This is a genomic window from Mesorhizobium sp. BR1-1-4 (assembly GCF_020165375.1).
In the GTDB taxonomy this organism is placed as follows: domain Bacteria; phylum Pseudomonadota; class Alphaproteobacteria; order Rhizobiales; family Rhizobiaceae; genus Mesorhizobium; species Mesorhizobium australicum.
On record NZ_JAIUIB010000001.1, the window covers coordinates 57415 to 168444 of the forward strand.

Here is a 111030-nt window from a genome sequence, read left to right on the forward strand (position 1 = left end):
GCTGATGGGCAGGAAAAAGGCGCTCGCCATATTGCCGGCCGGCACCATGAACCTGTTCGCGCGCGGCCTTGGTATTCCGCAGTCGCTCGATGCGGCGCTGAAATCCTTTGCCGACGGCGAAATCATCGCGGTCGACATGGCAACGGCCAATGGCCAGCCTTTCGTTCATCAGTTCTCGATCGGCATGCATGCCAAGATGGTGCAACTGCGCCAGGGCATGGAATTCGGCTCACGCCTGGGCAAGATCGGCGCTTCAGCCAAGGCAGCCTGGGCAACGATCAAGAACCCGCCGGCAATGAAGGTCACGCTCGGCATCGGTGAAGCGGAGATGACTGCCCGCATATCCGGCCTCGGCGTGACCAACAATCTCTTCGGCGAAGGTCACCTGCCCTATGCCGACAATCCGGCCGGTGGCGTGCTCGGCATTTACGTCACGGTAGCGCAGCAGCGCGCCGAACTGGTCAAGTTTTTGTTCAACGTGGCGCGCGGCAAGTGGCGTGACAACGAACATGTCGAAATCCACCAGGCCGACAGGGTGACCCTCAAAATCCATTCCGGCGGCAGGAAATTCCGCGCCGTCATGGACGGCGAACTGGTCAGGCTCGATCGTGAGACGACGATCGAAATCAAACCTGGAGCGCTCAATGTGCTGGTGCCGGCCAGCGTCGCCCAGGTGAAGGCCGCCTGATGCTGTGTGAAGTCATCAAGGGACTGACTTCAGCCGGAGGGCGCCGGACTGGTGCTCGGCGGCGTGGGGACATGTTGCTCGTCGCTGTTCGGCGCCTTGATCAACACGCCGTAGATCTCGGCGACGCCCCAGGCGACGAGCACCAGGAGCAGTCCGGCGATCAGGATTCGGAACCCATGCCAGCCCCACCGCCCCTGACGCGCTTTGTTTTCGGGAATGTTCCTGGCCATGGCGGGTCCTCGTCTGGTTTCGCGTCGGCTGACGCGATCGGCAAATCACGCTCGGGTAACGGTCCCTCGCAAGGATGGTTCCGGCTGCAGGGCTGTCCCGGGCCGGCGACGGTGAGGACATCAAGGCAAGCCACGGGAACTTGGTTTGAATAGCAGGGTGGAAACAGCAGCCGGTCTGCCGGCCGAGGTTGCGCGCGCCGTGCAGGACGAGCACCGGCTGGCCGTGTTGCACTGGCTTGAGATGCTTGATACGGCGCCCGACCCGGATTTCGACCGCATCGGCGGCTTTGCCGCCGCCGTGATGCGCGCGCCGATCGCGCTGGTCACACTTGTCGACCTCGATCGGCAATGGTTCAAATCCTGTTCTGGCATGGAAGAAACACAGATTACGACAGCCATCTCCTTCTGTGCGCACGCCATCGCCGCTGGCGATGAGCCGATGGTGGTGACGGATGCAGCAGCCGACCAGCGTTTCCATGCCAATCCGCTGGTGACCGGCAAGCATCATGTGCGCTTCTATGCCGGCGTCCCGATCATTGTCGCGGGAGCGCGGATCGGAACCCTGTGCGTCATGCACCGCAAGCCGGGTGCCCACCCGTCCCGCTCCAGGCTCGACCAGTTGAAAACGCTCGCCGGCCTCGCCGGCAGCCTGTTCACCCTGAAGCACGCGACCCGCACCGGCGCTGTCGCCGAAGCCGCGCTCGCGCGCGAGGAAAAGCGGCGCGCCGTCGCCCTCGATGCTGCTTCGCTGGCAAGTTGGGCCTGGGACGTCCGCACCGACGTCATCGACTGCGACGTCCGATTGCCGGAATTGTTCAACCTGCCGCGCTCGACAAGGTTGCGGGCCCGCGATGTTCTGACAGCCATCGATCCACGCGACGTCCACCAGACCGAAACCAGCTTTCGTGATGCCTTGACCGGCAGTGACGACTATTTTGGCGAATACCGGGTGAATGGCTTCCATCCACCGCGATGGGTGGCCACGCGCGGCCGTGTCATCGAGCGCGATGACGAAGGCAAGCCGACGCTGATTTTCGGCGTCAACTACGACATTTCGGAACGCAAGCTCGGTGACGAACGGCAACGGCTCCTGCTGCGTGAACTCAACCACCGGGTCAAGAACACGCTGGCGACGGTCCAGGCGCTGGCGACGCAGACCGTGCGCCATGCCCGCCAGCCGAGCGAATTCCTCAAAGCCTTCAGCGCCCGGCTTCAAGCCCTGGGTATCGCCCATGGCCTGCTGTCCGACCGCGAGTGGCGCGGTATCGGCATCCGCGAACTCGTCCAGATCGAGATCAGGCCTTTCGACAACGCCGCCCAGCCGCGGCTGGCAATCTCGGGCGCCGATCTGCTGCTGTCGCCCGATCAGGCCGTCGGCCTCGGGCTGATCTTGCACGAACTGGCCAGCAACGCGCTGCAGTATGGGTCACTGTCGGTTGCATCAGGCAAGGTTGATCTCGACTGGAAAGCCCAAGGCAAGAATGGTGACAGGCGCCTGGTGTTCACCTGGCGCGAAAGCGGCGGTCCTGAAGTCGCGCCGCCCGAGCGGCAAGGCTTCGGCTCGATCCTCATCCGGCGCAGCCTGGCCAAGGTCATTTCGAGCGAAGTAACCCATGAATTCCGGCGCGATGGGGTCTTCGCCGAAATATCGATGCCGCTGGAAGATCTGTCGAGATGACGTGAGCATGGCCGCCGGCGCGACTACCCCTCGCCGGCATCCGGGTGGTGGTCGGTGTCGGACTTCACATTCTCGCGGTAGATGGCATAGGCCGCGAGTGCCACGGCCGGACCAAGAATAACCCCGAGCCCACCTTTTCCCTTGAGCCCACCTTTGAGCCCACCTTTGAGCAATGCCGGAAGCACAGCGAGCGCGGCCGTAATGCCGATCGCTTTCATGTCGGTCTTGCGCCGCCTAGCCTCGCGGCGCATCCGCGTGCCCGACATCAGCCGATGGGTCAAAAGAACAAGGCCTGCGATGACCAGAAAGCCGACACCGAAACCAATCGCCGCCGCCAGCGATCCATAGCGGGCCGATGCCCAGATATAGGCCGCGCCGACTAGGAAGCCGATACCGCAAAACACCGCCAGCGCGGCAAGCATATAGACGATGGCCGCCGTCCGTGCTCGACGTATGGCGGCCACGGTTTCGCCCGAGGCGAAACCCGAGAGCAACGATGCCAGCAGTCCCATCTCGGCGGAACTAGCGACGCGTGAGCAGCGCGAACAGGAAGCCGACGCCCGCGGCGATAGCCAGCGACGTCACCGGCTTTTCGCGTACGCTTGCCACCATCTGCGCCTCGATATCCCTGGCATTACCGCGCAAGCTGTCGAAGGCGGCCTCCCCTTGGGCGCGCAACTGTTCGACGCCTTCGGCCGCCGCGCGCCGCGCCGTGCCGTAGCCGTGTTCACCGGTCTTGGCCAATTGCTTGGTGAGCTTGTCGATATCGGCCTTCAACTGCCTGATGTCGGCTTCCAGATCCGGATTCGTCCGCGCTTCGTTGGCTGTCTTCCCTGCGACGGTGGCCATTGCTTAACTCCTTGTGATTGCTCGATTTCAAACGCGCCTTGCGTCTCAAGGTTCCGATGTCGGGACAAACTACCCGAAAACCCGGTCACGCGCACCCGATCCGCCCCGGCAAGGTGTCGGTCAGATCAGCGGCCGGCGGCCCTCGGACAGCCCCTCCCAGCCGGCGAGCTGTTTCAGACCTTCAATGTCGACGACACCGCAACCGCCGTCGCGCCAGACGATCAGCTGACGGTCCATCAGCTTGCGGATTGTCTTGTTGGTGTGAACCAACGACAAGCCAAGCGTATCGGCGATGTGCTGCTGCGTGATCGGTATCTGGATGGACTGCGTGCCGTTCAGGCCCACGACCTTGGCGCGGCTGGCGATGAAGGCGACAAGATAGGCGGCGCGTTCGATTGCGCTGCGGCGGCCGACACTGAGCAGGTTCTCGTCCAGCATCCGCTCTTCACGCGAAGCGATCCAGGTGATGTCGTAGGCGAGGCCCGGATGGTTGCGGTAGATCTCGAGCAGATTGTCGCGTTCGAACACGCAAAGCAGCATTGGCGACAGCGCCTCGACGGAATGCTGCATTTCCCCCATGACGCTGCCTTGCAGACCGATGAGATCGCCGGGCATGAGGTAATTGAGGATCTGCCGGCGGCCGTCCTGCAGCAGCTTGTAGCGGAACGCCCAGCCGGACAGCACAGTGTAGAGATGCGCGCTGTGGCTTCCTTCCACGAGAACCGTGGCACCCTTGTCGACCGCGAGTTCTCCCTTCTTGAACTTGCTGATGAAGGCCAGCTCCGGCTTCTGGAACTCCCGGAACACCGGCAGGGACCGCAACGGGCATTGCTCGCAGGGGTATTGACGGCTTGAGGAAGAGCGCCCGGTCTGGCTCGGCATTTCGACCCCCTTGCGAATGCCTGCCGTGAGCAGGTCTGTTTTTGCGTGTTGCCGAGATCGGCCTGTCGGCGGATGTCTTTTTTAAATGACAACACACCAAATTGCGATCATGACTCCCGGCGTTTCAAGGAGCAATTGCCTGTGCCCCAATTACTTGATGGATTGCGCATTCTTGTCCTGGAGGATGAGTTCCTCATCGCCATGGATGTCGAGCAACTCTGCCGTGACCACGGTGCAGGCGAGGTGGTGGTTGCCCGCGATTTGGCCGAGGTCGATGGCCGGAAGGTCGCGAAGGATTTCGACGCGGCCATTGTCGACCTGATGCTGGGTGGCGCCTCGACGCTCGAATTTGCCGCGGGCCTTCGTGAGACCGGCGTCCCGTTCGTGTTTGCGTCTGGTTATTCGGATGCGGATGAGATCAAGGCGTCTTTCCCGGGGGTGAGGCTGGTCACCAAGCCCTATTCGGGCGAAGACCTCGTCGAGGCCGTGGCGCTGGCCTATGGTCGCGGCTCCCCTGGCTGAGACTGACGCGACAACGTCCGAATCGCCGTTATGCGGCCCCGCATTTCAATGCGCGGCCGTTCCCGTGACCTGAGCCGAAATCGCGTCGGGGCCATACTCGTCCTCACCTGAGATTTTCAGGATTTCCTGCAGGCGCGTGCGGGCCCTGCTGACGCGGCTTTTGATCGTACCGACCGCGCAACCGCAGATTTCGGCGGCCTCCTCGTAGGAGAAGCCCGATGCACCGATCAGGATGATGGCTTCGCGCTGGTCCTCCGGCAATTGCTCGAGTGCCCCGCGAAAATCCTTGAGGTCGAGCTGGCCGTGCTGGGCCGGGTGCACTGCAAGCCGGGCCGTCATGATGCCGTCGCTGTCCTGCACCTCGCGACCGCGCTTGCGCATTTGCGAATAGAATTCATTGCGCAGTATCGTGAAAAGCCATGCCTTGAGGTTGGTGCCGGGCTGGAAGCTTTCATGCTTGTCCCAGGCCTTGACCAACGTTTCCTGAACGAGGTCATCGGCCTTGTCGGCATTCTGCGTCAGCGACACGGCAAAGGCCCGCAAGCTCGGGATCGCCCCAAGCAGATCGGTCTTGAAGCCTTGGGAGACCGCTGCCATGTCCCTAGTCCTTCTTCTGTGCGGGTTCGGCCTGTTCCAGTTGGCTGAGCAACTGGGCGAAGCGATCCGGCACATTGTCGGAGACCAGCTCGTCGTAATATTGTTTGAGTTTGCGTCCGATTTCGGAATTCGGCCCTAACGGATCGCCGTCGCCATTCCGGCGCCTGCCCGTGACGCCAGCCAGAATATCTTTGGTCATGTCCTTCATTTCGCCCTTTATTTCCCAGAACTCAAGCCGCTCACAACACAACACAAGGCAAGCGGCACCCTCGTCTGGTTGCCCATCCCGGCACTAAAACGCCATTGCCGGTGATTCGTTCCATATCGGCGGAACTTTTTCAGAAAAGCGGCGTTGTTTCCCACGGGGCTTGCAATCGGCATAGCCTGGAATCCGTTCAACGCGTCATCTGAGGGAGACGTCTATTATGAGCTTGTCCGCCACCATCGCTCCGCATCTGCCGTTCCTGCGGCGCTTTTCGCGTGCCGTCTCGGGATCGCAGGAGAGCGGCGACGCGCTGGTCGCCGCGATGCTTGAGGCGATCATTGCCGATGTCGACATCTTCCCCGAGGCGTCGAGTGACCGGATCGCACTATACAAGGTTTTCGCCAAGCTCTTCACATCGGTTGCCATCCGCGTTCCGCAAGAGCAGACACAGGCGGGCTGGGAACAGCGCGCGGCCGCCAATCTCAATGCGATCGCGCCGCTTCCCCGCCAGGCCTTCCTGCTGGTTGCCGTCGAAGGTTTCAGCGAGGACGAGGCGGCCGAGATCCTCGATGTCGGCGACCAGCAGTTCTCCGAGCTGCTTGCCCAGGCAAGCAACGAGATTTCCCGTCAGGTGGCGACCGACGTGCTGATCATCGAGGATGAGCCGCTCATTGCCATGGATATAGAGGAGATGGTCGAGAGCCTCGGCCATCGGGTGGTGGGCACGGCGCGCACCCATGCCGAAGCGGTGACGATGTTCGGCAAGACCCGACCGAAGATGGTGCTGGCCGACATCCAGCTCGCCGACGGCAGCTCGGGCATCGAGGCGGTGAACGAAATCCTCTCGTCGACATCGGTGCCGGTAATCTTCATCACCGCTTTTCCCGAGCGTCTGCTGACCGGAGAGCGTCCGGAGCCTGCCTTCCTCGTGACCAAGCCGTTCAATCCCGACATGGTGAAGGCGCTGATCAGCCAGGCGCTCTTCTTCGATCGGCAGGCCAAGGCCGCTGCATAAATCGCGGCCTCCGCGAGCCGGACAAGGACATAAAGGCCACTGGGTGCGATGCATTCGGTGGCCTTCTTGACAAGCCGGATCGGCCGCCAGCGAATTTCCAGCCCGCGCTGCCTGGAACGGTTTGCAAGCATCGGCTTTTTCGGCGAATGGTGGAACAAACCGCATTTACCCACGTTTTCACCGTATCATTGGAAGGAGATGAACCATGCTTTACTGGGCGCTCGTATTTCTCGTCGTGGCGATTATTGCCGGCGCGCTTGGTTTCGGCGGCATCGCCGGCACATCCGCCGGTATCGCGCAGATATTGTTCTTCATCTTCCTCGCATTCCTGGTCATTTCGCTTTTGGCCGGCCTTTTCAGACGGGCGTGAGCCTGGCGACTGAATAGAGGAACACTGGAAGCCGCACCCCTCAAACGGTTTCCAGCCACCGCCGGGCGGTGTCCTTTACTGGACGCCGTCCGGCGGACCGCTTTAGGAAGGGTGGTTATCCCGATTCATTTGGAACCGATGTGGCAGGTGAGCGGTTCAGTCTGAGTTGGGGTGGACAGGTTGACCGATGCGCTCTAGGACTTCAGATAGAGAGGAAGGCGCACGGGGCGATGAAGTGATCGCCTTGCATCCCGCGGAGAGCGGCATGCAGCTTGGCCGGGCTCTTCTCCACGCGCTCCACAATGCCGGCATTTCCGTCCTCTATCAGGATCGCGAGATGAAGACCGTATGGGCCCGCAACATGCGCGCCCCGTGGGCCTCCGACGATGTCGATGGCAACGGCATTTTGCCGACGGCGCAGACCGACCGCATCGGCGCCGCCAAGCGCGATGTGATCGCGACCGGCAATCCCCAGCGCCTTGAAATCAGTGTCCCGGTCGAGAATGGCGTTCGCTGGTTTCAGATTTGGGTCGATGCCGACCGAGGCGACGATGGCGATGTACAGGGCGTCGTCACCACCATGGTCGAGACGACCGAGCAAAAGCGGCGTGAACAGACGTTGACGACGCTGCTGCGGGAAGTCAGCCATCGCTCGAAGAACCTCCTGGCGATCATCCAGAGCATCGCGACCCAGACCGGTCGCTATTCCGACGGCATCGGCGATTTCCTGACGCGCTTCCGCGGCCGGCTGCAGTCGCTGGCCTCCTCCCAGGATCTGGTGACATCCTCCAATTGGCGAGGGGCAGCCCTTCATGAACTGGTGGCGGGCCAGGTCGGCCGCTATGGCGCGAACCCGTCGCACAGCCTCCGTTTTCGTGGCGCCAATCCTTACCTCAATCCCAACGCCGCACTGCATATCGGGCTGGCGATGCATGAACTTGCCGTCAACTCGTTGAGCTACGGCGCCCTGTCCCGGCCGGATGGCTTCGTCGAGGTTACCGCCCAACTCGACGCTGCTGCCACGGGGGAGGTTGCGCTGTCGCTGACATGGGCCGAAACGATAGAAGCCAATCGCGGTGGTGGCGGTCAACGGCGATTCGGCAGCGTCGCGTTGGAGCGGGTGGTGCCGGCATCCCTGAACGGAACCGCGAACCTGGATATCGGCGAGGGCCACCTCGAATATCGCCTTGTCGTGCCGCACAGCAATTTCGAGACGCAGTGAGAGCCTGGCAAACAACAATCCTTAACCGGCTGTTCACCATAAGCGCGGATGCTGTTTTTCCCAGATACCGTCGGAACCTGCCCCGCCTTCGGAGATTGTTGGCAGGCTCGAAGCACGGTACGGGAGGAATGTCTTGACGATTGCCGACATGAACAGATTGGAACAAGCCGCCCGTATTTCGATGGGCGAATTTCTGGAATCCGAACCCTCCATGGAGGCACTCCCTGAAGCAGGTAGGGGGTTGATGAAGGGGATCGTTCTTGCCGCGGCCGCGATCATGGTGCTGGCCATTTTCTGGCAGTTGACCTGACTAAATCTGCTCTCCTCTCCGTCGCGCCAATTGAAGTCGCCGGGCAGGCCAACGCCGCAGCGTGAGGAGCCGCGGTTTTCTCCGAACTATTCGCGTAACGCCGTTGGAATGACAGGAACTTTTTGACGATGCCGGCCGTTAATGCGGCCAGAGGAACATCTGTCATGGAACATATAGCCGCGTTGCTGCTGGTGATCGGTTGCTCGAACACAATGGCCGAATGTCGGGAATTGCAGGTCCCTGTCAGTGTTTTTGCGACTGCTGACGAATGCACCGCTGAGCGCCCCTTCGCGATGGGCGACGTGCAGGGGCAGGCGCAGCATGTCGTCGCCAAATGCCTCGCGGTCGATCCCGCCTTGGAGGACGACTACGATCAGATTGTCTGGAAGGTGCGGCCAGATGGTAGTCTTGACGCTTCGTTGGCCGTATCCAACGTCGTCATGGCATTGAACACGAACCGCCCAGAAAAAGACGACCTTAGCCAACAGTAAATTGCAGCAGCAAAGGCCGTCGTTTCGTGCTAAATGGCGGTTGGAGCTTACCAAAGTGTGGACACAAGTGAGGAGTGACTCTATGCGGAAAATACTTATTGCCATGGTTGCGGTGGTTGCCGTCAGCGGCTGTACCTCGACCGAGCAGGACGTCGTCGGCGGCGGCTTGATCGGCGCGGGCGTGGGTGGGTTGGTCGGCGGCGGCAAGGGTGCCCTGATCGGCGCGGCCGTCGGTGCCGGTTCCGGCCTGCTGGTTCGCAACCTGCGCAACGGCTACTGCCAGTATCGCGACCATCGCGGCCGGATCTACACGGCCCGCTGCAACTGATTCAGCGATAACAAGTCAAAATCCGGAGGCCCAGGGGCCTCCGGATTTTCGTGGCTGGGGGTCGGCCGCTAGGGCCGCTGACGGGTGGGTTTCAGCCGGCCAGTGGAATTTTGATTTCCACCTTGAGGCCATCGGCCTGAAAATCGCGTCTGATCGTGCCGCGCAGCTCGCGCGTGACATTGAGATCGATCAGCTTGGTGCCGAATCCCGTCCGCGATGGCGCCTCTACCCTCTTCTTCCCCGCCTCCCGCCAGTTCAGCGCCAGCGTCCGCTCGCGCCCCCGCCCTTCCAGCGACCAGTTCACCTTGAGAGCGCCAACGAAATTGCCGGCTTCGCCGTATTTCAGCGCGTTGGTGGCGAGTTCATGAAAGGTCAGCCCAAGCGCCTGCGTCGTTGTTTCATCGAGCAGCACCTCCGGGCCTGACAGGAGCCCGTCCGGCAATTCCTTGCCGAACACCTGGCCAAGCTCGATGCGCAGCAGATCGGCAAGGTCGGCTTTCTGCCAGCGCGAGCGCGTCAACATATCCTGCGAGGCGGCCATCGCCTGCAGCCTGGCCGAGAAGGAAGCGGAAAACTCATTGACGTCGGTTGCCCGCGAAGCCGTCTGCCGCGCGATCGCCAGCACCCTGGTGATGGAGTTCTTGATGCGATGCTTCATCTCCTGCAGCATCAGGTCCTTTTCGAGCAGGCTTTTTTCCGTCGTCTCGTGCAAGGCCGACACCGCGTCATAGGCTCGCTCCTGATAGCGCGCCACCAGCGCGATGGCGCCTGCCAGGAGCAGGCCGAACAGCCCCAGCATCACGGGGATGGCGCGCGAAGAGGGTTGCGAGAAGGCGCTGGTTGGCCTGAACAATACCGTCCAAGGGCGTCCCGCCACGGTCATCTTGCGGGTGACCAGCAGCCGGTCTCCCAGGGATGAGGCCGGTGGCGTCTCCGAGCGGAACAACAGGTTGTCGCCGTTCACCGCTCCATCATAGATCTCGGTGTTGACCGGCAGCAGCGGCGCACGGCTGAGCGCGATCTGGAACAGGTCCCGGGCCCGAAAGGCCGCATAGAGAAAGCCGGCGGTCGAGGACCGCGATGCGTTGATGACCTCCGGTGCGGTTTCCACATTGAGCCGCACATAGACCAGGAAGCCCGTGAAAGTCTGCGCCACGCCCGTGCCCTGGCCGAGTTGCACCAGCCCGCTCGCATGCTGCTGGTCATCGGCCATGGCTTTTTCGATCGCCGCACGCCGCACCGGCTCGCTGAACATGTCATAGCCGATGATGGTCTGGTTGGACGGATCGAGCGGCTCGAAAAGCGCGATCGGCGTGCGCCAGGCCTGCGTCGTATCCGGATAGACCGGATGACTGGCGCCGAAATCGTGGAGGGTGTCGCGTTCCACCGCTGCCTCGTCGCCCGTCCTGACCAGCCGCAGGAAGCCGATGCCTCGCAGGCCGGCGAAATTGTTGTCGACATCCAGCGCCTTGAAGAATGCCTTGAACTCGTTCTGGGAAATATCGCCGTTGCGTGCGTCGAACAGGGCCTGTGTCGAGCGCAGCAGCGACAGGTGCAGGTCGATGCGGCTCTCGATCCGGTTGAGGGCGTCATCGGCCGCCCCTTCGAACTTGATGCGGGCGGCTTCCTGCGTCGCGAAATAAGCGAACCCCGCCATGGTCATGCTGATCAGTGCAACGGCAATGAACGCGACGATTGGAAAAAGCTTCTTCAACGGATGATGCGGTCCATGAGCAAAACAGGACCTTTTATGGGCAAGTCGCCGGGCCAACACAATGGTCAGGCCACACCATCGTGATCACTGGCATATCACGTGACCGGCAACGGGGCGTGCCCGAAGCGGCCTGACCGGCCTCAGGCGGCGATCTTCAGCGCGCCCGGCCCCGGTATGGCACCTGGAGGACATTTGCCCAGGATGATCATCCCAAGCACCTCGTCCTGCGTGACGTCAGTCGTGCGGGCGGTACCGACCACCTGGCCATTCTTCATCACGCAGACACGGTCGGCCAGCTCGAACACGTCGTGGATGTCGTGGCTGATCAGGAAGATGCCGATGCCATCGGATTTGAGCTGCCTGACCAACTCGCCGACCTGGGCGGTTTCCTGGGGCCCAAGTGCCGCCGTCGGCTCGTCCATGATCAGGATGCGGGCATTGAACAGGATCGCGCGGGCGATCGCCACCGATTGCCGCTGACCGCCTGACAGCTTGATCACCGGCTCCTTGAAGCGCTGGAAGCGGGGATTGAGCCGCCCCATCACCTTGCGCGCCTCGGCCTCCATGGCGACGTCGTCGAGCGTGCCCCAGGCGGTCATCAGTTCGCGGCCGAGGAACAGGTTGGCGGCGGCATCGACATTGTCGGCCAGCGCCAGCGTCTGGTAGATCGTCTCGATACCGTATTTCTTGGCGTCGCGCGGGTTGGAAATCGCTGCCTCCTCGCCATTGACGAAGATCTGGCCCGCATCGCGTTTGTAGGCGCCGGACAGGATCTTGATCAGCGTCGACTTGCCGGCGCCGTTGTGGCCGAGCAGTGCCACGACCTCGCCGGGGAAAAGATCGATCGAGGCGTCGTCGACGGCGCGGATGCCGCCGAAGGCGATCGAGATGTTGCGCATGTCGACCAGCGGCGTGCCAGTGGGCGCAGTTGTGAGGGCCCTTACGGGAGCGGTTTTGTCAGCCATGGTCGTATCCCTAAACCCGCTTGCGATAGACGGTGTCGAGCCAGACGGCGATGACCAGCACGGCGCCGACGACGATGCTCTGCAACGGCGAATCGACACCGAGCAGCACCATGCCCGACTGCAGCGACTGCATCAGCAATGCACCGAGCATGGCGCCGATGATGGTTCCCGAGCCGCCGGCAAGCGAGGTGCCGCCGATGACGGCCGCGGCAATGACCAGCAGCTCATCCAATGTTCCCAGCACATTGGTGGACGAGTTCTGCCGGGCCGACGAAATGGCGGCGGCGATCGTGGCCAGCACGCCCATGATCATGAACACCTTCATGGTGATCCAGCGCGTGTTGATGCCGGCGAGATTGGCCGCTTCCGGATTGCCGCCGATAGCAAAGACATAACGGCCGAAACGGGTGCGGTTGGTGATGAAGGTCATGACCAGACCGACGGCGACCGCCATCAGCACCGGTATGGCGATGCCGTGGGCGATGAACAGCCCGCCCTCCGGCACGGTGATGTTGTTGGCGGCCGCGTACCGGTTCACGATCCCGATCGGCCATGGATAGGAGTTGGCTAGCCAGACCGCGCCCATGATGACGGCGCAGGTGACGACGCCGAGCAGCGTCTCGGCCCAGATCGGCCGCAGGGGGAAGCGGAAGCGCTTGCGCTGGACCCGCCCGTTGAACAGCGCGAACACGACGGCCAGGCAGGCGACGATGCCGACGACCCAGCTCCAGGTGGCGCCGATCGATCCGGCCGGTCCGCCGCCCATAAGCTGGAACGTGGCGTCGAGCGGTGCCACCGTCTGGCCTGACGTGACCCACCAGGCGGCGCCGCGCCAGACCAGCAGGCCACCCAGCGTGACGATGAAGGCCGGCACTTCGAGATAGGCGATGACGAAGCCCTGGAAGGCGCCGATCAAAAGCCCGAGCGCCAGACCGATCACCAGTGCCAGGACCCAGATCCATGGGTTGCCGAGTTCAAGTCCTACGAACCGAACCAGGAAATGTACCTGCGCAAAGCCCATGACCATGCCGATCAAGCCCTCGGCGGAACCGACGGACAGGTCGATGTTGCGCATGACGATGACCAGCACCATGCCGCAGGCCATGATGGCGACCGCGGACGTCTGCACCGACAGGTTCCACAGATTGCGTGGCGTGAGGAACGTGCGGCTGTCGAAATCGAGCGGATTGACACCAAGACGCAGGCTCGAAATCACATGCAGCGCGACCCAGATCAGCAGCAGCGCGCCGATCATGCCGAGCATGCGGGTATCGATCTCGGTCGCCTTCAGGAAACGCGCGACCGCGCCGAGTTCCGACGCACGCGCCGTATCGGCCTGCGAGGTTGAGGTCGTGTCGGTCATGATGTCCTCCCAGCGGCTTGCCGTCTGACGCGGAGCCGGACCAGAGCCCAGAAGTTAGCCGCCAGCGGCGGAAACACAAATCTTGTCGGGAAAACGCCGCGGCTTGGAAGCAATTCCAGGAAAAGTGCGTAAGGGTTTTTGTCCGGAATTGCGAAGACAAGGAAATTGGAACGGCCAGTGTTCAGAACACTGACCGTTCCACGCCGCGGCGTTTCCGATTTTTCAGGCGATCAAGCTCAGTTGCAGGCCGCGACGCTGCCCGCGGCAACGCCCGTGCAGACTTCGTCCTTCTTGATCCAGCCGGCGTCGATGACGAGGTTGAGATTGTCCTTGGTGATGGCCACCGGGGTCAAGAACAGCGACTTTACGGTGTTGCCGCCAGGCGTCGTGAAGTCCTTCACGCCGGCGATGTCGGTCATCTTCTTGCCGTCGGCGAGTTGCGAGGCGATCTCGGCGGCGTTCTTGCCGAGTTCGCGCGCGTCCTTCCACACGGATACGGTCTGGGTGCCGAGCGCGATGCGGTTGAGCGCGGCGTGGTCGCCGTCCTGGCCGGAGACCGGCACGGTGCCGGCGAGCCCCTGCGCCGTCAGCGCCGCGACGACGCCGCCGGCGGTGCCGTCATTGGCGGCGACCACGGCGTCGACCTTATTGTCGTTGGCGGTGAGGAACTGTTCCATGTTCTTCTGGGCGTTGGCGGGCAGCCAGCCGTCTGTATAGGCTTCGCCGACATTCTTGATCTTGCCGCTGTCTATGGCCGCTTTCAGCACTTCCATCGAGCCCGAGAACAGGAAGTCGGCATTCGGATCGGCGCCCGAGCCCTTGATGAAGACGTAATTGCCCTCAGGCTTCACCTTGAACACTTCGCGGGCCTGCATGCGGCCGACTTCCTTGTTGTCGAAGGTCAGGTAGAAGACGTCCTTGTTCTCGATCAGCCGGTCATAGCCGACGACCGGAATGCCCTCGTCGAGCGCCTTCTGTACCGCCGGGCCGATGGCCGACGCGTCCTGCGCCAGGATGATCAGCGAATTGGCACCCTGCGAAATCAGGCTCTCGACATCGGTCAGCTGCTTGCCGGGATTGGACTGCGCATCGGCGGAAATGTACTTGTCGCCCGCGGCCTCGATCGCCTTCTTCATGGCCGCCTCGTCGGTCTTCCAGCGCTCCTCCTGGAAGTTGGACCACGACACGCCGATGACCTTGCCCTTCGCCTGCGCGACCGACGCCAGCGTCAGCGACATGGCGACACCCGCCAGAATGGCGACTGTGAATCTCTTCATGATATCCTCCCTGCGCCCGCGTGTGGCGCGACCAAACTGGCCCTAAGGCCGGCACAAAGGCCCTATTTTTTCGAGCCTCGAAAAAACACTGGTCCATCGCCTGAGCACTGTCAACATTGATTCTGACGCATTTTGAGGTGCCAGAAGCCTTTTTTCGAGCCCCGCAATAAATAAATGACAGCCCCAGCCGCTTCTGCCAGTATTCGACCCGTTGCCGGAGGTGTTCGAGGGGGCGTCAAGAACCACGGCGACGGGGAGGGAATGATGTCGGTCGGAATCCGCCACGACGATCTGCGCCGGCGCAACCGCGCAATGGTGATTGGAGCCGTGCGCCGGGGTGGCCAGCCCTCGCGCACCGAGATCGCCGCTACTACCGCCCTCAGCCACTCGACCATATCGGCGATATCAGCCGACCTGATCGGCGAAGGTATCCTGAGCGAAGGCAAGCCGAACGAGGCCGGCTCACTGAAACGCGGCCGGCCGCAGGTGGGCCTTTGTCTCAACCCCGAGGCCGCGGCGGTCATGACCGTGGTGCTGTCGCTGAATTTCCTCTCCGTCGCCGTCATCGACTACGCCGGCCAGGTGATATCGGAGGAGCAGCGCCGGCTGGACACGCTGACCATGTCGCGCGAGGCGCTGATCGGCGAATGCGTGGCCATCGTCCGGCGCCGCCTCGAGGATCCCGACCTCGATGTCGCCAGCATTGCCCGCATCGCGCTGGCGATCCAGGGCATCACAGACACCGAGGCGCGCGCCATGCTGTGGTCGCCGATCACGCCGCAGACGGACATTGCCTTCGCCGATATACTCGAAGCCGAATTCGGCATCCCCGCCACCATGGAGAACGACTGCAACATGATGGCTGTGGCGCTGCGCTGGCGCGACCCCGAGCGCTACCGCGACGACTTCATCGCCATCCTGCTCTCGCACGGCATCGGCATGGGCCTGGTGCTGAAGGGCGAGCTGTTCACCGGCACCCATTCCTCCGGCGGCGAGTTCGGCCACATGATCCATCGCCCGGGCGGCGCGCTCTGCCGCTGCGGGCGGCGCGGCTGCGTCGAGGCCTATGCCGGCAACTATGCCATCTGGCGTAATGCAGGACAGATGGGTGAGGACGCCAAACCGGTCGACGTCAGCGACGCCGACATGCGCGCATTGGCGGCCACGGCGCGCGAAAGAGACGGACCGGAGCGCGAGGCCTATCGCAAGGCCGGCGAGGCGCTGGGCTATGGCCTTGGCAGCTTGTTCGCGCTGATCGATCCGGCGCCCGTTGCGATGGTCGGCGTCAGCGCCGCCGCCTTCGATCTGATCGAGCCGGCCTTGCGCGAGGCCATCGCCCAGACCGCCGGCGGCCAGCATTCGACGTCGATTTCCTTCGATACAGAGCCGAACGAATTGCCGCTGATCCGCGAGGGCTGCGCCATGCGCGCGCTCACCTTCGTCGACCAGGAGATCTTCGCGCCGGGTGTGCAGGTGAGATCCGGCAAGAACGTGGCCTGATCTCAGTCCTCGCGAATCGCGTAGCCTGCGCCACGGATGGTGCGTATCACATCGGGCATGCGGCCATTGTTGACCGCCTTGCGAAGGCGCCCGACATGCACATCCACGGTGCGCTCGTCGATGTAGATCGTCTCGCCCCAGACATTGTCGAGCAACTGGCTGCGCGAGAACACGCGGCCAGGATGGCGCATCATGAATTCGAGCAGCCTGAACTCGGTCGGTCCGAGCCGGATCTCGCTCTTCTTGCGATAGACCCGGTGCGATTCGCGGTCGAGCACGATGTCGCCGACCTTGAGCACGCTGGACAGCACTTCCGGTTTGGCGCGGCGCAGCAGCGCCTTGACCCGGGCCATGAATTCCGGCGTCGAGAACGGCTTGACCAGATAGTCGTCGGCGCCGGTCGAGAGGCCGCGCACGCGATCGCTCTCCTCGCCGCGCGCCGTCAGCATGATGATCGGCAATCGCTCCGTCTCGGGCCGCATGCGCAGGCGCCGACAGAGTTCGATGCCGGAAACCGCCGGCACCATCCAGTCGAGCACCAGCAGGTCGGGCACGTTTTCCTGGAGGCGTATCTCGGCTTCGTCGCCGCGTGTCACCACCTCGACCTGGTAACCCTCGGACTCCAGGTTGTAGCGGAGGAGCACGCCTAGCGGCTCCTCGTCCTCCACCACCATGATGCGTGGCGCGATCATCGATCGATCATCCCTGCCGTCAAGCCGCCGGCACCGACATCGCCGTCTCGTCCTGCTTCGGACGGTTGGCGGGCAGTTGCGTGCCGGTCAGCACATAATACGCATTCTCGGCGATGTTGGTCACATGGTCGCCGATGCGTTCGAGATTCTTGGCGCAGAACAAAAGATGCGTGCAAGCCGTGATGTTGCGGGGATCCTCCATCATGTAAGTCAGGAGTTCGCGGAAGACCGAAGTGTATTTGACGTCGATGCGTTCGTCGTCATTCCTGAGCTTGGCGAGGGCGGCGGCATCGCCGGCCGCATATTCCTCGACGACGCCCTGCACCTGGATCAGCACCAGCTGCGCCATGGAGTCGATGGAATGCGACAAGTCGCGCGGCGTGGCGGTGAGGCCGACCGAGCCGACGCGCTTGGCGATGTTCTTGGCAAGGTCGCCGATGCGTTCGAGATCGCCCGCCATGCGGATCGAGCCGACGACATGACGCAGATCGTCGGCCATCGGCTGGCGCTTGGCGATCAGGGTGATGGCGCGATCATCGAGTTCGCGCTGGCGCGCGTCCATGATGGCGTCGTCGGAGACGACGCGCTGTGCCAGCGCGTTGTCGGAATTCAGCAGCGCCTTGGTGGCGCCGCCGACCATCGTGCCGGCGAGATCGCCCATGTCGCTGATCAGCTTGCTGATCTGTCCGAGATCCTCGTCGAAGGCTGCGACTGTGTGTTCGGCCATGATCCTGGTCCTCGTATGCGTGAGATCAGCCGAAGCGGCCGGTGATGTAGTCCTGCGTGCGCTTCTCGCGAGGCGACGTGAAGATCTTCTCGGTCTTGTCGAATTCGACCAGCTCGCCCAGATACATGAAAGCCGTCTGCTTCGAGACGCGCGCGGCCTGCTGCATGTTGTGGGTGACGATGACGATCGTGTAGTCGGCCTGCAACTCGTCGATCAATTCCTCGATCTTGGCGGTCGACAATGGGTCGAGCGCCGAGGCCGGCTCGTCGAGCAGGATGACCTCCGGCTTGACCGCCACGGTGCGGGCGATGCAAAGCCGCTGCTGCTGGCCGCCCGACAGGCTGAGGCCGCTGGCGTTGAGCTTGTCCTTGACTTCGTTCCACAGCGCGGCGCGTTTCAACGCCTGCTCGACACGGCCGTCCATCTCGGCCTTGCCGATCTTCTCGTAGAGGCGGACGCCGAAGGCGATGTTCTCATAGATCGACATCGGGAACGGCGTCGGCTTCTGGAACACCATGCCGATCTTGGTGCGCAACAGGTTGAGGTCCTGCGAGCGGTCGAGAACGTTCTGGCCGTCGAGCAGCACCTGACCCTCGGCGGTCTGCTTGGGGTAGAGCTCGTAGATGCGGTTGAAGACGCGCAGCAGCGTCGACTTTCCGCAACCCGACGGTCCGATGAAGGCCGTCACGCTGCGCTCGGGCAGCGACAAGGTGATGTCTTTCAGCGCCTTCGACTGGCCGTAGTAGAAATTGAGGTTCTTGACCTCGATCTTCGCCTTGGCGGCTGCCTCTGTCGCAATCGTCATGTCTGGAGACAACATCTGGCTCATTTGTCCTCTCTGCGTCCGGTCAGGCTGCGCGCAAAGATGCTGAGCGCGAGAACCGTCAATGTGATTATGAGTGCGCCGGTCCACGCCAGTTGCTGCCACTCCTCGTAAGGGCTGAGAGCGAACTGGAAGATGGTCACCGGCAGGCTGGCCATCGGCGCATTGAGATTGCTCGACCAGAACTGGTTGTTGAGCGCTGTGAAGAGTAGCGGCGCCGTCTCGCCGGAAATGCGGGCAATGGCCAACAATATGCCGGTGACGATGCCGGACATCGCCGCGCGGTAGGCCACCGAACGGATCACCACCCAGCGCGGCGCGCCAATCGCCGTGCCGGCCTCGCGCAAAGCGTTCGGCACAAGGTTGAGCATGTCCTCGGTGGTACGCACCACGACGGGAATGACCAGGATGGCCAGTGCCACGGCACCGGCGATGGCCGAGAAATGCCCCATCGGCCGTACCATCAATTCGTAGACGAACAGGCCGATGATGATTGAGGGCGCCGACAGCAGGATGTCGTTGATAAAGCGCACCACGGTGGTGAGCTTCGAAAAGCGGCCATATTCGGCCATGTAGGTGCCGGCCAGCACGCCGATCGGCGTGCCGACGACGATGCCGATAATAGTCATCACGATGCTGCCGTAGATGGCGTTGAGCAGGCCACCGGCATCACCGGGCGGCGGGGTCATTTCCGTGAACACTGAGAGCGAAACGCCCGACAGGCCCTTATAGAGCAGCGCGCCGAGGATCAGCGCCAGCCAGGCAAGGCCGATGCCGGCGGCGACGACGCAGAGCGTCATCATCACGCCGTTCTTGCGCTTGCGGCTCTGGTGAAGCGATGCGGCTGTCGACATCGGTCAGACTCCGGTACGGGCATCGATGCGCATCAGCATGTAGCGGGCGATGGCAAGGATGAGGAAGGTGATGACGAACAGGATCAGGCCGAGCGCCACCAACGAGGAAGTGTAGAGATCGCCGACGGCTTCGGTGAATTCGTTGGCGATGGTTGCCGAGATCGTCGTTGCCGGCGCGAACAGCGAGGCGCTGATCCGGTGGGCGTTGCCGATGACGAAGGTGACCGCCATGGTTTCACCGAGTGCACGGCCGAGCGCAAGCATGACGCCGCCCATGATGCCGATGCGGGTGTAGGGGACGACGACCCGGCGTGTTACCTCCCAGGTCGTGCAGCCAATGCCGTAGGCGGACTCCTTCAGCACCGGCGGCACCGTATCGAACACATCCTTGGTGATCGAGGTGATGAAAGGCAGGATCATGATGGCCAGGATCATCGCCGAGGTCAGCAGGCCGATGCCATAAGGAGGCCCGGCAAACAGGCTGTTAAGGCCGGGAATGCCGTGGAACACGTTGATGATGAAAGGTTGCACTGTCGTCTGCAGGAACGGTGCCAGCACGAACAGGCCCCAGATGCCGTAGATGATCGAAGGAATGCCGGCCAGCAGTTCCACCGCCATGCCGATCGGGCGCCGAAGCGGACGCGGGCAAAGCTCGGTAAGAAAAATGGCGATGCCGATGCCGAGCGGCACAGCGATCAGGATGGCGATGGCCGAAGTGATGATGGTGCCATAGATCGGCGCCAGGGCGCCGAATTTCTCGGTGACGGGATTCCAGCTCTCGGTGGTCAGAAAGGAGAAGCCGAAGGTCGACAGTGCCTGCCAGGAACCGGCGAACAGCGAGATGGCGACGCCGCCGAGCAGCACCAGCACGAGAATGGCGGCGGCGCGGGTCAGCCCATGGAAGATCGAATCGGTCAACGCGAACCGTCTGACGGTGGCGTCGCGTGAACCTCGAATGGCTGGCAAGGCTTCGTGGGCAGCGCTCATGTCAAGCTCGGCTCTTTGTGTTGATTGAAAAGGAGCGCCGCGGGGCGGCGCTCCTCCAGAAAGATATTACTCGCCGGCGTAGACGGGCTTGCCGTCGGCCTTGATGTCGGCCTTCCACGAAGCCTTGATCAGGTCGACGACGCTATCGGGGATCGACACATAGTCGAGCGCCTTGGCGGTTTCCTTGCCGTCCTTGTAGGCCCAGGCAAAGAACTTGAGCGCTTCGCCGGTGGCTGCGGCATCGTCCGGGGTCTTGTGGATCAGCACCCAGGTCGAGGCAGCGATCGGCCAGGTGGCGTCGCCCGGCTCGTTGGTGATGATGACGTTGAAGTTCTTGGCGCCCTTGAAGTCGGCGTTCGAAGCAGCCGCGCCGAAGGATTCGAGCGACGGCTCGACGACCTTGCCGGCGGCGTTCAGCATCTTGGAGTAGGAGAGATTGTTCTGCTTGGCATAGGCATATTCGACATAGCCGATGCCGCCGTCGGTCTGCTTGACGGTGTTGGCAACGCCTTCGCTGCCCTTGGCGCCGACGCCGGTCGGCCATTCGACGGCCGTATCCGAGCCGACCTTGTCCTTCCAGTCGGGCGAGAGCTTCACGAGGTAGTCAGTGAAGTTGAAGGTCGTGCCCGAGCCGTCCGAACGATGAACGACGGCGATAGCGGTCGACGGCAGCTTAAGGTTCGGGTTCAGGGCCTTGATCGCGGCATCGTCCCAGGTGGTGATCGCGCCGAGATAGATCTGGGCCAGCGTCTTGCCGTCGAGGACGAGTTCGCCCGGCTTGATGCCCGTGAGGTTGACGATCGGCACGATGCCGCCCATCACCATCGGGAACTGCACGAGGCCGTTCTTTTCCAGATCGGCGTCGGACATCGGCTTGTCGGTGGCGCCGAAGGTCACGGTCTTGGCGATGACCTGCTTGATACCGCCGCCCGAACCGATCGACTGATAGTTGAGGCCGATGCCGGTGTCCTTCTTGTAGGTGTCGGCCCATTTGGCGAACACCGGATAGATGAAGGTCGAGCCGGCGCCGGAAAGGTCAGCTGCCATTGCTGCGGAAAGGGTGAGGGTGGACGCCGCAGCCATTGCAATCGCAACGGCCGCCGAGCGGATGAAATGTCTCATGTGGCCTGCTCCTGTTCGGAAGATGGTCTCTCGGCGCCACTTCTTGCCGGCGCCCGCTGAGGCCAATAGCCTTCGATTATAACAGTCGCATGACAGTTTCATGTCAGCCCGGTAACGCGTTGCCGGCAACGCGAAAGACGCCGGTCTCGGGCGCTCGCGGCGCGGTCCGAGTTTGCCGCCGGAATCAGGGGCTTGAGCCGTCCGACGGCTGGAATCACCACGGACTCGACCAGGCTTTTCCCAAATGAAGAAAATCCGGACGGGAGCGCGTTGCTCGCAGCCAGAGCGTGTCATGGCCGGGCCATCGCCAAAAACAGGTCCGTTGGGGTAGAGTGACACTGTTTCTTGCAGGCGGTCGCTGCTCCCGCCCGTAACTGAGAAGAGCGGAATTCGATTTCGCTATTGTTCCGGCTGGACGCCGCCTTTGATATGGCGCGATCGCACCATAGTCATTGCACGCAGCGGTAGCAGCGAATCTCCCGCTGATCCCGCAATCCAGGCGACGCGGGCTCTATCCCGCGTTGCGGTGGACCTGACGGCCGGCGCCGACCCAGCGCTCTACCTTCTCGAGCAGGGCCCTGGGACTGATCGGCTTGGGCAGATAGTCGTCCATGCCCGCCTCCAGGCAGCGCTCGCGGTCGCCCTTGAGCGCGTGCGCGGTGACGCCGACGATCGGCACATGCGTGCCGGTCTCCTGCTCCAGCAGGCGGATCGCGGCCGTCGCTTCGAGACCGCTCATCTCCGGCATCGAGACGTCCATCAGGATCATGCACGGATTGAGCGTGCCGAAGGCGTCGAGCGCCTTGCGGCCATTGCCGACGATCTCGAAACCATAGCCGGTCTCGCCGAGGATTTGCGTGAACACCATCTGGTTCACCTCATTGTCCTCGGCTACCAGGATATCCAGCCTGTGCCCGCCGGCCGTCGCGGGCAGCCTGGGGCGAACCTGTGGCGGCTGCAATTGTGCGCGCTGCTCGGATGGTGCCAGGGGCGGCGGCCGGGACGCCTCGGGCGCCTCGCCCGCGAGCGGTTGAACGGCGTGGCCGCTGGTGGCGTGGCGATGGCGCTGGATGGTCGCGACTAGCGTTTCCAGGAGCACCGAGGAGCGCGCCGGCTTGATCAGCTGGGCGTCGATGCCAAGATCGCGGTAGCTGGTGTTGGCAAGCGACTGGTCGACCGATGTCAGCATGATGATCGGCGTGTCCGCGAGGCCCTCGGTGTTGCGCACGATACGCGCCATTTCGGCGCCGCTCATTTCAGGCATCTGGTAGTCGAGCACGACGCAGTCGACCGCCACGCCATAAGCTGCCGCGGCGATCAGCACCTTGAGACCTTCGGCGCCGCTTTCGGCCGCGCAGGAATCGAACGTCCACGAGGTCATCTGCTCGGTCAGGATGGCGCGGTTGACGGCGTTGTCATCGACGATCAGCACGCGTGCGCCCGTCACGTCCACCGGCGTGATGCGCTGCCCGCTCTGCTGCCCGGCCCCTGGCAACGTTACGGTGAACCAGAAGGTCGACCCCTTGCCTTCGGCGCTCTCGACGCCAATGTCGCCGCCCATCAGGTCGACCAGCCGCGAGGTGATGGCAAGGCCAAGCCCGGTGCCCTCGTGGCGCCTTGTCGAGGACGTATCGACCTGGCTGAATTTCTCGAACACCAGTTTCAGTTTTTCCTCGGGGATGCCTATGCCGGTATCGGTGACCGAGATCGTCAGCCTGGTTCCCGTTGGAACCCGTTCGCCGGTCACGTCGACCAGCACGTGGCCTTCATCGGTGAACTTCACCGCATTGCCGAGCAGGTTGGTGACGATTTGCCGGATGCGGCCGACATCGCCGATGAACAGGCTTTCGAGCCGCGGCTCGATGCGCACGATGAGCTCGAGATCCTTTTCCTTGGCCCGTGTCGACACCAGCGTCGCCACGTCCTCGATCGCCTCGGCGAGATTGAAGGGCGCCGGGTCGAGCACCAGCTGGCCGGCATCGATCTTGGAGAAATCCAGGATGTCGTTGATGATGGTCAAGAGCGCGTTGCCCGATTTGACGATGATGTCGGTGAATGTCTTCTGCTTCGGATCGAGATTGGATTTGGCCAGGAGTTCAGCCATGCCCAGTACGCCGTTCATCGGCGTGCGGATCTCGTGGCTCATATTGGCGAGGAATTCCGACTTGGCGCGGTCGGCGAGCACGGCGCGCCGGCGCGCCTCGCTGAGCTCCGCCTCGCGCTGCTTGAGTTCCGTGATATCGGTGGTCGAACCGATCAGGTAGAGCGAACCGTCGGAGGCGATCATTGCGCCCTTGCGGGCGAACTGATGCCTGACGCTGCCGTCTGGAAGGCGCACCGTCTCCTCGATCTCCTGGGTTTCGCCTGTACGCAGCACGGCGAGATCGCTGGCCACGAAGGCCTCGCCATCCGGCCCGAAGATCTCGACGTCGGTCTTGCCGATCGCCTCCTGCTTGCTGAAGCCGGTGAGATCGCACCAGCCCTTGTTGACATAGAATTGCCTGAGATCGGAGCGCTTGGCGTAGATCGACACCGGCACGTTGTCGATCAGGCTGCGGAACACCTCGTTCTCGCGCATGCTCTCTTCCAGAGCTTGCTCGCGCGCCTTGACATCGGTGATGTCGGTGCTGGATCCGACCAGATGCACCGATCCGTCCGTGGCCACCAGGCGGCTCTTGCGCGTCATCAACTGCCGCACCGTTCCGTCACGATGAGTGACGGGCTCCTCGACCTCGCGCACATTGCCGTTCGTCACGACATCGGTGTCGTCCTGGCTGAAGCCCTCCGCTTCCTCGCCGTTGAACAGCTGACGGTCGGTCCGGCCGATGACGTCGTCCTTGGCGAGACCGGTCAGCGCGCACCAGGCCTTGTTGACGAATTCGATGCTCAGGTCCTGCGCCTTGATGAAGGCGGCTACCGGCAACTCGTCCATGACATGGCGGAAGAGATCGATCTGGCGCATCGAGTCATGAAGCGCCGCCTCGCGGCTCTTGAGGTCGGTGATGTCGACGCGCACCCCGATGAACGTGCCGTCGCCTGTGCGCATGTCGTAGACCTGGTACCAGCGGCCATCGGCATTGAGGCGCTCATAGGAGGAATTCGGCAGACGGTAACGCGCCAGGATGCCGTCAAGCCAGCGTTCGGAATCGCCTACGTACAGGCTGTCGATCCCAGGATCGCCGCTCGAACGGAAATAACCCACCGAATGGCCGAACTCCAGCGCTTCGCGGAAGGTGCGGCCGGGCTGCCAGAAAGGCTTCAGCGCCGGCAACGTATCCTGCAGCCTGTGGTTGGCGAAGACGAACTTGTCGTCGCGGTCGTAGATGATGACCCCCGCCGGCAGCGATTCCAACACGCTGGCGAGATGCTTGCGCGCATCTTCGGCTTCGGTCTCGCGCCGTTTCATGTCGGAGATGTCGAACAGAAAGCCGGCGACATAGTCGCGGCCGCTTGCCATGCGGACGCGGTTCTTCCTGACGATACGCGAACGGGTGCCGCCGCCGGCCTCGAAGCTTTCTTCCACTTCGTATTGCTGTCCGCCGGCCAGCACCTCGCGTTCGCTGCTTTCGAACAGCGCGACCTCGTCCGGCCCGAGGAAATCGCTTCCCGGCCTGCCAAGCATGGCTTGCGGCGCCTGCTTGAACAGCGCCGCGAAGGCCTCGTTGACAAAGACGAAGCGCAGATTGTCGTCCTTGACGAAGATCGGATCCTTGACCCCGTTGATTACTGCTTCCGCCAGCCGCGCCTTTTCCAGCGCTTCGGCAAGTTCGGCCTCGCGATCCTTCATGTCGGTGACATCGACATAGGAAATGAACCGCTTGCCGCCGGCCAGCGGCGCCATCGACGAGATCAGCGTCCTGCCGTCATTGCGCGGGAACTGCCTCGCTCCAGCTGTGCCGGCTCTGATTTCAGCCTCGCGTTCGGCGACATGCCGGTGCCATGTCGCGTCGTCCGAACCATACGGGTCGATGTCGCGGCTGGCTTCCATCAGATCGAGGAAGCTGCAGCCGGTCTCGGCGCGCCGGGCGTCGATCTGCCAGAAATCGTAAAAGGCGCGGTTGATGACCTCGGCACGCATGTCGGCATCGAGGACAAGAACACCGATCGGCATCTGATCGACCATGGTGCGGAGATTGGCGAAAGTCTCGGCTATCTTGGCGTTGGCATTCTCGATTTCGGCGTCCCGCCGCTTGACCTCGGTGACCTCATAGTAGGTCAGCAGGCGTTTGCCTCCCGACAGAGCCGTGACGGAGAACATCATGGTGCGCCCGTCGGTGTGGGCAAACTCCCGAGGTGCGACGGTGCCGGCCTTGATCTCTTCGATGCGCGTGGCGAGGTAGCGCTGCCATTGCTCTTCGTCGATGTCGCCATAGATGCCGTTGCGGCGATTGAGTTCCATCAGCAGGCTGAACGGCGCGCCTACCGTCACGGCCCCGTCCGGAATCCTGGAGAGATCGCGGTAGGCCTTGTTGACGATGAGCGTATCGAGCCTGGCGTCCAGAAGCACGACGCCCATATGCATGGCATCCATCGTCCGCTCGAGATCGGCGAGATGCTGGACGGCATCGCCGCCAGCCGCCGGCTGCATGGCCTCGAAGGCGCTGGCCAGCGCGGTGACGTTGCGGCCCAGGCCGCGATAGCCGACGAATTTTCCTTCGCTGTCGAAACGCGGGAAGCCTGACGTCAGCACCCAGCTGCAGTCGGGGCGGCCCCCCTTCAGTTCGTAGACGAAGTCGCGGAACGGCCGGTGCGCCTGCAAATCCTCCAGATGCGCCGCCGCACCGCGGTTGCCCTTCAGGACCTGATTGAGAAAATCGAAGCGGAACCGGCCAAGCACCATTGCCGGATCGATACCGGTTGCCGCCTGGTAATCTTGGGAAAGCCAGGAAAAGCGCAATTCCGCGTCGGTTTCCCAAATCCAGTCCGAGCCCGCTTCGACGAGTTGGCGCAGCGCGTCGGCGCAATCCATGTCGACGCCGGATGGCCCATCGCCGCCAGGCGCGGCTGCCTTGCCGGGCTTGCGCTTGCCGCGCACGCCGATTGCTTCGTCCGATTCCGCCATGCTGTCCCCACCCCGAAAATCAAGGCCGAACCCTCCCTCCGCGGTCCGTCGGCGGAATGTGCCGCAGAAGCATTAACGATCCGCTAACCTTAACGGCGCAACCGGCCTGTTCCTGCTGCGTTATTCCGTCCGGTTGTGGTGCGGAGCAAGGCCGCGCTATAAGCATGCACAGGGGTGTTGCTAATGTACGGACGGATAGGGCCTTTCTTGCTGGGCGTGGCGCTGCTTTTCGGCGGCGGCTGCTCTCGCAGCTATGACGGCACGGTGGTTATTCCGCGGCCGCTCGACGCCAGGCGAATCTGGGACCGGCCGCCGCCCAATGTCGACTACCAGCCGCAGGTCGACAACAGCGCCTTTCCGGGTCCACCCCAGCCTCCTGGGCAGTTTTACGAGCGCAGGGTCGTTAAGCCAGCGCCTCACAGACGGTCTCAGACCAGGGCGTCACCGCCCTCTCCTCCGTCATCGGGCCCCGAAAAACAATTGGCATGCAGGAACGTAAGCGCTCCCGGCCAAAGAGTTCGCATGGTTTGCGACTAATGCATAAAAACAAAGACCTAAAGCGCGGCGCCTGAATCCGCTTCGACGCGACGTGCTTTGGAACGGTTCGGCTCTATAGCGTTGCCGCGCCCTTCCTCGGTTCGTTGGCGCCGAGCTTGTCGAGAGCAAGCCGAACCTGGCGCAGATCGTCCTGCCAGCCGTCATCGTCGCCCATCGGGCTCTCCGACGCCGCCCGTTGCAGCCCGCGCGCCTCGGACTCGATCTTGCGCAATTCGGCGATCTTCTGGTCGGTAGTCAGGGAGCCGTCTTCGACGATCTCCAGTACCCGCATTTCCCTGAACGTGGCCATGGCGCTTCTCCCTGCCTGATATCGACCACAACGCCGGGAAGCGGGCCCTGTTCCGAAGACTGCCGTTTCCGCGAGAATGCTCGTGGGGTCATTCAGCCGGGAAAAAGGCGGGGCCGACCACACGCACCGTCCGCTGGCCGGCCTCGATCGACTGGAGCTGGGCGGCCGTCGGCGGGCCGATGCGTCGAGCCTGCGATCAATCAGGCGTTACCGGTGTCCGGCACTGAAACCTTTGCCCGTACTGCTGCGTTGAGGCGCAAAGGAGAACGCGCGATGTCGATGCATTTCACCGTATCGGAGCTGACAAGAAACCTTTTTCACTCCCTCGGGCTGGATCACGGGCGTGCCCCACGGCCGCTCAACCCAGAGCAAAACCTGTTGCTGGAGTGCTATCTGGCCGGGCAGATTCCGGAATCGGCCTGGAGCGACTACGTCTTCGAGACCCCGGATCTGGCACGGCATGCCGAAGCACGGCGCCTGAGCCATTGATCTGCGGCGATCGGGGGAAACGACACCCGACCCGGTTCTCCGGTTCGACGAACACCCGTGCCGATGCCCGCTCCATGGCAGGCGTTCTTTGGGCGCTACCGCTATTGCTTGGGCGAAACGAATTGCTGCGTGAACACGTTGCCGGCAATCCCTTGCGACAGCTCCGGCGATAAACTCAGCGGCGTGCAATTCTTCACCGCCGCTATTGCCGCATCGATGAACGCCTTACGTGCCTTGTCGTCGCCAGCCACCTTGGCGGCGGTTGGTCGCGGCGGCCCTATCAGAGTACCGTCGCGCTTGAAACTGAAACTCAGGGTTACAGTCGAATCTCCGGCACCGGCAGGCGGTGTCCAGCAGGACTGGATCGCGGTCCCGACATCGTCCATAGTGTTGAGCGTTGCGGCAGATGCGCATACGACACCTGCCGACATCACACCCGCAATCGCCAGTTTTGCAGCACGTTTCATCGCAAGCCCTCATCGTCACGACGGTCCGGCAACCCGCCGGACTGCTGTGATCGATGGTAGAGCCGACATGGGCAATGACAATATCCCTTGCCAAAAAGTTGTTCGAAGAAAGCCGACTGCGAAGCCGCCCTGGCGCCTGGCCGATGCGAGCCATGTAGCCCGAAAAAGCAAAAAGGCCGGCACGGAGCCGACCTTTCCTTTCCGCCTCGACAACTGCGCCAGTACATCCGTGGTCGCAGGCTGAAAGCGAATTGTCCCCAGTAGACAGGCTATTGGTAAACCAAACCTTAACCTGCCTGCCGTCCCCACCCGCAAGGCTAGGAATAGATGGCCGCGAACTCCATGATTGTCGCGATATGACGGCCTACGCGACGGCCCTGAACTCGGTTTCTGGTATCGTTCCAAGCCCGGCACACTGCGCGCATATCATGGTCTTTCCCGGGCAACCGCTTTGATGTGTCCCGTGCGGGCAGCAATACCCTTTTGAGGTACGCCATCTCGAGCAGTCGAAAACCTTTCCACCGCCATGGCAGTGCGTGCATGTCGTCCCAACAGAGGCCATTCCAAACTCTACCCGACCCGAAACCCGCGTTGCCGCGAAAGCTATTCCCGCACCGCAAGTATCAGGGATCGCAGTGCTTTCAAGCGTCGCGGCTTGACTTAAATTGGGTGGATTCGGGGTATGGGAAGCCCGGGCTCTCGCAGGCTTTGCGTGCTCTTTCGATGTATGCGGAGCCCATGCGGGACGGGTCCGAAACTGCAGGATTGTCTGGAGGTCAACGACAGGACCGTTGCCTGGTACGCCCAAGGGGAATCGAACCCCTGTTCCCGCCGTGAGAGGGCGGTGTCCTGACCGCTAGACGATGGGCGCGCTCAAGAAGGGGCGATATAGGCTGACGGCCGGGAAAAAGCAACTGGGGTTCGGCGGCTTTGCCGCATCGAATGAAAAGCCGCCCCCGCGTTACCGTTTCGGCTGGATCAGGTCCCACAGATTGCCATGCAGATCGGCGAAAACCGCCACCGTGCCATAGGCTTCGTGACGCGGCGCCTCGCGGAATTCGACGCCCTTGTCCAGCATCGCTGCATGGTCGCCGGCAAAATCGTCGGTTTCGAGGAAGAGAAAAACCCGGCCGCCGGTCTGGTTGCCGATGCTTTTCCTCTGCGTCTCGTCGGACGCCTCGGCCAGCAGCAGCCTGGCGCCCTGCCCGTCTGACGGCGCGACCGTGACCCACCGCTTGCCGCCGCCGAGATCGATATCCTCCGTCAGCGTAAAACCCAGCCGCTCGACATACCAGGCGATCGCCTCGTCATAGCTGGCGACGACCAGCGCCACTGTCGCGACACGACGATGTTCGGCGAAGCCGGTCATGTCCGTGGCAAATGTGTTTGCCGCATTGGCGCCTGCCTATTTGTTGCGGATCGCAAAACGGCCAATCAGGCGGCGCTCGGCGATATCGTAGACGAAGATCGCACGGCTGCCGTCGGCAAGCTCGGCGTCGATCGAAAGGCGGCTGCCCGACAGTGACTGACCGACCACCTTGGCGCCAACCGGCAGCACGATGTCCCCGCTGAGCGGTTCGCCGGCGGGCACCTGGACGTCGCCGGCCAGCGGCGGGCTCACCGGCGTTGCTTTGCGTGATTTGTAGACAATCGCCGCGATCACCACCATAAGAGCCAGAAAGAGCAGGCCGAGATTGATGGCCATGAAGCGGATGAGCTTGCCGCGCAGCTTGTCGACTTCGGGGGCGAGCGGCTTTTCCTGCTCTTCATCGGCATCGGGCCGGGCCATGGCAAACATTCCGGAATGGTTTTTCGATGAGCGCTCATAGCGAAGAGGCCCCCGAATTGATAGAGGACCTGTTGATAGAGGCCGCGCCCACCTTGCTGGTCGCCGGCGCGGATGCGGCCGGCCAACGGCTCGATCAGTGGCTGGCGGCAGCCCTTGGCCCGGACATGTCACGCAGTCGCGTGCAGATGCTGATCAGGCAAGGCGCCGTCGTCATCGACGGCAAGCCGGTCGCCGAAACCAAGCGCAAGATGCGCGCGGGCGAAAATGTGTCCGTAGCCATGCCGGAACCGGAGCCGGCGCAGCCGCAGGGCGAGAACATTGCGCTCGACGTGCTCTACGAAGACGACGAGTTGATCGTCATCAACAAGCCGGCGGGGCTCGTCGTGCACCCCGGCGCCGGCAACTGGACCGGCACGCTGGTCAATGCGCTGATTCATCATTGCGGCGACAGCCTGTCAGGCATTGGCGGGGTGCGCCGCCCGGGCATCGTCCATCGCCTCGACAAGGAGACCAGCGGCGTCATGGTGGTCGCCAAGACCGACCGTGCCCACAAGGCTCTGTCGGAGGCGTTCGCCGACCACGGCCTGACCGGCGATCTCGAGCGCGCCTACCTGGCGCTGGTCTGGGGCATACCGCAGAGGCCGACCGGAACGATCGATGCACCGCTTGGCCGCGCCTCCGACCGGGTTCGCCGCGCCGTGGTGCCGGAAGGCCGCGACGACGCACGCCACGCGGTCACCCGTTTTGCCGTGCAGGAGCGTTTCGGCGAGGGCCAGCGGGAATTCGCTGCCGCTAGCCTCGTCGAATGCCGGCTGGAAACCGGTCGCACCCACCAGATCCGCGTCCACATGGCCCATATCGGCCATCCCGTGATTGGCGACCCGGACTACGGGCTAGCCTTCCGCACCAAGGCCAATCGGCTGCCCGAACCGCTGAAACGCCAGGTCGAGGCATTTTCCCGGCAAGCTTTGCATGCATGGCTCCTTGCATTTCGGCACCCGACTACCCATCTAACGATGAGGTTCGAGGCGCCGTTACCGGGCGACATGGAGGAACTCGTCGGCGGCTTTCGCAAGCTGTGAACCTGCCATCAAAAAACCTGAGTGGCATTGTTCACTTCAGCGTGACACACTGTTTCGTGTTGAACAAATGCCTGTCTTTTCTGGTTTTGTTCCTGTATAAGATCTGTTGTCGCGAGCGAGCCTTTTGGTGTTCGCGTCACATGCCTGCCGCGTTTCGGGGGCATCACTCCAATAGAGAGGGGGCGCTATCATGGCCCAGTCATTACCCAGTATCGTTTCCGGTGAAGGCGGCCTCAGCCGCTATCTGGAAGAAATCCGCCGCTTTCCCATGCTTCAGCCGCAGGAAGAGTACATGCTCGCCAAGCGTTACGCCGAGCATGAAGACACCACGGCCGCGCACAAGCTCGTCACCAGCCATTTGAGGCTCGTCGCCAAGATCGCCATGGGCTATCGCGGCTATGGCCTGCCGATCGGCGAAGTGATCTCGGAAGGCAATGTCGGCCTCATGCAGGCCGTCAAGAAATTCGAACCCGAGCGCGGTTTCCGCCTCGCCACCTACGCCATGTGGTGGATCAAGGCCTCGATCCAGGAATACATCCTGCGCTCGTGGAGCCTGGTCAAGATGGGCACGACCGCCAACCAGAAGCGTCTGTTCTTCAATCTCCGCAAGGTGAAGGGCAAGATCCAGGCGCTGGACGATGGCGACCTCAAGCCCGACCAGATCGCCGAGATCGCCACGCGGCTGAACGTTTCCGAGGCCGAAGTGGTGTCGATGAACCGCCGTCTGTCCGGCGACGCGTCACTCAACGCGCCGATCCGGGCGACGGAAGGCGAGTCCGGCGAATGGCAGGACTGGCTAGTCGACGACCACGAAAGCCAGGAAGAGATGCTGATCGAGCAGGACGAGCTGGAAAACCGGCGCGGCATGCTGTCGGGCGCTCTGGCCGTGCTCAACGATCGCGAGCGGCGCATCTTCGAGGCGCGCCGCCTCGCCGAGGAGCCGCTGACGCTCGAGGAACTGTCGGCCGAGTTCGACATCAGCCGCGAGCGCGTGCGGCAGATCGAGGTGCGCGCCTTCGAGAAGGTGCAGGATGCGGTCAAGGCCGCCGCCAAGCGCCAGATGCAGGCGCTACGCACCATCGAGGCACAGCCGGCGGCTTAAAGCCGGCTTCGCGCAGGAAGTAGCAGGGCGGCGTCAGGAAACTGGCGCCGCCTTTTTTTGTACGCCGCAGCCGGGACGACCGTTGCCTCAAAGCGAATCCAGCGGAAATTTGAGGTAGCGCCGGCCATTGGCTTCCGGCTCCGGCAGCCGCCCCCCATTGATGTTGACCTGCAGCGCATGCAGGATCAGCCGCGGCATCGGCAATGTGCGATCGCGCGCCTCGCGTAGCGCGACGAACTCGGCCTCTGTACGCGCGGCGACAAGATGGATGTTGGTCGCCTTCTGCGCCGCGACCGTGCTTTCCCACATCGGTTCGCGCCCGCCGGCCTGGTAATCATGGCCGACGAACAGCCGGGTTTCCTCCGGCAAGGCCAGGATGCCTTGGATCGAGCGCCACAACCGCGCGGCGCTTCCACCGGGAAAATCCGTCCTTGCCGTGCCGCTGTCGGGCATGAACAGGGTGTCGTGGATGAAGGCGCCGTCGCCGATCACATAGGTGATCGATGCCAATGTATGTCCAGGCGAGAACAGCACCTTGACCGGAAGGGTTCCGATCCGGAAGGTCTCGCCCTCGGCGAACAGCCTGTCCCACTGTGAGCCGTCAGCCCGAAAGTCCGGCCAGTTATAGATCACCTTCCACAGTGCCTGGACGTCGACGACCCTGTCGCCGATGGCCATCGGCGCTCCGGTCCTCTGTTTCAGGTAATGCGCCGCCGAGAAATGGTCGGCGTGGGGATGGGTATCGAGGATCCACTCGAGCTCCAGCCCGTTTTCCCCAATGAAATCGAGCAAGCCATCCGCGCTCTTCGTACTCGTCGCGCCGGATTTCTCATCGAAGTCGAGGATCGGATCGATAATGGCGCATCGCTTCGTCGCCGGGTCTGCGACGACATACTGGATGGCCCCGGTCGGCTTGTCATAAAAACCGCTGACCAGCGGCTTCGCCAAAGTTATCTGCACGTCCGGCTTCCCCAGACCTAGCCGGCAGGAACGATTTTCTCCGCCGGAACCCACCGTGAGCATGGTTGTCCGCCCCGACGAACCAGTCAAGCATGACTTGGGTCGCAGGAGCGGAAAACGCCGGAAACCATTCCGGCGTTCTGGCTCAGGCGGAGGGCTGCTTGGTCTTCCGGAGATAGGGCAGGATGGTCTCGTAGGCGCCGAAGCGCTTGATCGCATCCTCGTTGGAAACGGCGGCGGTGATGATGACGTCCTCACCTTGTTTCCAGTTCGCCGGCGTCGCCACCTGATGCTTGGCGGTGAGCTGCATGGAATCGACCGCCCGCAGGATCTCGTCGAAGTTGCGCCCCGTGGTCATCGGGTAGGTAAGCACCAGCTTGATCTTCTTGTCCGGCCCGATGACGTAGACCGAGCGCACGGTGGCGTTGTCGGCGGGTGTGCGGCCTTCCGAAGTTTCGCCGGCACCGCCTGGCAGCATGTCATAAAGCTTGGCGACCTTGAGGTCCTTGTCGCCGATCAGCGGGTAATGCACCGAATGGCCGGTCGCCGTCTTGATGTCGTCCTGCCATTTGCCATGGCTTTCGACCGGGTCGACCGAAATGCCGATGATCTTGACGTTGCGCTTCTTGAACTCGCCCTCGAGCCCGGCCATCGTGCCAAGCTCGGTCGTGCAGACCGGCGTGAAATTCTTCGGATGGCTGAATAGGATCGCCCAGCCGTCGCCGATCCAGTCATGGAATTTGATGGCTCCCTGCGTGGTCTCGGCGGTGAAGTCCGGCGCGATATCGTTGATACGAAGACTCATGACCTATCCCTACCCCTTGTGAATGTGGCCGGATCTTCGCCGCCCGGCGCCCGGCACCTGATCGTAGCACCGCAGCGCGACTGATTAAACGCTGGAGATGACGGCCATTCACTCGATAGGCGAAAATTTTTCCCTACACACGGGATCAAGGCCAAAAATACGACGTGATATCGGGCATGAGACGAAGGGCAGGGATCAGCAAACGCCTCAGGCCTTGTTGATTGCCAGCGTCGCCGTCAAATCTTCCATCCGCTGCGCCAGGGCGCCGAGCGCGCTGGTCAGCACGCTGTCGCTCTTGTCGGCCTTGATCAACGCCTCGTCGCGCGTCTTGCGCAAGGTCAGCACTTCGCTTTCCATGCCCTTGACGCGCTTCTGCAGCTCGGAAAGCTCGTCCATCACCATGATGCCGGCCATGACGGTCAGCCGCTGGTCGCCGATCTCGCCGAAGGAATCCTTCAAGTGCGAGACATAGCGGTCGAAACGCTCGGCGAGATCGATCAGATGCTCTTCCTGACCCTCGTCGCAGGCCATGCGGTACTGCTTGCCGTCGATTGAAACCGTGACCTGTGCCATCGGGCCAGCTCCTATCTGTCCAACACGGCGCGGATGGTTTCCATCGCGGTCACCAGCCGTCGCGACACTTCCTTGTTGGCGTCTTCCAGCCGTTCGGCGCGCGCTTCGGAATTGTCGAGTTCCTGCGCCAACCGCGAGCGGTCGGCATTCATCCGCTGTACTTCGGCCTCGGCTTCCGAATAGTCGCGTTCATGCTCGAGCTTGGCCGCGACGGCGTTTTCCAGCCCTTCGATGGCCTTGCTCAGCCTGGCGATCACTTCCTTGAGCGTGGTTTCCCCGGTCATGGCTTCGTCCTGTGCCCTGCCCATCACCGAATCGTTCGCGTTCAGAACGCGTTATCCCGGAAACATTAGGCACCGGGTGAAGGCAACGTCAATAAAGCTCTCGCGACTGTCCCCCGCTAACGCTAAAGTGGGTCCACCGCCGACATCACAAGACCGGCAAATCTGCACCCGATTTGTTGACTAAAAGCCCGCGCCTGCTATGTGTCGCGCACCCTTTTCAAGGGCTCTCCCAAGCCCCCAAACCCCCACCCTGGAGGTACCATGACGTCGCGTGAACAACATGACCGGATGGCCAATGCGATCCGTTTTCTCTCCATGGATGCCGTCGAGAAGGCGAATTCCGGCCATCCCGGCCTGCCCATGGGCTGCGCCGACATTGCCACGGTGCTGTTCACCCGCTTCCTGAAATACGATCCCAAGGCCCCGCATTGGGCCGACCGTGACCGCTTCATCCTGTCGGCGGGCCATGGTTCGATGCTGCTCTATTCGTTGCTGCACCTGACCGGCTACGAAGACATGACCATCGACCAGATCAAGCACTTCCGCCAGTTGGGCTCGAAAACCGCCGGCCACCCCGAATATGGCCACGCCACCGGCATCGAGACCACGACCGGCCCGCTGGGCCAGGGCCTCGCCAATTCGGTCGGCTTCGCGCTCGGCGAGCGCATCATGAACGCCGCGTTCGGCAACGACCTTGTCGACCACTACACCTATGTGCTGGCCGGCGACGGCTGCCTGATGGAAGGTGTTTCCCAGGAAGCCATCGCCCTTGCCGGTCACCTCAAGCTCAACAAGCTGATTGTCTTCTGGGACAACAACAACATCTCGATCGACGGTCCGGTGTCGCTCGCCGACAACACCGACCAGGTCGCGCGCTTCCAGGCCTCCGGCTGGAACGCCAGCCACATCGACGGCACCGATCCGGAAGCGATCGCCTATGCCATCGAGGCCGCCCGCCATTCCGACAAGCCGACGATGATCGCCTGCAAGACGACCATCGGCTTCGGTGCTCCGACCAAGGCCGGCACCAACAAGGCGCACGGCTCGCCGCTCGGCCCAGACGAGATCGCTGGCGCGCGCAAGTTCTTCAACTGGGACTCGCCGCCCTTCGAGATCCCGGCTGACATTCTCGATGCCTGGCGCACCGCCGGCAAGGCCGGCGTCAAGGCGCGCACGGATTGGGAAGGCCGTCTGGCCAAGGCCGATCCGAAGCTGAAGGCCGAGTTCGAGCGCCGCACCAGTGGCAAGCTGCCGGCGAATTTCGACGCCGTCATCGCCGACTACAAGAAGAAGCTTTCAGCCGACAAGCCGAAGGTCGCGACCCGCAAATCGTCGGAAATGGCGCTGGAAGTCATCAATGGCGCGGTGCCGGAAACCATCGGCGGCTCGGCCGACCTGACCGGCTCCAATAACACCAAGACCAGCCAGACCAAGAACATCACGCCGGACGATTACGGCCAGCGCTATGTCCATTACGGCATCCGCGAACACGGCATGGCTGCCGCGATCAACGGCCTGACGCTGCATGGCGGCCTTATCGCCTATGGCGGCACCTTCCTGTGCTTCTCCGACTACGCCCGCCCCTCGATGCGGCTTGCCTCGCTGATGGGCATCCGCTCGATCTTCGTCATGACCCATGATTCCATCGGTCTGGGCGAAGACGGGCCGACCCACCAGCCGGTCGAGCACATGGCGGCCCTGCGCGCCATTCCCAACCACAATGTGTTCCGTCCGGCCGACGCGGTGGAAACCGCCGAATGCTGGCAGATCGCGCTCGAATCCGAAAAGACGCCGTCGACCCTGGCGCTGACCCGCCAGAACCTGCCGACGGTGCGCACCGAGTTCACAGAAAAGAACCTGAGCAGCCAAGGGGCCTATGAGCTCGCCGCCGCCAGCGGCGAGGCCGCCGTGACGATCTTCGCCACCGGTTCCGAGGTCGAGATCGCGCTTGGCGCACGCGACCTTCTGGAAAAACATGGCCATCCGACCCGTGTCGTCTCGGTGCCTTGCTTCGAACTGTTCGACAAGCAGACCGACGCCTATCGCAAGAAGACGATCGGCGACGCACCGATCAAGATGGCGATCGAGGCCGGCATCCGCCAGGGCTGGGATCATCTCATTGGCTCGGACGGCATCTTCATCGGCATGACCGGCTTCGGTGCGAGCGGTACGATCGAACAGCTTTATCCGCATTTCGGCATCACCGCCGAGGCGGCCGCCAAGGCGGCGGAAGCCCGCCTGCACGGCGGATGAGGCCCCGGCATGTCGCCCAAAAGTGTGTCGCGGTCTTGAGATAACGACATGCACGAAACAAAATACCCGGCGAGATCGCGTGAAAAGCGGTTTTGCCAGGCTGGCCCAACCTAATCGATTTAAATCCAGCCCGCTGCGGCTGGATTCTTTGCCCGTCCGCCGCTATGAAGCTGCGGATCAATCGTCTGCCCTCCAGCTCCCCGGGAGAGAAAAATGACTGTCAGAGTTGCCATCAACGGATTTGGCCGCATCGGCCGCAACATCCTGCGCGCCATCCATGAGTCCGGCCGCAAGGATATCGATGTCGTCGCCGTCAACGATCTCGGTCCGGTCGAGACCAACGCCCACCTGCTGCGCTTTGACAGCGTGCACGGCCGCTTTCCGCATGAAGTGTCGGTCGACGGCGACCAGATCAGCGTCGGCAAGGAGAAGTTCAAGGTCACCGCGATCAAGGATCCGACGCAGCTGCCGTGGAAGGAACTCGGCATCGACATTGCGCTCGAATGCACCGGCATCTTCACCGCCCGCGACAAGGCCGCCGCGCACCTGACCGCCGGCGCCAAGCGCGTGCTGGTCTCGGCGCCCGCCGACGGCGCTGACTTGACCGTCGTCTACGGCATCAACCACGACAAGCTGACCAAGGACCACATCGTCATCTCGAATGCGTCCTGCACCACCAACTGCCTGGCGCCGCTGGCGGCCGTCCTGCATGAGACGGTCGGCATCGAAAAGGGAATGATGACGACGATCCATTCCTACACGGGCGACCAGCCGACGCTGGACACCATGCACAAGGATCTCTACCGCGCCCGCGCCGCCGCCCTGTCGCAGATCCCGACCTCGACCGGTGCCGCCAAGGCGATCGGCCTCGTCCTGCCCGACCTCAAGGGCAAGCTCGACGGCATCTCGATCCGCGTGCCGACGCCGAACGTCTCGGTCGTCGACTTCAAGTTCATCGCCAAGCGCTCGACGACGGTGCAGGAAATCAACGAGGCGGTCATCGCCGCCTCCAACGGCAAGCTGAAGGGCATCCTCGGCGTCACCCATCACCCGAACGTGTCGATCGACTTCAACCACGATCCGCGCTCCTCGATCATGGCGCTCGACCAGACCAAGGTGATGGACGGCAACTTCGTTTCGGTGCTGTCCTGGTACGACAATGAATGGGGCTTTTCCAACCGCATGGGCGACACCGCGGTCGCTTTCGGCAAGACCATCGCCTGATCGAAGATCGATCTTCCCGACACTCGAAACGCCCGGCCTCGTCCGGGCGTTTTCATTTGCCGGAGCAGCAACGCGAAAATCGGCGGCGCCGGGCAAAAAACCACCCTCCCGCCTTGCACTGGTCACGCCTTCGCCCCACTCTGCCGTGAAGCCAGGAGGCAGAGGAATTCGAGGGGCAAATCACGGATGGAGCATGCGATCTATCTCGTTACGCTGGTCGGCACGGCGCTTGTTGTCGCCGCGGCGTTTTCGAGCCTGATCGCCTTTCGCTTCGGCGCTCCGCTCCTGCTCCTGTTTCTGTGCATCGGGCTCGCCACCGGAACCGACGGGCTCGGCATTCAGTTTGACAATGCCCGCATCGCTTATTTTGCCGGCTCACTGGCGCTCGCCGTCATCCTGTTCGATTCCGGTTTCGGCACGCCGCTCAACGCCCTGCGGCAGGCGGCAGGACCAGCCCTGTCGCTGGCGACCTTCGGCGTCCTTCTCACCACCGGCCTGTTCGGCGCCGCCGCCTACTACCTGCTCGACCTCAGCTGGCTGGAATCCTTCCTGCTTGGCGCAGCCGTCGCCTCGACCGACGCGGCGGCGGTGTTCTTCCTGCTGCGCGCCGGCGAGATCAATCTGCGCGAGCGCGTGCGCTCCACGCTTGAGGTGGAATCGGGCACCAATGATCCGATCGCCATCTTCCTGACCATCACGCTGGTCGAGATCATCGCCGCCCACGCCAACCCCGAAGCCAATGTCCTGGTCACCAATCTCATCCTCGGCTTCCTCATCAACATGGGGCTTGGCGCGATCGTCGGCGTGCTCGGCGGCCTCGCCATCGTGCGCCTTGTCGACCGGCTCAACCTCGACCATGGCCTGCTGCCGATCTTCGTGCTGACCCTGTCCTTGATGGTCTTTGCCGCCGCCGGTGCCATCGGCGGCTCCGGCTTCCTGGCGGTCTATATCGCCGGGCTCATCGCCGGCAATTCCGACATCCGCGCTGTCACCATCCTCAAGCGCTTCCAGGACGGCATGTCGTGGCTGGCGCAGATCATCATGTTCCTCATCCTCGGCCTGTTCGCGACGCCCTCGCAGTTCCCGGCGATCATGGTGCCTGCGATAGCGCTTGGCCTGTTCCTGATGTTCGTCGCCCGTCCTGTCGCGGTCTGGCTCTGCCTGGTCCCGTTCCGCCTGCCGCGTCCCGAAGTCGCCTTCGTCTCCTGGGTCGGCCTGCGCGGCGCCGTGTCCATCCTGCTCGCCATCACACCGCTGCTCGGCGGGCTGGAAAACGGCCGCACCATCTTCAACGCCGCCTTCATCATCGTTCTGGTGTCCCTGGTCATCCAGGGCTGGACCGTCGGCCCGCTGGCGCGGCGCCTCGGCCTGATCGTGCCGGCCCGGCTCGGACCGCTGGACAAGGTCGAACTGGAACTGCCCGGCTCCGCGCATCACGAACTCCTTGCCTATCGTGTGGCGCCGGGCAGTCCGGTGGCGCGCGGCGAACGCATCCCGCGATGGGCGCGGCCCTCGCTGGTGCTGCGTGACGGCCGCTCGATGCGTTTCCAGGACATGGGCCGGCTCGCCGCCGGCGATCAAGTCTACATCTTCGTGCCCGATCGCTATCCCCGCCTGCTCGACAAGCTGTTCGCCAGCCGCGCCGTCGTCGATCCCGAGGATGCCGATTTCTTCGGCGCCTTCGCCGTCGATCCAGCGCGTTCCGCCGCCGAACTGGAAGCCGCCTATGCGCCCGGTCTCAGCGAGGCCGAGCAGAAACAGACCGTCGGTGCGCTGGTCACGGCGCGGCTCGGCGGCCATGCCGAATATGCCGACCGCGTGCTGCTTGGTCCGATCGAGCTGATTGTGCGCGACGTCGACGACAAGGGCAAAATCACCGGGCTCGGCCTGTCCTTCGAGCCGACCGCGCCGGTGGCGCGCGTGCCTGTCTTCCTGAGCGCCGGCGAGATCGGCGACCGTCTCGCCGCCTTTATCCGCAGCTGGCGCAAGCCGGCTGAGGCGCGGGGGGCAACACAGGCGGATGACGCCCCTGAGCCCCCGGTCGAGAAAGCGTCGGCCGAAAGCTGAGGCGGGCGACCGTTTGCCCGCTGACATAGGCCGGGCGGTCTTCACGGACTATGTCCCCGTCCGCCTCAAAATTTCGCACCCGGCCCCAGCCAAGCCTTGCATCGTCATTGATGCGAGGTATGGTCCCGGCGATTTCAGACGAAAGGGAACCGGCATGGCTGTCTTCAAGACACTGGACGATATCGGCAACATCAGCGGCAAGCGCGTGCTGGTGCGCGTCGACCTCAACGTTCCCGTCGCTGAGGGCAAGGTCACCGACACCACCCGCATCGAACGCATCGGGCCGACCATCGCCGAATTGTCCGGCAAGGGCGCCAAGGTCATCCTGCTCGCCCATTTCGGTCGGCCCAAGGATGGTCCCTCGCCCGAATTCTCGCTGGAGCCGATCGCCAGCGCGACGGCTGAGGTGCTCGGCCGTCCCGTTGGATTCGCCTCCGACTGCATCGGCGACACGGCAGGCAGCGCTGTCGCCGCAATGGACAAGGGCGACGTGCTGCTCCTGGAAAACACCCGCTTCTACAAGGCCGAAGAGAAGAACGATCCCGCTTTTACCGAACGGCTCGCCGCCAATGGCGACATCTTCGTCAACGATGCCTTTTCCGCCGCCCACCGCGCCCATTCGTCGACTGAAGGGCTGGCGCACCTCTTGCCCTCCTTCGCCGGCCGCACCATGCAGGCCGAACTCGAGGCGCTGGAGAAGGGCCTGGGCAACCCGGTCCGTCCGGTCGTTGCCATCGTCGGCGGCGCCAAGGTCTCGACGAAGATCGACCTGTTGATGAACCTGGTGAAGAAGGTCGATGCTCTCGTCATCGGCGGCGGCATGGCCAACACCTTCCTCGCCGCGCGCGGCACCGACGTCGGCAAGTCGCTGTGCGAGCACGACCTGGCTCCGACCGCCAAGCAGATCATGATCGAAGCGGCGGAGGCCGGCTGCGCCATCATCCTGCCGGTCGACGGCGTCGTGGCCAAGGAATTCAGGGCGGGTGCGGCCTGCGAGACCATCGCCATCTCCGACGTGCCGGCCGATGGCATGATCCTCGATGTCGGCGCCAAGACCGTGACGACGATCGGCGAGTGGATCGACCGCGCCGCGACGCTGGTCTGGAACGGACCGCTCGGCGCCTTCGAGATCGAGCCGTTCGATCACGCCACGGTGGCGGCGGCCAAGCATGCGGCGGCGCGCACAAAGGCGGGCAAGCTGGTTTCGGTTGCCGGCGGCGGCGATACCGTGGCTGCATTGAACCACGCCGGTGTCGCCGACGACTTCACCTATGTCTCGACCGCCGGCGGCGCCTTCCTGGAATGGATGGAAGGCAAGCCATTGCCCGGCGTGGACGTGCTGAAGCGCTGAGGGCACACGGCTCACCGGCAATTCGATCAACTCGAAGGGAGCTGGCGGCAGCGCCGGCCACTTTCGCTCGATTCGAGCTTTCCGGCGTCATTCCTTTGGCGGTAGTGTCCTGCTGGCCGATACCAACCGGTTAGGAGAAGCATGATGAGCGAACGTCTCGAAGACATTGCCGCCGCGATTGTGGCCAACGGCAAGGGCCTGCTGGCCGCCGATGAAAGCTCCGGCACGATCAAGAAGCGCTTCGACGTCATCGGCGTCGAATCTACCCCCGACAGCCGCCGCGACTACCGCGAGATGATGTTCCGCGCCAAGGACGCGATGGCCAAATACATTTCCGGCGTCATCCTCTATGACGAGACCATTCGCCAGAAGGCCGCCGACGGCACGCCGCTGGTCGACATCATCAAGGCGGCGGGCGCCATTCCAGGCATCAAGGTCGATGCCGGCGCCAAGCCGCTGGCCGGCTTTCCCGGCGACACCATCACCGAAGGCCTCGACGGCCTGCGCGAGCGGCTTGCCGACTATTACAAGCTCGGCGCCCGTTTTGCCAAATGGCGCGCGGTGATCGACATCGACACCGGCAAGGGCGTGCCTTCGGTCAATTCGATCAACTCGAACACCCATGCGCTTGCCCGCTATGCCGCACTTTGCCAGGAGGCCGGCATCGTGCCGATCGTCGAGCCCGAAGTGCTGATGGACGGCGCTCACGACATCGACACTTGTTTTGAGGTCTCCAAGGCGACGCTGATAAAACTCTATGACGAGCTCCACGCTGCCGGTGTTGTCCTCGAAGGCACGATCCTGAAGCCCAACATGGTGCTTTCTGGCAAGAAGTCGGGCACGGTGGACAGTCCTGAGCAAGTCGCGGAGAAAACGATAAAGCTGTTCCGCGAGACGGTGCCGGCCGCGGTGCCGGGCATTGCCTTCCTCTCCGGCGGTCAGGAGGACGAGGAGGCGACCGCCAACCTCAATGCCATCAACGCCATCGGCCCGCATCCGTGGAAGCTGACCTTCTCCTATGGCCGCGCGCTGCAGGCCGCCCCGCAGAAGGCATGGAGCGGCAAGGCCTCGAACGTCGCCGCCGGCCAGGCCGCCTTCACCCACCGCGCCCACATGAACCACCTGGCGGCACTTGGGAAATGGAAGGCGAGCCTGGAACAGGCTGCCTGAAGCCCCTGCTATCCTTCCCTTCGAACCCGGGCCGACATGCCCGGGTTTTGTTTTGGCGCACCGGCCTTGGGTCAAGGCATTCGAATTCTTATTTTCTCTGGGCATCCCTGACAGCGGCGATGTCGGGGCGAGCCCATCCCGTACGTCCTTGGGGTGCAGACAGGGAGAAGTTCATGCATCGCAACAAGGTCGTTTCGCGCGAAGAATGGTTCGAGGCTCATAAGGCACATCTGGCCCGCGAGAAGGAACTGACGCGGCTTCGCGAGCGCGTCGCGGCCGAGCGGCGCGAACTCCCCTGGTTGAAAATTCGCAAGGACTACGTCTTCGAGACCGAACGGGGGCCGAAGAAACTTGCCGATCTGTTTGGCGCCAACAGCCAGCTGATCGTCTACCATTTCATGTTCGGGCCGGGCTGCGTCAATCATTGCGAAGGCTGCTCCTTTCTTGCCGATCATATCGACGGTGCCAACCAGCACCTCATGCACCACGACGTATCGCTGGTCGTGATCTCGCGCGCGCCGCTGGACGAGCTTGTAGCCTACAGGCAGCGCATGGGCTGGAAGTTCGACTGGGTGTCGTCCTATGCGTCTGATTTCAACTTCGACATGCAGGTTTCCTTCACCGACAGGCAGATCGCGGCTGGCGACACCACATACAATTTCGAGACCCGAGCCCGGACATCGAAGGAGCTTCCGGGCGCCAGCGTTTTCTACAGGGACGAGAACGGCGACATTTTCCTGACCTTCGTTTCGCGTGCCCGCGGCGGCGAACAACTGATCGGCGCCTACCACTATCTGGACCTGACGCCGAAGGGCCGGGGTGAGACCGGCCTCTACCGCAACCTGATGGATTGGGTGCGGCTGCATGACGAATATGCAGGCGAGCCGCAAGCGGAGCGCGATTGCCACGATGGCTGACCAGCAAAAGTGCGGAGCCCCTTCGGAATTGCGTAAAACAAAGGGGTAGAGCGTTCGAGGCGATCCTGTTTTCGCCGGAAATGCTCGTTCACCTCTCTCGCGACATGCGTTAGATGCTGGTCGCAAACCAGTTCAATGGACCAGCGATGCGACGCTTTCCGACCTTCCTCACCTGGCTCGCCTTCCCGATCTATGTCTGGCAGGGATTGGGTGTCCGCCGCCGCACCTCGCGCATGCTGCCGGCGCAGGGACCGGTCATGCACGAGATCTCGGGCCAGGCTCCGGCGATCTCGCTGTTGGTGCTGGGCGATTCCTCCGCCGCCTCGGTCGGCATCGGCAATTCCGAAAACGGGCTTGCCGCGCAGCTTGCCGTCATGATTGCGCAGCGCACCGGCGGCGCTGTGCGCTGGCGTGCCGCCGGCTTCAATTCGGCGACATCTGGTCAGATCCGCGACCATGTCCTGCCCAATCTGTCGGCTGATCCGTGGACGCATATCGTGCTCGCCATCGGCACCAACGACACCAAGAATTTTCATTCCGTGCCGCGCTTCAAGAAGGAGTTCGGCGGCCTCCTCTACGCGCTGCGCGCCAAATGGCCGGAGGCGCGCGTGGTATGGTCGCCGGTGCTGGAGTTCACGCGTGCACCGGCCATGCCATCGCTGCTCGGCAAGATCCTCGAGATCCGCGCCACCGCGATGAACCGGATGGGCGAGCGCCTCTGCCTGGAGCGCGGCGCGGTGCCGGCGCCGCGCCTGCCGATCACCAACCCCGAGGCCGGTTTTGCTTCCGACGGGTTTCATGCCTCGGAGGCCGGCTACCGGGCCTGGGCGGAACATCTCGTCGGCCCAGTGCTTGCCGGCTGAAGAGCGACCGCAGCTGTCGCCAGGCCTTATGTCAGGTGCCCGAGCACGGCCGCCAGTGAGATCGCCGCCATGGCGAGCAATGCCAATTTCCAGAAATCGCCGCGGCGCCTGAGCCCCGGCCAGCCGAGCGGCTTGATGAGCTGGATGACCATGAACCCGACGATGACAAGGGCGAGGAGTTTCGTCATGCTGCCTTTGACCAGCAACGCTTGCGCCTGTCAAAGCGGTTCGTTCGGTCTCCGGGGAAGAAAAGGCGCCGCGAACCCGAAGCGGAACGCGACGCACGCCTTGACCGCGCAGCAATCTACTTCAGCGGCTTGAGGCCAGCCTCGATCGATGCGCGTTTTGCCTCCAGGAACGGGGGCAGGGCAAGGCTTTCGCCCAGCGTCTCCAGCGGCTCGTCGGCTGTGAACCCTGGCCCGTCGGTGGCAATCTCGAACAGGATGCCGTTCGGCTCACGGAAATAGAGCGAGCGGAAGTAGTAGCGCTCGACCTCGCCGCTTGACGGCAGCCGGAATTCGGCCAGGCGCGCCGTCCACTGATGCAGCGTCTCCTCGTCCGGCGCCCTGAAGGCGACATGGTGAACCGCACCGGCGCCTTGCCTCGCGGGTGCCAGCCCGGGCTGCACGGCCACATGAAGCTCCGCCGCCGGCCCGCCCGCGCCCATTTCGAAGACGTGGACCTGGCCCTCGCCGTCAGGCGAGGCATAGTCGCGGACCTTGCGCATGTTCATCACCCCGGCCAGCACCGCCTCGGTGTTGGTGATGTCGGGAACACTGATAACGATCGGCCCCAGTCCGCGGATCTGATGCTCGGCCGGCACCGGGCTTTGCGCCCAGGGATGGCTGCCGCCCTTGCCGCCATCGCTGACGAGCCGCAGGCGCTGGCCTTCGGGGTCCTCGAAATCCAGTGACTTGTAGCCGCCGATATCGGCAATCTCTCCTGTCACAATGCCCTCGCTGGCAAGGTGCTGCTTCCACCAGCCAAGGCTCTCCTGGCTGCCGACCCTGAGGCTGGTCCGCGCGATGCTGTGTGTGCCGCGCCGTTCGCGGCCGATCGGCCAGTCGAAGAAGGTGAGGTCGGTACCCGGCGTTGCCTCGCCGTCGGCATAAAAGAGGTGGTAGGCCGAGGTATCGTCCTGGTTCACTGTCTTCTTGACCAGCCGCAGCCCCAGCACCTTCGTGTAGAAGTGAAGATTGCCGGGCGCATTGGCGGTGATGGCGGTCAGGTGGTGAATTCCTGTCAGTTGCAAGCTCATGGTGGTCTCCCTGTTTTTGGGGAAGAATTTTCTCCTTTCATATCAGAACTCCGGTCACTTCGCTGAAGGCCGCCTGTCCCGACAGTCCGTCGCCAAGCTATGAACAATACTGCCTCGATTAGCCCTGCCTTAGTGAACAATCCGCTCGCGTGACCCGTCACGACAAGAACGGAACAGTCGCCACACGACCCGCCATCCTCCTGACAGACTGCTGTCAGGAGGGGTGTGCGATAGTGTCTCCGGTTAGAGAGAGGAGATTGGTCATGAACGGTTTTACCATTCTGCGCGGCATGCAGCATTATGTCGGCAAGATCCGCACGATGCGCAACGAGATCCGGACCCAGCGGTTCATGAACGCGCTGCCCGCAGACATTCGCAAGGATATCGGCTGGCCGGACATGTATGCCGAGCGTCGCCATCACGGCAATTGAGACGAAATTTTCAACGCAGCGGTTGGATGCTCACGCGTCAGCACCCAGATATCAAGTCCGGCGCGCGAGGGATGGAGCGAGCTCATGCCCGATCAGAAGACAATCGGCTTTCTGTTCATCGAAGGTTTTGCCGACTGGGAATATGGGCTGCTGGCGGCCTCGGCGGTCGAATGGTTCGGCGCTCGCGCCGTGTCGCTGACGCCCGACGGCAAGCCGGTGACCGGAATCAGCGGTTTTAAGCTGATGCCAGACCGCTCGGCCAGCATCAATGAGAATACCGATCTCGATGCCGTGGCGGTCATCGGTTCCGACCACTGGGCGGACAAGGCGCCGCCGGATGCTGCCGAACTGCTGATGGCTGTCGCATCGCGCGGCGGTATCGTTGGTGGCATCTGTGCGGGAACGCTGGCGCTGGCCCGAGCCGGCATGTTCGAGAACGCGAGGCATACCAGCAATGGCCGTGACTGGATTAGCCGTCACGAGTCCGGCTATGCCGGCGATGGCAATTATCAGGATGTGCCACATGCCGTGGCCGACGGCAAAATCGTGTCCGCGCCAGGTTCGGCGCCCGGCACTTTCGCCCTTGCCTTCCTGCAGACGCTCTACCCGGAAAAAGGCAGCGAACTCGCGCAGATGCGGACGCTGTTCGCCAAGGAGTATGCTGAAGCCTCCTGACAGCATGCTGTCAGGAGGTGCGTGCGATGGTGGGACAATGCGCATGGCCGGCCAAGGACGATCGATGAAACACTGGAACGACAGGCTGAACGCGCCTGGCATCAACGGCGTGAAGCCAACGCCGCGCACGGTAGGGGACGTTATCGAAGGCCAGCCCATGCTGGTGCCGACCGCGCGCCAGGTCGACGATTTCATCCGCTCCATCCCCGAAGGCGTCGATATGGACGTTCGCGCGCTGCGCACGGCCCTTGCCATCGAGCATGGCGCCGAAGTGACATGCCCGGTCACCATGGGCTATCATCCGCGTACGGTCGCCGAGGCTGCCAAGGAGGATCTCGAGCGCGGCATGACGCTCAGCGACGTCGCTCCCTTCTGGCGCGTTCTCGATGCGAAGACGCCGACAACGAGGAAACTGTCCTTCGGCGCGGAATTCGTCGCCGCGCAGCGCAAGCGCGAAGGGCTGAAGCCGTAATGCATGTCATGTGGAAGTGGATCCGGTCAGGGAGCCACGGCATGCATGGGAAAAACACTGGGGAAGCAAACGATGCGCCGCGCCGACAGGCTCTTTCAGATCGTGCAGCATCTGCGTGGTGGCCGCCTTGTCACCGCCCAGAAGCTCGGCACATGGCTCGAGGTTTCCGAGCGAACCATTTACCGCGACATAGCCGACCTGCAGTCGACTGGGGTGCCGATCGACGGCGAGGCTGGCGTTGGCTACATGATGAGGGAGGGTTTCGACCTTCCGCCGCTGATGTTCACGCGTGACGAGATCGTGGCGCTGGTGGCCGGCGCCCGCATGGTGCGCGCCTTTGGCGGCGCCGCCATGGCGCGGGCCGCCGACGAGGCACTGGTCAAGATCGGTGCCGTGCTGCCCGATGCCGAGAAGGACCGCATCGCCCGCACCGAGATCCACACGCCGATGTGGGTGGTCAGCGATGCCGCCCGCGAGGCGATCGACCTGATCGAGCGCGCGGTCGAAAAGCGCCAGGTGCTGACCATCGACTACTCGGACGAAGCCGGCCGCGGCACCGCGCGCGATATCAGGCCGCTAGGCCTGTGGTTCTGGGGCAAGGTGTGGACACTGGTCGCCTGGTGCGAGATGCGCGATGATTTCCGCGCCTTCCGCATCGACCGCATTGCCTCCGTGGTCATCGCCGGCCGAATCTTCAAGCCGGAGCGCGGCAAGCAGCTTGCCGATTTCTACCGGGCGGTGGAGCGCAGCGAGGACTACGGCATGGCGCCCGACCGCGCGGCGCGAAGCTGAGACTTGCTGGCCGCACAAAATAGCCCGCTCGAAGCGGGCTATTTTGTTCCGTTCGCGAAAAGCCTATTCCTCGTCGTCCGTATCGGTGTCCTTCGACTTCAGCGCCGACAGCTTGGCGAAGACGGCGTTTGCATCGAGCTCCGCGTCCTCGTCCTTCGGCTTCTCCGGTGCAGGCACCAACCGCTCGGTCAATGCCGCCGGCAGCAGCGTGTCGCCGACCGGCTGCGCCTGCTCGCGGCCGCGCGAGGCGCGGTTGACTTCCATGTCGAGGTCGATCTGCGAGGCGAGACCCAGCGTCACCGGGTCCATCGGCTGCAGATTGGCCGAATTCCAGTGCTTGCGTTCGCGGATCTGCTCGATCGTCGACTTGGTGGTGCCGACGAGGCGCGAAATCTGCGCGTCCTTCAGTTCGGGATGATTGCGCACCAGCCACAGGATGGCGTTCGGCCGGTCCTGACGTTTCGACAGCGGCGTATAGCGCGGGCCCTTGCGCTTGGATTCGGGTACCCGCACCTTGGGATCGGAAAGCTTCAGGCGCTGGTTCGGATCCTTCTCGGCGCGCGCGATCTCGTCGCGGGTCAGCTGGCCGGTCATGATCGGATCCATGCCCTTGATGCCTTGCGCTGATTCTCCGTCGGCGATCGCCTTGACCTCAAGCGGATGCAGCCCGCAGAACTGCGCGATCTGCTCAAAGGAAAGCGCGGTGTTGTCGACCAGCCAGACGGCGGTCGCCTTGGGCATAAGCAGCGTATTGGCCATGTGCAAATCCTTCTCGTTCGCCCGCGTTCCCGCGCGGGCGGTGGTTTAGAGCCACCAAAATGGGAAATTCGCGGCCTGTATAACTGCTCTCAGGTCGTTTCGCAACGTTTTTGGAAGAGCTGGGAACGACGTGGCCAACCAAGGCGCGCGGTGACGGCTAACGTTTGCCACGGCGGTCCAAACCCTGCCGCCGCATTTGCCGCGGATCGCCATGGCATATCACGCCGAAGCCGAGATGAATCCAATCCCCCCAAAAGACAAAACCCGCCGGACAGGGTCCAGCGGGTTTGGAACCGGCGACGACAAGCGTCTGCGGCGGCTCTGCATTGCGACCCTGCCTTGCGGCGGGTCGCGCTTGCAATCAGATCGCCTGACGGGCGATCCGCTCGATGTCGCCGCGGTTGATGCCGAGGTCGCTGAGCTGACGGGCGTTGAGGCGGTTCAGTTCGCGAACGGTCTCGTTGTACATGCGCCAGTTACGGAAAGCACGGATCGGGTTCATGGTAGTCCTCCTGAATTGGGTTCGTTTCGATGATGCTCAAATAGTGATCATCGGGCGGGACTTGAACAGCCGATTTTGCATAGCAATGATGCAAATGCTGCATTGCACCATTAAGCTTCTGTTCATCTTGTAGGCAGGGGCGAAGGACGCTGGCCAGACCGTGTCGAGATCCGGTCGGGCCGAGCCGAAAATGCTGGCGTCCTAGCCGACGTCGAGCACGATCTTGCCGATATGCTCGCCCTCCTCCATCCGCTCATGCGCGCGCCATGCGTCGGTAAGCGGGTAGATCATGTCCATCACCGGTGCCACCTTGCGCGTGCCCAGCAGAGGCCACACCTGTGCCTCCAGCGCCGCCGCGATCGCCGCCTTGAATTCGACTGTGCGCGGCCTGAGCGTCGAGCCCGTATGGGTCAGCCGCTTGACCATGACCTTGGAAAAATCGGCACTGGCGACAGCGCCTGCCTGAACCGCGATCTGCACGATCCGGCCCTCGACAGCGGCGGCCTCGTAGTTTCGCTGGACATAGTCGCCGCCGACCATGTCGAGGATGACGTTGGCGCCTCGGCCTTCGGTCACCTCCTTGACCGCGGTGACGAAATCCTGCTCACGGTAATTGATCGCACGGTCGGCTCCGATCTTCAGGCAGGCGTCGCATTTCTCCTGGGATCCGGCGGTGGTGATCACATAAGCGCCGAAGGCCGAGGCGAGCTGGATCGCCGTGGTGCCGATGCCGGACGAGCCGCCATGGACGAGCAGTGTCTCACCCTTCTTCAGGCCGCCGCGTTCGAACACATTGTGCCAGACGGTGAAATAGTTTTCCGGCACCGCCGCCGCTTCCGTGTGGGTGAAGCCCGCCGGCAGTGGCAGAACGCTGCCTGCATGAACCCTGACATATTCGGCATAGCCGCCGCCGGGCGTGAGCGCGCAGACCCTGTCCCCGATGCGCCAGCGCGATATCTGGTCGCCAAGAGCGGCCACTTCTCCCGACACCTCGAGGCCCGGCAGGTCCGATGCACCGGGCGGAGGCGGGTAGGCCCCCTTGCGCTGCTGCACGTCCGGCCGGTTGACGCCGGCGGCATGCACCTTGATCAGGATTTCGCCGGGGCCGGGCTGCGGTACGTCGCGCGTTTCCGGTTTCAGCACCCTTGGGCCACCCGGCTCCGAGATAGCGATCGCCGTCATCCGTGCCGGAATTTTCTGTCCGCTCGCCATGAAGTTTTCCGTCTTTCCTCGCCGCACTCTTACCGGCTGTTTGCATCGACGCCCTTGCCCTATGTATGCTCATTGGCAAATCAGGCAAATGGCCAATCTGGTCTGGCGGAGGAGGAGCAGCCATGGCGATCTTCGACGACGAACCCAAGAAGAAGGCACGTCCGCACGAGATCGGGCAAGACCTGTCGCTGCTTTCCGTCGGTGAACTGTCAGAGCGCATCGGTATCCTGCGCGACGAGATCGCCCGGCTGGAGGCCGAACTCAAGACCAAGGACACCACCAAATCGGCTGCCGAGGCGCTGTTCCGCCGCGGATAAATCGCTGGGGCAATCGCCCGCCGCCGAAAAGCCCGAATGCGACTGTCTTCAAACCCGCGTCCCCGCCCAGTCCCCCAGTCGGATCAAAAAATGCTCGCAGCCTACAGACCGATCCTTTCCCTGCTTCGCGGCACCGCCTTTCTTCTGGCGGCATCGGGATTGCACGGGCTGCTGCTGCCCTTGCGCGGCCAGGTGGAAGGGTTCTCGACCGCTTCGCTCGGTCTGATGGGCACGGCTTGGGCCGGCGGCTTCGTCACCGGCTGTTTCTTTGCGCCGCGCATCGTGCGCCGCGCCGGACATGTGCGCGCCTTCGGCGCCTTTGCCGCGTCCGGCGCGATCGTGGCACTGCTCACCGGTCTGATCATCGACGAGTATGTCTGGATCCTGCTGCGTGCCTTTACCGGCTTCACCATGGCCGGCGCCTTCATGGTCATCGAAAGCTGGCTGAACGAGAAAGCCACCAACGAGAACCGCGGCACCGTCTTCGGCCTTTACATGATGGTCACCTATGCCTCGATCATGGGCGGCCAGATGATCGTCGCCGGCGGCGACGTGAAATCGGCGTCGTTGTTCATGATCACCGGCATCCTGTTTTGCCTGTCACTGATCCCGACGGCCGTGTCGACCGCCTCGCATCCCAAGCCGCTGCAGGACGTCAAGCTCGACGTCAAGGGACTCTACGCCAACTCGCCGGTCTCGGCGATCGCTTGCCTTTTGATCGGCATCGCCAACGGCGCCTGGGGCACGCTCGGCGCCGTCTACGGCGCCCGCATCGGAATCTCCACCGCCGAGATCGCCTTGATGATGAGCCTGGTGGTCGTCGCCGGCGCCGCCATGCAACTTCCGGCCGGGCGCCTCTCCGACAAGACCGACCGGCGTTTCGTGCTGGCCGGTGCCGCCTTCGGCGCGGCGCTGTTTGCGCTGCTCATCTTCCTGTTCGAGCCGCGCTCGGCGGTCTTCGTCCTCGTCTTCACCGCCGCCTACGGCGCTTTCGCCTACACGCTCTATTCGATCGCCGTGGCGCATGCCAACGACCACGCCAGTGCCGAGGATTTCGTCAAGGTCTCGGGCGGCCTGCTGCTGCTTTATGGCTTCGGCACCATGATCGGCCCCTTGCTGGCGGCAGCGCTGATGGGCTGGATGCGCCCGGAGGGCCTGTTCCTGGCGACAGCCTTCGCGCATCTGTCGCTGGCCGGCTACACGCTGCTACGCATCAGCCGCCGCGCGCCGGTGCCGATCGGAAATCGCGATGCCTTCAAGACGCAGCCGGCCGACCGTTCGGTGACCCCCGAAGCATTGCGGCTCGATCCGAGAAGAAAAGCAGAAGCAAACAGTTGAGATTTGAAAAACTTTGCCTCACAAATGAGGCATGATGTTTTCCGACGCCTTCATGGCGATCGCCGATCCCAATCGGCGCCATCTTCTGGAAGAACTTCGACGCGGTCCGAAGACCGTCAACGAATTGGCGGCCGGGCTGCCAGTCTCCCGCCCGGCGGTATCACAGCATCTGAAAGTGTTGCTCGACGCCGGACTGGTCAATGCCAAGGCTGAAGGGACGCGGCGTGTCTATACGGTGAGCAATGCCGGCTTCCTCAGACTCAACATCTGGCTCGATCAATTCTGGGAAGCCTGATCCTCTTCGGTCAGCAGCCACAACGATCAGGTTTCCATCCGCAAAAACTTGCCGAGAAGATCGAGCAACACCCCGGTCCCATGCTCGCGTGTGCCGGACGTGTCATGGCCATCCAGGAAAGCGCCCTGCTCGGTCAGCACCAGGCGCGTGCTCTTGTCTTCGGCAAAAAGTTCGATCGTGGCCAGCGACACCGAAATTCTGATATCGCCAAACAGCATGTCGTAGCTGTAGACGATGCGCTGGTCGGGCACGATATCCCAGTAAGTGGCGGTGTAGACGTGGATCGGCCCATCCTTCGGCCCTCCGGCATTGATCTCCTTGCCGCCGACGCGAAAGTCCAGTTCGTATCGGCTGGGCATCGGGTTGCTCGGATCGGTGAACCAGTGCCGCTTGGCGTCCGGATTGCTGAGCGCGAAAAAGACCTTCGATGGCGCCGCCGGATAGAGGCGCTCGATAACGAAGGTGGAGTGGACGACGGAACGTTCGGTCATGGCTTGGGTCCTCGCTGGTCAACTCGATTGGTTCGGCGGAATGAAGACACCGTTGCGATAGGCAGCGCCGAAATAGACCTCGACACTACGCAGCCGGCCGCCGCGAAACACGTGTAGCTCGGTGTTGCGGAAGGATTTTCCGTCCACCGTTTCGCAGCCATACAGAACGAAGGCGGCAGCCCCGTCTTCGCAAATCCGCTCGATCGTCATCGACCGGAACAGCTTGCCATTCGGCCAGCAGCGCTCGAAATAGGTCGTGCGATCGATGGCGTCGTCATAGGGGCTGGTGAAGGTGAAATCGTCGGCAAGGGTCGCCTCCATGACGGCGCGGTCGCCGGCCTGAAAGGCCGCGAAATAGCCGCGGACCAGATCGGATTTTCTCTTTGACATGGCATGCTCCTCTTCAGTTCTCCGCAAGAAAATCGCCGAGCCGATCCAGCCGGCGTTCCCATGAGAGGCGCCGCTCATTGATCCAGTGTTCGGCCGCGCGCAGCGCCTTCGGCTCGATCTGACAGGTGCGCACCCGTCCGACCTTTTGCGTGCGCACGAGGCCGCTCGCCTCCAGGAGATTGAGGTGCTGGACGACCGCCGATAGCGACATCGCCAGCGGCTCGGCCAACTGGCTCACCGACGCCGGGCCGCGTGATAGCCGGTCGACCATCTGCCGCCGCGCCGGATCGGCGAGCGCCTGGAACATCAGGTCGAGTTGGGCGGGATCGTGCAGCATCGCGATCAGCCGTTGTTGTAGGGAAAGAACTTGAAGTAAGGCTGCGCCTCCTCGATCACCCTGGTGAAGGCGGCGCGCTGCAGCAGGCGGTCGTGATAGCGCTTCACGGCGGGATAGCTGTCGCCGAACGGCTCGACCTTGTTGGCATAGAAGAGCGCCGGAGACGCCGCGCAATCGGCCATGGTGAAGATATCGCCCACAGCCCATTCCCTCGACAGCATCTCCCGTTCGATGATGGCGTAGGAATTGCGCAGCTGGCTCCGCGCCTGCTCGACACCGAATGGATCGGTCTTGTCCTGCGGCCGCAACCTGTCGCCGACGATCTTCTGCATCGGCTCCTGCACATAGAAATCATAGAAGCGGTCGGCCTGGCGGACAGCCAGCGCCAGGTCGATGTCGGCTGGAATGAGTTCGGCCGGTCCCGGATAGTGCATGGCCAGATATTCCACGACGATGGTCGATTCCAGCACCGTCCGGTCACGCGCGTCGTCGCGCAGCGCCGGCATCTTGCCGGTCGGCGATATCTTCAGAAAGGCCGCGCGCGATTGCTCGTCGCCCAGATCGACGATGACAGGCGCAAAAGGCGTGGCGTTCTCGTAGAGCGCGATCAGCGGCTTCCAGCAAAAGGAGGCCAGCGGATGGAAATGCAGCGTCAGGGACATTCTTGTGCTCATCTGCTCTGTGGAAACACTGAAGCATTTACTTAACTATTGCGGCAGGCCTCGCTCGTCAAGGCTCGCCCACGAAGTCTCAGCTGGATCGGACATGCTCGACAATGGCGGCTTCTATATCAGGCCAGTCATCCGGATGCAGTTCGTGACCGCCGCCTTCGACACGAAGGAGTTTCGCGCCGGCAACTGCTTGGGCCAAGGCTTCGCCATGCTCGACCGGAAAGATCGGATCCGACGTGCCGTGGATGACCAGAAGCGGCACCGCCAGTTTGTGCAGGCGACCCTTCCATTGGTCATTGCCCTTGAGCATGAAATGATTGGTGGCGCTGAGCAAGCCGCCGGACCTGGTATAATCCCGCTCGATGAACGCCCTCATCCCGGCCTCGTCGAACGGATGCGCGGTGCTGGCGATCGCGCGTGCATCGCTGACCATGAAGTCGATGACCTGGCGGCGGTCCGCCCAGTCGACTTTGGCCCCATCGGCCGAATGCTCCATATAGGCGTCGGTCGTTTGCGGCAGATGCGACGTGTCGGTCCCCACGGGCGAACTGCTGATCACGGTCAGCGAAGCGACGCGCGAAGGGTGCCGGAGCGCGACGAGCTGCGCGATCATGCCGCCCATCGACATGCCCGCGACATGCGCCTTGCCGATGCCGTAACTGTCGAGAACGGCTATCGCGTCGTCAGCCATGTCGTCGAAAGTGTAGGGCGGCTGTCCCACCAGATATTTGGTCGACCGGCCGGTATCGCGATTGTCGTAGCGGATCACGTAAAGGCCGGCGTCCGCGAGCTTCCGGCAAAACGCCTCCGGCCACCACAGCATCGAGGCCATCGCGCCCATGATCAGCAGCAGCGGATCCGCCGGATCGCCAAACGCTTCGGATACGATCTCGGGACGGTCTTTGCTCGTCATCTCATGGCCTCCTCATCTGCTTGCATTTTGCAATCGGTTGCACGATAATAAAACCGATACGATAATGCAACCGGTTTTGCGGAGAAAATGGAATGACCCTCGATCGCCGGTCCGGCTGCCCGATCAACCTTTCACTCGAGGTGTTCGGCGACCGCTGGAGCCTGATCATCCTGCGCGACATGATTTTCGGCGGCAGGCGCCATTTTCGCGAGCTGCTCAACGGCTCGATGGAGGGTATCGCCTCCAACATCCTCGCCGACCGTTTGAAGCGGCTGATGGAGCTCGGCATGCTGACCAAGGCGGACGACCCCAGTCATAAGCAGAAGGCGATCTACAGCCTGACCGAGATGGCCATCACGCTGGTGCCCATCCTGGCCCATCTCGGCGCCTGGGGCCGCGTCTGGCTGCCGACAAGCGAGGAACTCTCGATCCGCGCCGAACTCCTGGAAAAGGGCGGACCTCCAATGTGGGAGAAATTCATGGACGAATTGCGCCATGAGCATCTCGGCACCCCCCTCGACACAGCGCCCGGCTCCTCTGTCCGCGCGACGCTGCAAGCCGCCTATGAAGCGGTGGTTGCTGAAAAGCCCCGCAACGCCAGCCCGGCCGTCTGACCAACTATTTTCCCCGTTGAAAGGCCGGCTCTGCTACAAAGGACGGAAATCACACTTCACGGGATTGGATACGCTCTTGGTTGAGAACTCTAGGGACACTGCCCGCGCGCGTGCCGATCTGCGCTTCAAGAAGCAGGAAGAGGCGGCGACGGTCCGGCAGAAAGCCATGGCCGAATACGTCGCCGAGAGCGATGCCCGCAAGGCCAAGACCGACAAGCTGCGGGCGCTGCGGCTGGCCAAGGAAGCCGAAGATCTAGCCAACGCGCCTGCCGCACCTGCCAAGAAGCCGGCCCGCGCCAAGAAAAAATAGCCCCCTCTCTCCGCCAATGCCTCGTCCTGGATCGAGCGGTCGTAACGCATCCGACAGGCACGCCTTCGTCCCGCTGCTTCGCGGGAAGCAATTTCAACCGAAAGCGGGATTGCCTGGTCCGGCTGGCCGGCGATGATTGGGCTGTTCAACAGGAGATTGCCATGACCGCGCTGTCGCTCGAAAAAGCCGTAGAGATCATCAATGCCGCCTTCGCCAGGGGCGCCGATCTCAAGCTCAAGCCGCTCGGCGTCTCGGTGCTCGACGCCGGCGGGCACCTGGTCGCCTTCCAGCGCCAGGACGGCGCCTCGTTCCTGCGCCCGCAAATGTCGGCCGGCAAGGCTTATGGCGCGCTGGCGATCGGCATCGGCTCGCGCAGGGTCGAGGCCTCGCCAAGGAGCGCCCGCATCTGGTTGCCGGCATTTCCGACGTGTCGGGTGGACGCGTGCTGCCGGTCGTCGGCGGCGTGCTGATCCGCGACAAGGCAGGCAGTGTCATCGGCGCTGTCGGCATTTCCGGCGACACGTCTGACAATGACGAGGCGGCCGCGATTGCCGGCATCGAAGCCGCCGGCTTCGCCGCCGATCCGGGCTGAGGTTCCGGTCTAATTCAAATTGATGTCGCGGCTGGCCGACCGCATCGACACCGCGAACCCGGCCAGCACGTCGAACAGCGCGATGATCAGCAGCGTGAAGAAGATGGAGTGCGCGGCACCCTTCACCAGCAGGAACTCGACCAGGAAAGCAACGAAGACAAGCGTCGACAACAGATGGTCCATGATCGAGGCGGTGGTCGTGCGCGCCGACTTCACCATTTCAAGGAACAGAAAAATCAGCCCGATCAGCACGATCAGGTCGCCGAGCGTCATCGAGAACACCCCGCCCGACATCATGCGGAACGAGAACATCTCGCTCGCCCACGGATCGTCACCGCCGCCGAATATACCGAGCAGGCCGAGATTGTAGAGCACGAAAGGCACGATCAAAAGCGGGACGGCACCGAACATCTGGCGTCTCCATATGGGGGCACCTTCTGTAGAATGCCCCACAGGCACGGCGTCAAGATTTTTCGTGCGCGGCCGCAAACACGGTCGAATACCGGATGCAACAACCATGTCAGCCGGTTGCCCGGCCAACATGAAAATCGAGAGACGAAAGCTCAGCGCTTGAAGTAGCCGGCGCGCACGGCAAGGCCAAACGCAAAAAAGACCGGCCAGAAGCCGGTCTTTTGTAACTCGGTTGCTTGGGAAAAGCTGGTCTCAGCTTTCCTTGGGCGTCAGCACCTGGCGACCGCGATACATGCCGGTCTTCAGGTCGATGTGGTGCGGGCGGCGCATTTCGCCGGAATTCTTGTCCTCGACATAGGTCGGGGCCTTGAGGGCGTCGGCCGAGCGGCGCATGCCGCGCTTGGACGGAGAGGTTTTGCGTTTCGGAACGGCCATGGATATGCTCCACTACATGGTCAAAAGCCCCGCCCGCCCTCGTGAAAGGGCCATGTCGGGGCCTAAATCTGAGAAAGTCGGGTGCCTATACACGCCTGACACCGTTTTGGCCAGCACCGCGGTGAATCTTTTTTATCCGGCTAGTCCAGGCAACCGACATAGGCGCCGGAGCGGCCGGCGCGCCGCTCGATCAGATTGGCGAGCCTTCTCAAGCCCGGCCCTGGTTTTGCCGGATTGCGGGCGATCGGATTGGGCAGCGTGACGGCGAGAAGGGCCGCCTGCCGTCTGGACAGCTGCTTTGCCGAAATGCCGAAATGGTGCCGCGCCGCAGCCTCGATGCCGTAGATGCCAGGCCCCCACTCGGCGATGTTGAGATAGATCTCCATAATGCGCCGCTTCGACATCACCGCGTCGAAATAGACGGCCAGCGGCAGTTCGACGACCTTGCGCACCGAGCCCAGCGGCCGCGACCACAGGAAGAGGTTCTTCACCGTCTGCATGGTGATGGTCGAGGCACCACGCGTCGCCTCGCCGGCCAGCGCATCGTCGACGACCCCCCTGAGCTCGCCGAGATCGACGCCGCGATGAAAGCAGAACTGCCCGTCCTCCGACATGATGACGGAATGGGCGAGCACAGGCGCGACATCATCGATCGACACCCAGCGCCGGTCGTAGCCGGAGAATGTCGCGAGATCCTTCAGCATCAGCGTCGACACTGGATGCACGAAGGACGGCAGGTAGAGAAAGGTCAGCACCACCGGGATGAGCGCCAGCACGGCGGCCACGACGATGCCGCGCCGGACCCAGCGCTTGAGACTGCGGCGGCTCACGCCTCGCGATCTCGTCGCCATGTCCAGCTTTTCGGTCTCATGATCGACGATCGGTTCCGCCAAGCCGCCCAACCCATGCCAGAGAACTCGCTTTGAAACTGCCTCCTGGGAGTCATGTGAGGGTGTTTTCGAGAACCGGAGCGGAGCGTACATTCGAGTACGTGAACACCGGAAGCGCGGAAAACGCCTTCAGATGACCGCAGGAGATGAGTTTCCAAACGGGCTCTTACCGCCCCGGCATAATGGCGCTTGCCTTCTTGCGCAACGTCTGAGTGTCGGCTACCGGTCCCGGCCATGACGAATGACGACGAAATGGCGTTCGAAATGGCGCTCATCAGGCGCGCGGCCGCCGTCGAGGTGATGCTGCGTCGCTTGCTCGACGACCGACCGCTTTCGGGTGAGATCGCTCGGCCCGATCGTCTGATGGCGGCGATGCGCCATGGCGTGTTGAACGGCGGCAAGCGCCTGCGCCCCTTCCTGGTCATGGAAAGCGCCGCCCTGTTTTCCGCCGATGGCGAAGCGGCGTTGCGCGTCGCGGCGGCGCTCGAATGCGTGCATTGCTATTCGCTGATCCACGATGACCTGCCGGCGATGGACGACGATGACCTGCGCCGCGGCCAGCCGACCGTGCACAAGGCCTTTGACGAAGCCACTGCCATCCTGGCGGGCGACGCCTTGCTGACTCTGGCCTTCGACATCATCGCCGGCGAAGCGACGGCGCTGCCGGCCGAACGGCGCGCAGCCCTGGTGCTGGCGCTCGCCCGCGCCGCCGGGGCCGGTGGGATGGTCGGCGGCCAGAAGCTAGACCTCGAAGCCGAGCAAGTGCGACCGGACGAGGCCGGCATCATAACGCTGCAGGCGATGAAGACCGGCGCGCTGATCCGCTTCGCCTGCGAGGCGGGTGCGATCCTGGCCGGCGCACAGTCGGATGACCTGGAAAGGCTTGCCGAGTTCGGTTCGGCGATCGGCCTGGCCTTCCAGCTCGCCGACGACCTGCTGGATCTGACGGCCGACGCCAAGCAGATGGGCAAGGCGACCGGCAAGGATGCCGCCGCGGGCAAGGGTACGCTGGTGGCCCTGCACGGCGCGGATTGGGCACGCAAGCAGCTCGACGGCCTCGTCGGCCAGGCGCACGCGCTGCTCGAACCCTATGGCGAAAAAGCTGCCCTGCTGAAAGCCGCGGCGATCTTCGTCGCAACCCGTAACAGCTGACGGCAGGCTCATACCATTGAGCAGTGCACCTGCGGTCCACCAACGAAATCTTAATGTAAATGAAGCGTAATCCCAATCCTTAGAATGATGCGTATGTGTTGGGGTTGCGCATGCCGGAATATTCTTCCTTCATCCGGTCCGTCCGGATACGTTATCTTTCAGGATTGTTGGTTTTCGCGCTGGCTTCAGCCGCCATCATGGTTGCGCTCAATCGCGTCAATTCCTTGCGCCATGAAATCGATGCGCTGAGCAGCAATCTCGTCATTTTCACCCGCGATCTGCGCAACGCCACCAGCTTCGCCGAGACAACCAGTTCCGCCTGGCGGATCGAGACGCGCGATGCGCTGACGGCTTCGGCGCGCGACCATTCCGAGCGGCTGACCGGCGAGATCGAGACCCTGACCGCCCAGCTCGCCGCGATCCGCCCGCGCCTGTCGGCCAAGACCGTCAGCGAGCTCGCAGCCGCTTCGGTCAATGGCGACCTGTTCTGGTCGCCGCGTGACATGGTTCGCAACTTCAACCTGATGTCGGTGGCGCAAAAGACCGATGAATGGAGCACTCGCGAGATCCGCAACCAGAACGACCTGTTCGTTCAGCCCATGCTGGTGCGTGTCCGCACCGCGATGGACGACGAACGCCATCAGGCGGACGCGTCCAGCGACCGGCTGCTTTTGTGGGCAAGCGGCTTGTTGTTTGCCGTCCTGGGCATCGTCGCTTTCTGGATCTTCCGCCCGATGGAACAGGCGATCCGTCGCGCCTTTGCCCAGTCGGCCGAATCCTTGTTCAAGGCAGAGGCCGCCGACCGTGCCAAGTCGGAATTCCTGGCCAATATGAGCCACGAGATCCGCACACCGATGAACGGCGTGCTCGGCATGGCCGAATTGCTGGCCAAGACCGAGCTCAACCCGCGCCAGAAGACGTTCACCGACGTTATCGTCAAGTCGGGCAACGCGCTGCTCACCATCATCAACGACATCCTCGACTTCTCGAAGATCAATGCCGGGCAATTGACGCTCGACCCCGCCCCCTTCCGCCTCTCGGAAGCGGTGGAGGACGTGGCGACGCTTGTCTCGGCGCGCGTCGCCGAGAAGAACCTGGAACTCATCGTGCGCGTCGACCCCAGGCTGCCGGCCTATGTCGTCGGCGACGCCGGCCGCTTCCGGCAGATCGTCACCAACCTTGTCGGCAATGCGGTGAAATTCACCGAGAAGGGCCATGTGCTGATCGATGTCGGCGGCGAAACCGTCAACGATGTCGTCCAGCTCAAGTTGCGCGTCGAGGACACCGGCATCGGCATCCCGGCCGAGAAATTGCAGAACGTGTTCGAGAAGTTCGCTCAGGTCGATGGCTCCTCGACCCGCCGTCACGAAGGTACCGGCCTTGGGCTCGCCATCGCCGCCCGCCTCGTCGACCTGATGGCCGGCAAGATCGGCGTCGAGAGCGAGATCGGCCGCGGCTCCGTCTTCTGGTTCGCCGTGCCGCTGCCGGTCCACCGTGCCGAGGCGCGCGACGCCATCGTGCCGGTCGACGTCACCGGCGCGCGTGTGCTGGTCATCGACGACAATCCGGTCAACCGCGAGATCCTGCTCGAACAGCTCAGAAGCTGGAGCTTCGACTGCGCCGCCGCCGAAAGCGGCGCGGTTGGCCTCGCCTTCCTCGATCGCGCCTGCCAGCTCGGCGCCAGCGTCGACTGCATCATCCTCGATTATCAGATGCCCGGCATGAACGGCGCCGATGTCGCCCGGGCCATCGCCGCCGACAGCCGGCTGTCCACCATCCCGGTCGTTATCCTGACCTCGGTCGACCAGGTCGATTTCGGCAAGATGATCATCGACTTCGGTATATCGGCGCATCTGACCAAGCCGGCGCGCTCGGCGGTTCTGCTCGGCACCGTCATCTCGGTCATCCAGAAGGCGCGCTCGCAGGTCGGCAAGGCGCACTTCATTCGCGAACCGATCCAACCGATGCCTCAGCCGGCTCCGCCGGCCTTCACGGTTATCCGCGGCCCCGCCATGCCGATCGCGGCAGTGCCGGAATCGAATGCCGCGCCGAACAGCCCGATCGACATCCTCATCGCCGAGGACAATGACGTGAACCAGATGGTGTTCGGCCAGATCCTCAATGGGCTGGGCTTGAGCTACCGCATCGCAGGCAATGGCCGCACCGCGGTCGAGATGTACCGGTCGCTGCATCCGAGGTTGGTTCTGATGGACGTCTCGATGCCGGAAATGAACGGCTACGAGGCGACACGCGCCATTCGGGCGATCGAGGCGTCGTCGGGTGGCCACATTCCGATCATCGGCGTCACCGCGCATGCGCTGAAGGGCGACCGCGACAAGTGCATCGAGGCCGGCATGGACGACTATCTGCCCAAGCCCGTTTCGCCCGATCGCCTCGGCGCCAAGATCGGCACCTGGCTCAGCGAAACGGTGGTGGCCAAGACGGCCTGAACTCCGTCCGGCGTCAGACGGTTGCGTCCAGATGGTAGCGGCGCATCCAGTCGCGGCTTGTCGCGTCGGCGAGCTTCGCGACACCCGGTTTCACATCCCCGGCGTTCGGCGACTGTACGCCCAAGGCCTGACAGATGGAAATCAGTGTCGCCGCCGGGCTGCTTGAAAGCCGCTCGTAGCCAATCCGCAGTGGCGTTATGTCTCGCTCGGCGAACCATGTGTTCCACGCTGCGTCATAGGCCTCAAGCTCGGCGACTTCGTCCCTGATACGCTGGAAATCGTACCGCGGTTCTCCTGGCGATCCGACCCTTTCGATCTCCGTTCCATCGGGAGCGACGTGCCAAAGGCCGGTCTGCTCCGCCTTGACCAGGGAGACAGCCTGCGCAAGCTTGTTCTCACGCGACAGATGCACGTAGAGAACGCGACCGAAAGCCCTTTCGAAACGCGCTTTGTCCGACACAAGCCCCGGAAAAATCCGGTCGAGGATCGCTGAAAGCTCGTCCAGGTTTTCTCGCATCAGGCGAAGACCGAAGATTTCCGTACCACCCTTGCCGGCATCGATCGCCGCATTGAGATAGGCAAGCTGGAATTCAAGCTCGCCCATCGTGTCGCGAGGCGGCAGGTTCCATTCTTCGGCCCACTCCGACACATCCTGCCGCCGATAGAATGAGTGTGGATCGCCGGTCGTTCTGGTGGCCGCCAGCAGTTTGCACAGCAAGGTGCTGCCGGTTCTGGGCGTGCCGCAGATAATGTACGCGTCGAACATCGCTGTCCCTGTAGCTGCCGAAGGCGGACCAGCCCACCGGTCCGGCGCCGCTATAGCTGAAATCGTTGCTGGATACGATGGGCACATTCCAACGGCGTGTGCCCCGTGCAGCCCAACCCTCCTCGGCTACCGGTTGCGCACCACCACGCAGGCGCCACCGATGCTTTGCAGTTTCTGGCAGATGACATTGGCGGCGGCGCGGTCGTCGACGCCGATCCGGACCGCGTAGATGCCGCGCCGGCCGATCGGCGTACGCACTCGGCTGACCACCGGATCATGCCCGGCAAGCAGGGCCGGAAAACGGCCCCGTACCCTGAGCCATTGGCTGATCGCGGCGCTGCGGCGGAAATTGCCCGCCACCTGAATGCCCCATGGCTTGACGTTGATTGAGGCCATCGCCACGGTTCTGGACATGATCACCGGCAGCTTGCGGCAGGCGACCGCGAAATCCAGCTTGGCGTCGAGTGGCTCGACTTTGCCGGCATAGGCCCGGTCGGTGAACTTGTCGACCGGCTCGCCCATCACGTCGAAGACATAGCTTTCCGTCTCCATCGGCAGGAAGCCACCGGAATTCAGCCAGCGCGACACCCGGCTCTCGCCGGCATTGTAGGCAGCGGCCGCCAAACCGAGATTGCCATAACCGGCCTTCATTTCGGCGAGATATCTAGCCGACGCCGGAATCGCCTGGTTGATGTCGAAGGAATTTTCAAGCCCCCGCATCTTGGCGGTGCCCGGCATGAACTGGGCAATGCCTTCGGCGCCGACAGGGCTCACGGCGTTGGGATCGAACCGGCTTTCCTTCCAGATCAGGCGGGCGAAGAAATCCCGAGGCAGGCCGTTCTGATCGGCATGCGCCTGGATCAGGTTACAGACCTTGTCGATCAGCCGCTGCTTGGCCGATTGCGGTGGATCCGCCTGGGCAAGCGTCGACCAGCCCATGCCACACAGGAAAATCAGCGCCACCCACGGGAAACGCCGCATCTGGCTTACTCTGCCGCGGCCTTGCCGCCCCGACCGAAGCGCTGGTCAATATAGTCGGCGACCATTTTCTCGAAATCCGCCGCGATCGACGGCCCGCGCAGCGTCGCCGCCTTCTTGCCGTCGACGAAGACCGGCGCGGTCGGCGTTTCTCCGGTGCCGGGCAGCGAAATGCCGATATCGGCATGCTTGGATTCACCGGGACCGTTGACGATGCAGCCCATCACCGCGACCTTGAGGTTCTCGACGCCCGGGTATTTCTCCCGCCACACCGGCATGTTCTTGCGCAGGTCCGCCTGGATGTTCTGCGCCAGTTCCTGGAACACGGTGGAGGTGGTGCGGCCGCAGCCCGGGCAGGCCGCGACGATCGGCACGAACTGCCGAAAACCCATGGTCTGCAGCAGTTCCTGCGACACCTGCACCTCGCGGGTGCGATCGCCATTGGGCTCCGGCGTCAGCGAGATGCGGATGGTATCGCCAATGCCTTGCTGCAAGAGGATGCCCATGGCCGCGGAAGACGCGACGATGCCTTTGGAGCCCATCCCGGCCTCGGTGAGGCCGAGATGCAGCGCATGGTTGGAACGGGTCGCAAGCTCGGTGTAGACGGCGATCAGGTCCTGCACGCCGCTGACCTTGGCCGACAGGATGATTTTTTCGCGGCCAAGACCAATTTCCTCGGCCATCTCGGCCGACAGGATCGCCGACTGCACGATTGCCTCGCGCGTCACTTCCTGCGCCGTCAGCGGGAAACCCTTGTCCTGGTTGTCGTCCATCAGCCGCGTCAGAAGCTCCTGGTCAAGCGAGCCCCAGTTGACGCCGATGCGCACCGGTTTGTCATGTTTGATCGCCATCTCGACGATCGCCGCGAACTGCCGGTCCTTCTTATCCTTGAAGCCGACATTGCCGGGATTGATGCGGTACTTGGCCAGCGCCTCGGCGCAAGCCGGATGATCGGCCAGGAGCTTATGTCCGATATAGTGGAAATCGCCGACCAGCGGCACGTTGATGCCAAGCCGCTGCAGCCGTTCATGAATGCGCGGCACGGCGGCGGCACTTTCATCACGGTCGACGGTGATGCGCACGATCTCGGAGCCGGCGCGGTGCAGCGCCGCGACCTGCGCGACTGTCTGGTCGACATCGGCCGTGTCGGTGTTGGTCATCGACTGAACGACCACCGGCGCGCCGCCGCCGACGACCACGCCGCCGACATCGACGCCGACCGAGGTGCGGCGGGGGAAGGGAGAAGAAAAATATCCGGTCATGCCGGCAGCCTTTTGTCTCTGGAGCGCTATGCGTCTCTCTGAAGCGCGTGCGTCCACCTGGACGCACAAGCCGGGGCCGATGCGTTGAAGTCCGGCATGAGGTGGAGGAGCAAAGATGGCTTGTCAATGGCGACAGGTCGCCACTGGCAGCAATTGGTCCCGGCCGGGACCTGAAACAGCACACGAGCTGGCAGCGGCCAAGCGGGCAAGATGGGTCCGAAGGATATTAGTTTCCGCTTATGGTGCAGCGCTGAAAATCGCAATCACTGCACCGGCGGCTGGCGCCGCCGGCAAGGAAGACCGCCAGTGGTGAGCGGCTATGTCAGGTGAGGATCAATGCGTGGTTGGTTGCGCCCTCAGTTTCTCAATCGCATCCTTGAGTGCCAGCTTGCGTCGCTTGAGATTCCCGATTTCGAGGTCATCAACCGACGGGTGATTCATCGCGTCATCGATTTCGCGTTCGATGTCGCCGTGTTTCCGCTGCAACTCATCAAGATGGGATGCAAGAGACATGATTGGTTCTCCCTTTCATGGTTTCCTCGATTGCAGCCGCCAAGGCACGTCCACCGCAGGTCGTATCTGTGACGGCACAATGACAGTGTGCCACCATCGAGCAGCGATGTCGAATGCTGCGTGGTAGCATTCCACGACAACGTGAAATGTGATATGGGCTGCGCGCCGGTGGCAGAAATTGCCGCCCCCGCCCAACCAGGCCCAGTTTTGGGCGCCGCAGACGTGCAGACGGTAGAGAATGTCCGATCAGGAACAGGCCGATACTCGCCTCGAATTTTCCCGGCTGAAGCAGGAACACGCCGATTTCGATGCCGCGATCAACGCGATGATCGCCATGAATTGCGACCCGCTGCAGATCCAGCGCATGAAAAAGAAGAAGCTGTTCCTCAAGGACCGGCTGATGAAGCTGGAAGACAGGATCATTCCAGACATCATCGCCTGAGACGGAATCGCGCCGCCGGCACTTTCCGCCTATGCGCCGATCGAGAGCCCGGCGGCGCGGCCGCGCAGCAGGCCGATGAGATCGGCGGTCCGCTCCTCCGACGTATCGATCGGAACCACCAGGCACATCGTCGCCTCGACCTTGCCTGGCGCTGAAAAGACCGGCACGGCAAGGCATTTCGTGTAAGCGTCGACCAGGCCCGAGGTGACGCAGTAGCCGGTCACCCCTGCCTTTGCGATGTCCGCGATGAAATCGTCGAGCCGCAGCTTGCGCCCGTCAGGCAGCACGAGATCGTCATCAGACACCATGGCTTCGATCGCGGCTCTATCCAGCCCCGCAAGCAATAGCCGTCCAGACGCGGTCCAGGGCAGCGGTATCTGCAGGCCGGTGGCCGAACTGATGCGGAACGGCCTGCTACCAGGGCTGGAATGGACGATCGTGTAGCGGCCGCTCTGCAGCATGCACAATTCCGAGGTCTCGCCCGTCTCGCGCGACAGATGGTCGACCTCCTGTCGCCCGCGCCGCAACAGGTCGTTGCCGCGCACATAGTCCATCCCGTAGAGGTAGAGCTTCTTGCCGAAATAGACGCGATTGCCGTCGCCGGCCATTTCCAGAAGGCCGGCGTCGACCAGCGACCGCACCAGCGTGTAGGTGGTCGAACGCGGCGCATTGACGCCCTTGGCGAGATCGCCAATCCCGATCGCACGCTGCGTCATGTGAAGGAACTCCAGGATCTCCAGGACCCGGTTGAGGCCCTTTTCACGGGACCCCGGCGCCTTCTCGTCGGCCGAAGCAGCCAAAACACTACCATCTTGCATTGTCGATTCCCGGTGCTAGTATCTGTCTTGTACAGGATACATGCGTCTCTTGTAAGAGACAATCTTTGATAATCACTGCCGCGTGTATGGGCTGTGCATAGGGGAACACAACACGAAAGGAGGTCGCCGTGAACGACACATCCGGAAGACGTGATTTTCTGAAATTGGGAATGGCGGGACTTGCCACGGCCGGCGTGCTGGCAGCCGTCGATGCGCAGAAGGCCGCCGCACAGGCCGCATCCGACAGCCTGCTGCGCACCGTGCTCGACAGAGGCAAGCTGATTGTCGGGACCGGCAGCACCAACGCGCCCTGGCATTTCGAGAACGATGCCGGCGAACTGGTCGGCATGGATATCACCATGGGCCGCATTCTCGCCAAGGGCCTTTTCGACGACCCGACCAAGGTCGAGTTCGTCATGCAGGATCCGGCCCAGCGCATTCCCAACGTGACCACCAACAAGGTCGACATCACCATTCAGTTCATGACCATGACGGCGCAGCGCTCGCAACTGATCAATTTCTCCCGGCCCTACTATGTCGAAGGCGTTGCCTTGCTGACCCTGCCGACCGCCGAGAACAAGACCTTCGACAAGCTGCTGGCCGGTGGTTCGGCGACACGCATTTCCATCCTGCAGAATGTCGACGCCGAAAGTTCCGTCCACTACGCTCTGCCGCAGGCCCAGGTGTTGCAGATCGACACCCAGGCGAACGTGCTGCAGGCGTTGGAGTCCAAGCGCGCCGACGCCGCCGCGGTCGACCTGTCCACCGTGCGCTGGCTCGCCTCGCGCAATCCCGACAAGTATTTCGATGCCGGCAAGAGCTGGTATTCGATGCTTTACGGCGCCGCACTGCGGCAAGGCGATTTGGACTGGCTGACCTTCGTCAACCAGACTTTCACCATCGCCATGTTCGGCCATGAATCGGCGCTCTACGACGCCGCCTTCAAGGACTATTTCGGCCAGGAGCCGCCGGCGCGTCACCCCGGCTTCCCGGTCATCTGATCCCGGATTGCGGAAGGGTGGCGTTGTCGCCCTTCCGTTATCGACTCGACGTCCTTCACACCGAGGCGGATGCATGGGCTATGCCCTCAATTTCAACCTGATCTGGCGGCATTTCGACAAGCTCTGGGGCGGCCTGCTGCTCAGCCTCGAGCTTGCCGTGATCTCGATCGCCATCGGCGTTGTCATCGGGCTGGTGCTCGCTGTCTGGTACGTCTCGGCCGGACGCGTGGTGCGGGCGGTGATCGCCGCCTATGTCGAATTCATCCGCAATGTGCCGCTGATCCTGCTGGTTTATCTCGTCTTCTACGGCCTGCCGACCGTGGTCGACCTGGCCTACAGTGCACCAACCTCGTTTGTATTGACCCTGTCGGTCTATAGCGGCGCCTATCTGGTCGAGGTGTTTCGCTCCGGGCTCGAGGCTGTCCCGCGCGGCCAGCTCGATGCCGGCAAGGCGATCGGCCTAACGCCATGGCAGAGGCTGTTGCACGTGCGCCTGCCTACAATGCTGCGCATCACGCTGCCGGCGCTCTCCAACACCTTCATCTCGCTGTTCAAGGACACCTCGATCGCCTCGGTCATCTCGGTGCCCGAACTCACCTTCGGCGCCCAATGGATCAACTTCAACACATTCCGCATCGTCGAGGTCTACCTGGTCACGACGGCGATGTATCTGGTAACCGGCTATGCGCTGCTTTTCGGGCTGCGGCTCGTCGAGCGCCGGTTCAGGGCGGCGCGCTGACATGCTGAGCCAGATCCTCTACGCACTGCCCTTCCTTGCCCAGGGCTTCGCCGTGACCTTGTGGGTCTCGCTGCTGGTGGTGGTGCTGTCGCTTATCGCCGGCGTCCTGCTGGGCGTCGGCCTGGTCTATGGTCCCGCCCCTTTGCGCTGGGCGGTGCGCATCTTCTCGGACACCATTCGCGGTATTCCGATCCTGGTGCTGATGTTCTTCGTCTATTACGGCCTGCCTGCAATCGGGCTGCATCTGCCATCGTTCTGGGCCGCGGTGTCCGCGCTCACCCTGTTCAAGACGGCGCAGGTCATCGAATACCTCAGGGGCGCGGTCGGCTCGATTCCGAAGGGACAGTCCGAAGCCGCGATGGCGATCGGGTTGACCTTTCGCCAGAGGCTCACCTACGTCATCTTTCCGCAGGCCTTCAGGCGCTTCCTGCCGCCCTGGATCAATGGCGTCACCGACGCGGTCAAGGGCAGCGCGCTGGTGTCGCTGCTCGGCATCACCGATTTGATGCAGGCCATCAACCAGGTCATCGGCCGCACCTATGAAGCGATGCCGCTCTATATATTGGGAGCGCTCCTCTATTTCGCGGTCAACTACGCACTCTCGCTCGCCAGCCGGCGGCTCGAGCGGCGTTTCTCCTTTATCCGGGAATAGCAACGATGTCCGAAGCCCTAAACGCCGGTCCCGCGCTGCTCGACGTGCGCGATGTCTCCAAGGCCTTCGGTGCCGTCGAGGTGTTGCGCTCCGTCAGCCTTCAGGTGAAGCGCGGCGAGGTGGTGACCGTCATCGGCCCTTCCGGCAGCGGCAAGACCACGCTGCTGCGCTGCGTCAACTTCCTGGAGAGTTACGACAGCGGCTCGATCCGCATCGACGGCAAGGAGGTCGGTTTTCGCGAGGCCGGAACGCGTCAGCGCTGTAGCGAGCGCGATCTTGCCGCCATGCGCGCCGAGACCGGCATGGTGTTCCAAAGCTTCAACCTCTTCCCTCACCTGACGGCGGCCGGCAACATCATGCTGGGTCTGACCAAGGTGCGCGGAAAAAAGGACGCCGAGGCGCGATCGATCGCCGAGCACTGGCTCGGGCGCGTCGGCCTTGGCCACAAGGCCGACAGCCTGCCGGCCGAACTCTCCGGCGGCCAGCAGCAGCGCGTCGGCATAGCCCGCGCCGTGGCCATGGAACCGAAGATCCTGCTGCTCGACGAGATCACCTCCGCGCTCGATCCCGAACTCGTCGGCGAGGTGCTGGCAGTGGTGCGCAGCCTCGCCGAGGATGGCATGACCATGCTGATGGTAACCCACGAAATGGCCTTTGCCCGCGACGCTTCTAGCCGCATCGTCTTCATGGCCGATGGCGGCGTCAGCGCCGTCGGGCCGCCGAAGGAGATCCTCGCGGCGGAGACCAGCAACGAACGCCTCCGCACTTTCCTGGCGCGCTTCCGAGCCTCGCATTTCTAAACTCAGGCGGCCAAAGCCGCCCAAGGAGCCTTCATCCATGACGCCTTATATCAGGCTCGCCGAACTCGGCCTGACGTTGCCCGAGCCGCCGACGCCGATCGCCAACTTCGTCACCCATGCCGAGAGCGGGCGGCTGATCTTCCTCTCCGGCCAGGGGCCCCTGCGCGCCGACGGCACGCTCTGCACCGGCAAGGTGGGCGAGGACGTGACGGTCGAGCAGGCCTATCAGCATGCCCGGCTGACCGGGCTCAACCTGCTTGCCGTCATGCATGCCGCCGCCGGCGATCTCGGCCGTATCGTACGCGTCGTCAAGCTGCTCGGCTTCGTCAACGCGACGCCGACCTTCAGCGACCACCCGAAAGTGGTCAATGGCTGCTCGGACCTGTTCGCCGATGTCTTCGACAAGATCGGCGGCCATGCCCGCTCGGCGATCGGCGTCGGCTCGCTGCCTGGAAACATCACCGTCGAAATCGAAGCGGTCGTCGAGATCGCCGCCTGACCTGCCACCCACGGGATTAGCTCACATGAAAACCTCTTCCGACACCGGCTCCAACACCACCATCCGCGAACGGCTGGGATTGCGGCCGATCATCAACGTCTCGGGCACCATGACCGCGCTCGGCGCCTCGATCATCGTCCCGGAAGCGATCTCCGCCATGGCTGAAATGGCCTCGCAATGGGTGGAAATGGACGATCTGCAGCGCGCCGCGAGCACGGTCGTCGCACGCCTCACCGGCGGCGAGGCCGGCTTCATCACCGCCTGCTGCGCCAGCGGCATCACCATGGCGATCGCCGGTGCGATGACCGGAACCAGCCTGCTCGCCATCGAGCGCCTGCCCGACGACACTGGCGACCTCAAGTCGGAGGTCGTCATCCAGCTCGGCCACATCGTCAATTACGGCGCCCCGATCGACCAGTCGGTCCGCGTCGCCGGCGCCAGGGTGGTGCCCGCCGGCACGGTCAGCGTGACCCAGGACTATCATGTAAGCGAGGCGATCAACGAGCGCACGGCGGCGGCCCTCTACGTCGTGGCCCACCACACGGTGCAATACGGCATGCTGTCGCTGGAGGAATTCTGCGATATCTGCCACGCCAAGGGCGTGCCGGTGATCGTCGACGCCGCGTCCGAGTACGATCTGCGCGGTTTTCTGGCGCGCGGCGCCGATGTCGTCATCTACAGCGGCCATAAATTCCTGAGCGGGCCGACCAGCGGCATCGTCACCGGCCGCAAGGATCTGGTGCGGGCCGCCTATCTGCAGAACCGCGGCGTTGCGCGCGCCATGAAGGTCGGCAAGGAAAGCATCGCCGGCACCATGGCGGCACTCGAAGCCTGGGAGAAGCGCGACCATGCCGGCATCCGCCGGCGCGAGGAAGCAGCACTGAACCTGTGGAAGGACGCGCTGCAGGGACTGCCCGGCATCGCCGCCATCATCATTCCCGACCCCACCGCCAATCCGCTCGACCGGCTGCAGATATTCGTCACGCCGGAGAGCCGCTTCACCGCCGCCGGTCTTGCCTCGGCCCTTGCCGCCGGCTCGCCGCCGATCATCGTGCGCAACCACGAGGTCGAGCGCGGCCATTTCTTCCTCGACCCCTGCAACCTTCACCCCGGCGAGGCGGAGATTGTCGCCGAACGTCTGCGCGCCGTGCTGACGGCGAAGGAGCGCCCGGCCGACGCGATGAAGGTCGCCCGCAAGGATTCGTCAGGCGTCTTGCGCTGGCCGGATTGATCGCTAAACCGACCATGCCGAAGGCATCGGCTGATCACGCGACTGTGAACAGCCGGAATTTGCCCACGCGGGAATAAATCCTCTCTTCAACAAGTCTCCTCGACATACGCCACGGCTGGCGTTGAGGAGACTGGCATGCCCCATCATCGCGAGCACAGCGAACACGGCTGCGGCGTCAGCCGCCGTCATGCGCTGCCGAGCATTATCGTCATCAGTCCCTTCTCCATGGCGCCCCTCCTTTTCATAGCGCCCCTCCTTTCATAGCGCTTGACACTGGTGACGCAGATGAATTCACTTTCAGCAAGGCAGACGACTTTGCCCGTTTCCGGGGGCTTTGCTCCTGCAAGCCAGGCAAAATCGCTGTCGCATCTTGAGGCGGCACGGCCTGTCCGCTCCGGAGAGGATTATGGTGCTGCTTTGAGCGACAGGGCCCTGGCAGAGCGTTTCAACGACGTAGTGCTGCCGCATCTTGGCGACGCGCTGGCGCTTGCCCGCTGGCTGACCGGCAATGCCGCCGACGCCGAGGATGTCGTTCAGGACGCCTGCATCAAGGCGCATGCGGGCATATCAGGCTACGCCGGCGGCAACGCCCGCGCCTGGCTGCTGACCATCGTGCGCAACACCTCCTACACCTGGATGGCGCGCAACCGGCCGCGCGGCATGATGGCCGTCGGCGACCTCGGCGATCTCGACGACATGGCGGCCGCCCATGGCACCAGCCTGCCGGACGAGGACGGTCCGGAAGCGAGCCTGATCGCCAGGGCCGACACGGCGGCACTGGAGGCTGCGATCGCTGCCCTGCCGCAGCCGTTTCGCGAAACGCTGGTGCTGCGCGACATTAACGGCCTCAGCTATCGCGAGATAGCGGCCATGCTCGACGTGCCGATGGGTACGGTGATGTCTAGGCTGGCCCGCGCCCGCGGCCTGCTGGCGTCCGAACTGGGGAGAGCGCCATGACCGGCCATGACGATGGACTGCCCAATGATCCCGAAGGTGTCAGACTGATGATCCACGCCCTTGTTGATGGCGAGCTTGATGCGGCGGCGGCCCTTGCGGTGGAGCGTCGCATCGCCGCCGATCCCCGGCTTGCCGCCGAACATGCCCGCATCCTTGCCTTGCGAGGCGCGGTCAGCCGCTTGCCGCGCCCCGACGTGAGCGACGCCTTTCGGGCCCGCATCGCGGCGATCGGCATGGCCAGCACCGAGCAGCCGGCGACAGCCGAGGCAGCAGAGCCGCAGCGCGGCACGCCGTCGGCGCTGCCGGGCTTGATTGCCGGCGCTGGCGCCGGCCAGCGGCGTGAAGCCGGGACGCGTCCTTCGCTGGCGCGGAGATCGCCGAGGGCAAGCCGCTTCGGGTTCGACTGGCGCGCCATGGCGGCATCGATCATGATCAGCGCGGTGCTGGCCAGCGGCGCGACGCAATGGGTAATGTTCAACGGCGCCGAAGACGGCTTGGCCGCAGCCGTCGCCAGCGGCCATCGCCGCAGCCTGCTCGCCGCGAGCCCGATCGACATCGTCTCCTCCGACCGCCATACGGTCAAACCGTGGCTCGACGCCCGCATCGGCGTCTCGCCGCCGGCGCCGGACCTTGCCCAGGAGGGCTTCGCCCTCATCGGCGGCCGGGTCGAGGTGATATCAGGCCGGCCGGTACCGGCACTGGTCTACCGCCACCGCGAGCACCTGATCACGTTGGTCGCCGAACCGCAGCAGGGCGGCAAGACCACCCAGCCGGACGATCTTTCCTCCGGCGGCTTTTCGATGGTGCACTGGAGCGACGGCGCCTTCTCCTATTGGGCGATCTCCGACATGGAGCGCCCCGAGCTCGACGACTTCGTTGCTCGCTTCCGCAAGGCGGCGGCATGAGCCGGAATGTGGCCGTCGGCATCTCGCCGATGGCCTGAAATCCTTGCGGCCCCGCGCGAATTCCGCTAAGGCGCGCCTTTGTCGCCGGGGAGCAGAAGCTTGGACGATCAACGCGCCGATGTCGCCATCATCATGGGCAGCCAATCCGACTGGGCGACGATGCGCCAGGCAGCGGAGACGCTGGAGGCGCTTGGTGTTCCCCACAAACGGCTGATCATTTCGGCGCACCGCACGCCCGACCGGCTCTATGAGTTCGCCAAGGGCGCCAAGGCCGCCGGCTACAAGGTCATCATCGCCGGCGCCGGCGGCGCCGCGCATCTGCCCGGCATGACGGCGGCGATGACGCCACTGCCGGTGTTCGGCGTGCCGGTGGAATCGAAGGCGCTGTCGGGCCAGGATTCGCTGCTGTCGATCGTCCAGATGCCGGCCGGCATTCCTGTGGGAACGCTGGCCATCGGCAAGGCTGGTGCGGCCAACGCGGCCCTGCTGGCCGCCGCCGTGCTGGCGCTCAACGACGACAAGCTTGCCCAGCGCCTCGATGCATGGCGCGCCTCGCAGACCGCCAAGGTCGCGGCCGAACCGACGGATACGCCGTGAGCCTGCCCGCCGGATCGACCATCGGCATCATTGGCGGCGGCCAGCTTGGCCGCATGCTGGCAATGGCCGCCGCCCGGCTCGGCTACCGCACCATCGTGCTGGAGCCTCAACCGGATTGCCCGGCGGCCCAGGTCGCCAACCGGCAGATTACGGCCGCCTATGACGATCCGGCAGCACTTGCCGAACTGGCGGCTGCAAGCGCCGTCGTCACCTATGAGTTCGAGAACGTGCCGGTCGCCGCCGCAACCGCGCTTGCCGCCAAAGTGCCGGTCTATCCGCCGCCGCGCGCGCTTGACGTGGCGCAGGACCGGGTGAGCGAAAAGACATTCCTCAACGGCATCGGCATCGCCACCGCCGCGTTCCATCAAGTCGACACCGACGACGAGCTGGCGGCGGCGCTGAAGGCCTTCGGCGGCAGCGGCATCCTCAAGACGCGGCGAATGGGTTACGACGGCAAGGGCCAGCGCGTCTTCCGCAACATGGAAGCCGGCGGTTTCGCCGGCACCTGCGAGGCGATGGGCAATGTGCCGCTGATCCTGGAAAGCTTCGTGCAGTTCGAGCGCGAGATTTCCGTCATCGCCGCGCGAGGGCTGGACGGCACTGTCGCCGCCTACGATCCAGCCTGGAATGTGCACCGCGACGGTATTCTGCACACATCGACCTTGCCGGCCGGCGTTGCGCAGGCGACCGCGCGGGACGCGAAAGACGCGGCGACGAAAATCCTGTCGGCGCTCGACTATGTCGGCGTCATCGGTGTCGAGTTCTTCGTACTGGCCGACGGCTCCCTGCTGGCCAACGAGATCGCGCCCCGCGTCCACAATTCCGGCCATTGGACCGAAGCCGCCTGCATCGTTTCGCAGTTCGAGCAGCATATCCGCGCCATTGCCGGCCTGCCATTGGGAAGCTCGAACCGTCATTCCGATTGCGTGATGGAGAACCTGATCGGCGACGACGTGCTGCGCGTTCCCGCCTTGCTCGCCGAGCCCGACCTGATGCTGCACCTCTACGGCAAGGCCGAGGCCCGGCCCGGTCGCAAGATGGGTCATTTCACCCGCATCAGCCGCCGCGGCTGATACCAGACACGCCTATTGCACCTCGTCGCTGTCCGCGTCGGGGCTGGCGCAACTTGCATCGCCTTCCTCGCAATTGGCGGAGGCGGCGAGCTGCTTGATGCGATCATTGGTCAGCCTGGTCAGGCATTGCGAGACCTCCATCGCATGGATGGACCCGCCCTGGCTGGCGGCGGTGTTATGCGCGCATTCGGCATCCCGGAAGCTGATCCAGGCGCGTTGTGCCACCTGAAGCAATCTCTTGCCATCGGCATCATCGGAGCCGATCAGCGCCTGATAGGCCGCATTGAGCCTGGCGTCGGCCGCCTGATAATCCTCGCCGGCACAGATATTCATCATCTGCTGACTGTCGTCGGAGCGGTCGCATTCCTGCCCTCGGGCAGCCGAGCTCGCCGCCAGGACGACGAGAGAGGAGAGGAGTATTCGGCGCATCTTTGTCCCCAAATCGCTTGAGATAAACGACATCATCCCAGCCGGCTCATGGCCGCGCAATGCCACGGGGCCGACATGGCGGATATTTGATGATATCGGGACGCGGAGCGCGCTTGCGGTTGACTTACGGTTGACATGGGCAAGTCTCCTCGTTTATGAGCCACCCACCGTTCAAAAGGCGCGTCTTCTGGCGCGCCTTAAAAATTCGACCCCGAACCGGGTCCAGACCGACAGGCAAGACCATGAAGATCAAGAATTCGCTCAAGGCGTTGAAGGCGCGTCACCGCGACAACCAGCTGGTTCGCCGCAAGGGCCGCGTTTACATCATCAACAAAACCGCCCCGCGCTACAAGGCGCGCCAGGGTTGAGTTTTCGGCCGGAGGCTTTTTCGTCTCCGCCCACTGATGCTTGTCGGCCAGCCGACCTTCCCACGCTAAAATCACTTTGATGTTCCGCCGCCCGGGATTAAACTCGGGCGATGCGGATTCTTTTTGTATCCTTGACGACTTTGCTGGTTTCCGGCGTCGTCTCCCTGCCGGCCCAAGCCGGTGATCGGCCGATCGCGGTGGCGGCCGCGGATGGTCAGCCGGCGCCCGCCGATGCCCAGCCAGCGGCTCCGGACACTCCGGTTACGCCCATGACGAAACAGGCCCGGCTCGACAAATTGTTCTCCGACCTGAAGCGCGAGCGCAACGAAAAGGCCGCCGAGCGCATTGCCGGCAGCATCTGGAACGAATGGTTCCAGTCCGGCAGCGCCTCGATCGACCTGATGATGCAGTGGTCGCAAAAAGCGATGAATGATCAGAAATTCGACGTCGCGCTCGATTTCCTGGACCAGGTGGTGACCTTGCAGCCTAGCTACGCCGAAGGCTGGAACCGTCGCGCCACCGTGCATTTCATGATGAAGAACTACGGCAAGTCGATGGCCGACATCGACCGCACGCTGCAGCTCGAGCCACGCCATTTTGGCGCGCTGTCGGGCCTGGCCCAGATCATGGCCGAGACCGGCCACAAGCAATCGGCGCTCGAGGCCTGGCAGAAGGTGCTGGCCATCTACCCGATGATGCGCAGCGCCCAGAACCAGGTCGCGACCCTGTCGGAAGAGCTTGCCGGCGAAGGCATTTGATAGATCAGGAAATAGCCATTAGGCGCTGGCGCTGGAGCCAGCCCTACTGCCTACCCCACAACTTATCCCCCTCCATCCCCGTATATCCCTGCATGAACCTGATCTATGCCGCGCTCGCCTTCCTGATGGCGCTTGTCCTTGCCCTGGTCGGCGTCACCCGCGCCGGCTCGTGGCTGATCGAGCGCCGCGGTCCTTCGGTCGGGGCGTTCGCCGACATCGACGGTGCCCGCATCCACTACGTCCACCTCCCCGCCCCAGCCAGTGCGGATCTGCCGCCGATCGTCTTCATCCATGGCGCCAGCGCCAATTTGAAAGACCAGATGCTGCCACTCAGGCCGCTGCTTGAAGGCCGCGCCGAAATGCTGTTCTTCGACCGGCCTAGTTTTGGCTGGTCCGGCCGCGGTCCAGGCAACAATGAGGACCCATCGGCGCAAGCCGCAACCATCGCCGCCCTGATGGACCGTCTCGGCATCAAGAAGGCAATCATCGTCGGCCATTCCTTCGGCGGCGTGGTGACGGCGGCTTTCGGCCGCGAGCATGCGGACAAGACGCTCGGGCTGGTCTTCCTGGCGCCGGCGACCCATCCCTGGCCGGGCGGCGCGACGTCCTGGTACTACGACCTGACCACCATCCCGGTGATCGGCCGGCTGTTTTCCGAGACGCTGACCTATCCTGCCGGGACGCTGTGGATGGCGGACGCCACGACCTGCGTCTTCTCACCCAACAAGGTGCCCGACAATTATCTCGCCGCAACCTCGATCCCGCTGGTGCTGAGGCCGTCGGCCTTTCGCGCCAACGCCACCGACGTTGCCGGCCTCTATCGCTATGCGCTCGCCGCCGCACCGCACTACAAAGAGATCACGGCCCCGACCGCGGTCATCTCCGGCGACCGCGACAAGGTCGTCTATGCCCGGATCCACTCCGTCGGCCTGGTGCGCGACATCCCGGGTGCCGAGCTCGTCTGGGTGCATAATCTCGGTCATAAGCCGGACTGGATCGCTTCCGACCTCGTCGTCGGCGCCATCGAGAAAGTCGGCGGCAAGGATATCGATCTGGAAGCAATCGCCAGGACGGTGGAGGCACGGATTGCCGGCGACACATATGGCACGGGCAAATGCGCCGACATCAAAGAACCTGAAGCGGAGCTCGCGCCGACCTGATGCGTGCCATCCGAAGACGGCCACCGCAGCCCGCCATTGGGATCAGAGCGGCATGTACGTCCTGAAACACGGCATAAAGAGAAATCCGGAAAGGCGATGGGCGCTGCCGGATCGCATCTTCTTCGGTCACGGCGCATGCGCCATTCTCGCCGGCACCTTCCTCAAGCATCCGCCTTTGGAGGGATTTTACGGCGAACGGATCATTCCTGACGAAGGTTTTTCAGGAAACCATATCTATGTGACGAACGGCCTGGATCGCTTTCGACTATCATGGCTATTGCGCCCGAGAGCGGTTGCTCGAACACCATGAAAGAAGCTGGGCTTCGCGCAACGCCGGATGGCGTTACACGATTGCGAAAGTGGATTTCGATCTGCTCGATAAGACCGAACTCAACCGGCGAAAGATGCTCGGCCCGGATCAGTATCTGCATGACCCCATTCCTCGCGCGCGACGGTTCCTCCAGCGAAGAAACCACGCGGAAGCCGCGGTAAGAGCGCTGGGGACTGCAACGACGCTGGCGGCCGACTACCGGCCGGCTGTTTCCGATCCGACATAGGCGATGCGCAGCATGTTGGTCGATCCCGGAGTCCGCAGCGGCACGCCTGCGGTGATGATGACCCGGTCGCCCGGCTTGCCGAAGTCTTCTTCCAGCGCGATGCGGCAGGCGCGGTTGACCATGTCGTCGAGATCGGTGGCATCGGGCGAGACGACGCAATGCGTGCCCCACAAAAGCGACAGCCGTCGCGCCGTGTTGAGGATCGGCGACAGCGCGATGATCGGCACCTGCGGACGCTCGCGCGCGGCGCGCAGGCCGGTGGTGCCCGATGCCGTGTAGGTGATGATCGCCGACAGTTTCAGCGTCTCGGCGATCTCGCGGGCGGCCAGCGAAATGGCATCGGCGCCGGTCGCTTCCGGCTCCGAACGCTGTGCGTTGATGATGCCGGCATACGTCGGATCGGTTTCGACCTTGGCGGCGATGCGGTTCATCATCGCCACCGCTTCGACCGGATAGGCGCCCGCCGCCGATTCCGCCGACAGCATGATCGCGTCGGCGCCTTCGAAGACGGCGATCGAAACGTCGGACACTTCGGCGCGGGTCGGCACAGGGGCGGTGATCATCGATTCCAGCATCTGCGTGGCGACCACCACCGGCTTGCCGGCACGGCGCGCGGCGCGCGTGATCTGCTTCTGGATGCCGGGCACCGCCTCCAACGGCATTTCGACGCCGAGATCGCCGCGGGCGACCATCAGCGCGTCGGACAGTTCGATGATCTCGGCCAGCCGGGCCACGGCCTGCGGTTTTTCGATCTTGGCCATGATCAGCGCCCGGCCACGGGCGATCTTGCGCGCCTCGGCCAGATCTTCCGGCCGCTGCACGAAGGACAGCGCGACCCAGTCGACGCCCGTGGCGAGCACCGCGTCGAGGTCCTTGCGGTCCTTCTCGGTCAGCGCGCCGACCGGCAGGTCGGTATCTGGCAGGCTGACGCCCTTCTTGTCGGAAATGGTGGTGCCGGCAATAACGGTGCAGACGATCGACTTGCCGTCGCTCTTTACCGCCTTCAGTTCGAGCTTGCCGTCGTCGATCAGGAGGCGATGGCCAGCCTCGACCGAGCTCAGGATTTCAGGATGCGGCAGGTAGACCCTTGTCGAGGTGCCGGGCTCGGGATTGTCGTCGAGCGTGAAGGTCTGGCCCAGCGTCAAGACTTCCTTGCCATTGGCGAACTTGCCGACGCGCAGCTTCGGGCCCTGCAGGTCGGCCAGGATGCCGATCGGCCTGCCAACTTTTTCCTCGACCGCGCGGATGCGGGCGACCAGCGTGCGCATCAGCTCATGATCGGTATGGCTCATATTGATGCGGAACACATCGGCGCCGGCTTCGAACAGCTTTTTCAGCATCTCCTCGGAGGAAGATGCCGGACCGATTGTGGCTAGGATCTTGACCTTGCGGCTACGTCTCATTGACTATTCGTTCCCGGGGCGGCTGGAGCGCCTCCCGTTGCGGGCTCGTCGGTGAGCTGGACCATCCAGCTTGCCTGCTCGCCCGTGTCATATTCCTGGAATCCGGCGCGCTGGAAGCCCCTGGCGACGCAGTCGCTTACGCCGGCAATCTTGAACTCTTTTTCAGCCACGCACATGTTGATCGGGCCGTCCCAGCGCCCACCGCGCTCGGCGTCTTCTGCATAAAGATAGTAAAACCTTGATGACAGCGGCCCTTCGATCAACGTCTTGCAACTCGATCCCTCGATGTGCCACCAGCCCTCGGTGATCCAGCCGGCCTTGGCCCGATAGCCGATTCCGACGCCGACCAGGTTCTGCGTGGCGTTGCAGACGCGGAAGTCGGCGCGCGCCGGTGAAGCTGTGACCATCGCTGACAGTCCCACGGCGAGCGTCAGGAGCGGCATGGCTAAGGCAAAGCGCGCGCGCTGCCCGCCGTCGGAACCCATCCTAAAACCCCTCAAGAACCACATCAGCATCTCTCTGCGCCCCTTTTCGGAAAAGTCCGGGCGCATGTCAACGCGCCGTTTTGACCAATTCCAATCGATTTAGGAAGGCTCCCGGCGCACGACCGTCGCCCCGTGCCAGATTTCCCGGGAAACCTTGGCTAAACAACGGCATTGCGTACACGTCGTCTTCGTGGAATGACGATAGCATCCTCCCCGAAGGCCAGCGAACGACCATTTTCCGCCAATGACCCGATCCACAGTTTTCGCGCCCTTCGACATCGTCGAGGGCGACCGCAAGCGAGGCATCGTGCTTCTGGCCGATCATGCCCGCCGCGACCTGCCGGAAGAATATGGCAGCCTGGGGCTGCCGGCGGCCGAATTCGACCGCCATATCGCCTATGACATTGGCGCCGAAGCGGTGACGCGCGAACTGGCGGCCCTGCTCGATGCGCCGGCGGTGCTCGCCAATTTCTCGCGGCTGCTGATCGACCCCAACCGAGGCGAGGACGATCCAACACTCATTCGCCAGCTTTACGACGGCACCATCATTCCCGGAAATTATCCCCTGGCGCAGGAGGAACGCGAAAGGCGGCTCGATCGCTTCTACCGCCCTTATCACGACGCGGTCGGCGCCATGATTGCGTCAGTCGCGCAGGCTTCAGGGCAAGCGCCTTTCATCTTCTCGGTGCATTCCTTCACCCCTGCCATGCAGGGCAAGCAACGTCCGTGGCATGTCGGTATTCTGTGGGACGAGGACGACCGGGTGGCGCGACCGCTGATCGATATGCTGGCTGAGGACAAACAACTCGTCGTTGGCGACAACGAACCGTATGATGGCGCGTTGCGCGGCGACACCATGTTCAGGCACGCCATCGTCAATGGCTATGCCCACGCGCTGATCGAAATCCGCCAGGATCTGATAGCGGACCAGAAGGGCATTCTCGCCTGGGCCGGGCGGCTCGCACCGATCGTTGACGCGATCGACCGCCGTCCCGATATACATGCGGTAAAGATGTTCGGCTCGCGCACCGGGCCGCTATGACGGAGGTTTCGATGACCGAACTCAGCGACGAACAGAAGCGCGACTTCGAGGCCGCCGCTTTTCGGCGGCTGATCGAGCACTTGCGTGAACGGGGCGACGTGCAGAACATCGATCTGATGAACCTCGCCGGCTTCTGCCGCAACTGCCTGTCGAACTGGTACCGCGAAGCAGCCAATGCCGAAGGCGTCGATCTTGGCAAAGAGCAATCGCGCGAGATCGTCTACGGCATGCCCTATGCGCAATGGCAGGCGCTCAACCAGATAGAGGCTTCGGACGCCAAGAAGGCGGAATTCGAAGCACGGCGCCCCAAGGATCACTGAGCCCGTTTAGTCCAAATGCTTTCCCACAACAGCGCTTGACTGAAAATTGAATCGATCTAATTTGCCGCGCAAAGCCATTTTCTGACCGGATTCGTGCCATGAACGCTTCGAACGCCATGCAGACTGCCATTCGTGGGCGATGGGCCGTGGCGGCCATTTTCCTCGCCAATGGTTTCCTGACCGGCAGCTGGGCGCCGCAGATTCCTGTCTTCCTGACCCGGCTGGACATCTCGAAATTCACGCTCGGCCTGCTGATCCTTTTGTTCGGCGCCGGCGCGGTCACCGCCATGACATGGTGCGGCCACCTGATCTCCAAACACGGCTCGCGCACCGTGCTGCGCTGGTTCGGCCTGTGCGGCAGCCTCGGCCTGCTGGTCGTGGCGCTGGCACCCGACGTGCCGCTGGCGGCCATCGCCATGTTCATATTCGGCGGCTCGATCGGCGGCATGGATGTCGCCATGAATGCCAATGCGGTGGTGGTGGAACGGCGGCTGGGGCGTGCCATCATGTCCTCGTCGCACGGCTTCTGGAGCCTCGGCGGTTTCGCCGGCGGCGCCCTCGGCGGCTTCGCCATCCAGACCTATGGCCACCTCGCCCATGCCGCGGTGGTGACCGTGCTTGCCTTCGCGGCAATCGCGGCGGCGGTGCCCCACATCGTGGCCGAAAACAAACCGCAGGCGGTCGAGCATCATAAATTCGCTCTGCCGGCAAACCCATTGGTCTACCTCATCGGCCTGATGGCCCTGTTGACGATGATTTCAGAGGGCGCGGTGCTCGATTGGGCGGCGCTGTATCTGCGGCAGGAACTCGGCGCCGACCTCGCCGTCGCCGGTCTTGCCTATGCCGCCTTCTCCGGCGTCATGGCGATCATGCGCTTTTTCGGCGATGGCGTCCGCAACCGCTTCGGCGCAGTGATGACACTGCGCGGTTCGGCCATCGTCGCGGCCGCCGGCATGCTGATCGCCGGCCTGTCGCCTTCGCCTTGGCTCGCCATATCAGCCTTTGCGCTTTGCGGCTTCGGCATCGCCAACATGGTGCCGATCATCTTTTCCGCCGGCGGCAACCAGGAGGGCATGTCCTCGGGCACCGGCATGAGCGTCGTCACCACCATGGGCTATTCCGGCATTCTGGTGGCGCCGTCGGCGATCGGCTTCGTCGCCGAGCATTCCAGCTTCGGCCCGATCTTCATCGCCATGTCGGCTCTGCTAATCGTCGTCTTGCTGATGGCCGGATTGGCTCACCGCGCCGAATTCGCTCCGGATGCCGCCCCCGCCGAATAACGTTTCAATTCCTCGTGGAGAAAATCCGCCACGCGCCGGATGCGCACGCTGGTGCGCACGTCGCGATGCATGGCCAGCCATACCGGCAGGGCAGGCAAGGGCAGGCCGGGCAACACCTTCTCCACCAGCGGATCGCGGTCTGCCAGCGGCTCCTGGCCAAGACCAACGCCGTTTCCCGCCCGCACCGCTTCCCAGAGCACGATCTGATTGTCGGCCCTGAAACGAAAGCTGTTTCGGGTGACCGGGATGCCATACTGGGAAAAAGCCCGGATCATTTCGTCGCTGCGATCGAAGCCGATCAGGGCGTGATTGACGAGGTCGGCCGGCCCCAGCGGGCGCCCGCGCCTGTCGAGATAGGATATGGCAGCGCAGGCGCAGAGCGCGATATCGCAGACCTTGCGCGCCACCAGTTCGTTCTGCGCCGGCTTGACCATGCGGATGGCAATGTCGGCATCCCTGCGCAGCAGGTTTTCGACCTGGTTCGAGGCAACGATCTCGACCTCGATGCCGGGCTCGTCGACGCCGAGCCGCGCCATCATGTCGGGCAGCACATAGGCCGCTACCACCTCACTGGCCGCGATGCGCACCGTGCCTTCGATCGCCTCGACCGAACCCAGCGCGAGCCGTGAAAAGGCGCTTGCCTGCTCGCTCACCGTCTTGCCGCGCTCGAACAGCGTGGCTCCCGCTTCGGTCAGCGCATAGCCGCTTCGGCCGCGCCGGAAAAGCGTGACGCCGAGCGCCTGTTCCAACTCCCCGATGTGACGGCCAAGCGTCGGCTGGCTTGCCGACAGTTTTCGCGCCGCGGCCGACAGGCTGCCGGTTTCCGCCACGGTGACAAAGCTCTTGATCAGGTTCCAGTCAATGTCTTCCATTCAATAATGAATATCAAAACTGCATTCGTAGTCAATTTTAATTCATTGATGAAGCAATCATATTCACCCTGCAAACACCGATACCGACTGCAACAACCAATCAGGAGTAATCCAATGACCAAGATCGCAATCGCAACCGCCGCCCTCCTCATCGCCGCCAACACGGCTTTCGCCGGCAGCGACAAGTTCGGCTCGGACAATGCCAGCCAGCCAACCGTCGTCACCACCGACAATGTGACCACCACGTCGATCAGCAAATCCGAGGCGACCAATCAGAAGCCAGCCGTCCAGGGCAGCAACCGCGACCTCTTCGGCAGCCGCTGAACGGCGGCCCTCGAAAATCCAGAAGCGGCGGGCTTGTCCCGTCGCTTCTAGGCAAACCCCGCACTTGAAAACGAATAAGGAGACGAAGAATGACCAAGATCGCAATTCTCGGCGCCAATGGCCGGCTCGGTCGCGTGGTTGCCAAGGCCTTCATCGACGCCGGCTTCGACGTCCGCGCCGTCACCCGTACCGGCATGGTGCCGGCCGAGCTTGAGGGCGCCACGGCGGTTGCCGGCGATGCGCTGGACCGTCAATCGCTGATCCAGGCCACCGAGGGTGTCGACATCATCTTCAACGGCCTCAACCCGATCTACACCGACTGGGGCAAATGCCTGCCAATGGCCGAAAATGTCATGGCCGCCTGCCATGCCAACGATGCGCAGCATCTCTTCCCCGGCACCGTCTACAATTACGGCTCGCCCATGCCGGCGGTGATCACGGAAGACACGCCGTTCCATCCGACGACCGAGAAGGGCCGCATCCGCTGTGCCATGGAGGATCTGTTCCGCCGTGAGGCCGAGGCCAGACGGGTGCGCACCATTGTTCTGCGGGCCGGCGATTTCTTCGGCGGCACCGGCAGCGGCTCCTGGTTTGACCTGATCGTCGCCGCCAAGATCAACAAGGGCATCTACACCGCGCCCGGTCCGGCCGACCTCGTGCATGAATGGGCCTATTTGCCGGATTTCGCCGTCGGTTTCGTCGCGCTGGCCCGCAATCTCGACAAGCTCGGCTTCTATGAGGCGCTGAACTTTCCGGGCCATGCCGTCACCGATCTCGAGATCAAGGTGGCCGCCGAGAACGCCATCGGCCATCAACTCAAGATGACTTCCATGCCTTGGTGGGTGCTGCGCGCCGGCAGCCCGTTCGTGGCGATGTGGCGAGAGATCGTCTCGATGTCATACCTGCGCTTCGAGCCGCACCGGCTGGCCTCGACGCGGCTGGCAGGCATCATCGGAGAAATCCCACATACGCCGCTTGATCAGGCGGTGAACGAAGCCTTGCAGGATATCGGGATCGCCGTCGCGCCCCCCCGTCGCCAGGCCGCCTGATCGAGCTTGCTGGCAGGTGAGAACGGCTGCGCTCGGTAAGGTCCGGCGGCGGATCGTTGCCGGTCAGATCCTGCCCAGCACAAGCAGGATCAGCACCACGACCAGGATGACGCCGACAATGCCCGATGGTCCGTAGCCCCAGGAGCGCGAATGCGGCCATGCCGGCACAGCGCCGATCAGGATCAGGATCAGGATGATAACGAGAAGTGTGCTGATCGTCATTTTGAGCCCTCGCCGTCTGGTTGCATTCGAGGGAACAATGCAAAAGGCCGCCCGGTTGTTCCCGGACGGCCTTTGTTGCTTGGCCTGCGAAATGCTCTATTCCGCCGCCTTCGGGAAGCTGACTGCCGGCTCGGCGCCGACATCTGCCAGAGGCCCTTGGGACGAGATCTCGCCCTTGCCGCGCCGGAAGAGACGGCTGATTAAGCCGCGTCGCGCGCCGGGTTTGATCTTGGCGCGGGTGAACACCATCAGCATCGACGGCGTCACGACCAGCGTCAGAATGGTGGCGAAGGACAGGCCGAAGACGATCGCCGAGGACAGCGAAATCCACCATTGCGTCGACGGCGCATTGATCGTCGTCTCGTGATGGAAGATTTCGAGCCCAAGGCCGAAGGCGATCGGCAGCACGCCGAGAATCGCCGACACCGCCGTCAGCACAACCGGTCGCGCACGCTCGCGGCAGGTCTGCAGCACCGCGTCCATCTTGTCCCAGCCCTCCTCACGCAACCGGTCGTAGGTGTCGATCAACACGATGTTGTTGTTCACCACCACGCCGGCCAGCGCGATGACGCCAATGCCCGACATGACGATGCCGAACGTCTCGCCCGTGATCAGCAGTCCAAGGAACACGCCGATTGTCGCCATGACCACGCAGGACAGCACCAGCCATACGCTGGTGAACTTGTTGAACTGCGCCAGCAGCACCAGGAAGATCAGGAAGATCGCCGCGCCGAAGGCCTTGCTGAGGAAGGCGCTGGCTTCCGCGCTGTCCTCGTTCGATCCGGCGAGCTTCCAGCGTATTCCGCTGCCCAGATTCATATCGGTGACGGCCTGAGTGACCTGCTGCTGGACTGCCGCGACCTGTTGGCCGGCGGCAACATTGGCCTGCACCACCACGGTTCGGGCACCGTCGATGCGGTTGAGGATGCCGACCGTCGGCTCGGGTTTGCGCACGACGAAGTTTGAGATCGGCACCGACCCTTGCGAGGTCTGCACCCTGAGCTCGTCCAGCGTCGACAGCGTGCGCCGGTCTTCCGGAAGACGCAGGCGGATGTCGACGGCGTCATCGGCACCAGCAGGCCGGTATTCGGAGAGCTTCAGTCCGTTCGTCACCAGCTGCACCACGGTGCCGACCGAAGTCGGGCTGATGCCGTATTGCGCGGCCTTGGCGCGGTCGACCTCGAGAGCCCAGTCGACGCCGGGCGGCGGCAGGCCATCGGAAATATCGATGACGCCCGGCACCTTGGCGATACGCGCCGCGACGGCGCGCGCCTTGTCGTCGAGGCCGGCTGGATCGACGGCCGATAGCCTGATCTGGATCGGTTTGCCGGTCGGCGGACCGGCTTCCGGCACGCGCACCTCCACGTCGACCCCGGGAATGCCGGCCATCACGCCGCGCAGATCGCTTAGGATCTGGTTGGCGGACTTGCGTTCGCGCCAGTCGATGAATTCGTACTGGATCACGCCGACGACGTCCTCGGGCACATCCTGGCCGCCGCCCTGCGTCTTGCCGACGCGGGTGTAGACCGACTTCACGCCAGGCCACCCGAGCAACCGGCTCTCGGCGATCTTGGTCGCCGTATCCATTTCGGCCAGCGAAAGGTTGCCGCGGGCATGCACGTAAAGCAGGCCGTAGTCGGGTTCGACGCTCGGGAAAAACTCGACGCCGGCACCGTACTTTGAATAGCCAACGAAAATACCGGTCAGCAAGACGACGGTGAGCACCATCACGGTGATGGGAAAGCGCACCGCCTGCTTGACGACAGCCATGTACCAGCCGTCGCGATTGCCATCCTCGTGATGCTGCGGCGCCTTGGCGAATATAGCGCCCAGCGTCGGCGCGAAGACCAGCGCATAGAGCATCGAGGCCGACAGCGTGACGATCAGCGTGATCGGCATGTACTTCATGAAATCGCCGATGATGCCGGGCCAGAACAACAGCGGCGAGAAGGCGGCGATACGCGTCATCGTCGCGGCGATGACCGGGCCGGCCATGCGCTTGGCGGCAAGCGCGAAGGCTTCCTGCTTCGGCATGCCTTCGCTCATCCTTCGTTCGGCGAACTCGGTGACGATGATGGCGTCGTCGACCAGCATGCCGACCGCCAGGATGAGGCTGAACAGCACGATCATGTTGATCGTGTAGCCCATCATGGCAAGCAGCAGGATACCGATTAGGAAGGACGACGGAATGGCCAGGCCAATCAGCAGCGAGGCACGGCCGGACAGCGCGTAGAGAATGACGATGAACACCAGGATGACGGCGATCATCACATGGTTCTGCAAGTCCCCCAGCAGCTGGTTGACGAAGACCGACTTGTCCTGCGTGTAGGTGACGTGCATGCCCTCGGGCATGGTCTTGACGAAGGCATCCGACACCTCCCTGACCTTGGTCAGCGTATCGATCAGATTGGCGCCGATGCGCTTTTTGACTTCGATGGCGATGGCCGGCTTGCCGTTGAGGCGCGTGATTGTCGTCGCGTCGGCGAAGGTCGAGCGTATCGTCGCGATGTCCTTGGCCTGCACCACGGCATTGGGCCCGGCGACCACGGGAAGTGCCGCCACATCCTCGGGTGTCTCGATCAGCGACGGCACCTTGACGGCATATTTGCCTTCCGAGCCCTCGATGTTGCCGGCGGCGACCAGGCTGTTGGAAGCACCGATCGCGCCGATCAGCTGGTCGAGCTGCAGGCCATAGGACGACAGCTTCATCGGATCGATGACGACCTCGACCAGATCGTCGCGCGAGCCCTGCAACGAGCCTTCGAGCACGCCGGGCACTTCCTCGATGCGATCACGCAGTTCGCGCGCCGCGGCAGCCAGCACGCGTTCAGGCAATTCGCCGGACAGCGTGACGACGAGCACCGGAAATTCGGAAATGTTGACCTCCGTGACGACAGGCTCCTCGGCCGCCTGCGGCAGGTCCGCCTTGCCGTCCTGCACCTTGGAGCGTGTGTCCTGCAGTGCCGTCGCCAGGTTCGTCTGCGGCTGGAACTCGACCAGAACGTAGCCGCCGCCCTGGAAGGCGGCCGAGCGCATCTCCTTGAGGCCCTTCAGGCTTTTCAACTTGCTTTCCATCGGCCGCAGCAGAAGACGCTCGGAATCCTCCGGCGAAATGCCTTGATAGATCAGGCTGACATACATCATCGGAATCGGAACGTCGGGTTCCGCTTCCTTCGGTGTCGATTGATAGGCGACCCAGCCTGCAATCAGCAGGAAGACCAGGACCGAGATGGTCAGGCGGGCATTGTTGATTGCGAGTCTGACGATATCCATGACTTATGCCTGCTGTTGCTTTCGGGAGTGGCGAACGGACATGCTGTCGCCGGACAAGGCCCGGCGCCGGCGCCCATGCGCTACTGCGTCCCAGCGGTGGCTTCGCCGATCAGTTTTTTGATGGTCGCCTGGTCGGCCTCGACCGGATGGACCTCGTCGCCTTCCTTCACCAGTTCCTGGCCGGCAACGATGATGCGCGCATCGGCCGGGATGCCGCCAAGCACGAGACCGGTCGGCGTATCGTCGACCAAATCGATCGGGAAGAACGCCACCTTGTTGTCCTTTCCGACGGCGCGGATGCCGAGGTCGCCCTTGTCGCCGAGCGTCACCACCGAGCGCGGCAAAAGCACCGCGTCGGTCGGCAGCGCGCTGAGCTGGATTTCGGCCGTCATGCCGGCCGGCACCGAGCCATCGGCATTGGGGATGGCAATCTCGACACGGAAGGTGCGGGTCGCCGGCGAGGCGTCGCGGCTGATATAGCGCACGGTGCCTTCGACGGTCTGGCCGCTGACCAGCCGAACGCTGGCCTTGTCGCCGATCTTGAGATAGCCGAGGTCGCGCTCGCTGATTTCGCCGCGCGCGATCACCGGATCGAGCTTGAGGATCGTCGCCACCTCGCCGCCCTGCATGACGGAGCTGCCGAGTTCCACCGGCACCCGGTCGATGACGCCGTCGAACGGCGCCTTCACTTCGTTGCGGTCGAGCTCGGCCTGTGCGGTGTCCAGCTGCGATTGCGCCTGGGTCAGGTTGGAGCGGGCGGTGTCGAGCTGCAGCTTCGGCAAATTGCCTGTCTTGGCCAGACGCTCGGCGGCGTCGAGTTCGGCCTTGCGCTGCGCCACAAGCTGCTTGGCGTTGTCGACCATCGAGATCTTTTCCTCGGCGGCGAGCATCAGCACCAGGTCGCCGGTCTTGACGTGGTCGCCCTGCTTGACCGGCAGCTTGTCGATGACGCCGGCGACGCGGGTTGCCAGCACCGCGCGCTTGTCGGCTTCGGTCAGCCCGGAAATGCGGATGGCGCGCGCATAGGTCTTTCGCGGCGGCGTCACCACAGCGACGGTACGCAGCGGGGCTTTCGGTTCGGCTTCCGCCGTCTTCGGCTTGCTCGCGTCCGGCGTCTTGCCCTGCTCGGCTTCGGCTGCCTTGGCCTTGTTCGCCGCTACGCTGCCGACCGACGAGAACTCGCCTGTCGCCATCCACGCCGCGAAACCGATGAGCACAACAATGGCTGCAAGCTTGTGAAACCTGATTTTAGGCATCGTCATTTTTCCACTGCGGGTTCGGCCAGCACCGCGTCTGATGACGCGTGCGCGTCGCCGATATGGGTGCGCGCTCGACCGTGTTCAAATTGCCGTGATCGGCGAGCGCGCTTCTACATCAAAGTTGCATCGCAATATAGCCCCAAAGTTGCAGCAGCATTGCGTAGCCGAACAAGGTGTGGCCGCCATGAAACGGTACTTCGTCACTTGCCAGGCTACTTGGTGAAGCCGGCCGCCGGCTCACGATCCGGCTCTGAAACATCGTCCACCGGAGACCAGCGCGGCTCGCCACAGGCCCGTCCGGCCGTCTCCGAAATATAGCCGCGATCCGCATTGCGTCGCCGATCGAAGTGCAGGCACAAACCGACGATCCGCGTCAGTGTGATCGGCGAGGGGCAATGATCGAGACACCATAACACTCGATTAAAGGGCTGGAATTGTTCGAAAAAAAGGCACGGCAACCTTTCAGGTCAGGTTTGCCGCCGCCAAGGCCCCGAGGTCGAACCTGATGCTGAAAAACTCAACGCGCCCGCATTCTTACGCCTTGGACCATCGCGTCGCGACACGCGCGACATAGGGCTCGGCACGAGACAGGTGCGGGAACACCGGGTGTGTTTCGTCCCATTCGCAATTCGGGTCGAGCATTGCGCCCGATCCCTTCGGACGTCTTCCGCCCGGCGTCATCTGACCGTTGGTGGCAACAGGCGTCAGCATGATGACGGCTCTTCCGCACGCCAAGGTTGCTGTCACGCCAGCAGCGCTGGACTACGCGCTGCTGCGGAGACCCCGCCATGCCGCCGGCGGGCTCAGGCCCGACGGCGCTCTGCCTCCGGATTCTTGCGAACGGCGAGAAACTCCTTCACGCGACGGCCCGGTGCTGGACCGCGGACCGGCTTGAAACCGTCGTCGAGTTCGCCCGAGAGATCGAGCGTGGCATGCTTGCCGACGGCAGCGTAATTCTCTTCAAGCCAGTCGCTGGCGGCGGTGCGGCCGAGGTCGCGCAGATAGGTCAGGAAGGCCCATTCGGCATTGACCTTCGAGGATGCCGACAGATCCTTGAACGCCTCGTCGGCATCGATGCGGTGCATGCGGATGTCCCGGTATTCGCCATGCGGCAGACGCCCGGCGGCGATCAGTTCCTTGACGAAGGCGATCGAGCGGAATTCGCGCAGCAGCCCGGCATTGAAGGTGATCTCGTCGATGCGGTTCTGGATCTCGTTGGCGCTTCTCGGTGTTCCCTCGCGCACCACCGGGTTGATCTGCACCAGAAGCACGTCCTCGGTCGCCGCCGTCTTGAAGAATGGATAGAGCGCCGGATTGCCGCCATAGCCACCATCCCAATAGGGCACGCCCTTGATCTCGACAGCACGGAACAATTGCGGCAGGCAGGCCGAGGCCATCACTGTGTCGAGATCGATCTCGCCATCGGAAAACACTCGCAACTGCCCTGTCTCGACATTGGTGGCGGAGATGAACAGTTCCATCGGCTTGCAGGCATGGACATTCCCGAAATCGATCTCCTGCGCGACGACGTCGCGCAGCGGATTGAGGCCGAGCGGGTTGGCGACATAGGGCGAGAATACCCGCGACATGGTGTCGAAGAAGACATAGCCCGGCGTGTTCTCGATCGACCAATTGCCCCAGGCGACATCCCACGGCATGCGTTGCACCGGGCTGAACCGTCCCTTCGCCGCCACCGCGCGCCAGAAATCGTCCAGCTTCTTGCGCGCGCCCTCGACCCCGCCTCTGACAAAACCGTCAGCCAGCGCCACCGCGTTCATCGCGCCGGCACTGGTACCGGACACCGCCGATATCTCCAGCCTGCCATCCTCCAGCAGCCGGTCGAGCACGCCCCAGGAAAAGGCGCCATGCGAGCCGCCACCCTGGAGAGCGATGTTGATCTTCTTCTTTTCCTCCGCCTTGCCGTTCTTCGTCATGGCGTTCCTGTCATCCTGATACGCCAGCCCGCCCCCCACGTCATTCGAAGGAAGCAGCTATCGCCAGCTTATGTTGCAGTGCAGCATATAAGGATGGGCCAAGGCAAGAACACGAACACGCTCGCGTGATCACATGAAATTTCGGTCATGCGAAAGCCAATCGCTGCATGCGGAGAGACCGCGGCTTTCGAAACAGACATGAAGCCAGGCAAATGGGCGCTAGGCGACGAGGTCCGGCACAGGCCCGATATAGCGTGACTGCGGACGGATCAGCCGTCCGGTGGTCTGCTGCTCGCGCGCGTGCGCGACCCACCCGGCGACGCGTCCGGCTGCGAAGACATTGCTGAACGCCTCGGGCGGAAACCCTGCCGCTTCCAGCACCAGTGCGGTGTAGAATTCGACATTGGTCTGCAGCGAACGCTGCGGCTTGGCGACCCGGAGCACGTCGAGCGCGGTTTGCTCGACCGTCTCGGCGAAAGCCAGCCGCCTGCCGGTGTCGCCCTCACCGCCAAGCTTGCGCACCACCGCTTTCAGGACATCGGCACGCGGATCGCGCACGCGGTAGATGCGGTGACCGAAGCCCATGATGCGTTCGCCATGCGCGATCTCGTCGCGCAGCCAGGTGGCCGCATCGCCATGCGCGGCGATGGCGTCGAGCATCTCGATGACCGGGCCGGGCGCGCCGCCATGCAGCGGCCCCTTGAGCGCTCCAAGCCCGGCTAGCACCGACGATGTCAGGCCCGCCAGGGTCGAAGCGACGACGCGGGTGGCGAAGGTCGAGGCATTGAGGCCATGATCGCAAACGGTCACCAGATACGTGTCGAGCGCGTTTGCCAATGCCGGCGACGGGACCGATCCCCTGAGCATCCGCAACATGTCGGTGGCATGATCCGCCTTGCCGTCGGGTGCGATCGGCTGCTCGCCGCGCCGCAGGCGCAGCAAGGCCGGCGTCAGCACCGCCGGCGCAGCGATCAGCCGCAAGGCGTCCGCCAGCGTTTCGCCATCCGGCAGCAAGGCCATGCCGGCGCGCATGGCGCTGTAGATTTCGAGCGGCGCCAGCAGGCGCAGCGAAGGCGCGAGCCGGTCGAAGACCTCGGTGCGTGCCCCGCCTAACCTTGCCGCCAGTTCGGCGTCACCGGGCAGATCGTCGAAGAAGCCGTCCAGCAGCAGGCGGACGACCCGGGCGTAACTCCATCGTCCAGCCAAGTCCCCAAGCGAATAGCCTCGGATCGTCAGGTGGCCGCCCAGGCCATCCACGTCGGACAGCACGGTTTCGGCCGCCACCACATCATCGAGCCCGTTCGCCATGGCCTTGTCTCCTTGAAGCTTTTCCTGGTGGGAGATAAGGATGGGCGCCATAAGCATCAATCTTGATCAATAGAATCAATATCCGAGCTCGATATGTCCGAATGGTTGTCGCGGGAAGAGGCGCTGGAAAGGCTCCGGGTGAGGCCGCAGACGCTCTATGCCTATGTCAGCCGCGGCCGCATCGGCATGCGCCCGGATCGGGCCGATCCGCGCCGCAGCCAGTACCGCGCCGACGATATCGCGGCGCTGGCTACGCGAAGGGCGCGCGGGCGCAGCCCCTCGGCCATCGCCGAAAGCGCGATCGCCTGGGGGGAGCCGTCGCTCGTCACCGCGATTTCGACCGTCTGGCACGGCAACCTCATCTATCGGGGCCGGGATGCCGTTGCGCTGTCCGACCATGCCACGCTGGAAGAAACCGCTGGACTGCTCTGGGCTCTGTCCGGCCCGGTCCATTTCGAAGCATCGCCACCAGATGCGCCGCGCCCGACCGGCCGCGCCCAGGCGTTCGTGCAACTCGCTTTGCTTGCCGGCCAGGCGCGGTCTTCGCTTGGACGAAATGCTGCCTCGCTGTGCACTGATGCCGCACACGCGATCGGCGTGCTGGCCAGCGCTCTCGGTGCCGAGGCGGGGCCGGAACCGGTGCACCAGCGATTGGCGCGGGGCTGGTCGGTGGACGATGAAGGCGCGGATGCGATCCGGCGTGCGCTTGTGCTGCTTGCCGATCACGAACTCAATGCGTCGACCTTCGCGGCCCGCGTCGCCGCCTCGACCGGAGCCTCGCCCGCCGCTTGTCTGCTGGCCGGCCTGGCGACACTGTCAGGTCCCCGCCACGGCGGCGCCGGCGAAGCGGTAATGCAACTCGCCGAAGACGCGGGACGGCATGGTGCCGATGCCGCGATCCGGCGCTGGCTTGGCCACGACCGGCCACTGCCGGGATTCGGCCACCAGCTCTATCCCGAGGGCGATCCCCGGGCCACGGCGCTTCTGGCGGCCTTCGACAACACCGATGAAACATTGCGGTCGCTGGAAACCGCCGCCATGGCGGCGACCGGCGCCCAACCGAATATCGATTTTGCCCTGGCCGTGCTGGCGCGCAGCCTTGGCTTGCCGCTCGTTGCACCGTTCCACCTCTTCGCGCTTGGACGCAGCGTCGGCTGGGCGGCACATCTGGTTGAACAGATCGTGAGCGGCAGCATCATCCGGCCGCGCGGCCGCTATGAGGGATTGCTGCCGTAAATCGCGTGAGCGCTATGCGCTCACGACATCGTATCGAGCTTGCGCTGCATGGCCGCGATCTGGTCCTTCAACTGCTGCAGATCGTCGGACTTCTCCGGCGCTTCCTTCCTGGCCGGCTCGGCGGGGGCCGCTGCCGGTGCCGAGCCGGCGGGCGGAAAAGGCGTGAACAGCCGCATCGCGTTCTGGAACATTTCCATGTTTCGGCGCGTCTGTTCTTCCAGCGCCTTGATCGGTGTCGCCATTTTCATAACGTCCAGTGGCGACTTGCCGATGGCGCCCTTCATCTGCTCGCGGAACCGCTCTTGTTCCTTGGAAAACGCGATCATCGATTGCTCGAGGAAACTCGGCACGATCATTTGCATCTGGTCGCCGTAGAAGGCGATCAGCTGGCGCAGGAACGGGATCGGCAGCATGTTCTGCCCATCCTTGTTCTCCAGCTCGAAGATGATCTGGGTCAGCACCGGATGCGTGATGTCGTCGCCGGTCTTGGCGTCCTGGACGGTGAACTCCTCGCCCTTCTTGACCATCTCGGCCAGATCCTCGAGCGTCACATACGTACTCGTCCCCGTATTATAGAGGCGGCGATTGGCGTATTTCTTGATAATGATAGGGTCGTCTTTTGCGGCCATCTGCATCCTCCCCGGACACCGGCACGCCTGAGTAAGCAGCCGGTAACGATTGCGCCCTTTTTGAGGATATGCGCAAAAGCCCTACAATTCCAAGCAGTTTGTGCACTGCGGGATCATATAATGCTGCATAGCAGGCAAAATATGCTGCGCGGCAGCGACCGGACCGCCGACACCACGATGCGCGGCCCGCTTGCGGCGCATCGGCGCCATGCCGATTTCCGGTTTGACTTGGGGTTGGGAAAGGGCAAAAAAGTCCTCAACGGCACAACAACACCCTTGAAGTCTGGAGAAGAAAATGTCCGCTTCCATTGTCATTGCCAGCGCCGCGCGCACGGCTGTAGGCTCCTTCAACGGCGCCTTCGCCGCCACGCCCGCGCATGAGCTCGGCGCCGTCGTCGTGCAGGAACTTTTGGCGCGTGCCGGGGTCGAACCGGCCGAGATCGACGAGGTCATCCTCGGCCAGGTGCTGACCGCGGCGCAAGGCCAGAACCCGGCCCGCCAGGCCTCGATCCTTGCCGGACTGCCCAAGGAGACCACCGCCTGGGGCCTCAACCAGGTTTGCGGTTCGGGCCTGCGCGCCATCGCGCTCGGCATGCAGCAGATCGCCACCGGCGACGCCAAGGTGATCATTGCCGGCGGCCAGGAATCGATGTCGCTGTCGCCGCACGCCGAGCACCTGCGCGCCGGCGTCAAGATGGGCGACTACAAGATGATCGACACCATGATCAAGGACGGGCTGTGGGACGCCTTCAATGGCTACCACATGGGCAACACCGCCGAGAACGTCGCCCGCCAGTTCCAGATCACCCGCGACGACCAGGACCAGTTCGCACTGGCCTCCCAGAACAAGGCCGAGGCCGCGCAGAAGGCGGGCAAGTTCAAGGACGAGATCGTCGCCTTCACCATCAAGGGCAAGAAGGGCGATACGGTTGTCGATCAGGACGAATACATCCGCCACGGCGCCACGATCGATGCCATGACCAAGCTGAAGCCGGCCTTCGACAAGGATGGCACGGTGACCGCCGCCAATGCCTCCGGCATCAATGACGGTGCCGCCGGCGCGCTGCTGATGAGCGAAGCGGAAGCCGCAAGGCGTGGCATCACCCCGCTGGCGCGCATCGCCTCCTGGGCGACCGCCGGCGTCGATCCGGCGATCATGGGCACCGGACCCATTCCCGCTTCACGCAAGGCCTTGGAACGGGCCGGTTGGTCGGCAGGGGATCTCGACCTTGTCGAGGCCAACGAGGCGTTCGCCGCACAGGCCTGCGCCGTCAACAAGGACATGGGCTGGGACCCCTCGATCGTCAACGTCAATGGCGGCGCCATCGCCATCGGCCACCCGATCGGCGCCTCGGGCGCCCGCATCTTCAACACGCTGGTTTTCGAAATGCGCCGGCGCGGCGCCAAGAAGGGACTGGCCACCCTATGCATCGGCGGCGGCATGGGCGTCGCCATGTGCGTGGAGGCTTTCTGATAGACTTTGGACGGGCGGCGCAAGCCGCCCGTTTCACATGTGGTGCCTGTAGCAAATCCAGTGCCTGCCAAGCCCGACAACAGGGCGATTTCAAAAAGGGGAAATGCATGACCAAGGTTGCAATCGTCACGGGTGGATCGCGTGGCATCGGCGCGGCGATCTCGATCGCTTTGAAGAACGCCGGCTATTCGGTTGCCGCGAACTACGCCGGCAACGACGAGGCGGCGGCGAAGTTCAAGGCGCAGACCGGCATTCCGGTCTACAAATGGTCGGTCGCCGACTATGACGCTTGCGCGGCCGGTATCAAACAAGTCGAGGCCGACCTCGGCCCTGTCTCGGTGCTGGTCAACAATGCCGGCATCACCCGCGACGCCATGTTCCACAAGATCACCCGCGAGCAGTGGAAAGAGGTGATCGATACCAATCTGTCCGGTGTCTTCAACATGACCCATCCGTTGTGGGGCGGCATGCGCGACCGCAAGTTCGGCCGCGTCATCACCATCTCCTCGATCAACGGCCAGAAGGGCCAGGCCGGTCAGGTCAATTACTCCGCCGCCAAGGCCGGCGACATCGGCTTCTCGAAGGCGCTCGCCCAGGAAGGCGCCCGCGCGGGCATCACCGTCAACGTCATCTGCCCTGGCTACATCGCCACCGAGATGGTCAAGGCAATCGACGAAAAGGTGCTCAACGAGCGCATCATCCCGCAAATCCCCGTGGGTCGCCTTGGAGAACCGGAAGAGATCGCGCGCTGCGTGGTCTTCCTCGCTTCGCAAGATGCCGGCTTCATCACCGGCTCGACCCTCACCGCCAATGGCGGCCAGTACTTCGTCTGAGACGTCTGCTCGCGCAGTCCAACGCTGCGGATCCATGCGTGCCCTGCGATAAGCGGACCGGAAAATCGGTCCGCTTCCAAATGGCGCCTAACTCTTGGAAGACGCCGCTGTGACGCAATGCCCCAATCCGGCACGCAAAGCTTAATGCCGGTAGGCGCGTCTGTGCGAACCCTGTGATCAAGCCTGTGGATTCTCGGTGGATAAGCTGTTCACAACACAAGATATTGGGGGAACAAAAAGAGAAAATACGGCCGGCGCTGCTTTGTCGCCGATTCGTTCCGGCTTTGAGCCCAATGTTAAGATTAATGGCCGCGATAAGCTGCTATTCTTTAACGCCGAATTAGGAAAGATTAACAGTTTCATAAGCTTAACAGGGCGCGCACCGAATCGCCCTCATCGTTCCCGGCGAAAGTTAACGGCAGGACCCGCCCAGCATAAAACGGGCCAGTTCGGTGATTCAGCATGTGGTGAGACTCGTGGTCACGAAATCCATATCTAGCCGTGAACAAAAGCTGAATCTGACGGAGTCGCCGATTCGTCGCTGATTCGTTCCAGACTCGTTCCAACTGTTAAGCAGGGGCTGATTTGCGGAGTGAGGCGGGCGTCTCCGGAACCCTGCCGGAACATTCTGCTTTCGCTTCGCGCCCGAAATCCCTATGTGTCGGCTGTCATACGCGCCGTCCTGGCACGCTCCCGACCACGAGAGGCCAGAAAGCCTTATTTCCGAGCCGATGAACATCCAGCCGAAACACAACGAGCCGCTGATCCTGTCGGGCCGCGACGTGACCGCCGTGCTTGGGCCGACCAATACCGGCAAGACCCATCTCGCCATCGAGCGGATGGTGGCGCACGAAACCGGTGTCATCGGCCTGCCGCTGAGGCTGCTGGCCCGCGAGGTCTACACGCGCGTCTGCGAAAAGGTCGGTGCCAACAAGGTGGCGCTGATCACCGGCGAGGAGAAGATCCAGCCGCCGGGCGCCAGATATTCGGTCTGCACCGTTGAAGCCATGCCGCGTGAAACCGACGCCGCCTTTGTTGCCATCGACGAGGTACAGCTGGCCGGCGACCTCGAGCGCGGCCATATCTTCACCGACCGCATCCTGCATCTGCGCGGCCGCCAGGAGACGCTGCTGCTTGGCGCGGCCACCATGCACGGCATTCTCCAGCGGCTGCTGAAAGGCATCTCCGTGGTGACGCGGCCGCGGCTGTCGCATCTGGCCTATGCCGGCTCCAAGAAACTGACCCGCCTGCCACGGCGCACCGCGATCGTCGCCTTCTCCGCCGACGAGGTCTATGCCATCGCCGAACTCATCCGCCGCCAGCAGGGTGGTGCGGCCGTCGTGCTCGGGGCGCTGTCGCCCCGCACCCGCAATGCTCAGGTGGCGCTGTTCCAGTCGGGCGATGTCGACTATCTCATTGCCACCGATGCGATTGGCATGGGCCTCAACCTCGACCTCGACCATGTCGCCTTCGCCCAGAACCGCAAGTTCGACGGCTACCAGTACCGCAATCTGACGGCGGCCGAACTCGGCCAGATCGCCGGCCGCGCCGGCCGGCATCTGCGCGATGGCACGTTCGGCGTCACCGGCCAGGTCGATCCGCTGGACGAGGACCTGGTCCAGAAGATCGAGGGCCATGACTTCGACCCGGTGAAGGTGCTGCAGTGGCGCACCGCCCAATTCGATTTCGCCAGCCTCGATGCGCTGAAGCGCTCGATCGAGACCAACGCCCCGGTCGAGGGCCTGACACGCGCGCTGCCGGCCGTCGATGCGCAAGCGCTCGAACATCTCTCCCGCGACGAAGACATCCGCGCGCTCGCCACCAACGCCAAGCGCGTGGCGCTGCTGTGGGAAGCCTGCGCCCTGCCCGACTATCGCAAGATCGCGCCTGCCCAGCATGCCGACCTCATCGCCTCGATCTACATGGACCTCGCCCGGCAGGGCCATGTCGACGAGAACTACATGGCCGAACAGGTGCGCCGCGCCGACACCACCGAGGGCGACATCGACACGCTGTCGCACCGCATCGCCCAGATCCGCACCTGGACATTCGTGTCGAACCGGCCCGGCTGGCTGGCCGATCAGGCACACTGGCAGGAAAAGACGCGCGAAATCGAAGACAGATTGTCGGATGCGCTGCATGAGCGGTTGACGAAACGCTTCGTAGACCGCAGGACTTCCGTCCTCATGCGGCGCCTTAGAGAAAATACCATGCCTGAAGCCGAAATCAGTCCTACCGGAACCGTCCTTGTCGAAGGCCATCATGTCGGCGAGTTGCAAGGGTTCCGCTTCACCGCCGACCAGACCGCCGGCGGCGAAGACGCCAAGGCCGTGCGCACTGCCGCGCAAAAGGCGCTTGCCGCCGAGTTCGAGGCACGCGCGGAGCGATTCGGCGCCTGCGCCAATGGCGATCTCGCGCTCGGTTCGGACGGCACGCTGCGCTGGATCGGCGCGCCGATAGGCACGCTGGTCTCGGGCGAAGACGCGCTGAAGCCGCGCCTGGTGTTGCTGGCTGACGAACAGCTGACGGGCCCGGCGCGCGACAAGGTCGCGGCGCGCGCCGAACGCTTCGTCAATTTCCAGATCGAGTCGTTGTTGAAGCCGCTGGTCGATCTGAAGAACGCCGAGCAGATTTCCGGCATCGGCCGTGGCATCGCTTTCCAGCTGGTCGAGAATTTCGGCCTCATCAACCGTCGTGACATCGCCGAAGAGATGAAATCCTTGGACCAGGAAGGCCGCGCGGCGCTGCGCCGGCTTGGCGTCCGCTTCGGCGCCTACCACGTGTTCGTGCCGGCGCTGATCAAGCCGGCACCCGCCGGGCTGGTGACGCTGCTGTGGGCGTTGAAGAACGACGGCAAGGACAAGCCAGGCTTCGGCGACGTCGTCCACGCGCTGGCGTCGGGCCGCACCTCTGTTGTCATCGACCCGGCCTTCGACAAGGCCTTCTACAAGCTCGCTGGCTACCGCAATCTCGGCCGCCGCGCCGTGCGCATCGACATTCTGGAGCGGCTGGCCGACCTGATCCGCCCGGCGACCAACTGGAAGCCCGGCCTTGGCCAGCGTCCGGACGGCGCCTATGACGGCCAGTCCTTCATGGTGACGCCGCCGATGATGTCGATCCTTGGCGCCACCGCCGACGACATGGAAGAGATCCTCAAGGGTCTTGGCTATCGCGCCGAGCCGAAGCCGGCCGCGGAAGTCAAGGCACGGCTGGAAGCGCAGGACAATGCCGCGCGGGAAGCCGCCGCGGCCAGGCAGGCAGCCGAAGAAGCAGCCCGCGCCGAACAAGCCAAGGCGGCGGAAGAGTCGGCCGCCGAGGGAGCCGAACTGGTGCCGGATGCGGCAGCCGCCGTGGAGACGGAGGTTCCAGCCGAAGTCGCAGCCGACGCGCCGGTGGAAGCTGTCGCGCAAGAGCAGGCGGAAGCCATCGCTGAAGTTGCCGAGGAACCTGTAGCCGAAGCCGCTGTTGAAGCCGCCGAGCCGGCGCCGGTTGAGCCGCGGGCCGAACCTGAAACTGCCGAGCCCACGGAGGAAACCGCAGCGGCGAAGCCCGCCGTCGAAGCCTCCGCGTCGACGGAAGCCGCCGAACCGGCTGCCGTGGCGGAAGCCGCCGGCGAACCCGTGCCGGAAGCCGAAGCGCCAAAGCCGATCCTGCTGTGGCGCCAAGGTCGCTTCGATCAGCGTCCGCGTCATCGCGACGGCCGCAACAACCGGCCGCAAAACGGACAGGCGCGCGGCCGAAGCAACGCGCCGGCCGGCGGCGAACAGGCAACAGCCGCGCCCGCGGACCGTTCCGCGCACGAAGGGCGCCGCGACGGCGCCGGAAAGCCGCGCTTCGACCGCTCGAAGTACAAGCCCAAGCCGCAAGCTGAGGGCGCTGAGCGCCGCGACGGCCGCCCGCAGGGCGAGCGTCCCGAGCGCCGCGAAGGCCGGCCAGACTGGAAGGGCGGCAGGCCGGAAGGCAAGGGTGCCGATCGCGGCGGAAAGCCCGCTTTCCAGCCCAAGCCGCGCGAGGAGCGCCCGGTGCGTTTCGATCCGGACTCACCCTTCGCCAAGCTCGCCGCCTTGCGCGACCAATTGAAGAAGTAAACTCGCTTCGATGGTTGCTGAAGGCCGTCAGCGCATCGACAAATGGCTGTTCTTCTCGCGCGCGGTGAAATCGCGCTCGCTGGCGGCCAAATTGGTGGTCGCCGGCCGCGTGCGCATCAATCGCGACAAAGCAGCGCAGGCCTCCGATCTGGTCAAGCCAGGCGACGTGCTGACCATCACACTCGACCGGCGTATCTTCGTCTGGAAGGTGCTCGGCGCTGGCGCGCGGCGCGGCCCGTCCGAGGAAGCCCGCACCCTTTATCAAGACATGTCGCCCCCGCCCGCACCGAAGGGCGACGCCCCGCCCGATGCTATCGCGGCGCTGCGCCAGGCAGGCAGCGGCCGCCCCACCAAAAAAGAGCGTCGCCAGACCGACCGATTGCGCGACGAAGATTGAGCCTGCCGATCGACGCAGATGTGCGCTCCCGCGGCAACGGCAACTAAAAGGGAATTTTGCACGGCAAACCAACGTCGGTGAGGGATGCGGGACCGTCGCGGCACCGCCGACCTGAAATTCAATTCCCAAACTCTGGCGCCGCTGGGAATGGCTACCCTTGCAAGCAGCCCATAAAGGCGTTACCTCACGGAAAAAGCCAACAAAAACGGGACGTCCCGGAGCCGACCGATGACCTATGTCGTGACCGACAACTGCATCAAATGCAAATACATGGACTGCATCGAGGTCTGTCCGGTCGACTGTTTCTACGAAGGCGAGAACATGCTCGTCATCCATCCCGACGAGTGCATCGACTGCGGCGTCTGCGAGCCGGAATGCCCGGCCGACGCGATCAAGCCCGACACCGAGTCCGGCCTCGACAAATGGCTGCAGATCAACACCGAATATGCCGATAAATGGCCCAACATCACCGCCAAGAAGGAGCCGCCGGCCGACGCCAAGAGCTTCGACGGCGAGGCCGGCAAATTCGAGAAATACTTCTCCGCCGAGCCCGGCGAAGGCGATTGACAACACCGCTGTAAAGGCTTGTATGACGCAGCGTAACAGGCACGCCGGATTAACCGCCTTGACAGGCGGCGATTGGTTGTGGCCTTCGCTTACGCAGCAAAACCTTGATTCTTCCGACTTTTTGTGTTACATCAGCGAAACATGCCGGTGACACAACGTCGATTTATGGCGCAGACGCCCCAAATCACTGAAAGGTGAAAATCCCATTCCGGACCAGAGCGATCTGGGCCAGGCGGTCGCAGTTGTTGCGGTTTGCCGGTCCCGGCTTTTCCGGTGGGTTCATCTGTTGTGCGGCTAATGATCGGTGACCCCGATCACGTGAGTTCAGCCGGCACCGCCGCCGGCCCACAACAAGGAGTTCAGGGCGTAATGGCAACGATCACCCCGCAGAAGAAGTCCACAGCTGCACGTCACGGTTTCAAGACCGGCGAGTTCATCGTCTATCCGGCGCATGGCGTCGGCCAGATCGTCTCGATCGACGAGCAGGAAGTGGCCGGCCACAAGCTGGAACTGTTCGTCATCGACTTCCAGAAGGACAAGATGCGCCTGAAGGTGCCGGTCGCCAAGGCGACCTCGATCGGCATGCGCAAGCTGTCGGAAGAGGATTATGTCGAGCGCGCGCTGAAGGTCGTGCAGGGCCGCGCCCGCGTCAAGCGCACCATGTGGTCGCGCCGCGCCCAGGAATATGATGCCAAGATCAATTCGGGCGACCTGATCTCGATCTCGGAAGTCGTGCGCGACCTCTATCGCGCCGACAACCAGCCGGAGCAGTCCTATTCCGAACGCCAGCTCTACGAGGCGGCACTCGACCGCATGGCCCGCGAGATCGCGGCCGTCAACCGCATGTCGGAAACCGAAGCCGTGCGCCTGATCGAGGTCAACCTCAACAAAGGCCCCAAGCGTGGCGCCAAGGCCGACAATGAGGAAGCCGAGCAGGAAGAAGCTGCCTGAGCTTTTTCGCATTCAAGTTGACGAAAACCCGGCCTCGCGCCGGGTTTTTGTTTTTGGGGAAGGCCGCGATTGTCGCGCCTATGCGCCTCCGTCTTTCTCCGCCGCCTCCTGCTTCAGCGTGGCGATAAACCGCTTGGTGCGTTCGCGCTCCGGATTGCCGAACAGCTTGGCGGATGGCCCTTGCTCGACGATCACGCCAGCATCGAGGAACACCGCCTCCTGGGCGATCTTGGAGGCCAGGCGCAAATCATGCGTCGCCATCACCATAGTCGTTCCCTCGCTGGCGAGCTGACCCAGCACATCGACCACCTCCTGCGCCAGCTCCGGATCGAGCGCCGAAGTCGGTTCGTCGCACAGCAGTACCTTCGGCGATGGCGCCAGCGCACGGGCGATCGCCACGCGCTGCTGCTGGCCGCCCGACAACGTCGCCGGCCAGGCATCCGCCTTGTGCACCATGCCGACCTTCTCCAGCAGCGCGAGTGCCCGCTCATGTGCCTTCTGCGGCGACCATTTGAGCACCGTGACCAAGCCTTCCATGACATTTTCGATGGCTGTGCGATGCGGAAACAACTGGAAATTCTGGAACACCATGCCGGTCTGCAGGCGCAGACGCCTTATGTCCGCCGCCGGCACCTTCCCGCCCGGGCGGAACTCAAGCGTCTCGTCGCCGATCCGCACCGTGCCCGAAGTTGGGATCTCCAGCAGGTTGATGCAGCGCAGCAGGGTGCTTTTCCCCCCGCCGGAAGGGCCGACAAGCGCGGTGACGCTGCCTTCGGCGATGGCGACAGTCACCCCCTTCAGCACGAGATTGTCGCCGAAACGCTTTTCGATGTTGGTGAGACTGATCATGAGCGTGCCTCCAGGAAGCCGCCATAGCGGTTGAGCCGCTCCTCCAGTCGCGTCTGCAAGGCCGACAGTACCGAACTCATCGCCAGATAGAGGATCGCCGCCTCGACATAGAGGATGAGCGGCTCATAGGTGGTGGCGACGATGCGTTGCGCCGCCTGGAACATCTCCGGCACGGTGATGGCGGCGGCCAGCGACGTGTCCTTGACCAGCGAGATGAAGGTGTTGGAGAGCGGCGGTACCGCCACCCGTCCGGCTTGCGGCAGAATGGTGCGCCGCATCGCCTGGCTCCAGGTCATCCCGATCGAATAGGCGGCCTCCCACTGGCCCTTGGGCACCGAGCCGATGGCCGCCCGGATGATTTCCGACGTGTAGGCCCCGATGTTGAGCGTGAAGCCGATCAGCGCCGCCGTGAAGGCGTCAAGCAGGATGCCGACCGACGGCAGGCCGTAGAAGATCAGGAAGAGCTGCACCAGGAGCGGCGTGCCGCGGAAGATCCAGACATAGAAGCGCACGAGCGCCACCAGCGGCTTCGGGCCGAACAGCCTGCCGAGCGCCGCGCCCAGCCCTACCGTCAGGCCGAGCACGAAGGACAGCAACGTCAGCGGCACGGTAAAGATCAACGCTGCCCACAGCAGCGAGGGCAGCGAGTCCAGCATCAGTTGCAGCCAGTGCGGCACGAAAGATCCTCCGGAATGGACGGGGAACGTCATCGAAGCGCGAATGCGCCAGCCATATCACGACAAAAGCGGCGAGCCGTCAAAGACGACTCGCCGCTGGATACATCACAGGGCGACAGCCGGCCCCGCTTGGTGAATTACTTCGAGACGTCCTGGCCGAAATAGGTGTCGGCGATCTTCTGGTAGGTGCCGTCCGCCTTGATGTCGGCCAGCGCCTTGTTGATGGCCGCGACCAGCTCCGGATCGCCCTTGCGCACGATGACGCCGGAGTAATCGGCATTCTCTTCCTGGGCGGCGATCTTCACATTGGCGTCGGGCTTGTGCTTCTTGAAGTCGAGGAACGACAGGCTGTCATTGATGGTAGCGTCCGCACGGCCGGTCAAAAGCAGCTGGATCGACTGGTCGAAGCCGTCGGTGCCGACCAGTTCGGCGCCATTGGACTCGGCCAGCTTGCCGAAATTGGATGTCAGCGACTGCGCCGACTTCTTGCCCTTGAGGTCGGCGAAGGTCTTGATGTCGGTGTTGTCGCCGCGCACGATCAGCACTGCCTTGGAGGCGATATAGGGATCGGAAAAGTCGTACTTGGCCTTGCGGGCGTCGGTGATGCCGACTTCGTTGATGACGGCATCATAACGGTTGACGTCGAGGCCGGCGATCAGCCCGTCCCACTTGCCTTCGAGGAACTCAGCCTTGACGCCGAGCTTATCGGCGATCGCCTTCGCGATCTCGACATCGAAGCCAACCAGCGCGCCGGAAGCGTCATGGTAGGTGAAGGGAGCGTAGGTGCCCTCCGTACCGACTTTGATGATTCCGGCCTGCTTGATCTGGTCGAGATTGGCGCCGGCGTGGCCCGATGCGACGGCCAGGGCCTGCAACGTTCCGGCGATGATGAGCGACTTGAGCCATTTCATTTTTCTGTGATCCCGTCCTTGGCCGGTAACCCGGCATGTTGTGAGGGCTGGAAAATGACAGATGCAGGTCGAAAAAATAAGGAATGAAATTTCAAAGAGAGGGCCTTCCAGAAATCAAATTCTCCGGAAGGAATTCATTCGCAGGCTCGGAAGTTGCAGACAGCTGCGCGGACGCTAGCGCTCGCCCTGCCCGCACCGGCGGAACCTTTCTCGCGCATGACAGTTTTGGCTGTTGTAGGGCACGCCGCCGTCATTTCAAGCCGGTGTCTGCCATTTGCCTCGCCGAGCCACGGAGCGCCTTATGATGGAAGACACGGCAGGACGGATCATGGTCCGCGCGGCAATGAAGGCGCCCTATCTCGAGCGCGAGGAGGAGCATCGGCTGGCATTGCTCTGGAAGGAAGACAACGACCAGAACGCGCTGCACAGCATCACCGTCGCCCACATGCGGCTGGTTATTTCCATGGCCTCGAAATTCCGCCATTACGGACTGCCGCTCGGCGATCTGGTTCAAGAGGGCCATGTCGGACTGCTCGAGGCCGCCGCCCGTTTCGAACCGGAGCGCGAGGTGCGGTTCTCGACCTACGCGACGTGGTGGATCCGCGCATCGATGCAGGACTACATCCTGCGCAACTGGTCGATCGTGCGTGGTGGCACCAGTTCGGCGCAAAAGGCCCTGTTCTTCAATCTCAGACGCTTGCGTGCGCGTCTCGCGAACGGCGCCGAGCCGCTCTCCAACACAAATCTCTACCGCGAGGTTTCGGTTGCGCTTGGTGTATCCGAGGCTGATGTGGCGATGATGGATTCACGGCTGTCGGCTCCGGATTCTTCGCTGAACGTGCCGCTGGCCGACGATGCGGGCGGCACCGAGCGGATGGATTTCCTGGTCTCGGACGATCCCTTGCCGGACGAAATTGTCGGCGACAAGATCGATGTCGCGCGCCGCTCGCTCTGGCTGAAGGAAGCGCTTCACGCACTCAACGCGCGTGAACTCAGGATCATCGAGGAACGCCGGCTGAATGACGAGGGGGCCACGCTCGAGGCGCTCGGCGAGACGCTCGGCATCTCCAAGGAACGTGTCCGCCAGATCGAGGCGCGCGCCATGGAAAAGCTCAAGGTCGCGCTGGTGAAGCAGAATCCGGAATTCATGGCGACCGCCGCCTGATCTCCCGCTCGGACTTTTATTTGTCGGTGACGATCTTGACCTTGTCGCCGGCCGAAACCGCGGCCCCCGGCGACAGCGCATTGAGCACGCGGAACAGGTCGAGCTTGCGGTCGACGCCAACCATCTGCGCGGCAAGCGACCCCATGGTCTGTCCCGGCTGCACGGTGAGCACACGAATATGCAGTGGCTTCAGTGCCGCCTTCTCGGCGGGGCTGAGGATGCGGAAGGAGCCGCTGACCGAGCGCGCCACCGTTTCAAGCGAGGTGCTGGCCGAGGGGGCCGCGGTCAGCAATCGGTAGACCTGGCCGCCGGCGCGGATCACAGCGATATCGAACTGCCAGCCTTCGGCGCCTGCATGGGCGGTCGCCGCCTCATTGCCGTTGATGGTTTCCTGCTTGACGGTGCTGTCGTCGAGGCCGGCCACCCAGCCGCTTCTGATATAGTCGGTCAGGGCGCGGTTCTTGTCGATCGAAACGCCGTCGAAGCGGATCGCTATGTCGCCGGGACCGGTCGCCGTCACCGCCGCCGCCGAATTGTCGATGATGAAACCGTCCGGCACCGTGAACGACACGCCCAAGCCTGGATGCAGGAAGGTTTCGCCGCGCACATAGCCTTCTTCCGGCGTGTCGCCGTAAAGCAGGCCGTCTATGCCGGCGAGGAAGGAATCGCGGTCGCGTGTACCGAAGCCTGGCGCACCGAACTGGCGGGCGTGCCGCTGTGCCAAATCGATGCGTTGCGGCGTGTTGGGGTGCGTCGCCAGGAAGTCGAGGCTGGCGTCGGTGGCGCCGCTGATCGAGCGGAAATCGGTATAGGCCGACATCGATTGCAGGAAGCGGCCGGCGGCATAGGGATCGTAGCCGGCTTCGCCGATCGACTTGATGCCGATGGCGTCAGCCTCAAGCTCCTGGTTGCGCGAGAACTGCGCCAGCCTGAGCTTGCCGCGGATAAGTGCAGCCTTGGCGGTCGGGCTGTCGCCAAGCACATCGGAAACGACCTTGGTCGCCAGACCTTCCTCGGCCTCCAGCTGCTGGCGCTGCAGCCCATGATTGGCGGTGACGTGGCCCATCTCATGCGCGATGACGGCGGCGAGCTCGGACGAATCATTGGCCAGCGCCAAGAGGCCGCGCGTTATGTAGAGATAGCCGCCCGGCAGCGCGAAGGCGTTGACGTTGGGCGAATTGAGGATGGTGATGCGATAGGTCTGGGTTGGGTTCGCCGACACGACGGTCAGATTACCGACCACCTTGGCGACCATGCGTTCGAGCTTGGGATCGGAATATTCGCCGCCATAGGTCGCCAGGATGCGCGGATGCTGCGCCTTGGCGAGTTCCGCGAGCTTGTTGTTGGCGGCGACATTGTCGACCGTGATCGGCTTGTCGGATGGCTGGAAGCCTGATTCCTGGACTTCCGGAGGCGTGAACATCTGGCAGCTTGCCAGCGCCACGGCAAAGCCGGCCAGCGCCAGAAAGCGCGCCAGCGGGTTCATTCGTAGCCTGTCAACGCCGATCGCCAGAACGGCTTCCTTTCAGGTCCCTGCGCATGACCACATGCGCAAAACAAACTGCTACAGTATCCGTCACGCGCCCCTCGGAGCATGCGGCGGAAGCTGTAGGCAAATCACGGCCTGTGCCGGACCGGTATCGAGCGGACCTAGCCACACTACTCCAGTCATGGCAAGCAAGCGCCACATTGCATCGAGCCGGTTTGAGCGTAAATTATGTCCGCTTCCGGGCAATATCTCGTGATAAGGAATCCCCGGCACCGGCTCCGATATAGCGCCGGAATGCCTCCGGACCAGCCCCGGCAAAGAAATCATCCGCCGTGCCGATAGCGGCGACCGCGCCGTTCTCGATAAACACCAGCCTCTGACCGATACGGCGCGCATCTTGTGGCTGATGCGTGACGAAGAGCACCGTCATTCCACGCTCGGCATGCAGGCCGGCAACCAGGTCGAGCATATCGTCTCGCAAGGCGGGCCCAAGCGAAGCGAAGGGCTCGTCGAGCAGCAGCACCGGGCGATCACGCACCAGCACGCGAGCCAGGGCGACGCGCTGGCGCTCACCGCCGGAAAGTTCGCGCGGCAGCCGCTTCTCCTTGCCGGCAAGGCCGGTGCGCGCAAGCGCATCGGCGATCGCAGCGCGATCGGCTTCGGCCAGCCGCAACGATGGCGAACGGCCGAGCCCGACATTCTGCTCGACGGAAAGATGCGCGAAAAGGTTGTTTTCCTGAAAAACTATCGACACTGGCCGCGCCGCCGGTGGCGCGGTGCTGACATCGGCCCCGCCGATCAGCACGCGGCCGGATCGCGGCGGCTCGAACCCGGCCACCAGATTGAGCAGCGTCGACTTTCCGGAGCCGCTCGGTCCCATGATGGCGGTGATTTGCCCCGCCGTGAACTCGGCATCGAAGGCGAACGACGCCTCGCCATAGCTGAACGAAACCTTGTCCAGCCGCACCGAAACCCCTTTGCCGCCAGCCGCCCCGTCAGACATTGCGGGCCGTCTCCTTTCCCAGCCGGTCCGCTGCCAGCACCAGTGCCAGGCAGACAAGGCCGAGCAGCAGCGCCAAGCCGGCGGCGTCCTCGGTTCGGTAGCTGCCCATGCGCGCCAGGAGAAGGTAGGGCAAGGTCTGCACGGAATCACTGCCGAACAGGGCGATGACGCCGAGATCGCCGAGCGACAGTGCCATGGCGAAGGCAAAAGCGGTGGCCAGCGGCCGCCGCAACGTCGGCCAGTCGACCAGCCACAGTCTTGACCAGCCGGAAATTCCGAGCTGCGCGCAAAGCCGCTCGTGACGCTCGCTTGCCGCGTCATAGGCGGGACGGATGGCGCGCAGCGCAAAAGGCATCGCCATGACAGCGTTGACGGTGACGACCATGAGCGGCGCGATGGCAAAGACATCGCCGACATGGCGCAGCAACAGGAACCAGCCGGCGCCGACGACGATCGGCGGCACGACCAGGACAAACCCGGCGCCCGTATCGGTGGCATGTTCGAGCAGTGTCCTTGCCCCGAAGCGGCGGTTCGACGCTAGCGCCCTGCGCGCCATGGTCAATGCCAGCGAAAGCATCACCGAAAGCAAGGCCGAAAGGAAAGCGAGCACAGCACTGGTCAGCGTCGCCTGACGGACAGTGGCCTCGCCGGCAAGCCGGCCGAGGTCGGCGCCAAGTCCGGCCGCCACGGTCGCCGCCATCGGCCCGGCAACGAAGAGCAAGGCCAACACGATGAGCGTCGCGTTCAGCCAGGCTTCGGTCCTGTTGACGGAGAGGTAGCGGCGCGGCGCGACCGGCAGGTTGACGTCGCCGACGACGTCGGCTCCGAGCCGGGTCAACGCCAGCACCACGATGAAGGTCAAGGCGATCTGCAGCGTTGTCAGCGCGACAGCCCTCGCGGGATCGAAATCGAAGCGCAATGCCTGATAGATGCCGACTTCGAGCGTCGTCGCGGCCGGCCCGCCGCCGAGCGTCAGCACGATGGTGAAGGATGTGATGCACAGCATGAAGACAAGTCCGGCGACACCGGGCAGCGCGGCACGCAGCGTCGGCCACTCGATCA

The 111030-nt window shown here is 63.4% G+C and carries 120 protein-coding genes, 1 tRNA gene and 2 pseudogenes (2 of these 123 cut by a window edge); 61 read left to right on the forward strand and 62 right to left on the reverse strand.

All coding sequences use genetic code 11. The features are described from left to right. Positions 1-688 carry the 3' portion of a diacylglycerol/lipid kinase family protein gene (locus LB571_RS00255; RefSeq protein ID WP_140662967.1) on the forward strand. It extends 233 nt beyond the left edge of the window, so the window shows 688 of its 921 coding nt (coding positions 234-921); its start codon lies beyond the left edge, outside the window; it ends in the stop codon at positions 686-688. Positions 689-717: 29 nt separating this feature from the next. On the opposite strand, the gene LB571_RS00260 is transcribed toward LB571_RS00255, so the two are convergent. Further along, positions 718-918, reverse strand: coding sequence for a hypothetical protein (locus LB571_RS00260; protein ID WP_023774118.1), 201 nt, complete (start codon positions 916-918; stop codon positions 718-720). Positions 919-1063: 145 nt separating this feature from the next. Between LB571_RS00260 and LB571_RS00265 the strand changes: the two genes are divergently transcribed. Further along, positions 1064-2596 (forward strand): sensor histidine kinase, encoded by a 1533-nt coding sequence (locus tag LB571_RS00265; protein WP_224591514.1) that lies wholly within the window; start codon positions 1064-1066, stop codon positions 2594-2596. A 23-nt stretch (positions 2597-2619) separates the two neighbouring features. On the opposite strand, the gene LB571_RS00270 is transcribed toward LB571_RS00265, so the two are convergent. From LB571_RS00270 to LB571_RS00280, 3 genes are all read right to left on the reverse strand, one after another. Continuing rightward, entirely contained in the window at positions 2620-3108 is a 489-nt protein-coding gene (locus LB571_RS00270) for a hypothetical protein (RefSeq protein WP_140720109.1), read from the reverse strand. Between the two features lie 10 nt (positions 3109-3118). After that, a complete protein-coding gene (locus tag LB571_RS00275) occupies positions 3119-3445 on the reverse strand; it encodes a YqjD family protein (protein WP_015315401.1) in 327 nt (108 codons plus the stop codon). Positions 3446-3565: 120 nt separating this feature from the next. Then, the gene (locus tag LB571_RS00280) at positions 3566-4327 is read right to left on the reverse strand and encodes a Crp/Fnr family transcriptional regulator (RefSeq protein ID WP_224591516.1); all 762 of its coding nucleotides are present in this window, start codon (positions 4325-4327) and stop codon (positions 3566-3568) included. 72 nt (positions 4328-4399) lie between these two features. On the opposite strand from LB571_RS00280, the gene LB571_RS00285 reads away from it, so the two are divergent. Then, positions 4400-4849 carry a response regulator gene (locus LB571_RS00285; protein WP_140789866.1) on the forward strand — a complete coding sequence of 150 codons (450 nt, stop codon included), beginning with the start codon at positions 4400-4402 and terminating at the stop codon, positions 4847-4849. Between the two features lie 45 nt (positions 4850-4894). Here the strand turns inward: LB571_RS00285 and LB571_RS00290 are convergent, their stop codons facing one another. Beyond that, on the reverse strand, positions 4895-5446 hold the full coding sequence (locus tag LB571_RS00290; RefSeq protein WP_010911883.1) for an RNA polymerase sigma factor: 552 nt from the start codon (positions 5444-5446) through the stop codon (positions 4895-4897). Positions 5447-5450: 4 nt separating this feature from the next. Beyond that, positions 5451-5654, reverse strand: a complete 204-nt coding sequence (locus LB571_RS00295; protein ID WP_140616734.1) for a NepR family anti-sigma factor — start codon at positions 5652-5654, stop codon at positions 5451-5453. 217 nt (positions 5655-5871) lie between these two features. Between LB571_RS00295 and LB571_RS00300 the strand changes: the two genes are divergently transcribed. The 6 genes from LB571_RS00300 to LB571_RS00325 all read left to right on the forward strand — a co-directional run bounded on the left by LB571_RS00300 (position 5872) and on the right by LB571_RS00325 (position 9387). After that, positions 5872-6666 (forward strand): response regulator, encoded by a 795-nt coding sequence (locus LB571_RS00300; protein WP_015315397.1) that lies wholly within the window; start codon positions 5872-5874, stop codon positions 6664-6666. 205 nt (positions 6667-6871) lie between these two features. Continuing rightward, complete coding sequence (locus LB571_RS00305) at positions 6872-7036, forward strand: DUF1328 domain-containing protein (RefSeq protein ID WP_010911886.1); 165 nt, start codon at positions 6872-6874, stop codon at positions 7034-7036. 187 nt (positions 7037-7223) lie between these two features. Further along, complete coding sequence (locus tag LB571_RS00310; RefSeq protein WP_224587892.1) at positions 7224-8258, forward strand: sensor histidine kinase; 1035 nt, start codon at positions 7224-7226, stop codon at positions 8256-8258. 133 nt (positions 8259-8391) lie between these two features. After that, a complete protein-coding gene (locus LB571_RS00315; RefSeq protein WP_015315395.1) occupies positions 8392-8568 on the forward strand; it encodes a hypothetical protein in 177 nt (58 codons plus the stop codon). A gap of 164 nt (positions 8569-8732) precedes the next feature. Next, on the forward strand, positions 8733-9059 hold the full coding sequence (locus LB571_RS00320) for a hypothetical protein (protein WP_224591518.1): 327 nt from the start codon (positions 8733-8735) through the stop codon (positions 9057-9059). A gap of 82 nt (positions 9060-9141) precedes the next feature. Next, positions 9142-9387, forward strand: a complete 246-nt coding sequence (locus LB571_RS00325) for a YMGG-like glycine zipper-containing protein (protein WP_015315393.1) — start codon at positions 9142-9144, stop codon at positions 9385-9387. A gap of 91 nt (positions 9388-9478) precedes the next feature. Here LB571_RS00325 and LB571_RS00330 read toward each other — a convergent pair whose 3' ends face one another. From LB571_RS00330 to xylF, 4 genes are all read right to left on the reverse strand, one after another. Then, the gene (locus LB571_RS00330; RefSeq protein WP_140662975.1) at positions 9479-11101 is read right to left on the reverse strand and encodes a CHASE domain-containing protein; all 1623 of its coding nucleotides are present in this window, start codon (positions 11099-11101) and stop codon (positions 9479-9481) included. Positions 11102-11241: 140 nt separating this feature from the next. Next, the gene (locus tag LB571_RS00335) at positions 11242-12066 is read right to left on the reverse strand and encodes an ATP-binding cassette domain-containing protein (protein WP_015315391.1); all 825 of its coding nucleotides are present in this window, start codon (positions 12064-12066) and stop codon (positions 11242-11244) included. A 10-nt stretch (positions 12067-12076) separates the two neighbouring features. Beyond that, complete coding sequence (locus tag LB571_RS00340) at positions 12077-13429, reverse strand: sugar ABC transporter permease (RefSeq protein WP_015315390.1); 1353 nt, start codon at positions 13427-13429, stop codon at positions 12077-12079. 236 nt (positions 13430-13665) lie between these two features. After that, on the reverse strand, positions 13666-14706 hold the full coding sequence (gene xylF, locus LB571_RS00345; RefSeq protein WP_015315389.1) for a D-xylose ABC transporter substrate-binding protein: 1041 nt from the start codon (positions 14704-14706) through the stop codon (positions 13666-13668). Between the two features lie 264 nt (positions 14707-14970). On the opposite strand from xylF, the gene LB571_RS00350 reads away from it, so the two are divergent. Then, positions 14971-16206, forward strand: coding sequence for an ROK family protein (locus tag LB571_RS00350; RefSeq protein ID WP_140662981.1), 1236 nt, complete (start codon positions 14971-14973; stop codon positions 16204-16206). A gap of 2 nt (positions 16207-16208) precedes the next feature. On the opposite strand, the gene phoB is transcribed toward LB571_RS00350, so the two are convergent. From phoB to LB571_RS00390, 8 genes are all read right to left on the reverse strand, one after another. Next, on the reverse strand, positions 16209-16898 hold the full coding sequence (gene phoB / locus LB571_RS00355) for a phosphate regulon transcriptional regulator PhoB (protein WP_010911896.1): 690 nt from the start codon (positions 16896-16898) through the stop codon (positions 16209-16211). A 19-nt stretch (positions 16899-16917) separates the two neighbouring features. Next, positions 16918-17625 (reverse strand): phosphate signaling complex protein PhoU, encoded by a 708-nt coding sequence (gene phoU / locus LB571_RS00360; protein WP_140662983.1) that lies wholly within the window; start codon positions 17623-17625, stop codon positions 16918-16920. A gap of 25 nt (positions 17626-17650) precedes the next feature. Continuing rightward, complete coding sequence (gene pstB, locus LB571_RS00365; protein WP_140509733.1) at positions 17651-18454, reverse strand: phosphate ABC transporter ATP-binding protein PstB; 804 nt, start codon at positions 18452-18454, stop codon at positions 17651-17653. Beyond that, positions 18451-19302 (reverse strand): phosphate ABC transporter permease PstA, encoded by an 852-nt coding sequence (gene pstA, locus LB571_RS00370; protein ID WP_140662985.1) that lies wholly within the window; start codon positions 19300-19302, stop codon positions 18451-18453. Before pstA ends, pstB begins: the two co-directional genes overlap by 4 nt. Positions 19303-19305: 3 nt before the next feature. Further along, on the reverse strand, positions 19306-20289 hold the full coding sequence (pstC, locus tag LB571_RS00375; protein ID WP_140712709.1) for a phosphate ABC transporter permease subunit PstC: 984 nt from the start codon (positions 20287-20289) through the stop codon (positions 19306-19308). Between the two features lie 66 nt (positions 20290-20355). Further along, a complete protein-coding gene (gene pstS, locus LB571_RS00380) occupies positions 20356-21411 on the reverse strand; it encodes a phosphate ABC transporter substrate-binding protein PstS (RefSeq protein ID WP_224591519.1) in 1056 nt (351 codons plus the stop codon). Between the two features lie 511 nt (positions 21412-21922). Beyond that, complete coding sequence (locus tag LB571_RS00385; RefSeq protein ID WP_224591520.1) at positions 21923-26473, reverse strand: PAS domain-containing protein; 4551 nt, start codon at positions 26471-26473, stop codon at positions 21923-21925. Positions 26474-27083: 610 nt separating this feature from the next. Beyond that, on the reverse strand, positions 27084-27320 hold the full coding sequence (locus tag LB571_RS00390; protein WP_224591521.1) for a hypothetical protein: 237 nt from the start codon (positions 27318-27320) through the stop codon (positions 27084-27086). 273 nt (positions 27321-27593) lie between these two features. On the opposite strand from LB571_RS00390, the gene LB571_RS00395 reads away from it, so the two are divergent. Beyond that, the gene (locus LB571_RS00395) at positions 27594-27809 is read left to right on the forward strand and encodes a hypothetical protein (RefSeq protein WP_140720378.1); all 216 of its coding nucleotides are present in this window, start codon (positions 27594-27596) and stop codon (positions 27807-27809) included. Between the two features lie 101 nt (positions 27810-27910). On the opposite strand, the gene LB571_RS00400 is transcribed toward LB571_RS00395, so the two are convergent. From LB571_RS00400 to LB571_RS00415, 4 genes are all read right to left on the reverse strand, one after another. Further along, positions 27911-28276, reverse strand: a complete 366-nt coding sequence (locus LB571_RS00400; RefSeq protein WP_140720097.1) for a hypothetical protein — start codon at positions 28274-28276, stop codon at positions 27911-27913. A gap of 796 nt (positions 28277-29072) precedes the next feature. Further along, positions 29073-29147, reverse strand: a tRNA-Glu gene (locus tag LB571_RS00405). 90 nt (positions 29148-29237) lie between these two features. Next, complete coding sequence (locus LB571_RS00410; RefSeq protein WP_015315378.1) at positions 29238-29645, reverse strand: VOC family protein; 408 nt, start codon at positions 29643-29645, stop codon at positions 29238-29240. 36 nt (positions 29646-29681) lie between these two features. After that, a complete protein-coding gene (locus tag LB571_RS00415) occupies positions 29682-30065 on the reverse strand; it encodes a hypothetical protein (protein WP_015315377.1) in 384 nt (127 codons plus the stop codon). 26 nt (positions 30066-30091) lie between these two features. Here LB571_RS00415 and LB571_RS00420 point away from each other — a divergent pair, with 26 nt between their 5' ends. Continuing rightward, positions 30092-31147 carry an RluA family pseudouridine synthase gene (locus tag LB571_RS00420; protein ID WP_015315376.1) on the forward strand — a complete coding sequence of 352 codons (1056 nt, stop codon included), beginning with the start codon at positions 30092-30094 and terminating at the stop codon, positions 31145-31147. A gap of 190 nt (positions 31148-31337) precedes the next feature. Further along, a complete protein-coding gene (rpoH, locus tag LB571_RS00425) occupies positions 31338-32249 on the forward strand; it encodes an RNA polymerase sigma factor RpoH (RefSeq protein WP_015315375.1) in 912 nt (303 codons plus the stop codon). 87 nt (positions 32250-32336) lie between these two features. Here rpoH and LB571_RS00430 read toward each other — a convergent pair whose 3' ends face one another. From LB571_RS00430 to LB571_RS00445, 4 genes are all read right to left on the reverse strand, one after another. Beyond that, positions 32337-33209: an MBL fold metallo-hydrolase gene (locus LB571_RS00430; RefSeq protein WP_224591522.1), complete on the reverse strand. Its 873-nt coding sequence runs from the start codon at positions 33207-33209 to the stop codon at positions 32337-32339. 145 nt (positions 33210-33354) lie between these two features. After that, positions 33355-34014 carry a peroxiredoxin gene (locus LB571_RS00435; protein WP_015315373.1) on the reverse strand — a complete coding sequence of 220 codons (660 nt, stop codon included), beginning with the start codon at positions 34012-34014 and terminating at the stop codon, positions 33355-33357. A 207-nt stretch (positions 34015-34221) separates the two neighbouring features. Further along, positions 34222-34587: a cell division protein ZapA gene (locus tag LB571_RS00440; RefSeq protein ID WP_224591524.1), complete on the reverse strand. Its 366-nt coding sequence runs from the start codon at positions 34585-34587 to the stop codon at positions 34222-34224. A gap of 11 nt (positions 34588-34598) precedes the next feature. Then, complete coding sequence (locus tag LB571_RS00445; protein WP_015315371.1) at positions 34599-34871, reverse strand: DUF4164 domain-containing protein; 273 nt, start codon at positions 34869-34871, stop codon at positions 34599-34601. Between the two features lie 261 nt (positions 34872-35132). On the opposite strand from LB571_RS00445, the gene tkt reads away from it, so the two are divergent. The 7 genes from tkt to LB571_RS00480 all read left to right on the forward strand — a co-directional run bounded on the left by tkt (position 35133) and on the right by LB571_RS00480 (position 44716). Further along, complete coding sequence (tkt, locus tag LB571_RS00450; protein ID WP_140789796.1) at positions 35133-37124, forward strand: transketolase; 1992 nt, start codon at positions 35133-35135, stop codon at positions 37122-37124. 213 nt (positions 37125-37337) lie between these two features. Further along, a complete protein-coding gene (gap, locus tag LB571_RS00455) occupies positions 37338-38348 on the forward strand; it encodes a type I glyceraldehyde-3-phosphate dehydrogenase (RefSeq protein ID WP_015315369.1) in 1011 nt (336 codons plus the stop codon). Positions 38349-38534: 186 nt separating this feature from the next. Next, a complete protein-coding gene (locus tag LB571_RS00460; RefSeq protein WP_140720087.1) occupies positions 38535-40415 on the forward strand; it encodes a potassium/proton antiporter in 1881 nt (626 codons plus the stop codon). 154 nt (positions 40416-40569) lie between these two features. After that, positions 40570-41766: a phosphoglycerate kinase gene (locus LB571_RS00465; RefSeq protein ID WP_224591526.1), complete on the forward strand. Its 1197-nt coding sequence runs from the start codon at positions 40570-40572 to the stop codon at positions 41764-41766. Between the two features lie 144 nt (positions 41767-41910). Beyond that, positions 41911-42936, forward strand: a complete 1026-nt coding sequence (locus tag LB571_RS00470; protein ID WP_140616700.1) for a class I fructose-bisphosphate aldolase — start codon at positions 41911-41913, stop codon at positions 42934-42936. A 173-nt stretch (positions 42937-43109) separates the two neighbouring features. Next, positions 43110-43853 carry a DUF899 domain-containing protein gene (locus LB571_RS00475; RefSeq protein WP_140616699.1) on the forward strand — a complete coding sequence of 248 codons (744 nt, stop codon included), beginning with the start codon at positions 43110-43112 and terminating at the stop codon, positions 43851-43853. Positions 43854-43999: 146 nt separating this feature from the next. Further along, positions 44000-44716 (forward strand): SGNH/GDSL hydrolase family protein, encoded by a 717-nt coding sequence (locus tag LB571_RS00480; RefSeq protein WP_224591529.1) that lies wholly within the window; start codon positions 44000-44002, stop codon positions 44714-44716. A 26-nt stretch (positions 44717-44742) separates the two neighbouring features. Here the strand turns inward: LB571_RS00480 and LB571_RS00485 are convergent, their stop codons facing one another. Together LB571_RS00485 and LB571_RS00490 are read right to left on the reverse strand one after the other, a co-directional pair. Continuing rightward, complete coding sequence (locus tag LB571_RS00485; protein ID WP_015315363.1) at positions 44743-44904, reverse strand: hypothetical protein; 162 nt, start codon at positions 44902-44904, stop codon at positions 44743-44745. A gap of 116 nt (positions 44905-45020) precedes the next feature. Continuing rightward, a complete protein-coding gene (locus LB571_RS00490; RefSeq protein ID WP_140663007.1) occupies positions 45021-45974 on the reverse strand; it encodes a ring-cleaving dioxygenase in 954 nt (317 codons plus the stop codon). A 263-nt stretch (positions 45975-46237) separates the two neighbouring features. On the opposite strand from LB571_RS00490, the gene LB571_RS00495 reads away from it, so the two are divergent. The 4 genes from LB571_RS00495 (at position 46238) to LB571_RS00510 (ending at position 48344) form a co-directional block, all read left to right on the forward strand. After that, the gene (locus tag LB571_RS00495) at positions 46238-46405 is read left to right on the forward strand and encodes a hypothetical protein (RefSeq protein ID WP_015315361.1); all 168 of its coding nucleotides are present in this window, start codon (positions 46238-46240) and stop codon (positions 46403-46405) included. Between the two features lie 84 nt (positions 46406-46489). Then, the gene (locus tag LB571_RS00500) at positions 46490-47080 is read left to right on the forward strand and encodes a DJ-1/PfpI family protein (protein WP_224591531.1); all 591 of its coding nucleotides are present in this window, start codon (positions 46490-46492) and stop codon (positions 47078-47080) included. Between the two features lie 64 nt (positions 47081-47144). Then, the gene (locus LB571_RS00505; protein ID WP_015315359.1) at positions 47145-47552 is read left to right on the forward strand and encodes a hypothetical protein; all 408 of its coding nucleotides are present in this window, start codon (positions 47145-47147) and stop codon (positions 47550-47552) included. A 72-nt stretch (positions 47553-47624) separates the two neighbouring features. Next, positions 47625-48344 carry a helix-turn-helix transcriptional regulator gene (locus tag LB571_RS00510; RefSeq protein WP_013529238.1) on the forward strand — a complete coding sequence of 240 codons (720 nt, stop codon included), beginning with the start codon at positions 47625-47627 and terminating at the stop codon, positions 48342-48344. Between the two features lie 63 nt (positions 48345-48407). On the opposite strand, the gene LB571_RS00515 is transcribed toward LB571_RS00510, so the two are convergent. From LB571_RS00515 to LB571_RS00525, 3 genes are all read right to left on the reverse strand, one after another. Further along, positions 48408-49103, reverse strand: coding sequence for a DUF1013 domain-containing protein (locus LB571_RS00515; protein WP_015315358.1), 696 nt, complete (start codon positions 49101-49103; stop codon positions 48408-48410). 361 nt (positions 49104-49464) lie between these two features. After that, positions 49465-49605, reverse strand: coding sequence for a DUF1127 domain-containing protein (locus LB571_RS00520; protein ID WP_013892619.1), 141 nt, complete (start codon positions 49603-49605; stop codon positions 49465-49467). A gap of 201 nt (positions 49606-49806) precedes the next feature. After that, entirely contained in the window at positions 49807-50817 is a 1011-nt protein-coding gene (locus LB571_RS00525) for an NAD(P)H-quinone oxidoreductase (protein WP_140662729.1), read from the reverse strand. A gap of 122 nt (positions 50818-50939) precedes the next feature. Between LB571_RS00525 and LB571_RS00530 the strand changes: the two genes are divergently transcribed. The 3 genes from LB571_RS00530 to LB571_RS00540 all read left to right on the forward strand — a co-directional run bounded on the left by LB571_RS00530 (position 50940) and on the right by LB571_RS00540 (position 52767). Next, a complete protein-coding gene (locus tag LB571_RS00530) occupies positions 50940-51134 on the forward strand; it encodes a DUF1192 domain-containing protein (protein WP_015315356.1) in 195 nt (64 codons plus the stop codon). 90 nt (positions 51135-51224) lie between these two features. Further along, positions 51225-52472, forward strand: coding sequence for an MFS transporter (locus LB571_RS00535; protein ID WP_224591534.1), 1248 nt, complete (start codon positions 51225-51227; stop codon positions 52470-52472). A 31-nt stretch (positions 52473-52503) separates the two neighbouring features. Continuing rightward, positions 52504-52767: an ArsR/SmtB family transcription factor gene (locus LB571_RS00540; protein ID WP_010911936.1), complete on the forward strand. Its 264-nt coding sequence runs from the start codon at positions 52504-52506 to the stop codon at positions 52765-52767. Positions 52768-52793: 26 nt separating this feature from the next. On the opposite strand, the gene LB571_RS00545 is transcribed toward LB571_RS00540, so the two are convergent. From LB571_RS00545 to LB571_RS00565, 5 genes are all read right to left on the reverse strand, one after another. Continuing rightward, positions 52794-53258 carry an SRPBCC family protein gene (locus LB571_RS00545; protein ID WP_224591537.1) on the reverse strand — a complete coding sequence of 155 codons (465 nt, stop codon included), beginning with the start codon at positions 53256-53258 and terminating at the stop codon, positions 52794-52796. Between the two features lie 18 nt (positions 53259-53276). Beyond that, a complete protein-coding gene (locus LB571_RS00550; RefSeq protein ID WP_015315352.1) occupies positions 53277-53648 on the reverse strand; it encodes a nuclear transport factor 2 family protein in 372 nt (123 codons plus the stop codon). Between the two features lie 13 nt (positions 53649-53661). Further along, the gene (locus LB571_RS00555; RefSeq protein WP_015315351.1) at positions 53662-53985 is read right to left on the reverse strand and encodes an ArsR/SmtB family transcription factor; all 324 of its coding nucleotides are present in this window, start codon (positions 53983-53985) and stop codon (positions 53662-53664) included. A 5-nt stretch (positions 53986-53990) separates the two neighbouring features. Next, the gene (locus tag LB571_RS00560; RefSeq protein WP_224591540.1) at positions 53991-54647 is read right to left on the reverse strand and encodes a glutathione S-transferase family protein; all 657 of its coding nucleotides are present in this window, start codon (positions 54645-54647) and stop codon (positions 53991-53993) included. 88 nt (positions 54648-54735) lie between these two features. Next, complete coding sequence (locus tag LB571_RS00565; RefSeq protein WP_224591543.1) at positions 54736-55569, reverse strand: alpha/beta fold hydrolase; 834 nt, start codon at positions 55567-55569, stop codon at positions 54736-54738. A 92-nt stretch (positions 55570-55661) separates the two neighbouring features. Between LB571_RS00565 and LB571_RS00570 the strand changes: the two genes are divergently transcribed. The 3 genes and pseudogenes from LB571_RS00570 (at position 55662) to LB571_RS00580 (ending at position 57085) form a co-directional block, all read left to right on the forward strand. Further along, positions 55662-56183, forward strand: a complete 522-nt coding sequence (locus LB571_RS00570) for a winged helix-turn-helix transcriptional regulator (RefSeq protein WP_140616689.1) — start codon at positions 55662-55664, stop codon at positions 56181-56183. Between the two features lie 76 nt (positions 56184-56259). Continuing rightward, positions 56260-56493: a hypothetical protein gene (locus LB571_RS00575; RefSeq protein WP_023773965.1), complete on the forward strand. Its 234-nt coding sequence runs from the start codon at positions 56260-56262 to the stop codon at positions 56491-56493. A 161-nt stretch (positions 56494-56654) separates the two neighbouring features. After that, a pseudogene (locus LB571_RS00580) lies at positions 56655-57085 on the forward strand (GlcG/HbpS family heme-binding protein). 9 nt (positions 57086-57094) lie between these two features. Here the strand turns inward: LB571_RS00580 and LB571_RS00585 are convergent. From LB571_RS00585 to LB571_RS00595, 3 genes are all read right to left on the reverse strand, one after another. Then, complete coding sequence (locus tag LB571_RS00585; protein WP_140792665.1) at positions 57095-57496, reverse strand: hypothetical protein; 402 nt, start codon at positions 57494-57496, stop codon at positions 57095-57097. A gap of 252 nt (positions 57497-57748) precedes the next feature. Further along, on the reverse strand, positions 57749-57931 hold the full coding sequence (rpmF, locus tag LB571_RS00590; RefSeq protein WP_008834724.1) for a 50S ribosomal protein L32: 183 nt from the start codon (positions 57929-57931) through the stop codon (positions 57749-57751). Between the two features lie 140 nt (positions 57932-58071). After that, positions 58072-58833 (reverse strand): transglycosylase domain-containing protein, encoded by a 762-nt coding sequence (locus LB571_RS00595; protein ID WP_140720069.1) that lies wholly within the window; start codon positions 58831-58833, stop codon positions 58072-58074. 222 nt (positions 58834-59055) lie between these two features. On the opposite strand from LB571_RS00595, the gene LB571_RS00600 reads away from it, so the two are divergent. Then, a complete protein-coding gene (locus tag LB571_RS00600; RefSeq protein ID WP_224591546.1) occupies positions 59056-59973 on the forward strand; it encodes a polyprenyl synthetase family protein in 918 nt (305 codons plus the stop codon). Positions 59974-60083: 110 nt separating this feature from the next. Continuing rightward, positions 60084-62423, forward strand: coding sequence for a response regulator (locus tag LB571_RS00605; protein ID WP_015315342.1), 2340 nt, complete (start codon positions 60084-60086; stop codon positions 62421-62423). Between the two features lie 13 nt (positions 62424-62436). Here the strand turns inward: LB571_RS00605 and LB571_RS00610 are convergent, their stop codons facing one another. The 4 genes from LB571_RS00610 to LB571_RS00625 form a co-directional block, all read right to left on the reverse strand. After that, on the reverse strand, positions 62437-63189 hold the full coding sequence (locus tag LB571_RS00610; RefSeq protein WP_224591549.1) for a Stf0 family sulfotransferase: 753 nt from the start codon (positions 63187-63189) through the stop codon (positions 62437-62439). 126 nt (positions 63190-63315) lie between these two features. Further along, on the reverse strand, positions 63316-64170 hold the full coding sequence (locus LB571_RS00615) for a lytic transglycosylase domain-containing protein (protein ID WP_224591553.1): 855 nt from the start codon (positions 64168-64170) through the stop codon (positions 63316-63318). 5 nt (positions 64171-64175) lie between these two features. Continuing rightward, positions 64176-65429 (reverse strand): flavodoxin-dependent (E)-4-hydroxy-3-methylbut-2-enyl-diphosphate synthase, encoded by a 1254-nt coding sequence (ispG, locus tag LB571_RS00620; RefSeq protein ID WP_224591556.1) that lies wholly within the window; start codon positions 65427-65429, stop codon positions 64176-64178. Between the two features lie 333 nt (positions 65430-65762). Next, complete coding sequence (locus tag LB571_RS00625) at positions 65763-65942, reverse strand: YdcH family protein (protein WP_015315338.1); 180 nt, start codon at positions 65940-65942, stop codon at positions 65763-65765. A gap of 238 nt (positions 65943-66180) precedes the next feature. Between LB571_RS00625 and LB571_RS00630 the strand changes: the two genes are divergently transcribed. Continuing rightward, positions 66181-66384 (forward strand): YdcH family protein, encoded by a 204-nt coding sequence (locus LB571_RS00630; RefSeq protein ID WP_015315337.1) that lies wholly within the window; start codon positions 66181-66183, stop codon positions 66382-66384. Between the two features lie 29 nt (positions 66385-66413). On the opposite strand, the gene LB571_RS00635 is transcribed toward LB571_RS00630, so the two are convergent. Then, positions 66414-67202, reverse strand: a complete 789-nt coding sequence (locus tag LB571_RS00635) for an IclR family transcriptional regulator (protein WP_140616682.1) — start codon at positions 67200-67202, stop codon at positions 66414-66416. A gap of 170 nt (positions 67203-67372) precedes the next feature. On the opposite strand from LB571_RS00635, the gene LB571_RS00640 reads away from it, so the two are divergent. The 10 genes from LB571_RS00640 (at position 67373) to LB571_RS00685 (ending at position 75656) form a co-directional block, all read left to right on the forward strand. After that, a complete protein-coding gene (locus LB571_RS00640) occupies positions 67373-68203 on the forward strand; it encodes a transporter substrate-binding domain-containing protein (protein ID WP_174361987.1) in 831 nt (276 codons plus the stop codon). 73 nt (positions 68204-68276) lie between these two features. Beyond that, positions 68277-68942 (forward strand): amino acid ABC transporter permease, encoded by a 666-nt coding sequence (locus LB571_RS00645; protein ID WP_015315334.1) that lies wholly within the window; start codon positions 68277-68279, stop codon positions 68940-68942. A gap of 1 nt (position 68943) precedes the next feature. After that, positions 68944-69594: an amino acid ABC transporter permease gene (locus LB571_RS00650; RefSeq protein ID WP_140616680.1), complete on the forward strand. Its 651-nt coding sequence runs from the start codon at positions 68944-68946 to the stop codon at positions 69592-69594. A gap of 5 nt (positions 69595-69599) precedes the next feature. Next, positions 69600-70394, forward strand: coding sequence for an amino acid ABC transporter ATP-binding protein (locus tag LB571_RS00655; RefSeq protein WP_224591559.1), 795 nt, complete (start codon positions 69600-69602; stop codon positions 70392-70394). Positions 70395-70431: 37 nt separating this feature from the next. After that, positions 70432-70893, forward strand: coding sequence for a RidA family protein (locus tag LB571_RS00660; protein WP_015315331.1), 462 nt, complete (start codon positions 70432-70434; stop codon positions 70891-70893). Between the two features lie 25 nt (positions 70894-70918). Further along, the gene (locus LB571_RS00665) at positions 70919-72124 is read left to right on the forward strand and encodes an aminotransferase class V-fold PLP-dependent enzyme (RefSeq protein ID WP_140662709.1); all 1206 of its coding nucleotides are present in this window, start codon (positions 70919-70921) and stop codon (positions 72122-72124) included. A 417-nt stretch (positions 72125-72541) separates the two neighbouring features. Beyond that, on the forward strand, positions 72542-73081 hold the full coding sequence (locus tag LB571_RS00670; RefSeq protein ID WP_041163301.1) for a sigma-70 family RNA polymerase sigma factor: 540 nt from the start codon (positions 72542-72544) through the stop codon (positions 73079-73081). Continuing rightward, positions 73078-73986, forward strand: a complete 909-nt coding sequence (locus LB571_RS00675) for an anti-sigma factor family protein (protein WP_224591562.1) — start codon at positions 73078-73080, stop codon at positions 73984-73986. Before LB571_RS00670 ends, LB571_RS00675 begins: the two co-directional genes overlap by 4 nt. A 99-nt stretch (positions 73987-74085) precedes the next feature. Next, positions 74086-74583 carry a 5-(carboxyamino)imidazole ribonucleotide mutase gene (purE, locus tag LB571_RS00680; RefSeq protein ID WP_023773946.1) on the forward strand — a complete coding sequence of 166 codons (498 nt, stop codon included), beginning with the start codon at positions 74086-74088 and terminating at the stop codon, positions 74581-74583. Then, positions 74580-75656: a 5-(carboxyamino)imidazole ribonucleotide synthase gene (locus LB571_RS00685; protein ID WP_224587023.1), complete on the forward strand. Its 1077-nt coding sequence runs from the start codon at positions 74580-74582 to the stop codon at positions 75654-75656. Before purE ends, LB571_RS00685 begins: the two co-directional genes overlap by 4 nt. 12 nt (positions 75657-75668) lie before the next feature. Here LB571_RS00685 and LB571_RS00690 read toward each other — a convergent pair whose 3' ends face one another. Beyond that, the gene (locus LB571_RS00690) at positions 75669-76085 is read right to left on the reverse strand and encodes a lysozyme inhibitor LprI family protein (RefSeq protein WP_224526652.1); all 417 of its coding nucleotides are present in this window, start codon (positions 76083-76085) and stop codon (positions 75669-75671) included. Between the two features lie 242 nt (positions 76086-76327). On the opposite strand from LB571_RS00690, the gene ykgO reads away from it, so the two are divergent. From ykgO to LB571_RS00710, 4 genes and pseudogenes are all read left to right on the forward strand, one after another. After that, positions 76328-76453, forward strand: a complete 126-nt coding sequence (ykgO, locus tag LB571_RS00695) for a type B 50S ribosomal protein L36 (RefSeq protein WP_006327841.1) — start codon at positions 76328-76330, stop codon at positions 76451-76453. Between the two features lie 110 nt (positions 76454-76563). Beyond that, positions 76564-77211 carry a tetratricopeptide repeat protein gene (locus LB571_RS00700; RefSeq protein WP_140822522.1) on the forward strand — a complete coding sequence of 216 codons (648 nt, stop codon included), beginning with the start codon at positions 76564-76566 and terminating at the stop codon, positions 77209-77211. A gap of 92 nt (positions 77212-77303) precedes the next feature. Beyond that, entirely contained in the window at positions 77304-78371 is a 1068-nt protein-coding gene (locus LB571_RS00705) for an alpha/beta fold hydrolase (protein WP_224591565.1), read from the forward strand. Between the two features lie 52 nt (positions 78372-78423). Further along, positions 78424-78928, forward strand: a pseudogene (locus tag LB571_RS00710) (hypothetical protein). On the opposite strand, the gene pyk reads toward LB571_RS00710, so the two are convergent. Both pyk and LB571_RS00720 read right to left on the reverse strand, forming a co-directional pair. Further along, entirely contained in the window at positions 78898-80331 is a 1434-nt protein-coding gene (gene pyk, locus LB571_RS00715; protein WP_023773940.1) for a pyruvate kinase, read from the reverse strand. The pseudogene LB571_RS00710 and the gene pyk sit on opposite strands and share 31 nt — an antisense overlap. Beyond that, the gene (locus LB571_RS00720; protein WP_174361986.1) at positions 80328-80774 is read right to left on the reverse strand and encodes a DUF1036 domain-containing protein; all 447 of its coding nucleotides are present in this window, start codon (positions 80772-80774) and stop codon (positions 80328-80330) included. Before LB571_RS00720 ends, pyk begins: the two co-directional genes overlap by 4 nt. A 286-nt stretch (positions 80775-81060) precedes the next feature. Between LB571_RS00720 and LB571_RS00725 the strand changes: the two genes are divergently transcribed. The 3 genes from LB571_RS00725 (at position 81061) to LB571_RS00735 (ending at position 83458) form a co-directional block, all read left to right on the forward strand. Beyond that, complete coding sequence (locus LB571_RS00725; RefSeq protein WP_224591568.1) at positions 81061-81858, forward strand: N-formylglutamate amidohydrolase; 798 nt, start codon at positions 81061-81063, stop codon at positions 81856-81858. An 11-nt stretch (positions 81859-81869) separates the two neighbouring features. Next, entirely contained in the window at positions 81870-82178 is a 309-nt protein-coding gene (locus LB571_RS00730) for a DUF1244 domain-containing protein (RefSeq protein WP_224591571.1), read from the forward strand. A gap of 98 nt (positions 82179-82276) precedes the next feature. After that, on the forward strand, positions 82277-83458 hold the full coding sequence (locus LB571_RS00735) for an MFS transporter (RefSeq protein ID WP_015315316.1): 1182 nt from the start codon (positions 82277-82279) through the stop codon (positions 83456-83458). Here the strand turns inward: LB571_RS00735 and LB571_RS00740 are convergent. Further along, positions 83416-84330 carry a LysR family transcriptional regulator gene (locus LB571_RS00740; RefSeq protein ID WP_224591574.1) on the reverse strand — a complete coding sequence of 305 codons (915 nt, stop codon included), beginning with the start codon at positions 84328-84330 and terminating at the stop codon, positions 83416-83418. The two genes, LB571_RS00735 and LB571_RS00740, sit on opposite strands and share 43 nt — an antisense overlap. Positions 84331-84444: 114 nt before the next feature. On the opposite strand from LB571_RS00740, the gene LB571_RS00745 reads away from it, so the two are divergent. Together LB571_RS00745 and LB571_RS00750 are read left to right on the forward strand one after the other, a co-directional pair. After that, positions 84445-84654, forward strand: coding sequence for a DUF680 domain-containing protein (locus tag LB571_RS00745; protein ID WP_140720047.1), 210 nt, complete (start codon positions 84445-84447; stop codon positions 84652-84654). Between the two features lie 89 nt (positions 84655-84743). Further along, entirely contained in the window at positions 84744-85703 is a 960-nt protein-coding gene (locus tag LB571_RS00750; RefSeq protein WP_224591577.1) for an SDR family oxidoreductase, read from the forward strand. A 63-nt stretch (positions 85704-85766) separates the two neighbouring features. Here the strand turns inward: LB571_RS00750 and LB571_RS00755 are convergent, their stop codons facing one another. The 6 genes from LB571_RS00755 to LB571_RS00780 all read right to left on the reverse strand — a co-directional run bounded on the left by LB571_RS00755 (position 85767) and on the right by LB571_RS00780 (position 93699). Further along, entirely contained in the window at positions 85767-85925 is a 159-nt protein-coding gene (locus LB571_RS00755; RefSeq protein ID WP_015315312.1) for a DUF3309 family protein, read from the reverse strand. Between the two features lie 96 nt (positions 85926-86021). Further along, complete coding sequence (locus LB571_RS00760; RefSeq protein ID WP_224591581.1) at positions 86022-89198, reverse strand: efflux RND transporter permease subunit; 3177 nt, start codon at positions 89196-89198, stop codon at positions 86022-86024. Between the two features lie 80 nt (positions 89199-89278). Beyond that, a complete protein-coding gene (locus LB571_RS00765) occupies positions 89279-90454 on the reverse strand; it encodes an efflux RND transporter periplasmic adaptor subunit (protein ID WP_224591584.1) in 1176 nt (391 codons plus the stop codon). Positions 90455-90991: 537 nt separating this feature from the next. Beyond that, a complete protein-coding gene (locus LB571_RS00770; protein ID WP_224591587.1) occupies positions 90992-91168 on the reverse strand; it encodes a hypothetical protein in 177 nt (58 codons plus the stop codon). 92 nt (positions 91169-91260) lie between these two features. Beyond that, on the reverse strand, positions 91261-92391 hold the full coding sequence (locus LB571_RS00775) for a patatin-like phospholipase family protein (protein WP_140791689.1): 1131 nt from the start codon (positions 92389-92391) through the stop codon (positions 91261-91263). A 219-nt stretch (positions 92392-92610) separates the two neighbouring features. Continuing rightward, positions 92611-93699, reverse strand: coding sequence for a citrate synthase/methylcitrate synthase (locus LB571_RS00780; RefSeq protein WP_224591590.1), 1089 nt, complete (start codon positions 93697-93699; stop codon positions 92611-92613). Positions 93700-93792: 93 nt separating this feature from the next. Here LB571_RS00780 and LB571_RS00785 point away from each other — a divergent pair, with 93 nt between their 5' ends. Continuing rightward, positions 93793-94935, forward strand: a complete 1143-nt coding sequence (locus LB571_RS00785) for a citrate synthase (protein ID WP_224591593.1) — start codon at positions 93793-93795, stop codon at positions 94933-94935. A gap of 20 nt (positions 94936-94955) precedes the next feature. Here the strand turns inward: LB571_RS00785 and phaR are convergent, their stop codons facing one another. Together phaR and LB571_RS00795 are read right to left on the reverse strand one after the other, a co-directional pair. Beyond that, positions 94956-95564, reverse strand: coding sequence for a polyhydroxyalkanoate synthesis repressor PhaR (gene phaR / locus LB571_RS00790; RefSeq protein WP_015315307.1), 609 nt, complete (start codon positions 95562-95564; stop codon positions 94956-94958). 81 nt (positions 95565-95645) lie between these two features. After that, on the reverse strand, positions 95646-95873 hold the full coding sequence (locus tag LB571_RS00795) for a hypothetical protein (protein ID WP_140874800.1): 228 nt from the start codon (positions 95871-95873) through the stop codon (positions 95646-95648). On the opposite strand from LB571_RS00795, the gene LB571_RS00800 reads away from it, so the two are divergent. The 7 genes from LB571_RS00800 (at position 95860) to LB571_RS00830 (ending at position 103874) form a co-directional block, all read left to right on the forward strand. Next, entirely contained in the window at positions 95860-97038 is a 1179-nt protein-coding gene (locus LB571_RS00800; protein ID WP_015315306.1) for an acetyl-CoA C-acetyltransferase, read from the forward strand. The two genes, LB571_RS00795 and LB571_RS00800, sit on opposite strands and share 14 nt — an antisense overlap. 107 nt (positions 97039-97145) lie before the next feature. Further along, positions 97146-97871, forward strand: a complete 726-nt coding sequence (phbB, locus tag LB571_RS00805) for an acetoacetyl-CoA reductase (RefSeq protein ID WP_015315305.1) — start codon at positions 97146-97148, stop codon at positions 97869-97871. A gap of 196 nt (positions 97872-98067) precedes the next feature. Further along, on the forward strand, positions 98068-98370 hold the full coding sequence (locus tag LB571_RS00810; RefSeq protein ID WP_140874798.1) for a hypothetical protein: 303 nt from the start codon (positions 98068-98070) through the stop codon (positions 98368-98370). Positions 98371-98602: 232 nt separating this feature from the next. Further along, positions 98603-101959 (forward strand): helicase-related protein, encoded by a 3357-nt coding sequence (locus LB571_RS00815; RefSeq protein WP_224591595.1) that lies wholly within the window; start codon positions 98603-98605, stop codon positions 101957-101959. A 10-nt stretch (positions 101960-101969) separates the two neighbouring features. Continuing rightward, complete coding sequence (locus LB571_RS00820) at positions 101970-102356, forward strand: RNA-binding S4 domain-containing protein (protein WP_224591598.1); 387 nt, start codon at positions 101970-101972, stop codon at positions 102354-102356. 228 nt (positions 102357-102584) lie between these two features. Beyond that, entirely contained in the window at positions 102585-102923 is a 339-nt protein-coding gene (gene fdxA / locus LB571_RS00825) for a ferredoxin FdxA (protein WP_015315302.1), read from the forward strand. Between the two features lie 369 nt (positions 102924-103292). After that, the gene (locus LB571_RS00830) at positions 103293-103874 is read left to right on the forward strand and encodes a CarD family transcriptional regulator (protein ID WP_015315301.1); all 582 of its coding nucleotides are present in this window, start codon (positions 103293-103295) and stop codon (positions 103872-103874) included. Between the two features lie 78 nt (positions 103875-103952). Here the strand turns inward: LB571_RS00830 and LB571_RS00835 are convergent, their stop codons facing one another. The 3 genes from LB571_RS00835 to LB571_RS00845 all read right to left on the reverse strand — a co-directional run bounded on the left by LB571_RS00835 (position 103953) and on the right by LB571_RS00845 (position 106311). Further along, the gene (locus tag LB571_RS00835) at positions 103953-104723 is read right to left on the reverse strand and encodes an amino acid ABC transporter ATP-binding protein (protein WP_224591601.1); all 771 of its coding nucleotides are present in this window, start codon (positions 104721-104723) and stop codon (positions 103953-103955) included. Next, positions 104720-105400 carry an amino acid ABC transporter permease gene (locus LB571_RS00840; protein ID WP_027141826.1) on the reverse strand — a complete coding sequence of 227 codons (681 nt, stop codon included), beginning with the start codon at positions 105398-105400 and terminating at the stop codon, positions 104720-104722. Before LB571_RS00840 ends, LB571_RS00835 begins: the two co-directional genes overlap by 4 nt. 137 nt (positions 105401-105537) lie before the next feature. Next, a complete protein-coding gene (locus LB571_RS00845) occupies positions 105538-106311 on the reverse strand; it encodes an amino acid ABC transporter substrate-binding protein (protein ID WP_140822547.1) in 774 nt (257 codons plus the stop codon). 301 nt (positions 106312-106612) lie between these two features. Between LB571_RS00845 and LB571_RS00850 the strand changes: the two genes are divergently transcribed. Then, positions 106613-107476: an RNA polymerase factor sigma-32 gene (locus LB571_RS00850; protein WP_015315297.1), complete on the forward strand. Its 864-nt coding sequence runs from the start codon at positions 106613-106615 to the stop codon at positions 107474-107476. A gap of 16 nt (positions 107477-107492) precedes the next feature. Here the strand turns inward: LB571_RS00850 and LB571_RS00855 are convergent, their stop codons facing one another. The 3 genes from LB571_RS00855 to thiP all read right to left on the reverse strand — a co-directional run. Continuing rightward, positions 107493-108962 (reverse strand): M48 family metalloprotease, encoded by a 1470-nt coding sequence (locus LB571_RS00855; protein ID WP_023784820.1) that lies wholly within the window; start codon positions 108960-108962, stop codon positions 107493-107495. Positions 108963-109191: 229 nt separating this feature from the next. Then, a complete protein-coding gene (gene thiQ, locus LB571_RS00860; RefSeq protein WP_224591604.1) occupies positions 109192-109968 on the reverse strand; it encodes a thiamine ABC transporter ATP-binding protein in 777 nt (258 codons plus the stop codon). Further along, positions 109961-111030, reverse strand: the 3' portion of a protein-coding gene (gene thiP, locus LB571_RS00865; protein WP_224591608.1) for a thiamine/thiamine pyrophosphate ABC transporter permease. 559 nt of this gene lie beyond the right edge of the window; 1070 of the gene's 1629 nt are visible here — the last part of the coding sequence; its start codon lies beyond the right edge, outside the window; it ends in the stop codon at positions 109961-109963. The genes thiQ and thiP overlap by 8 nt, the downstream gene beginning before the upstream one ends.

Coding starts and splice junctions, on each gene's coding strand:
- LB571_RS00260 (WP_023774118.1), bottom strand. CDS start 918: ATGGCCAGGAACATTCCCGAAAACAAAGCGCGTCAGGGGCGGTGGGGC.
- LB571_RS00270 (WP_140720109.1), bottom strand. CDS start 3,108: ATGGGACTGCTGGCATCGTTGCTCTCGGGTTTCGCCTCGGGCGAAACC.
- LB571_RS00275 (WP_015315401.1), bottom strand. CDS start 3,445: ATGGCCACCGTCGCAGGGAAGACAGCCAACGAAGCGCGGACGAATCCG.
- LB571_RS00280 (WP_224591516.1), bottom strand. CDS start 4,327: ATGCCGAGCCAGACCGGGCGCTCTTCCTCAAGCCGTCAATACCCCTGC.
- LB571_RS00285 (WP_140789866.1), top strand. CDS start 4,400: ATGTCTTTTTTAAATGACAACACACCAAATTGCGATCATGACTCCCGG.
- LB571_RS00290 (WP_010911883.1), bottom strand. CDS start 5,446: ATGGCAGCGGTCTCCCAAGGCTTCAAGACCGATCTGCTTGGGGCGATC.
- LB571_RS00295 (WP_140616734.1), bottom strand. CDS start 5,654: ATGAAGGACATGACCAAAGATATTCTGGCTGGCGTCACGGGCAGGCGC.
- LB571_RS00300 (WP_015315397.1), top strand. CDS start 5,872: ATGAGCTTGTCCGCCACCATCGCTCCGCATCTGCCGTTCCTGCGGCGC.
- LB571_RS00305 (WP_010911886.1), top strand. CDS start 6,872: ATGCTTTACTGGGCGCTCGTATTTCTCGTCGTGGCGATTATTGCCGGC.
- LB571_RS00310 (WP_224587892.1), top strand. CDS start 7,224: ATGCGCTCTAGGACTTCAGATAGAGAGGAAGGCGCACGGGGCGATGAA.
- LB571_RS00320 (WP_224591518.1), top strand. CDS start 8,733: ATGGAACATATAGCCGCGTTGCTGCTGGTGATCGGTTGCTCGAACACA.
- LB571_RS00325 (WP_015315393.1), top strand. CDS start 9,142: ATGCGGAAAATACTTATTGCCATGGTTGCGGTGGTTGCCGTCAGCGGC.
- LB571_RS00335 (WP_015315391.1), bottom strand. CDS start 12,066: ATGGCTGACAAAACCGCTCCCGTAAGGGCCCTCACAACTGCGCCCACT.
- LB571_RS00340 (WP_015315390.1), bottom strand. CDS start 13,429: ATGACCGACACGACCTCAACCTCGCAGGCCGATACGGCGCGTGCGTCG.
- xylF (WP_015315389.1), bottom strand. CDS start 14,706: ATGAAGAGATTCACAGTCGCCATTCTGGCGGGTGTCGCCATGTCGCTG.
- LB571_RS00350 (WP_140662981.1), top strand. CDS start 14,971: ATGTCGGTCGGAATCCGCCACGACGATCTGCGCCGGCGCAACCGCGCA.
- phoB (WP_010911896.1), bottom strand. CDS start 16,898: ATGATCGCGCCACGCATCATGGTGGTGGAGGACGAGGAGCCGCTAGGC.
- phoU (WP_140662983.1), bottom strand. CDS start 17,625: ATGGCCGAACACACAGTCGCAGCCTTCGACGAGGATCTCGGACAGATC.
- pstB (WP_140509733.1), bottom strand. CDS start 18,454: ATGAGCCAGATGTTGTCTCCAGACATGACGATTGCGACAGAGGCAGCC.
- pstA (WP_140662985.1), bottom strand. CDS start 19,302: ATGTCGACAGCCGCATCGCTTCACCAGAGCCGCAAGCGCAAGAACGGC.
- pstC (WP_140712709.1), bottom strand. CDS start 20,289: ATGAGCGCTGCCCACGAAGCCTTGCCAGCCATTCGAGGTTCACGCGAC.
- pstS (WP_224591519.1), bottom strand. CDS start 21,411: ATGAGACATTTCATCCGCTCGGCGGCCGTTGCGATTGCAATGGCTGCG.
- LB571_RS00385 (WP_224591520.1), bottom strand. CDS start 26,473: ATGGCGGAATCGGACGAAGCAATCGGCGTGCGCGGCAAGCGCAAGCCC.
- LB571_RS00390 (WP_224591521.1), bottom strand. CDS start 27,320: ATGGCCACGTTCAGGGAAATGCGGGTACTGGAGATCGTCGAAGACGGC.
- LB571_RS00395 (WP_140720378.1), top strand. CDS start 27,594: ATGTCGATGCATTTCACCGTATCGGAGCTGACAAGAAACCTTTTTCAC.
- LB571_RS00400 (WP_140720097.1), bottom strand. CDS start 28,276: ATGAAACGTGCTGCAAAACTGGCGATTGCGGGTGTGATGTCGGCAGGT.
- LB571_RS00410 (WP_015315378.1), bottom strand. CDS start 29,645: ATGACCGGCTTCGCCGAACATCGTCGTGTCGCGACAGTGGCGCTGGTC.
- LB571_RS00415 (WP_015315377.1), bottom strand. CDS start 30,065: ATGGCCCGGCCCGATGCCGATGAAGAGCAGGAAAAGCCGCTCGCCCCC.
- LB571_RS00420 (WP_015315376.1), top strand. CDS start 30,092: ATGAGCGCTCATAGCGAAGAGGCCCCCGAATTGATAGAGGACCTGTTG.
- rpoH (WP_015315375.1), top strand. CDS start 31,338: ATGGCCCAGTCATTACCCAGTATCGTTTCCGGTGAAGGCGGCCTCAGC.
- LB571_RS00435 (WP_015315373.1), bottom strand. CDS start 34,014: ATGAGTCTTCGTATCAACGATATCGCGCCGGACTTCACCGCCGAGACC.
- LB571_RS00440 (WP_224591524.1), bottom strand. CDS start 34,587: ATGGCACAGGTCACGGTTTCAATCGACGGCAAGCAGTACCGCATGGCC.
- LB571_RS00445 (WP_015315371.1), bottom strand. CDS start 34,871: ATGACCGGGGAAACCACGCTCAAGGAAGTGATCGCCAGGCTGAGCAAG.
- tkt (WP_140789796.1), top strand. CDS start 35,133: ATGACGTCGCGTGAACAACATGACCGGATGGCCAATGCGATCCGTTTT.
- gap (WP_015315369.1), top strand. CDS start 37,338: ATGACTGTCAGAGTTGCCATCAACGGATTTGGCCGCATCGGCCGCAAC.
- LB571_RS00460 (WP_140720087.1), top strand. CDS start 38,535: ATGGAGCATGCGATCTATCTCGTTACGCTGGTCGGCACGGCGCTTGTT.
- LB571_RS00465 (WP_224591526.1), top strand. CDS start 40,570: ATGGCTGTCTTCAAGACACTGGACGATATCGGCAACATCAGCGGCAAG.
- LB571_RS00470 (WP_140616700.1), top strand. CDS start 41,911: ATGAGCGAACGTCTCGAAGACATTGCCGCCGCGATTGTGGCCAACGGC.
- LB571_RS00475 (WP_140616699.1), top strand. CDS start 43,110: ATGCATCGCAACAAGGTCGTTTCGCGCGAAGAATGGTTCGAGGCTCAT.
- LB571_RS00480 (WP_224591529.1), top strand. CDS start 44,000: ATGCGACGCTTTCCGACCTTCCTCACCTGGCTCGCCTTCCCGATCTAT.
- LB571_RS00485 (WP_015315363.1), bottom strand. CDS start 44,904: ATGACGAAACTCCTCGCCCTTGTCATCGTCGGGTTCATGGTCATCCAG.
- LB571_RS00490 (WP_140663007.1), bottom strand. CDS start 45,974: ATGAGCTTGCAACTGACAGGAATTCACCACCTGACCGCCATCACCGCC.
- LB571_RS00495 (WP_015315361.1), top strand. CDS start 46,238: ATGAACGGTTTTACCATTCTGCGCGGCATGCAGCATTATGTCGGCAAG.
- LB571_RS00500 (WP_224591531.1), top strand. CDS start 46,490: ATGCCCGATCAGAAGACAATCGGCTTTCTGTTCATCGAAGGTTTTGCC.
- LB571_RS00505 (WP_015315359.1), top strand. CDS start 47,145: ATGAAACACTGGAACGACAGGCTGAACGCGCCTGGCATCAACGGCGTG.
- LB571_RS00510 (WP_013529238.1), top strand. CDS start 47,625: ATGCGCCGCGCCGACAGGCTCTTTCAGATCGTGCAGCATCTGCGTGGT.
- LB571_RS00515 (WP_015315358.1), bottom strand. CDS start 49,103: ATGGCCAATACGCTGCTTATGCCCAAGGCGACCGCCGTCTGGCTGGTC.
- LB571_RS00520 (WP_013892619.1), bottom strand. CDS start 49,605: ATGAACCCGATCCGTGCTTTCCGTAACTGGCGCATGTACAACGAGACC.
- LB571_RS00525 (WP_140662729.1), bottom strand. CDS start 50,817: ATGGCGAGCGGACAGAAAATTCCGGCACGGATGACGGCGATCGCTATC.
- LB571_RS00530 (WP_015315356.1), top strand. CDS start 50,940: ATGGCGATCTTCGACGACGAACCCAAGAAGAAGGCACGTCCGCACGAG.
- LB571_RS00535 (WP_224591534.1), top strand. CDS start 51,225: ATGCTCGCAGCCTACAGACCGATCCTTTCCCTGCTTCGCGGCACCGCC.
- LB571_RS00540 (WP_010911936.1), top strand. CDS start 52,504: ATGATGTTTTCCGACGCCTTCATGGCGATCGCCGATCCCAATCGGCGC.
- LB571_RS00545 (WP_224591537.1), bottom strand. CDS start 53,258: ATGACCGAACGTTCCGTCGTCCACTCCACCTTCGTTATCGAGCGCCTC.
- LB571_RS00550 (WP_015315352.1), bottom strand. CDS start 53,648: ATGTCAAAGAGAAAATCCGATCTGGTCCGCGGCTATTTCGCGGCCTTT.
- LB571_RS00555 (WP_015315351.1), bottom strand. CDS start 53,985: ATGCTGCACGATCCCGCCCAACTCGACCTGATGTTCCAGGCGCTCGCC.
- LB571_RS00560 (WP_224591540.1), bottom strand. CDS start 54,647: ATGTCCCTGACGCTGCATTTCCATCCGCTGGCCTCCTTTTGCTGGAAG.
- LB571_RS00565 (WP_224591543.1), bottom strand. CDS start 55,569: ATGACGAGCAAAGACCGTCCCGAGATCGTATCCGAAGCGTTTGGCGAT.
- LB571_RS00570 (WP_140616689.1), top strand. CDS start 55,662: ATGACCCTCGATCGCCGGTCCGGCTGCCCGATCAACCTTTCACTCGAG.
- LB571_RS00585 (WP_140792665.1), bottom strand. CDS start 57,496: ATGTTCGGTGCCGTCCCGCTTTTGATCGTGCCTTTCGTGCTCTACAAT.
- rpmF (WP_008834724.1), bottom strand. CDS start 57,931: ATGGCCGTTCCGAAACGCAAAACCTCTCCGTCCAAGCGCGGCATGCGC.
- LB571_RS00600 (WP_224591546.1), top strand. CDS start 59,056: ATGACGAATGACGACGAAATGGCGTTCGAAATGGCGCTCATCAGGCGC.
- LB571_RS00605 (WP_015315342.1), top strand. CDS start 60,084: ATGCCGGAATATTCTTCCTTCATCCGGTCCGTCCGGATACGTTATCTT.
- LB571_RS00610 (WP_224591549.1), bottom strand. CDS start 63,189: ATGTTCGACGCGTACATTATCTGCGGCACGCCCAGAACCGGCAGCACC.
- LB571_RS00615 (WP_224591553.1), bottom strand. CDS start 64,170: ATGCGGCGTTTCCCGTGGGTGGCGCTGATTTTCCTGTGTGGCATGGGC.
- ispG (WP_224591556.1), bottom strand. CDS start 65,429: ATGACCGGATATTTTTCTTCTCCCTTCCCCCGCCGCACCTCGGTCGGC.
- LB571_RS00625 (WP_015315338.1), bottom strand. CDS start 65,942: ATGTCTCTTGCATCCCATCTTGATGAGTTGCAGCGGAAACACGGCGAC.
- LB571_RS00630 (WP_015315337.1), top strand. CDS start 66,181: ATGTCCGATCAGGAACAGGCCGATACTCGCCTCGAATTTTCCCGGCTG.
- LB571_RS00635 (WP_140616682.1), bottom strand. CDS start 67,202: ATGCAAGATGGTAGTGTTTTGGCTGCTTCGGCCGACGAGAAGGCGCCG.
- LB571_RS00640 (WP_174361987.1), top strand. CDS start 67,373: ATGGCGGGACTTGCCACGGCCGGCGTGCTGGCAGCCGTCGATGCGCAG.
- LB571_RS00645 (WP_015315334.1), top strand. CDS start 68,277: ATGGGCTATGCCCTCAATTTCAACCTGATCTGGCGGCATTTCGACAAG.
- LB571_RS00650 (WP_140616680.1), top strand. CDS start 68,944: ATGCTGAGCCAGATCCTCTACGCACTGCCCTTCCTTGCCCAGGGCTTC.
- LB571_RS00655 (WP_224591559.1), top strand. CDS start 69,600: ATGTCCGAAGCCCTAAACGCCGGTCCCGCGCTGCTCGACGTGCGCGAT.
- LB571_RS00660 (WP_015315331.1), top strand. CDS start 70,432: ATGACGCCTTATATCAGGCTCGCCGAACTCGGCCTGACGTTGCCCGAG.
- LB571_RS00665 (WP_140662709.1), top strand. CDS start 70,919: ATGAAAACCTCTTCCGACACCGGCTCCAACACCACCATCCGCGAACGG.
- LB571_RS00675 (WP_224591562.1), top strand. CDS start 73,078: ATGACCGGCCATGACGATGGACTGCCCAATGATCCCGAAGGTGTCAGA.
- LB571_RS00690 (WP_224526652.1), bottom strand. CDS start 76,085: ATGCGCCGAATACTCCTCTCCTCTCTCGTCGTCCTGGCGGCGAGCTCG.
- ykgO (WP_006327841.1), top strand. CDS start 76,328: ATGAAGATCAAGAATTCGCTCAAGGCGTTGAAGGCGCGTCACCGCGAC.
- LB571_RS00700 (WP_140822522.1), top strand. CDS start 76,564: ATGCGGATTCTTTTTGTATCCTTGACGACTTTGCTGGTTTCCGGCGTC.
- LB571_RS00705 (WP_224591565.1), top strand. CDS start 77,304: ATGAACCTGATCTATGCCGCGCTCGCCTTCCTGATGGCGCTTGTCCTT.
- pyk (WP_023773940.1), bottom strand. CDS start 80,331: ATGAGACGTAGCCGCAAGGTCAAGATCCTAGCCACAATCGGTCCGGCA.
- LB571_RS00720 (WP_174361986.1), bottom strand. CDS start 80,774: ATGCCGCTCCTGACGCTCGCCGTGGGACTGTCAGCGATGGTCACAGCT.
- LB571_RS00725 (WP_224591568.1), top strand. CDS start 81,061: ATGACCCGATCCACAGTTTTCGCGCCCTTCGACATCGTCGAGGGCGAC.
- LB571_RS00730 (WP_224591571.1), top strand. CDS start 81,870: ATGACCGAACTCAGCGACGAACAGAAGCGCGACTTCGAGGCCGCCGCT.
- LB571_RS00735 (WP_015315316.1), top strand. CDS start 82,277: ATGAACGCTTCGAACGCCATGCAGACTGCCATTCGTGGGCGATGGGCC.
- LB571_RS00740 (WP_224591574.1), bottom strand. CDS start 84,330: ATGGAAGACATTGACTGGAACCTGATCAAGAGCTTTGTCACCGTGGCG.
- LB571_RS00745 (WP_140720047.1), top strand. CDS start 84,445: ATGACCAAGATCGCAATCGCAACCGCCGCCCTCCTCATCGCCGCCAAC.
- LB571_RS00750 (WP_224591577.1), top strand. CDS start 84,744: ATGACCAAGATCGCAATTCTCGGCGCCAATGGCCGGCTCGGTCGCGTG.
- LB571_RS00755 (WP_015315312.1), bottom strand. CDS start 85,925: ATGACGATCAGCACACTTCTCGTTATCATCCTGATCCTGATCCTGATC.
- LB571_RS00760 (WP_224591581.1), bottom strand. CDS start 89,198: ATGGATATCGTCAGACTCGCAATCAACAATGCCCGCCTGACCATCTCG.
- LB571_RS00765 (WP_224591584.1), bottom strand. CDS start 90,454: ATGCCTAAAATCAGGTTTCACAAGCTTGCAGCCATTGTTGTGCTCATC.
- LB571_RS00770 (WP_224591587.1), bottom strand. CDS start 91,168: ATGCTGACGCCTGTTGCCACCAACGGTCAGATGACGCCGGGCGGAAGA.
- LB571_RS00775 (WP_140791689.1), bottom strand. CDS start 92,391: ATGACGAAGAACGGCAAGGCGGAGGAAAAGAAGAAGATCAACATCGCT.
- LB571_RS00780 (WP_224591590.1), bottom strand. CDS start 93,699: ATGGCGAACGGGCTCGATGATGTGGTGGCGGCCGAAACCGTGCTGTCC.
- LB571_RS00785 (WP_224591593.1), top strand. CDS start 93,793: ATGTCCGAATGGTTGTCGCGGGAAGAGGCGCTGGAAAGGCTCCGGGTG.
- phaR (WP_015315307.1), bottom strand. CDS start 95,564: ATGGCCGCAAAAGACGACCCTATCATTATCAAGAAATACGCCAATCGC.
- LB571_RS00800 (WP_015315306.1), top strand. CDS start 95,860: ATGTCCGCTTCCATTGTCATTGCCAGCGCCGCGCGCACGGCTGTAGGC.
- LB571_RS00795 (WP_140874800.1), bottom strand. CDS start 95,873: ATGGAAGCGGACATTTTCTTCTCCAGACTTCAAGGGTGTTGTTGTGCC.
- phbB (WP_015315305.1), top strand. CDS start 97,146: ATGACCAAGGTTGCAATCGTCACGGGTGGATCGCGTGGCATCGGCGCG.
- LB571_RS00815 (WP_224591595.1), top strand. CDS start 98,603: ATGAACATCCAGCCGAAACACAACGAGCCGCTGATCCTGTCGGGCCGC.
- LB571_RS00820 (WP_224591598.1), top strand. CDS start 101,970: ATGGTTGCTGAAGGCCGTCAGCGCATCGACAAATGGCTGTTCTTCTCG.
- fdxA (WP_015315302.1), top strand. CDS start 102,585: ATGACCTATGTCGTGACCGACAACTGCATCAAATGCAAATACATGGAC.
- LB571_RS00830 (WP_015315301.1), top strand. CDS start 103,293: ATGGCAACGATCACCCCGCAGAAGAAGTCCACAGCTGCACGTCACGGT.
- LB571_RS00835 (WP_224591601.1), bottom strand. CDS start 104,723: ATGATCAGTCTCACCAACATCGAAAAGCGTTTCGGCGACAATCTCGTG.
- LB571_RS00845 (WP_140822547.1), bottom strand. CDS start 106,311: ATGAAATGGCTCAAGTCGCTCATCATCGCCGGAACGTTGCAGGCCCTG.
- LB571_RS00850 (WP_015315297.1), top strand. CDS start 106,613: ATGATGGAAGACACGGCAGGACGGATCATGGTCCGCGCGGCAATGAAG.
- LB571_RS00855 (WP_023784820.1), bottom strand. CDS start 108,962: ATGAACCCGCTGGCGCGCTTTCTGGCGCTGGCCGGCTTTGCCGTGGCG.
- thiQ (WP_224591604.1), bottom strand. CDS start 109,968: ATGTCTGACGGGGCGGCTGGCGGCAAAGGGGTTTCGGTGCGGCTGGAC.